General features: G+C 70.7%; 100 protein-coding genes (2 of these 100 only partly in view). 55 read left to right on the top strand and 45 right to left on the bottom strand.

Going from position 1 to position 115,343, the window contains the following annotated elements:
- On the top strand, positions 1-238 hold the 3' end of the coding sequence (locus HNR22_RS05800) for a nucleosidase (protein WP_179779424.1). The gene continues 335 nt to the left of window position 1, outside the view; only the last 238 of its 573 coding nucleotides appear in the window; its start codon lies off the left edge, out of view; it ends in the stop codon at positions 236-238.
- A 10-nt stretch (positions 239-248) separates the two neighbouring features.
- Here the strand turns inward: HNR22_RS05800 and HNR22_RS05795 are convergent, their stop codons facing one another.
- Complete coding sequence (locus tag HNR22_RS05795; RefSeq protein WP_179779423.1) at positions 249-1,433, bottom strand: low temperature requirement protein A; 1,185 nt, start codon at positions 1,431-1,433, stop codon at positions 249-251.
- Positions 1,434-1,602: 169 nt separating this feature from the next.
- Between HNR22_RS05795 and HNR22_RS05790 the strand changes: the two genes are divergently transcribed.
- The 3 genes from HNR22_RS05790 (at position 1,603) to HNR22_RS05780 (ending at position 4,255) form a co-directional block, all read left to right on the top strand.
- On the top strand, positions 1,603-2,463 hold the full coding sequence (locus tag HNR22_RS05790; RefSeq protein WP_179779422.1) for a S1 family peptidase: 861 nt from the start codon (positions 1,603-1,605) through the stop codon (positions 2,461-2,463).
- An 85-nt stretch (positions 2,464-2,548) separates the two neighbouring features.
- Positions 2,549-3,574 carry a sugar kinase gene (locus tag HNR22_RS05785; RefSeq protein WP_179779421.1) on the top strand — a complete coding sequence of 342 codons (1,026 nt, stop codon included), beginning with the start codon at positions 2,549-2,551 and terminating at the stop codon, positions 3,572-3,574.
- Positions 3,575-3,637: 63 nt separating this feature from the next.
- The gene (locus HNR22_RS05780; RefSeq protein WP_179779420.1) at positions 3,638-4,255 is read left to right on the top strand and encodes a bifunctional 4-hydroxy-2-oxoglutarate aldolase/2-dehydro-3-deoxy-phosphogluconate aldolase; all 618 of its coding nucleotides are present in this window, start codon (positions 3,638-3,640) and stop codon (positions 4,253-4,255) included.
- A 16-nt stretch (positions 4,256-4,271) separates the two neighbouring features.
- On the opposite strand, the gene HNR22_RS05775 is transcribed toward HNR22_RS05780, so the two are convergent.
- The 4 genes from HNR22_RS05775 to HNR22_RS05760 form a co-directional block, all read right to left on the bottom strand.
- The gene (locus tag HNR22_RS05775) at positions 4,272-6,332 is read right to left on the bottom strand and encodes a penicillin acylase family protein (protein WP_179779419.1); all 2,061 of its coding nucleotides are present in this window, start codon (positions 6,330-6,332) and stop codon (positions 4,272-4,274) included.
- Positions 6,329-7,153, bottom strand: coding sequence for an ABC transporter ATP-binding protein (locus HNR22_RS05770; protein WP_141909701.1), 825 nt, complete (start codon positions 7,151-7,153; stop codon positions 6,329-6,331). Before HNR22_RS05770 ends, HNR22_RS05775 begins: the two co-directional genes overlap by 4 nt.
- A gap of 29 nt (positions 7,154-7,182) precedes the next feature.
- Complete coding sequence (locus HNR22_RS05765; protein ID WP_179779418.1) at positions 7,183-8,211, bottom strand: iron chelate uptake ABC transporter family permease subunit; 1,029 nt, start codon at positions 8,209-8,211, stop codon at positions 7,183-7,185.
- Positions 8,212-8,287: 76 nt separating this feature from the next.
- Entirely contained in the window at positions 8,288-9,238 is a 951-nt protein-coding gene (locus HNR22_RS05760) for a FecCD family ABC transporter permease (protein ID WP_179783423.1), read from the bottom strand.
- Positions 9,239-9,474: 236 nt separating this feature from the next.
- Between HNR22_RS05760 and HNR22_RS05755 the strand changes: the two genes are divergently transcribed.
- From HNR22_RS05755 to HNR22_RS05730, 6 genes are all read left to right on the top strand, one after another.
- Positions 9,475-10,506: an ABC transporter substrate-binding protein gene (locus HNR22_RS05755; RefSeq protein WP_179779417.1), complete on the top strand. Its 1,032-nt coding sequence runs from the start codon at positions 9,475-9,477 to the stop codon at positions 10,504-10,506.
- A gap of 4 nt (positions 10,507-10,510) precedes the next feature.
- Positions 10,511-11,368: a siderophore-interacting protein gene (locus HNR22_RS05750; RefSeq protein ID WP_179779416.1), complete on the top strand. Its 858-nt coding sequence runs from the start codon at positions 10,511-10,513 to the stop codon at positions 11,366-11,368.
- A 98-nt stretch (positions 11,369-11,466) separates the two neighbouring features.
- Entirely contained in the window at positions 11,467-13,005 is a 1,539-nt protein-coding gene (locus HNR22_RS05745) for a pyridoxal-dependent decarboxylase (RefSeq protein ID WP_179779415.1), read from the top strand.
- A gap of 62 nt (positions 13,006-13,067) precedes the next feature.
- On the top strand, positions 13,068-14,345 hold the full coding sequence (locus HNR22_RS05740; RefSeq protein WP_179783422.1) for a lysine N(6)-hydroxylase/L-ornithine N(5)-oxygenase family protein: 1,278 nt from the start codon (positions 13,068-13,070) through the stop codon (positions 14,343-14,345).
- The gene (locus HNR22_RS05735; protein ID WP_179779414.1) at positions 14,342-14,950 is read left to right on the top strand and encodes a GNAT family N-acetyltransferase; all 609 of its coding nucleotides are present in this window, start codon (positions 14,342-14,344) and stop codon (positions 14,948-14,950) included. The genes HNR22_RS05740 and HNR22_RS05735 overlap by 4 nt, the downstream gene beginning before the upstream one ends.
- Positions 14,947-16,794: an IucA/IucC family protein gene (locus HNR22_RS05730; RefSeq protein ID WP_179779413.1), complete on the top strand. Its 1,848-nt coding sequence runs from the start codon at positions 14,947-14,949 to the stop codon at positions 16,792-16,794. Before HNR22_RS05735 ends, HNR22_RS05730 begins: the two co-directional genes overlap by 4 nt.
- Positions 16,795-16,804: 10 nt before the next feature.
- Here HNR22_RS05730 and HNR22_RS05725 read toward each other — a convergent pair whose 3' ends face one another.
- A complete protein-coding gene (locus HNR22_RS05725; RefSeq protein ID WP_179779412.1) occupies positions 16,805-17,278 on the bottom strand; it encodes a MarR family winged helix-turn-helix transcriptional regulator in 474 nt (157 codons plus the stop codon).
- Positions 17,279-17,416: 138 nt separating this feature from the next.
- Here HNR22_RS05725 and HNR22_RS05720 point away from each other — a divergent pair, with 138 nt between their 5' ends.
- Positions 17,417-17,977 (top strand): NADPH-dependent FMN reductase, encoded by a 561-nt coding sequence (locus HNR22_RS05720; protein WP_179779411.1) that lies wholly within the window; start codon positions 17,417-17,419, stop codon positions 17,975-17,977.
- 72 nt (positions 17,978-18,049) lie between these two features.
- On the opposite strand, the gene HNR22_RS05715 is transcribed toward HNR22_RS05720, so the two are convergent.
- The gene (locus tag HNR22_RS05715) at positions 18,050-18,979 is read right to left on the bottom strand and encodes an SDR family NAD(P)-dependent oxidoreductase (RefSeq protein WP_179779410.1); all 930 of its coding nucleotides are present in this window, start codon (positions 18,977-18,979) and stop codon (positions 18,050-18,052) included.
- A 109-nt stretch (positions 18,980-19,088) separates the two neighbouring features.
- Between HNR22_RS05715 and HNR22_RS05710 the strand changes: the two genes are divergently transcribed.
- Positions 19,089-19,988, top strand: coding sequence for a LysR family transcriptional regulator (locus HNR22_RS05710; protein ID WP_179783421.1), 900 nt, complete (start codon positions 19,089-19,091; stop codon positions 19,986-19,988).
- 75 nt (positions 19,989-20,063) lie between these two features.
- Positions 20,064-21,347 (top strand): MFS transporter, encoded by a 1,284-nt coding sequence (locus tag HNR22_RS05705; RefSeq protein ID WP_343059697.1) that lies wholly within the window; start codon positions 20,064-20,066, stop codon positions 21,345-21,347.
- Positions 21,348-21,668: 321 nt separating this feature from the next.
- Here HNR22_RS05705 and HNR22_RS05700 read toward each other — a convergent pair whose 3' ends face one another.
- Complete coding sequence (locus HNR22_RS05700; protein ID WP_088948515.1) at positions 21,669-22,154, bottom strand: GNAT family N-acetyltransferase; 486 nt, start codon at positions 22,152-22,154, stop codon at positions 21,669-21,671.
- Between the two features lie 132 nt (positions 22,155-22,286).
- On the opposite strand from HNR22_RS05700, the gene HNR22_RS05695 reads away from it, so the two are divergent.
- Complete coding sequence (locus HNR22_RS05695) at positions 22,287-22,949, top strand: fasciclin domain-containing protein (RefSeq protein ID WP_179779409.1); 663 nt, start codon at positions 22,287-22,289, stop codon at positions 22,947-22,949.
- 51 nt (positions 22,950-23,000) lie between these two features.
- On the opposite strand, the gene HNR22_RS05690 is transcribed toward HNR22_RS05695, so the two are convergent.
- A complete protein-coding gene (locus HNR22_RS05690) occupies positions 23,001-24,014 on the bottom strand; it encodes a phosphotransferase (protein ID WP_179779408.1) in 1,014 nt (337 codons plus the stop codon).
- Positions 24,011-25,084: a LacI family DNA-binding transcriptional regulator gene (locus HNR22_RS05685; RefSeq protein ID WP_179779407.1), complete on the bottom strand. Its 1,074-nt coding sequence runs from the start codon at positions 25,082-25,084 to the stop codon at positions 24,011-24,013. The genes HNR22_RS05690 and HNR22_RS05685 overlap by 4 nt, the downstream gene beginning before the upstream one ends.
- A 93-nt stretch (positions 25,085-25,177) precedes the next feature.
- Here HNR22_RS05685 and HNR22_RS05680 point away from each other — a divergent pair, with 93 nt between their 5' ends.
- The 7 genes from HNR22_RS05680 (at position 25,178) to HNR22_RS05650 (ending at position 32,001) form a co-directional block, all read left to right on the top strand.
- Positions 25,178-25,897, top strand: coding sequence for a cupin domain-containing protein (locus tag HNR22_RS05680; RefSeq protein WP_179779406.1), 720 nt, complete (start codon positions 25,178-25,180; stop codon positions 25,895-25,897).
- 167 nt (positions 25,898-26,064) lie between these two features.
- Entirely contained in the window at positions 26,065-27,036 is a 972-nt protein-coding gene (locus tag HNR22_RS05675; protein ID WP_343059696.1) for an ABC transporter permease, read from the top strand.
- A 23-nt stretch (positions 27,037-27,059) separates the two neighbouring features.
- Entirely contained in the window at positions 27,060-28,064 is a 1,005-nt protein-coding gene (locus HNR22_RS05670) for an ABC transporter substrate-binding protein (RefSeq protein ID WP_179779405.1), read from the top strand.
- A 43-nt stretch (positions 28,065-28,107) separates the two neighbouring features.
- The gene (locus HNR22_RS05665) at positions 28,108-28,863 is read left to right on the top strand and encodes an ABC transporter ATP-binding protein (protein ID WP_218907271.1); all 756 of its coding nucleotides are present in this window, start codon (positions 28,108-28,110) and stop codon (positions 28,861-28,863) included.
- Between the two features lie 38 nt (positions 28,864-28,901).
- Positions 28,902-30,053, top strand: a complete 1,152-nt coding sequence (locus HNR22_RS05660; RefSeq protein WP_179779403.1) for a Gfo/Idh/MocA family protein — start codon at positions 28,902-28,904, stop codon at positions 30,051-30,053.
- Positions 30,050-31,201 carry a dihydrodipicolinate synthase family protein gene (locus tag HNR22_RS05655; protein WP_179779402.1) on the top strand — a complete coding sequence of 384 codons (1,152 nt, stop codon included), beginning with the start codon at positions 30,050-30,052 and terminating at the stop codon, positions 31,199-31,201. Before HNR22_RS05660 ends, HNR22_RS05655 begins: the two co-directional genes overlap by 4 nt.
- Before the next feature lie 2 nt (positions 31,202-31,203).
- Positions 31,204-32,001, top strand: coding sequence for a sugar phosphate isomerase/epimerase family protein (locus HNR22_RS05650; protein WP_218907270.1), 798 nt, complete (start codon positions 31,204-31,206; stop codon positions 31,999-32,001).
- Between the two features lie 240 nt (positions 32,002-32,241).
- Here the strand turns inward: HNR22_RS05650 and HNR22_RS05645 are convergent, their stop codons facing one another.
- Entirely contained in the window at positions 32,242-32,586 is a 345-nt protein-coding gene (locus HNR22_RS05645; protein ID WP_179779400.1) for a cupin domain-containing protein, read from the bottom strand.
- Between the two features lie 236 nt (positions 32,587-32,822).
- Between HNR22_RS05645 and HNR22_RS31595 the strand changes: the two genes are divergently transcribed.
- Positions 32,823-35,900 (top strand): S8 family serine peptidase, encoded by a 3,078-nt coding sequence (locus tag HNR22_RS31595; RefSeq protein WP_179779399.1) that lies wholly within the window; start codon positions 32,823-32,825, stop codon positions 35,898-35,900.
- Positions 35,901-36,126: 226 nt separating this feature from the next.
- On the opposite strand, the gene HNR22_RS05635 is transcribed toward HNR22_RS31595, so the two are convergent.
- Positions 36,127-39,591, bottom strand: coding sequence for a ThuA domain-containing protein (locus HNR22_RS05635; RefSeq protein ID WP_179779398.1), 3,465 nt, complete (start codon positions 39,589-39,591; stop codon positions 36,127-36,129).
- Between the two features lie 499 nt (positions 39,592-40,090).
- Between HNR22_RS05635 and HNR22_RS05630 the strand changes: the two genes are divergently transcribed.
- Both HNR22_RS05630 and HNR22_RS05625 read left to right on the top strand, forming a co-directional pair.
- Complete coding sequence (locus HNR22_RS05630; RefSeq protein ID WP_179779397.1) at positions 40,091-40,741, top strand: hypothetical protein; 651 nt, start codon at positions 40,091-40,093, stop codon at positions 40,739-40,741.
- 129 nt (positions 40,742-40,870) lie between these two features.
- Positions 40,871-41,686, top strand: a complete 816-nt coding sequence (locus HNR22_RS05625; protein WP_179779396.1) for a hypothetical protein — start codon at positions 40,871-40,873, stop codon at positions 41,684-41,686.
- Positions 41,687-41,714: 28 nt separating this feature from the next.
- On the opposite strand, the gene coaD is transcribed toward HNR22_RS05625, so the two are convergent.
- Both coaD and HNR22_RS05615 read right to left on the bottom strand, forming a co-directional pair.
- Positions 41,715-42,155 (bottom strand): pantetheine-phosphate adenylyltransferase, encoded by a 441-nt coding sequence (gene coaD / locus HNR22_RS05620; protein WP_179779395.1) that lies wholly within the window; start codon positions 42,153-42,155, stop codon positions 41,715-41,717.
- Between the two features lie 5 nt (positions 42,156-42,160).
- Positions 42,161-42,694 carry a DUF6817 domain-containing protein gene (locus HNR22_RS05615; RefSeq protein WP_179779394.1) on the bottom strand — a complete coding sequence of 178 codons (534 nt, stop codon included), beginning with the start codon at positions 42,692-42,694 and terminating at the stop codon, positions 42,161-42,163.
- Positions 42,695-42,829: 135 nt separating this feature from the next.
- Between HNR22_RS05615 and HNR22_RS05610 the strand changes: the two genes are divergently transcribed.
- Complete coding sequence (locus HNR22_RS05610) at positions 42,830-43,327, top strand: YcxB family protein (RefSeq protein ID WP_179779393.1); 498 nt, start codon at positions 42,830-42,832, stop codon at positions 43,325-43,327.
- A gap of 48 nt (positions 43,328-43,375) precedes the next feature.
- Here HNR22_RS05610 and HNR22_RS05605 read toward each other — a convergent pair whose 3' ends face one another.
- On the bottom strand, positions 43,376-44,935 hold the full coding sequence (locus HNR22_RS05605) for an NAD(P)/FAD-dependent oxidoreductase (protein WP_179779392.1): 1,560 nt from the start codon (positions 44,933-44,935) through the stop codon (positions 43,376-43,378).
- A gap of 178 nt (positions 44,936-45,113) precedes the next feature.
- Between HNR22_RS05605 and HNR22_RS05600 the strand changes: the two genes are divergently transcribed.
- The 4 genes from HNR22_RS05600 (at position 45,114) to HNR22_RS05585 (ending at position 47,920) form a co-directional block, all read left to right on the top strand.
- Positions 45,114-46,340 (top strand): hypothetical protein, encoded by a 1,227-nt coding sequence (locus HNR22_RS05600; protein WP_179779391.1) that lies wholly within the window; start codon positions 45,114-45,116, stop codon positions 46,338-46,340.
- 33 nt (positions 46,341-46,373) lie between these two features.
- Positions 46,374-46,814 (top strand): EVE domain-containing protein, encoded by a 441-nt coding sequence (locus HNR22_RS05595; RefSeq protein ID WP_179779390.1) that lies wholly within the window; start codon positions 46,374-46,376, stop codon positions 46,812-46,814.
- Between the two features lie 80 nt (positions 46,815-46,894).
- Entirely contained in the window at positions 46,895-47,467 is a 573-nt protein-coding gene (locus HNR22_RS05590) for a GNAT family N-acetyltransferase (RefSeq protein WP_179779389.1), read from the top strand.
- A 39-nt stretch (positions 47,468-47,506) separates the two neighbouring features.
- Positions 47,507-47,920 carry a type II toxin-antitoxin system Phd/YefM family antitoxin gene (locus HNR22_RS05585; protein WP_179779388.1) on the top strand — a complete coding sequence of 138 codons (414 nt, stop codon included), beginning with the start codon at positions 47,507-47,509 and terminating at the stop codon, positions 47,918-47,920.
- Between the two features lie 69 nt (positions 47,921-47,989).
- On the opposite strand, the gene HNR22_RS05580 is transcribed toward HNR22_RS05585, so the two are convergent.
- The 7 genes from HNR22_RS05580 to HNR22_RS05550 all read right to left on the bottom strand — a co-directional run bounded on the left by HNR22_RS05580 (position 47,990) and on the right by HNR22_RS05550 (position 53,052).
- Positions 47,990-48,664 (bottom strand): cytidylate kinase family protein, encoded by a 675-nt coding sequence (locus HNR22_RS05580; RefSeq protein ID WP_179779387.1) that lies wholly within the window; start codon positions 48,662-48,664, stop codon positions 47,990-47,992.
- Positions 48,665-48,740: 76 nt separating this feature from the next.
- The gene (locus tag HNR22_RS05575) at positions 48,741-49,319 is read right to left on the bottom strand and encodes a dihydrofolate reductase family protein (protein ID WP_179779386.1); all 579 of its coding nucleotides are present in this window, start codon (positions 49,317-49,319) and stop codon (positions 48,741-48,743) included.
- Between the two features lie 74 nt (positions 49,320-49,393).
- On the bottom strand, positions 49,394-50,461 hold the full coding sequence (locus HNR22_RS05570) for an ABC transporter ATP-binding protein (RefSeq protein WP_179779385.1): 1,068 nt from the start codon (positions 50,459-50,461) through the stop codon (positions 49,394-49,396).
- Entirely contained in the window at positions 50,458-51,273 is an 816-nt protein-coding gene (locus HNR22_RS05565) for an ABC transporter permease (RefSeq protein ID WP_179779384.1), read from the bottom strand. Before HNR22_RS05565 ends, HNR22_RS05570 begins: the two co-directional genes overlap by 4 nt.
- Complete coding sequence (gene modA / locus HNR22_RS05560) at positions 51,270-52,055, bottom strand: molybdate ABC transporter substrate-binding protein (RefSeq protein WP_179779383.1); 786 nt, start codon at positions 52,053-52,055, stop codon at positions 51,270-51,272. Before modA ends, HNR22_RS05565 begins: the two co-directional genes overlap by 4 nt.
- Positions 52,052-52,474: a TOBE domain-containing protein gene (locus tag HNR22_RS05555; RefSeq protein ID WP_088948486.1), complete on the bottom strand. Its 423-nt coding sequence runs from the start codon at positions 52,472-52,474 to the stop codon at positions 52,052-52,054. The genes modA and HNR22_RS05555 overlap by 4 nt, the downstream gene beginning before the upstream one ends.
- 134 nt (positions 52,475-52,608) lie before the next feature.
- Entirely contained in the window at positions 52,609-53,052 is a 444-nt protein-coding gene (locus tag HNR22_RS05550) for a winged helix-turn-helix transcriptional regulator (RefSeq protein WP_179779382.1), read from the bottom strand.
- 138 nt (positions 53,053-53,190) lie between these two features.
- Here HNR22_RS05550 and HNR22_RS05545 point away from each other — a divergent pair, with 138 nt between their 5' ends.
- The gene (locus HNR22_RS05545) at positions 53,191-54,057 is read left to right on the top strand and encodes an aldo/keto reductase family oxidoreductase (protein WP_179779381.1); all 867 of its coding nucleotides are present in this window, start codon (positions 53,191-53,193) and stop codon (positions 54,055-54,057) included.
- Positions 54,058-54,105: 48 nt separating this feature from the next.
- On the opposite strand, the gene HNR22_RS05540 is transcribed toward HNR22_RS05545, so the two are convergent.
- The 3 genes from HNR22_RS05540 to HNR22_RS05530 all read right to left on the bottom strand — a co-directional run bounded on the left by HNR22_RS05540 (position 54,106) and on the right by HNR22_RS05530 (position 57,379).
- Positions 54,106-54,498 carry an SCO5389 family protein gene (locus HNR22_RS05540; RefSeq protein ID WP_179783419.1) on the bottom strand — a complete coding sequence of 131 codons (393 nt, stop codon included), beginning with the start codon at positions 54,496-54,498 and terminating at the stop codon, positions 54,106-54,108.
- A gap of 126 nt (positions 54,499-54,624) precedes the next feature.
- The gene (smpB, locus tag HNR22_RS05535) at positions 54,625-55,116 is read right to left on the bottom strand and encodes an SsrA-binding protein SmpB (protein ID WP_088948483.1); all 492 of its coding nucleotides are present in this window, start codon (positions 55,114-55,116) and stop codon (positions 54,625-54,627) included.
- A gap of 25 nt (positions 55,117-55,141) precedes the next feature.
- Positions 55,142-57,379, bottom strand: coding sequence for a hypothetical protein (locus HNR22_RS05530; RefSeq protein ID WP_179779380.1), 2,238 nt, complete (start codon positions 57,377-57,379; stop codon positions 55,142-55,144).
- Positions 57,380-57,532: 153 nt separating this feature from the next.
- Between HNR22_RS05530 and HNR22_RS05525 the strand changes: the two genes are divergently transcribed.
- From HNR22_RS05525 to HNR22_RS05515, 3 genes are all read left to right on the top strand, one after another.
- Entirely contained in the window at positions 57,533-59,191 is a 1,659-nt protein-coding gene (locus HNR22_RS05525) for an NAD(P)/FAD-dependent oxidoreductase (protein ID WP_179783418.1), read from the top strand.
- A gap of 55 nt (positions 59,192-59,246) precedes the next feature.
- A complete protein-coding gene (locus tag HNR22_RS05520) occupies positions 59,247-60,704 on the top strand; it encodes an ATP-binding protein (RefSeq protein ID WP_179779379.1) in 1,458 nt (485 codons plus the stop codon).
- Positions 60,705-60,778: 74 nt separating this feature from the next.
- Positions 60,779-62,722 carry an ABC transporter ATP-binding protein gene (locus HNR22_RS05515; protein ID WP_179783417.1) on the top strand — a complete coding sequence of 648 codons (1,944 nt, stop codon included), beginning with the start codon at positions 60,779-60,781 and terminating at the stop codon, positions 62,720-62,722.
- Between the two features lie 61 nt (positions 62,723-62,783).
- Here the strand turns inward: HNR22_RS05515 and HNR22_RS05510 are convergent, their stop codons facing one another.
- The 6 genes from HNR22_RS05510 to HNR22_RS05485 all read right to left on the bottom strand — a co-directional run bounded on the left by HNR22_RS05510 (position 62,784) and on the right by HNR22_RS05485 (position 68,016).
- Complete coding sequence (locus HNR22_RS05510) at positions 62,784-63,311, bottom strand: NUDIX domain-containing protein (protein ID WP_179779378.1); 528 nt, start codon at positions 63,309-63,311, stop codon at positions 62,784-62,786.
- A 105-nt stretch (positions 63,312-63,416) separates the two neighbouring features.
- A complete protein-coding gene (locus HNR22_RS05505; protein WP_179779377.1) occupies positions 63,417-64,058 on the bottom strand; it encodes an SRPBCC family protein in 642 nt (213 codons plus the stop codon).
- Positions 64,058-64,423, bottom strand: a complete 366-nt coding sequence (locus tag HNR22_RS05500) for an ArsR/SmtB family transcription factor (protein WP_088948476.1) — start codon at positions 64,421-64,423, stop codon at positions 64,058-64,060. Before HNR22_RS05500 ends, HNR22_RS05505 begins: the two co-directional genes overlap by 1 nt.
- Positions 64,424-64,451: 28 nt before the next feature.
- Positions 64,452-66,542, bottom strand: a complete 2,091-nt coding sequence (locus tag HNR22_RS05495; RefSeq protein WP_179779376.1) for a molybdopterin cofactor-binding domain-containing protein — start codon at positions 66,540-66,542, stop codon at positions 64,452-64,454.
- The gene (locus tag HNR22_RS31800) at positions 66,539-67,522 is read right to left on the bottom strand and encodes an FAD binding domain-containing protein (RefSeq protein ID WP_179779375.1); all 984 of its coding nucleotides are present in this window, start codon (positions 67,520-67,522) and stop codon (positions 66,539-66,541) included. Before HNR22_RS31800 ends, HNR22_RS05495 begins: the two co-directional genes overlap by 4 nt.
- The gene (locus tag HNR22_RS05485; protein WP_179783416.1) at positions 67,519-68,016 is read right to left on the bottom strand and encodes a 2Fe-2S iron-sulfur cluster-binding protein; all 498 of its coding nucleotides are present in this window, start codon (positions 68,014-68,016) and stop codon (positions 67,519-67,521) included. The genes HNR22_RS31800 and HNR22_RS05485 overlap by 4 nt, the downstream gene beginning before the upstream one ends.
- A 119-nt stretch (positions 68,017-68,135) precedes the next feature.
- Here HNR22_RS05485 and HNR22_RS05480 point away from each other — a divergent pair, with 119 nt between their 5' ends.
- Entirely contained in the window at positions 68,136-68,723 is a 588-nt protein-coding gene (locus HNR22_RS05480) for a nucleotidyltransferase family protein (RefSeq protein ID WP_179779374.1), read from the top strand.
- On the opposite strand, the gene HNR22_RS05475 is transcribed toward HNR22_RS05480, so the two are convergent.
- The 5 genes from HNR22_RS05475 to HNR22_RS05455 all read right to left on the bottom strand — a co-directional run bounded on the left by HNR22_RS05475 (position 68,710) and on the right by HNR22_RS05455 (position 74,095).
- A complete protein-coding gene (locus HNR22_RS05475; RefSeq protein ID WP_179779373.1) occupies positions 68,710-69,378 on the bottom strand; it encodes a TMEM175 family protein in 669 nt (222 codons plus the stop codon). The two genes, HNR22_RS05480 and HNR22_RS05475, sit on opposite strands and share 14 nt — an antisense overlap.
- A 117-nt stretch (positions 69,379-69,495) precedes the next feature.
- Positions 69,496-70,872 (bottom strand): GH1 family beta-glucosidase, encoded by a 1,377-nt coding sequence (locus tag HNR22_RS05470; RefSeq protein ID WP_179779372.1) that lies wholly within the window; start codon positions 70,870-70,872, stop codon positions 69,496-69,498.
- A 29-nt stretch (positions 70,873-70,901) separates the two neighbouring features.
- Positions 70,902-71,741 carry a carbohydrate ABC transporter permease gene (locus HNR22_RS05465; protein WP_088948469.1) on the bottom strand — a complete coding sequence of 280 codons (840 nt, stop codon included), beginning with the start codon at positions 71,739-71,741 and terminating at the stop codon, positions 70,902-70,904.
- Positions 71,734-72,726, bottom strand: a complete 993-nt coding sequence (locus HNR22_RS05460) for a carbohydrate ABC transporter permease (RefSeq protein WP_179779371.1) — start codon at positions 72,724-72,726, stop codon at positions 71,734-71,736. Before HNR22_RS05460 ends, HNR22_RS05465 begins: the two co-directional genes overlap by 8 nt.
- A gap of 70 nt (positions 72,727-72,796) precedes the next feature.
- On the bottom strand, positions 72,797-74,095 hold the full coding sequence (locus HNR22_RS05455) for an extracellular solute-binding protein (RefSeq protein WP_179779370.1): 1,299 nt from the start codon (positions 74,093-74,095) through the stop codon (positions 72,797-72,799).
- Between the two features lie 238 nt (positions 74,096-74,333).
- On the opposite strand from HNR22_RS05455, the gene HNR22_RS05450 reads away from it, so the two are divergent.
- Both HNR22_RS05450 and HNR22_RS05445 read left to right on the top strand, forming a co-directional pair.
- A complete protein-coding gene (locus tag HNR22_RS05450; RefSeq protein ID WP_179779369.1) occupies positions 74,334-75,533 on the top strand; it encodes an ROK family protein in 1,200 nt (399 codons plus the stop codon).
- 226 nt (positions 75,534-75,759) lie between these two features.
- Positions 75,760-78,396, top strand: a complete 2,637-nt coding sequence (locus tag HNR22_RS05445; protein ID WP_179779368.1) for a discoidin domain-containing protein — start codon at positions 75,760-75,762, stop codon at positions 78,394-78,396.
- Between the two features lie 111 nt (positions 78,397-78,507).
- Here the strand turns inward: HNR22_RS05445 and HNR22_RS05440 are convergent, their stop codons facing one another.
- Entirely contained in the window at positions 78,508-79,830 is a 1,323-nt protein-coding gene (locus HNR22_RS05440; protein WP_179779367.1) for an FAD-dependent oxidoreductase, read from the bottom strand.
- 334 nt (positions 79,831-80,164) lie between these two features.
- Between HNR22_RS05440 and HNR22_RS05435 the strand changes: the two genes are divergently transcribed.
- The 3 genes from HNR22_RS05435 (at position 80,165) to HNR22_RS05425 (ending at position 82,934) form a co-directional block, all read left to right on the top strand.
- Positions 80,165-80,521, top strand: coding sequence for a YciI family protein (locus HNR22_RS05435; RefSeq protein WP_179779366.1), 357 nt, complete (start codon positions 80,165-80,167; stop codon positions 80,519-80,521).
- Positions 80,522-80,523: 2 nt separating this feature from the next.
- Positions 80,524-81,732, top strand: coding sequence for a sigma-70 family RNA polymerase sigma factor (locus HNR22_RS05430; RefSeq protein WP_179779365.1), 1,209 nt, complete (start codon positions 80,524-80,526; stop codon positions 81,730-81,732).
- Positions 81,733-81,800: 68 nt separating this feature from the next.
- A complete protein-coding gene (locus tag HNR22_RS05425; RefSeq protein WP_179779364.1) occupies positions 81,801-82,934 on the top strand; it encodes a carboxylate-amine ligase in 1,134 nt (377 codons plus the stop codon).
- 10 nt (positions 82,935-82,944) lie between these two features.
- Here the strand turns inward: HNR22_RS05425 and HNR22_RS05420 are convergent, their stop codons facing one another.
- Together HNR22_RS05420 and HNR22_RS05415 are read right to left on the bottom strand one after the other, a co-directional pair.
- On the bottom strand, positions 82,945-84,729 hold the full coding sequence (locus tag HNR22_RS05420; protein ID WP_179779363.1) for an N-acetylglutaminylglutamine amidotransferase: 1,785 nt from the start codon (positions 84,727-84,729) through the stop codon (positions 82,945-82,947).
- Between the two features lie 111 nt (positions 84,730-84,840).
- On the bottom strand, positions 84,841-85,272 hold the full coding sequence (locus HNR22_RS05415; RefSeq protein WP_179779362.1) for a MarR family transcriptional regulator: 432 nt from the start codon (positions 85,270-85,272) through the stop codon (positions 84,841-84,843).
- Positions 85,273-85,371: 99 nt separating this feature from the next.
- Here HNR22_RS05415 and HNR22_RS05410 point away from each other — a divergent pair, with 99 nt between their 5' ends.
- The gene (locus tag HNR22_RS05410; RefSeq protein ID WP_179783415.1) at positions 85,372-87,150 is read left to right on the top strand and encodes an ABC transporter ATP-binding protein; all 1,779 of its coding nucleotides are present in this window, start codon (positions 85,372-85,374) and stop codon (positions 87,148-87,150) included.
- A gap of 45 nt (positions 87,151-87,195) precedes the next feature.
- On the opposite strand, the gene HNR22_RS05405 is transcribed toward HNR22_RS05410, so the two are convergent.
- Positions 87,196-88,023 carry a TetR family transcriptional regulator gene (locus tag HNR22_RS05405; protein ID WP_179779361.1) on the bottom strand — a complete coding sequence of 276 codons (828 nt, stop codon included), beginning with the start codon at positions 88,021-88,023 and terminating at the stop codon, positions 87,196-87,198.
- Positions 88,024-88,132: 109 nt separating this feature from the next.
- Here HNR22_RS05405 and HNR22_RS05400 point away from each other — a divergent pair, with 109 nt between their 5' ends.
- The 6 genes from HNR22_RS05400 (at position 88,133) to pglW (ending at position 97,758) form a co-directional block, all read left to right on the top strand.
- A complete protein-coding gene (locus HNR22_RS05400) occupies positions 88,133-89,077 on the top strand; it encodes an ABC transporter ATP-binding protein (protein WP_179779360.1) in 945 nt (314 codons plus the stop codon).
- Positions 89,074-90,699 (top strand): anibiotic ABC transporter, encoded by a 1,626-nt coding sequence (locus tag HNR22_RS05395; protein ID WP_179779359.1) that lies wholly within the window; start codon positions 89,074-89,076, stop codon positions 90,697-90,699. Before HNR22_RS05400 ends, HNR22_RS05395 begins: the two co-directional genes overlap by 4 nt.
- Before the next feature lie 194 nt (positions 90,700-90,893).
- Positions 90,894-91,835, top strand: coding sequence for a DUF559 domain-containing protein (locus HNR22_RS05390; RefSeq protein WP_179779358.1), 942 nt, complete (start codon positions 90,894-90,896; stop codon positions 91,833-91,835).
- Between the two features lie 52 nt (positions 91,836-91,887).
- Positions 91,888-92,436, top strand: coding sequence for a hypothetical protein (locus HNR22_RS05385; RefSeq protein WP_179779357.1), 549 nt, complete (start codon positions 91,888-91,890; stop codon positions 92,434-92,436).
- A gap of 241 nt (positions 92,437-92,677) precedes the next feature.
- Positions 92,678-93,247 (top strand): hypothetical protein, encoded by a 570-nt coding sequence (locus HNR22_RS05380; RefSeq protein WP_218906183.1) that lies wholly within the window; start codon positions 92,678-92,680, stop codon positions 93,245-93,247.
- 89 nt (positions 93,248-93,336) lie between these two features.
- The gene (gene pglW, locus HNR22_RS05375; protein ID WP_179779356.1) at positions 93,337-97,758 is read left to right on the top strand and encodes a BREX system serine/threonine kinase PglW; all 4,422 of its coding nucleotides are present in this window, start codon (positions 93,337-93,339) and stop codon (positions 97,756-97,758) included.
- Positions 97,759-97,835: 77 nt separating this feature from the next.
- On the opposite strand, the gene HNR22_RS05370 is transcribed toward pglW, so the two are convergent.
- The 3 genes from HNR22_RS05370 to HNR22_RS05360 are packed head-to-tail and all read right to left on the bottom strand — an operon-like array spanning position 97,836 to position 100,169.
- Complete coding sequence (locus HNR22_RS05370) at positions 97,836-99,530, bottom strand: GmrSD restriction endonuclease domain-containing protein (RefSeq protein ID WP_179779355.1); 1,695 nt, start codon at positions 99,528-99,530, stop codon at positions 97,836-97,838.
- A 52-nt stretch (positions 99,531-99,582) separates the two neighbouring features.
- Complete coding sequence (locus HNR22_RS05365) at positions 99,583-99,879, bottom strand: hypothetical protein (protein WP_343059693.1); 297 nt, start codon at positions 99,877-99,879, stop codon at positions 99,583-99,585.
- Positions 99,876-100,169, bottom strand: a complete 294-nt coding sequence (locus HNR22_RS05360) for a DivIVA domain-containing protein (RefSeq protein ID WP_425488041.1) — start codon at positions 100,167-100,169, stop codon at positions 99,876-99,878. The genes HNR22_RS05365 and HNR22_RS05360 overlap by 4 nt, the downstream gene beginning before the upstream one ends.
- 318 nt (positions 100,170-100,487) lie before the next feature.
- Between HNR22_RS05360 and HNR22_RS05355 the strand changes: the two genes are divergently transcribed.
- The 6 genes from HNR22_RS05355 (at position 100,488) to HNR22_RS05330 (ending at position 108,990) form a co-directional block, all read left to right on the top strand.
- Positions 100,488-100,727, top strand: a complete 240-nt coding sequence (locus tag HNR22_RS05355; protein WP_179779354.1) for a winged helix-turn-helix domain-containing protein — start codon at positions 100,488-100,490, stop codon at positions 100,725-100,727.
- Positions 100,728-100,799: 72 nt separating this feature from the next.
- Positions 100,800-104,360, top strand: coding sequence for a BREX-2 system adenine-specific DNA-methyltransferase PglX (gene pglX / locus HNR22_RS05350; RefSeq protein WP_179779353.1), 3,561 nt, complete (start codon positions 100,800-100,802; stop codon positions 104,358-104,360).
- Between the two features lie 51 nt (positions 104,361-104,411).
- A complete protein-coding gene (locus HNR22_RS05345) occupies positions 104,412-105,680 on the top strand; it encodes a hypothetical protein (RefSeq protein WP_179779352.1) in 1,269 nt (422 codons plus the stop codon).
- A gap of 158 nt (positions 105,681-105,838) precedes the next feature.
- Positions 105,839-107,041 (top strand): AAA family ATPase, encoded by a 1,203-nt coding sequence (locus HNR22_RS05340; protein ID WP_218906182.1) that lies wholly within the window; start codon positions 105,839-105,841, stop codon positions 107,039-107,041.
- Positions 107,038-107,682 (top strand): hypothetical protein, encoded by a 645-nt coding sequence (locus tag HNR22_RS05335; RefSeq protein ID WP_179779351.1) that lies wholly within the window; start codon positions 107,038-107,040, stop codon positions 107,680-107,682. Before HNR22_RS05340 ends, HNR22_RS05335 begins: the two co-directional genes overlap by 4 nt.
- A 96-nt stretch (positions 107,683-107,778) precedes the next feature.
- The gene (locus HNR22_RS05330) at positions 107,779-108,990 is read left to right on the top strand and encodes a GmrSD restriction endonuclease domain-containing protein (RefSeq protein ID WP_179779350.1); all 1,212 of its coding nucleotides are present in this window, start codon (positions 107,779-107,781) and stop codon (positions 108,988-108,990) included.
- Positions 108,991-109,065: 75 nt separating this feature from the next.
- On the opposite strand, the gene HNR22_RS05325 is transcribed toward HNR22_RS05330, so the two are convergent.
- The gene (locus HNR22_RS05325; RefSeq protein WP_179779349.1) at positions 109,066-110,433 is read right to left on the bottom strand and encodes a helix-turn-helix domain-containing protein; all 1,368 of its coding nucleotides are present in this window, start codon (positions 110,431-110,433) and stop codon (positions 109,066-109,068) included.
- 154 nt (positions 110,434-110,587) lie between these two features.
- Here HNR22_RS05325 and HNR22_RS05320 point away from each other — a divergent pair, with 154 nt between their 5' ends.
- The gene (locus HNR22_RS05320) at positions 110,588-110,803 is read left to right on the top strand and encodes a hypothetical protein (protein WP_179779348.1); all 216 of its coding nucleotides are present in this window, start codon (positions 110,588-110,590) and stop codon (positions 110,801-110,803) included.
- 22 nt (positions 110,804-110,825) lie between these two features.
- On the opposite strand, the gene HNR22_RS05315 is transcribed toward HNR22_RS05320, so the two are convergent.
- The gene (locus HNR22_RS05315) at positions 110,826-112,721 is read right to left on the bottom strand and encodes a 5'-methylthioadenosine/S-adenosylhomocysteine nucleosidase family protein (protein WP_179779347.1); all 1,896 of its coding nucleotides are present in this window, start codon (positions 112,719-112,721) and stop codon (positions 110,826-110,828) included.
- 206 nt (positions 112,722-112,927) lie between these two features.
- Between HNR22_RS05315 and HNR22_RS05310 the strand changes: the two genes are divergently transcribed.
- Positions 112,928-113,575, top strand: a complete 648-nt coding sequence (locus tag HNR22_RS05310) for a hypothetical protein (protein WP_218906181.1) — start codon at positions 112,928-112,930, stop codon at positions 113,573-113,575.
- 102 nt (positions 113,576-113,677) lie between these two features.
- Positions 113,678-115,343, top strand: the 5' end (the start) of a protein-coding gene (gene pglY, locus HNR22_RS05305; RefSeq protein WP_179779345.1) for a BREX-2 system ATPase PglY. 2,090 nt of this gene lie beyond the right edge of the window; only the first 1,666 of its 3,756 coding nucleotides appear in the window; its start codon is at positions 113,678-113,680; its stop codon lies beyond the right edge, outside the window.

Raw genomic sequence — 115,343 nt, 5'->3', positions numbered from 1 at the left:
CACCGGTGACACGTTCGTGGCCGACGACGCCGCCCGGGACCGGCTGGCGCAGCGCGCCGACCTGGTCGACATGGAGGGGTACGCGGTGGCGTGGGCCGCCGCGCAGGCCGGTGTGCCGTGCCGGGTGGTCAAGCAGGTCAGCGACGAGGCGGGCGAGGGCGCGGCGCGGACCTGGAAGGAGTCGGTGGACGCGTGTGCCCGGGATCTCGCCGAGTGGGCCGGCCGACACATCGCCTGACCGGCGGAGATCAGTCGTCGGATCGCCGCATCCGCAGGCCCGGTGTGGTCTCCCGGACGGCTCCGGGGCTCAGGACGTGACCGGCGAGCCCGAGCGCCACGACCGCGGTGACCAGCACCGGCGGCCACTTTCCTGCCCACGGCAGCGCCAGCAGCGGCAGGGGCAGCCAGAACATTCGCCGCCACGGCACGACCATGGATATCAGCAGGGTGAACAGGATGCGGCCGATCACGAACAGCGCCGGGCCGCCCATGATCAATATGAGCCACCCCACCGGCGTCGTGCCGGTCGGCCGGGTGACGACCAAATCGAACGAGGCCGCCGTGCCGACCACGCCGACCAGCATCACCAGGTGGGTGTACGGAGCCAACCGGGCTGGCCGGCCCGACTTCGGCCCGGCCCCGGCCTCCAGCAACTCGCCGGCCCGGAAGACGTAGACCTGCCAGAGCAGCAGCATCATGGCGAACGCGCCGAACAGTGCGGTGACCCGCAGCCCGGCCAGCTCGCCCTTGCTGACCTGCAGAGTGGGCACCAGGATGATGTCGCCGAGGGCCAGGATGACGAACTGCTGGTACCGCTCACCCAGGTGCCCGGTGGTGCGCTCGTACTGGTCGAGAGGCACCCGACCCACCCGGGGAGTCGGGTAGCGGGCCGCCGCGGAGACCAGGTCGATCGTGATGGCGATGGTCCAGAGGCCCCAGTTCACCGTGCCGGACACCGCGCCGGTGATCCAGAAGACGCCGGACACCACGAACCAGAACAGGAACCGGATGGCCCGGATCATGGCCGATCGGTGTCGTTGCCGGTGCAACGACGTGACCAGGACGATGCCGCGAATCACGTGCGTGCCGACGTAGGAGATCGCGAAGACCATCGCGTGCCCGTCGGAGACCATCGGCAACGACGCCGCCATCCCCACCGACCCGACCATGGCGACCATCAGGATGAGCTGGATCGGGCGCTGCTGCGGGTCGTAGAACTCGGTCGTGGTGGAGGTGACCGACCAGGTCCACCAGATCGCCGTCAGCATCAGCAGCACCATCGCGCCGCCGGACCAGGAGTGGTGTCCCGCGAGCAGCGTCGAGGTCAGCGCGAGCGAGGCCACGAAGACCACGTCGAAGAGCAACTCCAGCAGCGTGGCCCGGGTCGACCCGTCCGGGCGGCGTACCAGTGCCGCGGTGCCTCCGGTGGTCATGCCCGGCCTCCCGCCGTCTCCCGAGGATTATCGGCGGCGTCGGCGCGACCCGTCCCCGGATCGGCGATTCTCGCGGATCGGGGAAGAGGACGGCCGCAGGTTGCCACCGCGTCGGACGCCGGGCGATGCTGAACGACATCCACCTATCTCGATCTCTGCGGAGGCTTGGATGCGCCGCTCCCCGCTCGTCGCCCTCGTCCTGACCGTCCTCCTGCTCGTCGCACCCGGCGCGGCACAGGCCTCCGTCCCCGACCGGGCCGCCGCGCCCGCCGCCGACCCGGCGGCCATGCTGGCCGGGGTACGCACCGCCGGCACCGCCTGGGGCCTCGACCCCGCCACCGGCCGGATGACCCTCACCGTCGACGACACCGTGACCCCCGCCGAGCTGAGGGCGCTGCGGGCAACGGCCGACCGGGCCGGCGCGCTGCTGCGCCGCGAACCCGGAACCCTGCGCACCCTGATCGCCGCCGGGCAGGGCATCTACGGTGGCGGCGCTCGCTGCTCGCTCGGCGCCAACGTGCGCAACGGCAGCACCTACTACGTGGTCACCGCCGGGCACTGCACCACCACCGCCAGCACCTGGTACGCCGACAGCGCCCAGACCACCGTGCTGGGCACCCGCACCGCCACCAGCTTCCCCGGCAACGACTACGGGCTGATCCGCTACACCGGGCGGATCGCGCATCCCAGCGCCGTCTACACCTACCCCGGGCTGCTGACCATCTACGGCCCCGGCAACGCGTACGTCGGTCAGGCGGTGTGTCGCAGCGGTGTGACCACCGGGGTGCGGTGCGGCACCGTCACCGGTCTGAACCAGACCGTCAACTACTCCACCGGCGTGATCTACGGCCTGATCCGCACCAACATCTGCGCCGAGCCGGGGGACAGCGGCGGACCGCTCTACGCGGCCTCCACCGGCACCATCCTCGGCATCCTCTCCGGCGGCAGCGGCAACTGCACCTCCGGTGGCACCACCTACTACCAGCCGATCGCGGAGGTGCTGGCCGCGTACGGGCTGACGTTGCCCTGACCCTCGGCGCCGGGTTGCCCGGCTCACGCGGGACACCATAGGCTCGGCGGCGCCCAGGACTCTCGCCGCGAGGACGTGTGCGCCCATGCCGACCGACCACCGACCTGACCTGGCGTCCGTTCCGGACGGCTCCCCGCTGGTCGAGGTGGTCGCGGTCGGCGAGACGATGGTGGTGCTCTGCCCCGCGCCGGGTGAGCCGCTGGAGCACGCCGATCGTGTCGCCGTCTCGGTGGGCGGCGCGGAGTCCAACGTGGCCGGTTACCTGGCCCGACTGGGGCACCGGGCGACCTGGGTCAGCCGGGTCGGCGACGACCCCTTCGGCCGGGCCGTCGTCCGGCACGTCGCCGCCGCCGGCGTCCGGGTCGACCAGGTCGTCGTGGACCCGGCCGCCCCCACCGGTCTGTACGTCAAGGACCCGGGCCCGGAGGGCACCGCCGTGCACTACTACCGGGCCGGGTCGGCGGCCTCCCGGATGGCCCCGGAGACGCTGGCCGACCCGGGGCTGGCCGGCGCCCGGGTGCTGCACCTGTCCGGCATCACCCCGGCGCTCTCCGCGTCCTGCCGGGCGCTGGTCGAGCACGCGGCGACCGCCCGCCCGCTGGCGGGGTCGCTGGTCAGCTTCGACGTCAACCACCGGGCCCGGCTGTGGCCCGCCGAGCAGGCCGCGCCGGTGCTGCGTGACCTCGCCAACCGCTGCGACCTGGTCTTCGTGGGCCAGGACGAGGCGGAAACGCTGTGGGGCACCACCGACCCGCTGGCCGTACGCCGGCTGTTGCCCGATCCGGAGACGGTGGTGGTCAAGGACGGCGCGGTCGGTGCCACCGCGATGTCCCGCGACGCCGAGCCGGTCTTCGTGCCCGCTCCCCGGGTGGCCGTGGTGGAGCCGGTCGGCGCCGGCGACGCGTTCGCCGCCGGCTACCTCGCCGGGCTGCTGCGCGACCTGGATCCCGTGCGGCGGTTGCGCCTCGGCCACCTGGTCGCGGCGCAGGCGTTGACCAGCAGCGGCGACAACGCCCCGGTCCCGCCGTGGGCCTGGTTCGAGAGGCTGCTCGCCGCCCCCGACGAGGCCTGGTCGCCGCTCGACCTGACCGGCGCGCCAGCGCGGGTCTGAGTCGTCGGTTCCCGATCGGGCCAGCAGCCAACAGACTCACCGCGATCTCGGATGGAGTGGACCATGACCACAGCGGATTTCGACCACATCTTCGGCGGCGCCCGGGTGATGGCCATCCTCCGCGGCCTGCCGGTCGCCGAGACGGTCCGGCTCGCCGAGCGGGCCTGGGACCTCGGCATCGACGTGGTGGAGGTTCCGGTGGCCACCGCCGAGGCGGTGCCGGCTCTGCGCGCCGCCGTCCAGGCGGGCACCGAGCGCGGGCGGATCGTCGGCGCGGGCACCGTGCTCGACGTCGAGCAGGTCGCCGCCTCGGCCGACGCGGGTGCCGCGTTCACCGTCGCGCCCGGCCTGGACCTCGCGGTCGCCGACGCCGCCGCCGCGCGTGGCCTGCCGCACCTGCCCGGCGTGGCCACCCCCACCGAGGCCCAGCAGGCGCTGCGGCACGGCCTCACCTGGCTCAAGGCGTTTCCCGCGATCTCTCTCGGGCCCGCCTGGTTCAAGGCCGTCGCCGGTCCGCTGCCGCAGCTGCGGTTCGTCGCGACCGGCGGCCTGGACGCGGGCAACGCCGGCGCGTTCCTGCAGGCCGGCGTGCGGGTGGTGGCGGTCGGTTCCGCCCTGTCCGACCCGGAGCAGCTGGACCGGTTGGCAGAGCTGACCACCCTCGGCGTGCCCGCGAGGTGAGCCGGCAGCCGGTTGGTCAGTCGTGCTCCTCGGCGAGCTGATTCCAGTCGGTGATCACCGGCAGCAGCTCCCCGGACAGCCAGGCGGGGCTCTGGTCGTCGTGGTGTGCGTCGCCGGGCACCCCGCAGGTGCCCAGCGGGACCACCCAACGGCTGTCCTCGCGTCGGGCCAGGTCCCAGACGAAGCGCGCCGCCGGCCCCCGGAAGCACCAGTGGGTGACCCCGGGCACGCTGGAGGTGGCCAGCACACAGTCGTGGTCGCCGTCGAGTCGAGGGCCCGGCCCCGCGTCCGGGTGGGGCAACGCCCGCCACGCCGCCAGCCGGTGCAGATCCCCCCAGCGCACCGGGCCTTCCGCCGCGCCGGCGACCTCCTCGGCCGCCGCACGCACCAGCGCGGCCACGTCCACGCCGGGCAGCGGCACCGCGCCGAGCAGGTGCTCCAGCGCGTAACCGACGCGCGGCGTCAGCGCCAACCAGGGCGCGAACACCTCCGGGTACGCGGGCGGCTCGGCCAACGCCGCCAGCGCCGGATGGGCGGCGAGCCGACGTACGACAGCGGCCCGCAGGATGGCGAACTGCGCCGCGTCGGTGCTGTCGGCGGCCATCCGGCGATCCCAGCCCAGCAGCCGTTCGCGCAGCGCGGTGGCGGCCGGGCCGAGCCCGGTCAGACCTTCCAGCACGGTCAGCAGCGGCCCGGCCGCGCCCAGGTACGTGTCGGTGTGCACAGTGGCCAGCTCGTCGGCCGTCCAGCCGGAACGGGCGTCGAGCAGCTCGGCGATCCGGTGCGCCCGGTGCGGCGGGGCGAACTCGACCCCGAGCGGTGCCGCCAACCCTCGTTCGTTGGCCATCACCGCCCGGCCGACCACCGTGGCCCGGGGCATCGGCGCGTACCAGCCCTGCCACGCGTGCTCGACGTCCCACGCGGGGACCACCCGTCGACAGTTGTCCGGATGCCGTACCGGCACCGCCCCGGCGACCCGGTGCAACAGCCCGCCGCCGGTGTCCGCGGCCTGCACCACGTTGACCGGCTCCACCCAGTGCCGCAGCGCGTGGTCCACATCGGTCACGGTGCGGGCACTCAGCAACTCCGGCAGCGTCGCGAAGCCCAGCTCCGCGCGGACCCGGGGCGGATAGCGCAGGCTGATGGCCGTCCCGTCGTCCGGCCCACCGACGATCACCGGACCCCGGTCGGTCTCCACCACCTCGACCTCGACCGGGTCCGCCCCGGCCACCTCGATCGTCTCCAGGTGGGAGTGCGCGGCCCGCCAACCGTCCGGGCCGAGCGCCTGCACCTGTTCGCCGTCCCGCCGCAGCCGCTCGGCGTACAGGTCCTGGTAGTCGGCCATCGCGTTGGTGATCGCCCAGGCCACCGCCCCGGTGTGCCCGAAGTGCGCGATGCCCGGCACACCGGGCACCGCCAACCCGACCACGTCGTACTCCGGGCAGGCCAGCCGGATCTGCTGGTAGACGCCCGGATCCTCGAAGAACCGGTGCGGATCCCCGGCGAGCAGCGCCGCGCCGGTGCCGGTGCGTTCGGCGGCGAGCAACCAACCGTTGCTGCCGGCGACGGACGGCCCGTCGGTCGCGAACACGTCGACCGCCTCCGGGCCGAACTGCTGCGCCACGTGCTCCCGCCAGAACTTGCCGGGGAAGCCCGCGAACAGGATGTGGTGGCCCAACCAGACCCCGAGCGGCGTCCACGGCTCCCACCGGCCCGGTGTCAGCCCGGTGGCGGCGAACTCCGGCGCGCGGGCCGCCCCGGCGGCGAGACCGTCGTTGACCCCGGCCACGTACGCGCCCACCCACTCGGCGGTCGCCGGGTCGAGCGCCGCGTGGCAGCGGCGAGCCGTGTCGTCGAGCCGGACCTGCCGGGCGAACCGGTCCCAGGCGAGCGCGTCGACGCCGAGGAAGGCGGCACTGGTGCCCTGGGCGCGGTGCCGCTCCACCTCGATCTGCCAGGCCCGGTCGTACGCGGTCACCCGACCCTGCGCCGCCACCAACGCGAGCGGGTCGCCGGCACGCAGGTGCGGCACGCCCCACGGGTCACGGAAACGCCGGGCGTCGCCGCGTTCGTTCACGCCGGTTCCGGGGCGAGGGTGGTGGCGCGACGCCGGGCCGCCGGCACGACCAGCGGGGTGCCGGTCTCCGGGTCGTCGATGACCCGGCAGGGCAGCCCGAACACCTCCGCCACCAGGTCGGCGGTGACCACCGACGACGGCTCCCCGGCGGCCACCACACGCCCGTCGCGCATGGCGATCAGGTGCGTGGCGTAGCGGGCCGCGTGGTTCAGGTCGTGCAGCACCGCGACCAGCGTGCGCCCCTGCTCCTCGTGCAACCGGGCGCAGAGGTCCAGGATCTCGATCTGGTGGGCGATGTCGAGGTACGTGGTGGGTTCGTCGAGCAGCAGCAGCGGGGTCTGCTGGGCCAACGCCATGGCGATCCACACCCGCTGCCGTTGCCCGCCGGACAGCTCGTCCACCGACCGGTCGGCGAGGTCGTCGACACCGGTCGCGGCCATCGACTCCTCGACCACCCGTTCGTCCTCGCGCGACCACTGCCGCAGCAGCCCCTGGTGGGGATAGCGGCCCCGGGCGACCAACTCGGCGGCGGTGATCCCGTCCGGCGCGATCGACGACTGGGGGAGCAGGCCGAGCGTGCGGGCCACCTTGCGGGCCGGCAGATCGTGGATGTCCCGCCCGTCCAGCAGCACGGTGCCGGCGCTCGGGCGCAGCATCCGGGACAGCGCGCGCAGCAGCGTCGACTTGCCGCACGCGTTCGGCCCGATGATCACCGTGAACGAGTTGTCGGGTACCGCGACGGTCAGGTTCTCGGTGATGGTGCGCTGGTCGTAGGCGAGGGTCAGCGCGGTGCCGCCGAGCCGGGAACTGCCGGGGTGCATGGGTGCTCCTTCGAGGGCGTCGCGGGTGTTCACAGCCGGCCCGCCCGGCGTTCCATCGCCAGCAGCCAGACCAGATAGCCGCCGCCGATCACTCCGGTCACCACGCCGACCGGAAGCTGGTGCCCGGGAAACGCGCGCTGGGCCACCAGGTCGGCGCCGACCAGCAGCGCCGCACCGACGGCCATCGACGGCAGCAGGTTCGGGCCGGGCGCCCGGGTCAGCCGCTTCGTCACGTGCGGCGCGACCAGCGCCACGAACGACACCGGCCCGGCGGCGGCCGCCGCGAACGAGACCAGCAGCACCGCCGCCGCGAGCAGCACCAGGCGCAGCCGGCGCACCGGCACGCCCAGGGCACTGGCCGTGTCGTCACCCAACTCCATCATCCGCAGCGCCGTGCCGCATCCGATGAGCACCACGGGCGCCAGCACGACCAGGACGACGAGCAGCGGCCCGGCGTTGGCCCAGCCCCGCCCGTCCAGGCTGCCGGTGAGCCAGAGCACCGCGCGGGCGGCGTCCATCAGCGGCGCCCGGGTCAGCAGGTAGCCGTTGACGCCGGTCAGGATCGCGGAGATGCCGATGCCGACCAGGATGAGCCGGAACCCGTGCACCCCGCGTCGCCAGGCGAGCGCGTAGATCACCAGGCCGGTGGCGAGGCCACCGACGACCGCGGCGCCGGCCAGCGCCAGGCTGCTGCCGCCGATGACGATCACGACCAGCGCGCCGGCCGACGCGCCCTGGGTGAAGCCGAGGATGTCCGGGCTGCCCAGCGGGTTGCGGACCAGCGACTGGAACACCGTGCCGGCCAGCGACAGCGCCGCCCCGACCAACAGGGCGGTGACCAGTCGGGGCAGTCGCAGCTCGTGCACGATGAACTGCTCCGCCGGCGTGCCGCCGCCCACGAGGGTGCGCAGCACGTCGGTCGGGCCCATCGGATAGTCACCACTGCCCAGGGCGACCAGGCCCAACCCGGCCGCGAGCAGGGCCGCGCCGAGACCGATGGCCATCGCGCGGGGACGGAACCGCACCGACAACCCACCCGGCGTACGAAGAACAGTCACGCGATCGCTCCGCTTCGCTGCGCGTTGGCGCGACGCGCCGCAGTGCTGGGTCTGCTGGTTCGCTCGCTGCGCTCGCTCACGGGTGGGCCACCTTCGCGCGGGTGACCAGCCACAGGAACAGCGGGCCGCCCAGCACGGCGGTCACCATGCCGACCTGGAGTTCTCCGGGTCGACCCAGCACCCGGCCGAGCACGTCGGCGCCGAGCAGCAGGGCGGGCGCGAGCACCGCGCAGTACGGCAGCAGCCAGCGCAGGTCCGGGCCGGTCAGGGCGCGTACCAGGTGGGGCACCAGCAGCCCGACGAAGACGATCGGGCCGCAGGCAGCGGTCGCGGCGCCGCAGAGCAGCGTGACCGCCACGATCACGGCGGCGCGGATCAGCCCGGGTCGGGCACCCAGGGCCCGTGCGGCGTCGTCGCCGAGCGCGAGGGCGTTGAGCGGGCGGGCGGCGCCGAGCGCGACCAGGAGGCCGACCAGGATGAACGGCAGCACACGGGTCACCGTCGCGGAGTCCGCGCTGGCCAGCGAGCCGACCGTCCAGAACCGCAGCCGGTCCAGCGAGGCCGTGTCCAGCAACATCACCGCGCTCACGTACGAGTAGAGGGTGGCGTTGAGCGCCGCGCCGGCCAGCGCGAGGCGGGCCGGGGTGGCGCCACGCCCGCCGCCGACGGCGTAGACGAGTGCGGTCACCACCGCCGCGCCGAGCAGCGCGAACCAGACGTACCCGCCGATGGCGGTGACGCCCAGGAACGCGGCGGCGGTGGCGACGGCCGCGGACGCGCCGGCGTTGATGCCGAGCAGCCCGGGGTCGGCCAGGGGGTTGCGCGTGAGGGCCTGCATGACCGCGCCGGCCACGCCGAGCGCGGCGCCGGCAAGCAGCCCGAGCAGGGTACGCGGCAGGCGCATCCGGTGCACCACGGCGTACTCGGTGGCGTCGCGGTGCAGCAACCCGGACCAGACGTCGGCGAGCGGTAGGGCTTTCGCTCCGACCGCGATGCTGAGCACCACGATCACCCCGAGCAGCGCCACGGCGGCGACCAGGCCGGCGGCGCGGGCCGTCCGCGTGCCGCGCCGAGCCGGGGGCGGGGCCGATTTCCTGTCCGTCACCGACGGTGTCGCCTCGGTGACGGTAGCTGTGGCGTCCAGTGTGGGCTCCGGAGTTGTGGTGGCACGGCGGACCGCTGTTGACAATGACCGAGGTTAGGCTAACCTAACCCCGCTGCCCTGGTCGAGCCCGGCCAGACCCTTGATCGAAAGACAACACCATGACCGATGCCCTGTCCGCACGTCGCCTCTCCCGCCGTGGCCTGCTGGCCGCCGGTGGCGCCGCCACGCTGGCCACCCTGCTCGCCGCCTGCGGCAAGGACGACACCGCGAAGCCCGCCACCGGCAACGGAAGTGGCCCCTGGTCGTTCACCGACGACCGCGGTACGAAGGTCGAGGCGGCGGCCCGCCCGACCCGCGTCGTGGCCTTCACCGGCGTGGCGGCGGCACTGATCGATTTCGGTCTCGACAAGCAGCTCGTCGGAGTCTTCGGTGAGACCAAGCAGGCCGACGGCACGGCCGACCCCCAGGCCGGCGACCTGAACGTCGAGGGCGTCGAGATCCTCGGCAACGTGTGGGGCGAGTTCAGCCTGGAGAAGTACGCGGCGCTGCGCCCCGAGCTGCTGGTCACCCACATGTACGACCCGGACGCCCTCTGGTACGTGCCGGACGAGAGCAAGAGCAAGATCCTCCCGCTCGCGCCCAGTGTGGCGATCACCACTGCCCGGGTGCCGATGACCAAGCCGATCGAGCGCTACGCCGCGCTGGCCGAGTCGCTCGGCGCGGACCTGTCCGCGAAGAAGGTCACCGACGCGAAGACCCGCTTCGACGCCGCCGCCGAGGCGGTCCGGCAGGCGGTCAAGGCCAACCCCGGCCTCAAGGTGATGGCCTGCTCCGGCAGCCCCGACCTGTTCTACGTCTCCAACCCGAAGGTCAGCACCGACCTGATGTACTTCGCCGAGCTGGGCGTCGACATCGTGGTGCCCACCAAGCTCGAATCCGGCGACTACTTCGAGGCGCTGAGCTGGGAGAACACCGGCAAGTTCCCGGCCGACCTGATCCTGCTGGACAACCGCAGCACCGCCCTCCAGCCCAAGGACCTCACCGCCAAGCCGACCTGGCAGCAACTGCCGGCGGTCAAGGCCAACCAGGTCACCCCGTGGGACGCGGTGCCCCGCTTCTCGTACGCCGGCTCCGCGCCGCTGCTGGAAAACCTCGCCACCGCCATCCGGAACGCGAAGAAGGTCAGCTGACGCCATGAGTACGAGCACCGTCGAACCGATCGCCCTCCAGTACCGCTTCTTCGCCGCGCACGTCGTACGGGCCCGTCGGGTCGGCGCCTCGCTGGTCCGGGTGACCTTCGGCGGTGCGGACCTGGTCGACTTCGCCGGCGGTGGCCGGGACCAGAGCGTGTCGCTGTTCCTGCCACACCCCGGGCAGGACGCCCCGGTGGTCCCGATCGAGCAGGGCGAGGACTGGTTCGGCGTGTGGCGGGCACTGCCGGCGGACGTCCGTGCGGTGATGCGCTCGTACACCATCCGGGAGCACCGCTCGGCCGATGGCGAGGTCGACATCGACTTCGTCAGCCACGGCGACACCGGCCCCGCCTCCCGCTGGGCGGCCCTCGCCGGGCCTGGTGACCGGGTGCTGCTGCTCGGTCCGACGGTGTCCGACAACCGCAGCGTCTGTTTCCGTCCGCCCGAGGGGACCGACCTGGTGCTGCTCGCGGCCGACGAGACGGCGTTGCCGGCCACCGAGGGCATCCTGGCCTGGCTCCCCGCCGGCACCCGGGTCCGCGCCTGGATCGAGGTGCCGGACGCCGCCGACATCACGGACCTGGCCACCGCGGCCGACGTCGAGATCAAGTGGGTCGTGCGCGGCAGCACCCCACCCGGCACTGACCTGCTGGTCAGCGCGATCCGGGCGGCCCGGCTGCCCGCCGGTATTCCGTACGCCTGGATCGCCGGGGAGTCCGGCGTGGTGCGGGCGCTGCGCCGGCACCTCGTCGGCGAGCGCGGCTTCGACCGTCGGCGGGTGATTTTCGCCGGCTACTGGCGCTGTGGTCTGTCCGAAGAGGACCTGCGCGCCGAGGCGCTGGCCGGCGCGACGGCCTGAGTGGCGAACCCATCCGAAAGGCAGCACCACCCCGAGGCGCACTGCCGCGCCCGGGGAGGTTCCGGCTGCCCCTCGTCCAGAACGTGGAAGGACTTCGAGTGACCGTGCCGACGTACCCCGTCGAGAACACCGCGCCGTCACCGGCACCCGCCGCCGCGCGGGCCCACCTGTTGCACGACGGCTCGGTCGAGCAGTACCGACGGGCGATCGCCGACGGCGTCGACCGGGTCGCCCGCCGGGTGGCGACCGTGGACCGCCCCGTCACCGGGATCACGCCCGCCGAGCTGGCCCCCCTGGTCGACCGGGTGGACCTGAACCTGCCGTTGGGCGATGCCGGCGCCGCGCTGGACGAGCTCGAGGACGTCTACCTGCGCGACGCCGTCTGGTTCCACCACCCCCGCTACCTCGCCCACCTCAACTGCCCGGTGGCCATCCCGGCGCTGCTCGGCGAAGCGGTACTCACCGCCGTGAACTCGTCCCTGGACACCTGGGACCAGAGCGCCGGGGCGACCCTCATCGAGCGGCGGCTGATCGACTGGACCGCCGAGCGGATCGGCCTCGGTCCCAGCGCGGACGGGGTCTTCACCAGCGGCGGCAGCCAGTCCAACCTCCAGGCGCTGCTGCTGGCCCGCGAGGAGGCGTGCGTCGACGCGGTCGGCCCGGCGGCCCGCGCGGAGCTGCTGCCCCGGCTGCGGGTGCTCACCTCCGCGGCCGGTCACTTCAGCGTGCAGAAGTCGGCCAAACTGCTCGGCCTCGCCCCGGACGCGGTGATCGCGGTGCCCACCGACGCCCGACGACGGATCCGGGCGTCCGCCGTCCGCGATGAGATCGCGCGGTGCCGGCAGGCCGGGCTGGTGGTGATGGCGGTCGTCGCCACCGCCGGCACCACCGACTTCGGCTCCATCGACCCGTTGACGGAGCTCGCCGGGATCTGCGCGGCGACCGGCGTCTGGCTGCACGTGGATGCCGCGTACGGCTGCGGTCTGTTGATCTCACCGACGCGCCGGCACCTGCTCGACGGCATCGATCGGGCCGACTCGGTGACCGTCGACTTCCACAAGTCGTTCTTCCAGCCGGTCAGCTCCAGCGCGCTGCTGGTCCGCGACCGGCGGGCGCTGCGGCACGCCACCTACCACGCCGACTACCTCAACCCGGCCCGGATGGTGGAGCAGCGCATCCCCAACCAGGTCGACAAGAGCCTGCAGACCACTCGCCGCTTCGACGCGCTGAAGCTCTGGCTGACCCTGCGCGTGATGGGCCCGCACGCGCTCGGCGCGCTCTTCGACGAGGTGGTCGACCGGGCCGCCGACGCCTGGCAGTTGGTCAGCGAGGACCCCCGCTTCGAGGTGGTGACCCGTTCCGAGCTGAGCACTGTGGTCTTCCGCTACCTGCCCACCGGCCCCGGCCGGGACCTGGCCGACGCGGCCAACCTGCACGCCCGGGAGGCCCTCGCGGCGTCCGGCCTCGCCGTGGTCGCCGGGACCCGGGTCGACGGCCGGCACTTCCTGAAGTTCACCCTGCTCAACCCGGCGACCACAGTCGAAGACGTCGGCTACGTGCTCGACCTGATCGCCACCCACGCCGGCCGGTACGTGCACGACCACGTCACCGCCGACCTGACCTGCCCCGTCGGCTGATGCCGATCGACCTGCCCAGTCGGCTGACGCCGATGAACTCCAATCTGGGCCTGGAGGGCCGGATGTCCACCCACGACTTCATCGCCATCGGGCTGGGCCCGTACAACCTGGGCCTGGCCTGCCTCACCGCGCCGATCGACGAGCTGGACGGAGTGTTCCTGGAGGCCCGCCCGAGCCTCGCCTGGCACCCCGGCATGCTGCTGGAGTCGGCGCGCCTGCAGACCCCGTTCATCGCCGACCTGGTCAGCCTCGCCGACCCGACGTCGCCGTACTCCTTCCTCAACTACCTCAAGGAGATCGGCAGGCTCTACCCGTTCTACATCCGGGAGAGCTTCTACCCGCTGCGCAGCGAGTACGACGCGTACTGCCGGTGGGCGGCGGCGAAGCTGCCGAACGTGCGCTTCGGTCAGACCGTGACCACTGTGGAGTACGACTCCGCCGACGACCGGTACGTGGTGCGGGCCAGCACCGGCACCGGGGAGACCGTCGAGTACGCGGCCCGGCACCTGGTGCTCGGCACCGGCACCCCGCCGTACCTGCCCGACGCCGTCGCCGCGCTGCCCGGGGACGCCGTGCACAACTCCCGCTACCTGGAGCACCGGGCGGCGCTGCGCACCAAGCGCAGCATCACCGTGGTGGGCAGCGGGCAGAGCGCCGCCGAGATCTACCACGACCTGCTCGGTGACATCGACCGGTACGGCTACCAGCTCAACTGGGTGACCCGTTCGCCGCGGTTCTTCCCGCTCGAATACACCAAGCTGACGCTGGAGATGACCTCACCGGACTACGTGGACTACTTCCACGCGCTGCCCGAGGCGACCCGCTACCGGCTGGAGACCGAGCAGAAGGGCCTGTTCAAGGGGATCAACGCGGATCTGATCAACGAGATCTTCGACCTGCTCTACGCGCACAGCGTCGACGGACCGGTGAACACCCGCCTGCTCACCAACACCGAGCTGGTCGGCGCCGACCACCAGGACGGGGTGTACACGCTCGGACTGCGTCAGGTGGAACAGGAGCGGGACTTCACAGTGCGTACCGAGGGGTTGGTGCTGGCGACCGGCTACCACTACCGGGTGCCGGAGTTCCTCACGCCGGTGCGTGATCGGATCCGCTGGGACGGGCACGGCCGGTTCGACGTGGCCCGCAACTACAGCATCGACCACAGCGGGCGGGGGATCTTCCTGCAGAACGCGGGCACCCACACGCACAGCGTCACCTCACCGGACCTGGGCATGGGCCCCTATCGCAACTCCTGGATCATCCGTGAGCTGCTCGGCCGGGAGTACTACCCGATCGAGAAGAGCATCACCTTCCAGGAGTTCGGGGTGACGTCGTGAGCGTCGTCTTCGCCCGTTCCGACGATCGGCTCGGCGAGTTCGCTCTGCGTACGCTCGATCTGGACACCGACGCCGCGCTGCTGCACACCTGGGTGACCCACCCGAAGGCGGCTTTCTGGCTGATGCAGGACGCCGACCTGGCCCGGGTGACCGAGGAGTACCAGCGGATCGCCGAGCACCCGCACCACGACGCGTACCTCGGGCTGTGGCGGGGGAGTCCCGCCTTCCTCGCCGAGCGCTACGACCCGGCCCACGTCGAGTTGGCCGGCCTCTACGACCACCAGCCCGGTGACGTGGGCATGCACTTCCTCTGCGCGCCCGTCGGCACTCCGGTGCACGGCTTCACCCGGGCGGTGCTCGGCACCGTCATGGCGTGGCTCTTCGACGACCCCGCGACCAGGCGGGTGGTGGTCGAGCCGGACGTCCGCAACACGGCCGTGCACGCGCTGAACGCCGCCGTCGGCTTCGAGGTCGTCGGCCCGATCGCCAAGCCCGAGAAGGACGCGCTGCTCAGCGTCTGCACCCGAGCCCAGTTCCAGGCCGCCGACCGCCCCGCCGCCGTTGACCGCCCCGCCGCCGCCCGAACCGAAGGAGCCCCGGCGTGACCGCCACCGCCGTTCCCACCCAGACGCCAGCCGCCGCCGGGCACGCCGCTTCCGGCGACCCGGTCGGGCACCTCACCCCGCAGCGCTGGGCCCGGGCCAACCGGCTGCTGGTCCGCAAGGCGCTCGCCGAGTTCACCCACGAACGGCTGCTCGCACCGGAGCCCGTGCCGGGCCCCGACGACCGGCAGTTCTACGAGGTCCGCAGCGACGACGGCACTGTCACCTACCGCTTCGCCGCGCGGGTGCTCGCCCTGGCGCACTGGCAGATCGACGCCGACAGCATCATCCGGCACCGCGACGGCATGCCGCTGCCACCCGACGCGGTGGATTTCATCGTCGAGCTGCGCGGCACCCTCGGGCTCTCCGCGCGGGTGCTCCCTGTCTACCTGGAGGAGATCACCTCGACGCTGGCGGGCACCGCGTACAAGCTGGCCAAGGCCGCGCCGAGCGCCGCCGAGCTGGCCACGGCGGATTTCCAGACCATCGAGACGTCGATGACCGAGGGTCACCCCTGCTTCGTGGCCAACAACGGCCGACTCGGCTTCGGCGTCGACGAGTACCACCGCTACGCCCCGGAGACCGCCGAGGCGGTACGCCTGGAGTGGCTCGCCGCGCACCGGGACCACTCGACGTTCAGCAGCGCCGCCGACCTCGACTACGACGCGCTGATCGAGACCGAGCTGGACGCGCAGACCCGGGCCCGGTTCGCGGCCACGATGGCCGACCTGGGCCTCGACCTCGCCGACTACCACCTGATCCCCGCGCACCCGTGGCAGTGGTGGAACAAGCTGGCGGTCACCTTCGCCGGCGAGCTGGCCGAACGCCGGCTGGTGCACCTCGGCCCCGGACCGGACGCGTACCTCGCCCAGCAGTCCATCCGCACCTTCTTCAACGTGAGCAAGCCGAGCCGGCACTACGTGAAGACCGCGCTGTCGGTGCTGAACATGGGCTTCATGCGGGGGTTGTCGGCCGCGTACATGGAGGCCACCCCGGCGATCAACGACTGGCTGGCCGACCTGATCGCGCGCGACGAGGTGCTGACCGGCACTGGCCTGACCGTGATCCGGGAACGGGCCGCTGTGGGTTACCGGCACCGGCAGTACGAGGCGGCGACCGACCGCACCTCCCCGTACCGGAAGATGTTGGCCGCCCTGTGGCGCGAGAGCCCGGTGCCCGACCTGGCGCCGGGGCAGCGACTGTCCACCATGGCCGCGCTGCTGCACGTGGACAACGACGGCGGCTCGCTGGCCGCGGCGCTGATCACCCGGTCCGGGTTGGCGCCCGAGGTCTGGCTCCGTCGTTACCTGGACGCCTACCTGACCCCGCTGCTGCACAGCTTCTACGCCCACGACCTGGCGTTCATGCCGCACGGCGAGAACGTCATCCTGGTCCTCGACGAGCACGACACGGTCGAGCGGGTGATCTTCAAGGACATCGCCGAGGAGATCGCGGTGATGAGCGCCGACGTCGAGCTGCCCGCAGAGGTGGAGCGGATCCGGGTCGACGTGCCCGACGACACCAAGCTGCTGACCATCTTCACCGACGTGGTGGACTGCTTCCTGCGTCACCTCAACGCGGTCCTGGTCGAGGCCGGCGTGCTCGCCGAGGACGACTTCTGGGGTACGGTCGCGGCCTGCGCCGCCGACTACTTCGACCGCGTGCCGCACCTGGCCGAGCGGGTCCGCCACTACGATTTGTTCGCCCCGGAGTTCACGTTGTCCTGCCTCAACCGGCTCCAGCTACGTGACAACCAGCAGATGATCGATCTGGCCGACCCGTCGGCGGCTCTCCAGTTCGTCGGCACCCTCGTCAACCCGCTGGCGGCCCACGCACCGACCCGCTGACGGCGAACTCTCAGCGGGTCGGCTCCGCCGTGCCGGCCCGCTGGAACGCGCGGGCCAACTGGGCCAGGTCGAAGCCCTCGAAGTGCTGGAGGAACCGGCGGCGTACGGCGGCCAGGTGACTGGGCCAGGACTCCTCGAGGCGGGCGAAGCCGGCGTCGGTGAGGACGGCGTTCCAGCCGCGGGCGTCCTCCTCGCACCGTTCCCGCTTGACCAGGCCCTGCGTCTCCAACCGGATGATCGTGCGCGTCATGCCGCTGAGCGAGAGGTGGCACAGCGCCGCGAGCTCGTGCATGCGCATCCGCCGGTCCGGTGCCTCCGACAGGTTCATCAGGGCGGTGTACTCGGTGAGTGGTAGCTGACGGTCACCGACCATGTCTGCGTCGATCGCACGGGGCAACACGTGCATCACCTGGCCCAGAGCGCGGACCAGGGCCTCCTCGTCAGGGTTGAGGGGTTGCGGAGTCGGCGCGGAGGGGTTGGACATCCTCATATCATACTTGTTTGACTGAGCAAATGGTTACCCTCCGTGTGACTACGACCATAACCAGAGTATTTGCTTGACCAATCAAGCACCGGTTAGCGTTCGGGCCGTCAGGCAAGGACCTCTGAAAGGGCACCACACATGACCAGGATCGGGATCATCCTCGGAAGCACCCGTCCGGGGCGTAACGGGGAAGCCGTCGCCCGCTGGGTGCTGGAGATCGCCAAGCAGCGCTCCGACGCGGAGTACGAGCTGATCGACCTGCTCGACTACCAGCTGCCGCACCTCGACGAGGCGTACCCGCCCTCGATGGGTCAGTACTCCCAGCCGCACACGCTGCGCTGGGCCGAGACGATCGCCTCGTACGACGGGTTCATCATCGTCACCCCCGAGTACAACCACTCCACCTCGGGCGCCCTGAAGAACGCGATCGACTTCCTCTACGCCGAGTGGAACAACAAGGCCGTCGGCTTCGTCAGCTACGGCTCGGTCGGCGGGGCGCGTGCCGTGGAGCACCTGCGTCTGATCTCCGGTGAGCTTCAGATGGCCGACGTGCGGTCGCAGGTCGCGCTGTCGCTCTTCACCGACTTCGAGAACTTCAGCACCTTCAAGCCCAACCAGTTCCAGCAGGACGCGCTGACCATCACGCTCGACCAGGTGGTCGCCTGGAGCACTGCGCTCGCTCCGCTGCGCAAGGGCTGACCGTTTCGGGCTTTCCGGGAGCGGCCGCGGGATCCTCCCCACGGCCGCTCCCGTCTGCCCAGGTCAGGCACGCTAGGCGGCACGGAGCATGTCGAGCGAGACCTGCCACAGGCGCGCCGCCGCCGCAGGGTCGGTCGCGTGGTCGGCGACTCCGCGCAGCGGCTCCTCGGGGCTGTGTCGCGGAGCCTGGTCGCAGTCCTCGAAGTACCGGCCGCCGATGCCGCCCAGCTGCGGCCACGCGGCGAGAAGCACCGACGTGGCGGCCCCCTGCTCCGGGGTCTTGAAGTCGAACGCCGGAAGTTGCGCGTAGTCCTCCTCGGTGAGGTGCCGCCCCAGGTTCGTGGCGACCGCGCCCGGGTTGGCCGCATTGACGGTGATGCCGTCCTCGGCCCAGCGCCTGTTCGCCTCGACCGCGAACAACGCGGTGGCGGTCTTCGACTCGCCGTAGGCGAGGAGCCGGTCGTAGGGGCGTTCGCGGAAGTTGACGTCCTCGAAGACCATCGGCGCCTGAACGTGGGCGATGGAGCTGAGCGACACCACCCGCGACCGGCCGGCCGCCGCGAGCGCCCGGTGCAGGCCCGTGGCGAGCGCGAAATGGCCAAGATGGTTGGTGGCGAACTGCAACTCCCAGCCTTCCGGTGTCCGCATCTCGGGGGTCGCCGAGACGCCAGCGTTGTTGACCAGGATGTGCAGCGGACCCTCCCAGGCGGTGACGAAAGCGGCAACCGACCTCTGGTCGGACAAATCCAGCGGCATGACCCGGATCAGCCCACTCGCGGTTCCGGCGCCGATCTCCTCCGCCGTCCGCTCGCCGGCCCGTACGTCCCGCACCGCCAGTGTCACCTCGGCGCCCGCCGTTGCGAGCGCCCGGGCGGTCTCCACGCCGATGCCCGACGAGGCGCCCGTGACGATGGCCCGCTGCCCGGCGAGGTCGACACCGGCCACGACGTCAGCGGCGGTGGACCGGGCGTCGAACGGCGTGGTTACCCGCGTCGCATCCATGATTGACTTCCTTCGGTATGTGTCCTTGCCTTCGAATCGATCCTGCGCGGCGGTCGGCGAGACGGCCAACACGCTCTTCCTGGCATGGCTACAGTCTGTTCCTGTGGCCATGCCTGAGCTGCGGCAACTGCGATACTTCCTGGTCCTCGCGGAGGAGCTGAGCTTCACGCGGGCGTCCGCCCGTCTGATGATCGCCCAGCAGTCGCTGTCCCAGCAGATCACCGCACTGGAACGCATCCTCGGGGTGAAGCTGTTCGATCGCGACGCCCGCGGCACCACCCTGACCGAGATCGGCGCCCTGTTCGTGCCCGAGGCGCGCGCCGTGACGGACCGCGCCGAAGAGGCCGTCGCCGTGGTGGGACGGGCACTGCGGGGCGAGGTCGGCACTCTCAGGCTCGCCTTCCTGACCACCGTCGCCAACCACCTCCTGCCCCCGGTGGTCCGGGCCGTGCGCCACCACCTTCCCGACCTGCACCTGGCTACCGAGTCCACCAGCATCGCGCCTCTGGTCCAGGGCGTCCTCGGCGGACACTATGACGTCGGCTTCACCCGGACCCCGCTCGTTCCCGGCCTGCGGTCCCGGACGTTGGCGACCGAACCGGTGTGCGCGGTGCTGCCGGAGGGGCACCCGCTCGCTCGGCGCGCCGAGTTGAAGCTCGCCGACCTGGCCGACGAACCGTGGGTCATGACACCGCGCAGCTCCTGGGAACCCTGGCATCGCGTCTACGAGGAGCAGTTCCGGGAGGCGGGTTTCCTGCCGAACATCGTCCAGGAGGAAGCGGGCGTGCAGAGCCTCCTCGGTCTGGTCGCCGCTGGGCTCGGCGTCACCCGGCTCGCCTGCTCGGCAGCGAGCCTTCGCCGCACGGGCGTGGTGTTCGTCCCGCTGACCGGCGCCTACGCGCACACCGAGATGGTGTGGCTGCCGGGCAACACCGCACCCGCCCTACACCGGCTCCTGGACGTGGTGACGGAACTCGCGGCGACGACGGATCTCACCAGGGCCGGGTGAGTCGACCGGCCGCGAGTGCCGTCGTACGGTCATGTCAGATCCATTGCCATCACCCCACCGACCCCGGGAGGCGACGTGCAGGCTCCGCTGTGGCGGGACCGCACCTTCGGCACGTACTGGGTCGCGCAGTCGCTCTCGGCGGCCGGCGACTCGTTCGCGTACCTGGCGGTGCCGCTGCTGGTGCTCCAGGCGACCGGGTCGGTGGCGCAGATGGGCCTGCTCACGGCCGTCGCGGGCGCGGCGTCCGTCGCCGCCGGGATCTTCGGCGGCGTGCTGGTCGACCGGTACGACCGCCGCACGCTGATGATCGCGGCGGACCTCACCCGTCTGGTGCTCTACGGCCTGGTGCCGCTGGCGTGGCTGGCGGGCCCGCAGGTGTGGCTGCTCTTCGTCGTGCTGCCGATCTGCGAGGCCGCGGGCATGGTGTTCCAGGTCGCCGCCGTCACGGCGGTCCGCAACCTCGTCGATCGTGATCGGCTCACCGAGGCCAACGGTCGGTTGCAGGCGACCTTCGCGGCGGCGGCCGTCCTCGGGCCACTGCTCGCCGGCGTGGTGTCGGCCCGCTTCGGCCCGTCGAGCGCCATCGCCGTCAACGCGGCGAGCTTCGCGCTCTCCGCGGCCGGACTGTGGATGATCCGACTACGCCCCGCACCAGCCGACGGCGCCGCGACGGTGGCCCGGGAGCGGCCGCTGGCCGAATTCCTGGCCGGGGCGCGGTTCCTGTGGCGACAGCCCGTCCTGCGCGCGCTGACCATCCTGTTGTCGGTCTTCATCTTCCTGACCTACGGCTTCGTCGACGTGCTCATCTACCACGTCACCCATGACCTCGGCGGCTCCGAGGGCACCGTCGGCGCGGTGCTCGGCCTGGCGGCGTTGGGCACGGTCGCCGGCGCGCTGCTGGTGGCCCCGCTGCGCCGACGGCGCGGATTCGGCGCGACCTGGATCGGCGCCCACGCGATCTGCGGGTTCGCGGTGGCGGGCGTCGGCATCGCGACGAGCGTGCCCGCGGTCACCGCGCTGACCGCCGTGTACCTGTGCTGCCTCAGCGTCGGCGGCATCTGCTCGATGTCGCTGCGTCAGGAGATCACCCCAGACCACCTGCTCGGCCGGGTCACGTCGGCGTTCTGGAGCACGCACTACGCGCTCGGTCCGGCTGGCGCAGTCGTGCTGACCTGGGCCGCCGCCCGGTTCGGCGTCGCGGCCGTCACGCTCGCGGCCGGAGCGGGGTGCCTGCTGGTAGCGGTCGGTGGCCTCTTCAGCCCGGTCCGCCGCGCCGGCTCCGAGCCGCGTCGTCCGCCTGCCGCAGTCGTGCTGGGCGGGGCCGGTCAGCCACCGGCGGACCATCCTTCGACGGCGTGAGTCGGCACCGCGCCTGGGCTGTGGCTCCGGGCGACATGTTCCGCCGTGCCTGTCGAGCTGCCCCATCAGTGGGGCAGCCACGCCCGTAGCCGCCGTGTCGTCGCGGCCCGCCCGTATGGTCGCGGCCTGCCCGTATGGTCGCGGCCTGCCCGCATGGTCAGGCAGGCCGCCTGCCGTCTCCCGGATGCCGCCCTCCGCCAGGAGCGGACCGAGGCGACCGCCGACCGGGAAATCCCGCCCCACGAATGGGGCAGCTCGACAGGCACCGAGCAGCACATCCCATCCGCCAGGCGCGTTGGGGTATCCGCGAGGCTCGTCCGCTCAGAACTCCTGGTACATGACGTGCAGCCCGACCCGGCCGAGCGCGGGATGGCGGAACGCGCCCGGCACCGTGCCGACCACCGCGAAGCCCTCCCGCCGGTACAACTCCACCGCCGACCGGTTGCTCTCCGCCACGGCGTTGAACTGCATACCGGCGTACCCCTGCTCGCGGGCCCAGGTCAGAGCATCTCGGCACAGCGCGGTGCCCACGCCCCGGCCCCGCGCGTCGGCGGCGACCATGAAGCTCGCGGTGGACACGTGCGCGCCCGGCCCGGGCCGGTTGGTGCCCATCTTCGCGGTGCCGAGCACCCGCTCGCCGTCGACCGCCACGACCGTCCGACCTGGTGCCACCTCGACCCACATGCCGTACGACTGCTCGGCGGTCATCGCCGGGTCGTAGGTGAAGGTCTCCTGTGCCCCGATCACCCCCTCGATGATCGGCCACACCTGCGACCAGTCCTGGTCGACGAACTCCCGAATCAGCACCGGGGGAGGTTAAGCCTGCGCCGAGCCCCGGACAATCGGTTATCCCCGGGTGCATCCGGGCGGCGTTCCCGGTGCGAAGCATGGGTCGTGACGAGACGTCACGGATCCGTCGCTTCGACGAAAGGCCCGCTGATGAAGATCGCACGACTCGCCGCCAGGATGGCGGTGGGCGCCATGGCCACCGCGCTGGCCACCACGGCCATCGCTGTGCCGGCCGCTCAGGCGACCGGCAAGGCCAAGCCGCTCGGCACGACCTCACTCGCCGCGGTGCTCACGAAGGACACCAGCGGCTTCGACCGCAACTCGCGGGACTTCGACGTGCTGACCGCGGCCGTGCTGGCCGTGCTGGAGGCCAAGCCGAACTCGCCGGTCAAGGTGCTCACCGACGGCACTGTCGCACTGACCGCGTTCATCCCCACCGACGCGGCCTTCCAGCAGTTGGTACGCGAGATCACGGAGGCGAAGAAGCTGCCCAGCGAGAGCGCAGCCTTCTCCGCCGTCGCCGGGCTGGGCATCGACACCGTCGAAACGGTGCTGCTCTACCACGTGGTGCCGGGTGCCACCATCGATCGCAAGACGGCGGTCCGGGCCGACGGCACGGACCTGAGCACCGCGCTCGGCTCGACCGTCGAGGTCGACGTGCGCACCTACCTGTACTTCTTCCGGCAGGTGCGGCTGATCGACGCCGACACCAACGACCGGGACGCCCGCGTCGTCACCTTCGACGTCAACAAGGGCAACCGGCAGATCGCGCACTCGGTGGACCGGGTGCTGCGCCCGATCGACCTGCCCTGAGCGAGGGCGGGTGGCGTCCGACCACGCGTCGGGCGCCACCCGCGCTGGCCGTCAGCCCGAGGCGAGCGCGGCGATCTCCTCGTCGAGTAGACCTGCCAGCCGGGCATGCCGCCCCGGGTGGGTGCGAACGGTCATGCCGCGGCTGGGCATTTCCACAGTCATCAGCAGGTACAGGTGCAGCCGGTAGAGACCCAACCGGCGGCGCGCGGAGGCGTCCAGCAGCAGCGGCTCGGCGGCGGTGGCCCGGTAGCCACGCAGCAGGGGATGCTCCGGTTCCTCCTCCACACGCCGGAAGAGCCGTGGTGAGACCAGGTCCAGCAGTGGGTCGCCGTAGAGGAACCGTTCGCCGTCCACCAGGCCACGCAGTCGCCACCGGCCGTCCGGGTCGGGCGCGGCCAGCACGTTGCCGTCCCAGCAGTCGAAGTGCAGCAACGCCGGGCGGTGCACCTCGTCCAGCACGCTGGCGTGCCGCTGCACCAGCGCGTGCAGGCGCGCCGGGGTGACCGGCAGCCGGACGTTCCAGTCGGTCGCGTCGGCGAGCAGCGCGTCGAGCATCGCCGTGAACGCGGCCCGCCAGGTCGACCCGCCGGGACGGTCGTCGTCGTACCCGAACCGCTCGCCGGTGACCTGGTGCAACGTGGCGAGGGCAACCCCGAGGTCGTAGCGCGCCGGGCCGTCGTCGACGCCGGATTCGGCCAGGTCGACCAGCGACCGGCCGGGCAGCATCGCGGTGACCAACCACTCGCCGTACGCCGGGTCGGTGCCGTGGTGCAGCACCTCGGGCACCGGCACCTGCGGCGCACGCTCGGCGACGAGGTGGAAGTAGCGGGCCTCGGCCGCGCAGAGCCCGCGCTCGTAGCGCAGCAGCGGCGTCCCGGTCGGCGGGGCCAGCTTCAACACCACCCGGCGGTCGTCGTCGAGCAGCGCCCACCAGACGGTCGCGTACCCGCCGCCGTCCAGTGGACCGGAGTCCCTGACCTGGACGTGCGGCCCGAGCGACGCGCGGAGCAGGTACGCCACCTCGTCCCGTCGGAGGGAACGCTGGGTGGGGCTGGTTGCGGTCACGACGCCGCGTCACCCCGTCGAGCACGCGGGGCCGAGGCAGCGGTGGCGGGGGAGGTACGCGGGGCGGGACCGGCGGTGTCGCGGCGAACCAGCTCGGCAGGGAGCACCTCGACCCGTGGCGCCGGCGCCACGGCACCCAGCACCAGGGACATCGCGCGCACCCCCATGTCGACCAGCGGCAGTCGCACGGTGGTCAGCGCCGGGGTCACATCCCGGGCGATCGGCATGTCGTCGAAACCCACCACGGAGATCTGCTGTGGCACGGCCAGCCCGCGCGCCCGCAGGGTGGCGAGCGCGCCAATGGCCATCGAGTCGTTGAGCGCCACGATCGCGGTCAGCTCCCGGTCGGCGTCGAGCAGTCGGGCGGTGGCCTCCGCGCCGCCGTCGCGGTCGAACTCCGCGTACCGGATGCGCCGTTCCGGCAGCTCGCGGCCCTGCTCGGCGAGGGCCTGCCGGAGGCCGGCCAGCCGGTCGGTCGTGGTGGTCAGGATCCGCGGGCCGGCGACCACCCCGATCGCCCGGTGCCCCAGCCCGCACAGCTCCCGTCCGGCGAGGTAGCCGCCGGTCCGGTTGTCCGGCATCACCGCGTCGCCGGAGTGCTCGTGCCGGCCGATCACCGCCACCCGCCCGCCGGTGGCCTCGTACGCGGCGAGCTTCTCGTTGAGCTGCCGGGTGAACGCCTCGTCGTGGTAGCCGGAGCCGGCCAGGATCAGTGCCGCCACCTGGTGGCCGCGCAGCAGCTCCACGTACTCCAGCTCGCGGTCCGGGTCCCGGTAGCTGTTGCAGATCATCAGCAGCCGACCCTGGTCGGTGGCGACGCGTTGCAGCCCACGGGTGATCTCGGCGAAGTACGGGTCGGAGACGTCGTGCACGATCACACCCACGGCGCTGCGGTGCGAGCGGGCCAGCAGCTGGGCGTGGGCGTTCGGCACGTACTGCAACTCGGCGACGGCGGCGAGCACCCGCTCACGCAGCTCATCGGTGACCGGCTTGCTGCTGCCGTTGATGACGCGGGAGGCGGTGGCGGGGGAGACGCCCGCGCGACGTGCCACATCGGACAGGGTCGCCATGGCCCGCCCCCTTGGTCTGTTGACGGCGTTTCATCGTGCCGGCTAGCGTCACGGTACCGCAGAGAAAGCCCTTTCCCGCAGGGAGGCCCGGCCATGTCCGATCGCTTCGCCGCCCCGCTGCCCGGCGGGGTCGGGGTCTCCCGGCTGCGTGTCTACGACACCGTCGCCCCGGACGGCCTGGTCGGCGGCACCCCGCACGTGCACCTGTGCTGCACCGAGGGGTACGTGGTGACCGACGGCGAGGGCGCGGTGCAGACCCTGACGACCAGCGGCTTCCGGGAGACACCCCTGCGGCCGGGGGCTGTGGTCTGGTTCGAACCGGGCACCGTGCACCGCCTGATCAACACCGGCGGGCTGGGCATCGTGGTGCTCATGCAGAACAGCGGCCTGCCCGAGGCCGGCGACGCGGTGCTGACCTTCCCTCCCGACGTGCTGGCCGATCCGGGCGCGTACGCCGCGGCGGCCGCGCTGCCCGACGGGGGAGCGCCGGGCGCGGACGTGCGGGCCGCGTACCGCAGGCGGGATCTGGCGGTGACCGGCTTCCAGGCGCTGCGGTCCGGCGGGCCGGCGGCGCTGGCCGCCTTCCACGCCGCCGCGGTCACTCTGCGCCAGCCGCTGCTGGCGCGGTGGCGGCAGCGGTGGGAGGCCGGCGCGGGCCGGGCCGCCGCCAGCACCGGCAGCCAGCTCGACGCCCTGGAGCGAGGCGATCCCGGCCACCTGGGCGAGGCCGGGGTGTACGCGGTGGACGAGCCGGTCGAGCGGGGTCGGCTCGGCATGTGCGGCCTGTTGGACACCTACCCGGCGGCCGTCTGACCGTCCCTTCGGGACAGCCGTCGGGTCATCGGGCATCGGTGGAAACAGATCGAGGAAAGGCCTTGCCCGGCGTGAGGGTGCCGCCTACGCTCCAGGAAAGCGTTTGCCTGATCCGCCGAACGGCCCCGCCAATCGGGTGCCGTGCCGGGCCCCCGAGGAGGTTCCGCGTGACCGAGAACTCTCTGGACACGGCGGGCCGGCAGGCCGCCGCGAAGGCGGCGGGCGGTGATCCGGCCACCGCGGCCTCGTTCGCCTCCGGAACGTCGACACCCGTCGAGGACCCGGCCCCGTCCACGGTGGGCGGTCGACCGCCCGAAACCGGCGGCCGGCCACCCCGACCGACGCTCGGTCGCCGGGCGGCGGCCTTCGCCGACTCGCTCTGGCGTCCGGCACTGGTGCTCGCCGTGGTCTTCGCCGCGTGGTGGTTCGTGGCCGCGCAGGAGTACGTCCCGAACTACCTGGTGCCCACACCGGCCCAGGTCTGGGAGACGATGACCGGTCAGTGGTCCGAGCTGGCCCGACACACAGTGGTCACCCTCTACGAGACGGTGCTCGGCTTCGTGCTGGCCGCCGCACTGGGTCTGGCCACCGCGGTGGCCATCGCCTACTCCCGCACCCTCGACAAGGCGCTCTATCCGATCGTCCTGTTCGCACAGGTCATCCCGAAGATCGCCATCGCGCCACTGCTGGTGGTCTGGTTCGGGCTCGGCCTCACCCCGAAGATCATCCTGGCGGTGCTCATCGCGTTCTTCCCGGTGGTCATCTCCGGTGTGGCCGGGCTGCGCTCCACCGACCCGGAGCTGCTCGACCTCGCCGCCACTATGGGCGCGGGGCCGTGGCGCACCTTCCGCAAGATCCGCTTCCCGAACGCGTTGCCGCACCTGATGGCCGGCCTGAAGGTGGCCGTCACCCTCGCCGTGGTCGGTGCCGTGGTCGGTGAGTTCGTCGGTGCCAGCGAAGGGCTCGGCTACGTCCTGTTGCTGGCCAACGGCAACCTCGACGCCCCGCTGCTGTTCGCCGACCTGATCCTGATGTCCGCCATCGGCATCGTCCTGTTCGTCCTGGTCGAGATCGCCGAGGCACTGCTCATCCCGTGGCACGCCAGCCGCCGCGCCGGCGTGTCCCTCACCACCTCCTGACCGACCCCATCACGGAGGCACCGATGAAACGCACCGCCACCACCATCCTGGCCACCGCCGCCCTGCTCCTCGCCGCCACCGGCTGCGGCGGGGACGGCTCCGCCGGCAAGACCGGCGCCGACGGCAGCAAACAGGTCACCCTCACCCTCAACTGGGTGCCCTACGGCGAGCACGCGCCGTTCTACTACGGCCTGCAGAAGGGCTACTACTCCGCCGAGGGCATCGACCTGAAGATCCTGCCCGGCAACGGCTCGGGCAACACGGTCAAGCAGGTCGCCCAGAAGCAGACCGACTTCGGCTGGGCGGACAGCCCGGTGCTGCTCAAGTCGGTGGCCAGTGGGATGCCCGTGCGCAGCCTCGGCGCGTACCTGGAGAAGGGCCCGTCCTCGGTGGAGTTCTTCACCGAGGAGAACATCAAGACCCCGGCCGACCTCAAGGGCAAGACCGTCGGCGGCACGCCCGGCGACGCTCTCTACGCGACCTTCCCGGCCTGGCTGGAGAAGAACGGCGTCAAGAAGGACGAGGTCAAGGTCGTCAACGTCGACGCCGCCGGCAAGATCGCCGCCCTGGCCGAGGGCAAGGTCGACGCCATCATGGGCTTCTTCCACGACCAGGCACCGACCATCGAGAGCAAGACCGGCAAGAAGGTCGACGTGCTGCTCTTCGCCGACTACGGCATGAACCTGCTCGGCACCGGCCTGATCGCCAACACCCAGACCCTGCAGAAGGACCCGGAGCTGGCCCGCAAGTTCGTCCGGGCCACCCAGAAGTCCTGGGCCGACGCCGCACGCGACCCGGCCGGAGCGGTCGGCGCGATGGTCGCCCTCGCCGAGAACGAGCCCGCCCCCGAGGTGCTCACCAAGCAGCTCACCCTCAACCTGCCGCTGCTCGGCGCCGAGGGTCCGCCCGGAGTGAACACCGAGGCCCAGTGGACCGAGACCATCGACCTGATGTCCCGCTACGCGGAGCTGAAGGACCCGGGGGCGCCCAACGCGTACTGGGACTCCTCGTACGCGGCGCAGGGGTGACGCCGTGAGCACCGCGCCGGCAGCCACCGGCACCGCCATCGGGATGACCGGGGTGACCGTACGGTTCACCTCCCGACGGTCGCAGACCACCGCGCTGGACGACGTGTCACTGGACATCGAGCCCGGGGAGTTCGTGACGATCGTCGGTCCGTCCGGCTGCGGCAAGTCCACCCTGCTGAAGATCGTCGCGGGGTTGGTCAAGCCGACCAGCGGCGCGGTGTCGCTGTTGCGGCGCCCGGTACGCGGCCCGCAGAAGGAGATCGGTTTCGTCTTCCAGAAGGCCGCGCTGCTGGAGTGGCGTGGCGCCCGGGCCAACATTCTGCTCCAGGCCGAGATGCGCGGCATGGACCGGGCCCAGGCGTCCCGTCGGGCCGACGAGCTGATCGAGATGACCGGCCTGACCGGCTTCGAGAAGGCCCTGCCGCACGAGTTGTCCGGCGGCATGCAGCAGCGGGTGGCGCTCTGCCGTGCGTTGCTGCACTCCCCACCGGTGCTGCTGATGGACGAGCCGTTCGGTGCCCTGGACGCGTTGACCCGCGAGCAGATGAACGCCGAACTGCACCGGATCTGGCGGGAGACCGACACCACGGTCGTGCTGGTCACCCACTCCATCGCCGAGGCGGTCTTCCTCGGCACGAGGGTCGTGGTGATGAGCGCCCGGCCCGGCCGGATCATCCGCACCTTTCCGGTCGAGCTGCCGGCGCACCGCGACTACGCGCAGGTGATGTCGGATCCCCGCTTCGACCGCCTCGCCACCGACCTGCGTGGGTTGCTCGGCAGCGCGGCCGCCAACCACTGAGCGCGGATCGGCACGACCAGCACGACGGAAGGAACACCATGACCCGCAGGTCGATCGGCATCATCGTCAACGGAGTGACCGGAAGGATGGGCTACCGCCAGCACCTCGTCCGCTCGCTGCTGGCCATCCGCGAATCCGGCGGCGTGGCGCTGGCCGACGGCACGACCATCTGGCCGGAGCCAGTCCTGGTCGGGCGCAACGAGACGAAGCTCCGGGAGCTCGCCGAGCGGCACGGACTGACCGACTGGACCACCGACCTGACCTCGGCGCTGGCCCGCGACGACGTCGAGATCTACTTCGACGCCCAGGTGACCCAGCAGCGGGAGAAGGCGATCCGACAGGCCATCGAGGCCGGCAAGCACATCTACACGGAGAAGCCACTGGCCGAGGACACCGCTGCCGCGCTCGACCTGGCCCGGGCGGCGGACGCGGCCGGCGTACGCACCGGTGTCGTGCAGGACAAGCTCTTCCTGCCCGGCCTGCGCAAGCTCAAGCGCCTCATCGACGGCGGCTTCTTCGGCCGGATCCTCTCGGTGCGCGGTGAGTTCGGCTACTGGGTTTTCGAGGGCGACTGGCAGCCCGCTCAGCGCCCGTCGTGGAACTACCGGACCGAGGACGGCGGCGGCATCGTGGTCGACATGTTCCCGCACTGGCACTACGTGCTGGAGGAGCTGTTCGGCCGGGTCACCGCCGTGTCCTGCGTGACCGCCACCCACGTGCCCCAACGGGTCGACGAGACCGGTCAGGTCTACCAGGCGACCGCCGACGACGCCGCGTACGGGATCTTCGAACTCGACGGCGGCATCATCGCGCAGATCAATTCGTCCTGGGCCGTGCGGGTGTACCGCGACGAGCTGGTGGAGTTCCAGGTCGACGGCACCGAGGGCAGCGCCATCGCCGGCCTGCGCAACTGTCGGGTGCAGCACCGGGCGGTCACCCCGAAGCCGGTGTGGAACCCGGACCTGCCGGCCACCGAGGACTTCCGGGCCCAGTGGGCCGAGGTGCCCGACAACGAGGAGTTCGACAACGGTTTCAAGGTGCAGTGGGAGGCGTACCTGCGGCACGTCGTGGCCGGTGAGCCGTTCCGGTGGGACTTCCTGGCCGGCGCGCGCGGCGTGCAGCTCGCCGAGCTGGGGCTGCGTTCCGCCCGCGAGGGTGGTCGCATCGAGGTGCCGGAGCTGCGCTCATGACCGCCGAGGTGGTGTTGCCGGGTGGGCGACGGCACCGGCTGGCCGGGGGGAGCGGCTTCGCCCGCCCGGCCGTGCCGGCGACCAGCCGGATCGCGTACGCGGCCGCGCACGTGGTCGCCGACCCGACCGCGGAGAACGTGCCGGGCGCCCCGGCGACGGTGGACTGGGACACCACCCTCGCCTTCCGGCGGCACCTGTGGTCGTACGGGCTGGGGGTCGCCGAGGCGATGGACACCGCCCAGCGGGGGATGGGGTTGGACTACCCGGCGACCCGGGAGCTGATCGGCCGCAGCGCGGCCGAGGCCCGCGCGGTCGGTGGGCGGATCGTCGCCGGGGTCGGCACCGATCAGCTGCCGGTCGGCCCGGCCACCCTGGCGGCGGTCACCGCCGCGTACGCCGAGCAGCTCGACGACGTACGCGCGGCCGGCGCCCGACCGGTGCTGATGTGCAGCCGACACCTGGCCGCCGCGGCGCGCGGCCCGGAGGACTACCTCCGGGTGTACGACGAGCTGCTGAGCGCCGCCGACGAGCCGGTGGTGCTGCACTGGCTGGGCCCGATGTTCGACCCGGCGTTGACCGGCTACTGGGGTGCGGTCGACCTCGACCTGGCCGCCGACACGGTCGTCGAGCTGATCAAGGCACGCCAGTCGAAGGTGGACGGCATCAAGGTGTCGCTGCTCGACGCCGGCCGCGAGGTCGCGCTGCGCCGCAGACTGCCCGCCGGGGTACGCCTCTACACCGGTGACGACTTCCACTACCCGGACCTGATCCGGGGCGACGAGGTGGGGCACTCCGACGCGCTGCTCGGGGTGTTCGCGGCCATCGCACCGGCCGCCGCCGCCGCGCTGGCCGCCCTGGACCGGGGCGACCTGGCGGCGTACGACGAGATCTTCGCGCCGACCGTGCCGCTGGCCCGGCACCTGTTCGCGGCCCCGACCTGGCACTACAAGACGGGGATCGTCTTCCTGGCCTGGCTTGCCGGGCACCAGGACCACTTCACCATGGTCGGCGGCGCGCAGTCCGGCCGGTCCCCGGAACATCTGGCGACCCTGCTCACCCTGGCCGACGCGGCGGGGCTGTTGCCGGACGCCGACCTGGCCGCCTCCCGCGCCCGAGCGCTGTTCACGGTGGCGGGGGTGGAGCAGTGAGCCTGGAGCGGTTTTCGTTCAACCAGGCGACCGCCCAGCGGTGGCGGCTGCCCGACGTGGTGGCCGGCTGCGTGGCCGCCGGGGTGCCGGGCATCGGGCTGTGGCGGGAGCCGGTCGCCGACCATGGGCTGGCCCGGTCCGCGAAGCTGGTCCGCGACGCCGGTCTCACCGTCACCTCGCTGTGCCGTGGCGGCTTCTTCTCCGCCGACGACTGGCGCGCGCAGAACCTGCGAGCCATCGAGGAGGCCGCCACGCTGGGCGCCCCGGAGCTGGTGCTGGTGTCCGGCGGGCTGCCGCCGGGCAGCAGGGACATCGACGGCGCCCGGCAGCGGGTCGCGGACGCGATCGGTGAGCTGGCCCCGCACGCCGAGGCCGCCGGCGTACGCCTGGCGATCGAGCCGCTGCACCCGATGTTCGCCGCCGACCGCTGCGTGATCGCCAGCCTCGGTCAGGCCCTGGACATCGCCGAGCGGTTCGACCCGACGGTGGTCGGCGTGGTCGTGGACGCGTACCACGTCTGGTGGGACGACACGGTGTACGCGCAGATCGCGCGGGCGGGTTCCCGGATCGCCGCGTTCCAGGTCTGCGACTGGGTGACACCGCTGCCGGAGGGGGTGCTGCTCGGCCGGGCGCTGCCCGGCGATGGGTGCATCGAGCTGCGCCGGCTGCGCGAGGCGGTCGACGCGGCCGGCTACGGCGGCCCGATCGAGGTGGAGGTCTTCTCCGCCGAGGTGTGGGCGCGGCCGGGCGTGGAGGTGCTGGACGCGGCGATAGCCGGCTACCTGCGCCACGTTGTCTGAGACTGCCGAGCGGCGCTGGCCGGCGGCGGTCGGCGCGTGGTTGGGCATCGGCACCGCGCCCGCCACGCTGGTGCTCGGCGCGGCGATGGCGGCCCGGCACGGTGGCGCGGTGCCGTTCGCCGGGCTGCTGGTCGGCAGCCGTGCTCTGGCGGCGGCGAGCCGCGACGTAGCGGCCGGCAAAATGGTGGCCACTCCTGGCGCAGGACGGATGTCGACCTCCGGGCTGGCGACCCGTCCGCCCTACTCGGTTCGCGGATCCGGAGCGCGCGAGCCGTACGCCGGGCCGAACACCACCAGCAGCGCCAGGTCCTCGGTCACCTCGTCGAACCGGTGCTCCTCGCCAGCCGGCACGAAGATCACCGACCCCGGGCCCACCTCGGCGGCGCCGTCCGGGGTCACGATCCGGGCCCGCCCCGCGGTGACCACGTAGATCTCGTCCTCGGTGTGCGGGCTCTGGTCGTCGAGACCGCCCGCCGGGATGCAGTACGTTCCGACCGACAGGTCCGGCACTCTCAGCTGTTCGACCCAGTCGTTGGCGGCCCCGGCGGGTGCGGTCCACCGGCCCGCGCCATCGATGATCAGCATGGCGGAAGCCTAGTACGGCAACGACATGCGGTGTGTAAGGCGGCCCGCGGCGGCCTGACCGATGCCCTGTCGCGGGCAGTGGTGCGGCTGAGGTTTGTGATCTTATACGCACCAGCGATCCGTAACACCGCGCAAACCATTGTTTAACCGTCTCGCACTTAGGTGGGGGAGCGCTCCCATAGGCGGGTCGCGATTGATCAGAACAGCTCCACAAGGGAGCACGTGAGAGGAGTCTCGTGGCTACCAGCACGAGCGGGAACAGGCTGCGAAGATCAGCGATACCGACGCTGGTCCTCGCCGTGATCGCCGGCACGACCGGCGTCGCGGGCTCGGCATCAGCGGCCCCGACAGGGCCATCGGGCAGCGGCAAGAGCACCACCGGCTACTTCACCGCCGGGTCCGACAAGAGGGTCACCCTGACCGACGGCGCCGATCGCCGACCCGACGGCCGCAACGACGCCGGCCAGCGGACCACAGTGGACGCCGCCGGTTCGGGCATGTACGTCGTGGAACTGGTCGAGGAGCCCCTGACCTCGTACGCCGGTGGCGTGTCCGGCCTGGCGCGAACCCGTCCGGACGCAGGCCACCGGCTGGACGTCACGTCGGCACCGGCACGGGCCTACCGCGGGCACCTCGACGCACAGCGCAGCGCCGTCGCTGCCGCCGCCGGGATTCAGGTCAACGCCGCGTACGCCACCGCCTTCAACGGGTTCTCGGCCAAGCTGACCGCCCAGCAGGTGGCCACGTTGCGGGCGGACAAGCGCGTCCGCGCGGTCACCGCCTCGCGGGCCCTCGGCACCAGGACGCCGCCGCCCACCGCGCCGTCGACCGCGCCGAGCCCCGGCGCTCCGGCCGCCGCCCCGGCCGCGCCGGACCAACCCCCGGCGGGGGGTCCTGCCGGCAAACCGGTCAAACCCGGCCCCGGCACCGGTACGGGAATGGTGATCGGCGTTCTGGACACCGGCATATGGCCGGAGAGCGCGTCGTTCGCCAAGAGGATGCCCGCCCCCGCGACCTGGCGTGGCACCTGCCAGACCGGCGTGGCCTTCGTGGCCGAGCACTGCAACGGCAAGATCGTCGGTGCCCGCTACTTCGCCGACACGTGGCTCGCCGGCGGCGGCTCGGTGCCCGAGGGTGAGGTGTTGTCTCCCCGCGACATGTCCGGGCACGGCACGCACACCGCGTCCACGGCGGCCGGCCTTCGAGTCTCGGACGTCACCATCGACGGCCGGCGCTTCGGTCCCGTCTCCGGGGTGGCGCCGGACGCCCAGATCGCCGTCTACAAGGTGCTCTGGGGCGGCATGGGCTTCGACGCCGACATCATCGCCGGCATCGACGCGGCCGTCGCCGACGGCGTGCAGGTCCTGAACTTCTCGATCGGTTCCGACCTCGGCGACTGGGAGGCCAACACTCCCATCGGCATCGCCTTCCTCAACGCCACGCTGGCCGGAGTCTTCGTGGCGGCTTCGGCCGGCAACACCGGCATCGTGAGCGGGGCGATCAGCAACGCGGCACCGTGGGTGACCACGGTCGGCGCCGCGGTGACGAACCTCGACGAGGCGACCGTCAAGCTGGGCGACGGCACAAAACTGGTGGGCGGCTCGCTGGACGCACTGCCCGGTGGCGACTCACGGCCGATGGTCTTCGGTGAGCAGGCCGGATCATCGGACCTGGGTGCGGTCTACTGCGAACCGGGCAGCCTCGACGCCGCCAAGATCAAGGGCAAGGTGGTCGCCTGCGCGCTGTCCGACACGTTCGGATCCGCCGCCGAGATCAAGGCCAAGGGCGGCGCGGGGATGGTGGTCTTCGACCCGGTCGGCAACTACCGGATCAACTCGATCTTCAACTTCCCGGTCGTCTACCTGCCGACCGAGAAGCAGGCCGGCACGCTGTTCAACTACCTGATGCGCCACCCGACCGACGCGCGGGTGTCCCTGCGCACTGGCGGTGACGGCTCCAGCGTCCCCGGCGTGCCCAGCGTCGCGGACTTCTCCTCCACCGGCCCGGACAAGGTGACCCTCGGTGTCCTGAAGCCGGACCTGGTCGCGCCCGGTTCGGACATCATCGCCGCGGTCTCCCCGGCGGGCAACTTCGGACGGCAGTACGACGCGTACTCGGGTACCTCGATGGCCTCGCCGTACGTGGCCGGAGCGGCGGCGGTTCTGCGTGCCGCGCATCCGAACTGGTCACCCGGAGCGGTCGCCTCGGCGCTGCGGACCACCGCCACCGACACGGTCGGCACCAGCAGTCCCCTCGACCAGGGCAGCGGGTTCATCAACCTCGCCGGGGCCACCGATCCCGGTCTGGTCATCGAGCCGACCGCGGCGGACCTGGTCGCCTTCAGCGAGACGGCCGTGCCGGACGGCAAGGAGCTCAACCTGCCGGCCATCTCGTTGCGCGAGTACGACGGGACCCGCCCGGTGACACTCACCCGCACCCTGACCAACGTGGGCAAGGCGCGGGAGACCTACCGCTCGTCGGTGTCCGGGCTGAACGGCATGAAGGTCACCGTGACGCCGGCATCGGTGACGCTGGCGCCCGGCAGGTCCGCGACCGTGACCATCACGCTGCGTCGGGGCAGCGCGCCCTGGGACCGGTACGTGACCGGGTCGATCGGTTGGCGCGGCAAGGCCCACAGCGCCCGGATCCCGGTCGCCGCCCGGCCGTGGGGAATCATGCCCCGACCGTACGGTGACGACGGGGAGGAATTCGGCCGGATGACCAGCGGGGCGTCCGGCTCGATCCAGCCGGGCTTCACCGGACCGCTCGCCGGTCGCAGCACCGGGTACACGCCGATGCAGCGCACGTCGTACTCGATGCCGGCCGGTGTCTACGGCGGCGTGTTCGATCCGGGTGCCACCGGAGTGAAGAAGTTCGACTTCACCGTGCCGGGAAACACCGCCGGGATCATGGTCGAGACCAACACCGACGACCCGAACACGAACCTGGACCTCTACCTGTACAAGGGCGACACCCTGATCTACAGCAGTGACAGGTTCTGGACCAGCACGGAGCAGGCGTACAAGTTCCTGCCCGAGCCGGGGCGCTACACCGCGTACGTGTTCGCACAGTTCCCCGGCGGTCCGGTCGTCGACTTCCAGTTCGGTCACGCCATCGTCGGCCGAAACGCGAAGTATCCGGGCGCCACGCTGACGCTTCCCTCCACGGCGGAACGTGGTGCGACGCAAGGGTTCACGCTGAAGCCGAACAAGCCGCTGCCCGAGGGCGACTTCTGGGCGTACACCGAGTACAGCACCGGCGGCACGGTCATCCCTGGCAATCTCGTCTACACCCAGCAGAGTTCCTGGCAGTAACCCGTAGTGGACCGTGGGGCGGTGCCGAGCGCACCGCCCCACGCTCTTGCTGACCCACCCGCTCAGGTGGTGACGTACACCGGCGGGCCACAGCTGGCAATCTTCGACAGTTTCCGTTCAAGCGAAACGGAAACTGTCCAAGATCTACCCCTGCGCGGCCGCGCTGTACGTCTCGGCGGCCGAGCGGTGGAGGACGGGGGCCACCCCGTCCGCCACCGCTCGATCATCAGTTGACCGTGATGGTCAGGTTGAGCGAGCGGGTCTCCCCGCTGGTGTAGGTGGTCGTCACCCGGGCGGTGAAGGTCCCCTTGCGGGGGTAGCTGTGGGCGGTCGACCGCAGCGTCGCCCCGTGCGTGATGGCGCTGTTGTCACCGAAGTCCCACGCGTAGTCGGTGATGCTCTGCCCGGACGGCGCTGTCGCGGTGGCGGTCAGCGTGGTGGTCAGCGGCGCGGTGCCGCTGGCCGGGTTGGCCGCGAGGGAGAGCATCCCGCCCGGTTCCTGTTTGACCCCGGCCCCGTTGAACCGCAGCCAGTCCAGCGACAGCAGATCCGGGGTGCCGCCGACCTGGGCGGCGTTGACGAACTTCGCGTACAGGGTGGTGGTGCCGGCTGGTTTGTTGGTGAGGGTGACAGTGGGCGACACCAGGTTGTCCCATCCGCCGGTGGAGCCGATGGTGGCAGCGCCGATCAGGGTGCCGGTGGGGGAGCCGGTCCGCAGCTCGATGGTGCCGCCGAGCCCGCCGTTGGTCACCCCGAGCGTCACGGAGCCGACGTTGCGCAGGTCCACCGGCCCGTACGCCACCCAGTCGTTGTGGTCGACCTCGCCGAGCCGCTTGCCGGCGCGGGCGGTCGCCCGGTCGTTCACGATGATCCCGGACTGGGCGGTGAAGTGCTCGGCCTCCTTGCTCTTGGGCTGCAACTGGGCCCGGGTCGAGCCGGTCAGTGCCGGTACGCCGCCGGCCGCGCCGCCGTCGGTGTACTGCGCGGTGACCACGGTGTAGAGGTTCTGCCCCGGCCCGTGCCCGTCACCGGCGTTGGCCTCGGTGGCGAGCAGCCCCGAGCAGCCGGTGTAGACGTCCAGCGGATGGGCGTGCGAGTCGTGGCCGAGCTGCGTCTGCACGGTGACCTTGGAGCAGTCGATGGTGGTCTCCTCCGGGTCGGTGACCGTCACCGTGTACGGGATCTTGTCGCCGAAGTCGAAGAAGCCCCCGTCGGGCACGGTGATGGTCACCGTGGGTCGGGTATTGCCGACCACCACCTCGGTGACCGCGGTGGCGGTCAACCCGTTGCCGCTGTTGCGGACGGTCAGCCGGGCGGTGTGCTTGCCGACTGTCGAGTAGGTGTGGCTCGGATTGGCCGCGGTGGAGTCGGTGCTGCCGTCGTTGGTGAAGTCCCAGGCGTAGCTGAGCGCCGAACCGTCACCGGCGGACGACCCGGCCGAGGAGAACGTCACCGCGAGTGGGGTGCGTCCGCTGTCCGGGTTGGCGGCGATCTTCACGGCCGGTGGCCGCCCGTTGGCGACGTAGTCGATGCGGTAGATGCCCGCGCCGGCGTTGCTGCCGCCGCGCCCGCTGCCGGTGCCCTCGCCGAAGTCGATGACGTAGAGCGAGCCGTCCGGGCCGAACTCCGCCTCGAAGGGCTGGATCCAGCTCATGTTGCCGAAGATCCCGTTGATCGACTGGAGGTCACCCACGGCGGTGGGGCCGAAGCGCGCGTTGCTGAAGGTCTGCGCCGTCTTGTGGATCGAGAGCGTCTTGAACCATTTGCGGGTCAGCTCATAGGTGATCCACTTGCCCTCGAAGTACTCGGGGAACTTCGTGGTGCGGGTGTTGGCCGGGTCGTAGTCGTAGACCGGGCCGCTCATCGGCCCGCCGCCGCCGGTGCCCACCTCGGGGAACTGGGTGGAGGCCGAGTACGCGTACCAGACCAGCGCGGACTTCGACGCCGGCAGAGTGGTCAGGCCGGTGTTGTTGGGCGAGTTGTTGACGGGCGCGGCGCAGTTGAACTTCGCCCCGGAGGTGCTGGTGGCGAAGTTGTAGTCGTTGAACGGAATGTTGTTGCCGACGCAGTACGGCCAGCCGTAGTTGCCGGCAGCGGTGATCCGGTTGAACTCGACAGTCCCCTCCGGTCCGCGGTTGGGGTCGGCGGCGCGGGCGTCCGGACCGTAGTCGGCCACCAGCACCGCGTTGGTCTGCGGTTCGACGGTGATCCGGAACGGGTTGCGCATGCCCATCGCGTAGATCTCCGGGCGGGTCCTCGCGGTGCCGGCCGGGAAGAGGTTGCCGCTCGGCACTGTGTACGTACCGTCGGCCTGTGGGGTGATCCGCAGGATCTTGCCGCGCAGGTCGTTGGTGTTGCCGGCGGTGCCCTGGGCGTCCCATGCGGCGCGGCCGGCCCGCTCGTCGACGGGCGTGTAGCCGCTGGAGGCGAACGGGTCGGTGTTGTCGCCGATCGCGGCGTAGAGCCGACCGGCCGCGTCCATGGCCAGCGAACCGCCCATGTGCGAGTTGGCCCGGCCCTCACCCCGGTAGGTGGGGATGGTCAGCAGGCGTTTCTCCGAGGAGAGCGCGACGCTGTTGTTGGCGACCGTGAACCGGGACAGGTTGAGTTGTTTGAGGGTCTTGTCCGACCAGAGCAGGTAGAGCCAGCCGTTGCTGGCGAAGTTGCGGTCCAGAGTCATCCCGAGCAGCCCGTCGGACTGGTCGGTCATCGCCGAGGTGTAGGCGAAGTCCAGCAGAGTGGTGACCTGGAGGGTGTCGGAGTTGACCACCTTCAGCGCGCCGGTGCGCTGGATGTAGTAGACCTTCCGGTCCGGGGCGACGGCCAGCTCGAACGGGTCGGCCAGGTTCTCGGTGACCAGCCCCACCCGTTCGAAGTTGCTGGTCCTGGTGGCCGAGCAGTCACCGGCGACAGCGCCGGCCGCCCACTCGATGCCGTAGCGCAGGTGCTCCAGGAACGTCGCGCTGCTGAACTGGGAGCTGGCGTGCCCGCCGGCGGTGAACCAGGACCGGCCGCCGTCGTAGCGCTGACACCAGGAGTACGCGTGGTCGACGCCCTCGTCCAGCCCGTTGATCCCGTCGCGCACCTTGATCTGCGCGAGGGTGTGCACGTTGCCGGTCGGGTTGGTCCGCCAGTTGTACCACTCCTCGCTCTGCTCCCAGAGCTCCGGCAGGTTGCGGGTGGAGGGGTGCGCCCGGTCGAGCACCTTCACCCGGCCGGGGAAGGTGCCGCCGGTGGAGGAGAAGTCGGGGTGGTAGTCGAAGATCGTGCCGACCAGGCCCTCGTACCAGGGCCAGTCGCGCTCGCTCGCCGAGGCGGCGTGCAGGCCGGCCCAGCCGCCGCCGTTGCGGATGAACGTCTGCAACGCGGCCCTCTGGCTGGCATTGAGCAGGTCGCCCGAGGTCGGGAGCGAATTGGTGTTGTTGAAGACCAGGGCGTCGAACGTGGCGAGGTTGGCGTCGGTGAACGCGGCGGCGTCGGTGGTGGCGACGACCTCGAAGTTGTGGGTGGTGCCGAGCTGCTGGATCGCGGCGATGCCGGCCGGGATCGAGTCGTGGTAGAAGTTGGTGATCTTGGAGAAGACCAGCACCCGGAACCGGGGGGCTGCTTCGGCGGGCAGGGCGGTGGTGGTGCTCACCACGGTGGCGATGGCGAGCAGGACGAGGCAGAACGCGCGCAGGTGTCGGGGCATGGGGGGCGCTCCCTGTCGGACGGTGAGAGTCGGAAAGCGCTTTCTTGCTGCCCGCATCACGGTACTGACAGCCAGTGACGACCGTCAATAGCGTACTGGTAAGCGGTTTCCTGCGGTGTCGCCGCTGTGGCTGCGGGCCCGGACAGGCCCCGCGCTCCCAGTCCTGGTCGACGCCTCGATCTACGGCGCGGTGGCCCGCAAACCCTGAGCGGCGTGTTCCGTCGTGTGCCGGAGAGGCGACCCCGGGCCTTGGTAAGTGGACCTCGGCCCGGGGCTGTCTCGGACCTCAGCCACAACCAGGTGATCTCCGCGCCCGTGGTGAACAGCCGGCGGGTGATCTCGGCGGTGATCGCGCCCGCCAGTCCCCGACGGCGGTAGGGCGCGCGAACGGCGATGCCGGCGACCTGCCGCAGCTGACTTGAGCTTGTCACCTCGATTACCGCCGCCGTCCGGGCGCCCGGTTCGAGAGCGACGATCATCGATCCGCTATCTTGCCGGCGTGGAGATCCAGGTGCTGGAGGGTGCGCTCGTTGAGGTGCCGGCGGCCGATGTCAGCGGCATGGACCGGCGTGCGTTCGGCGAGTTCGTGGGGCCGCGTGGAGAGCTCGCCTCGTACGCGTTCGGCTGGACCACCGGCTCGGACCCGCACGTCGCCCGCCTGTCCATCGGGATCGGTGCCGGCAATCCTGGCGGTGGCACGTTCCATGCCGTCATCTTCGCCAACCAGGACGGTCACGCGTTCTCGCTCGTCGACGAGCCGTTCGAGCGGGTCCCGCAGGGCGGCCCGGACCTGACCGCCGACCAGTCGCGCGCCCACGAGGACCTGCCGTTCGTCTGGTGGGTCACCGACCAGGTCATGCAGCGCGATCGGCGAGCCTGGTGGATGCGGCACTGGCTACTGGGCACCATCTGTATCCAGACCCCTGAGGTCTTCGAACGCGACGAGCCTGTTCTGTTCGTCAGTCACGACTCGGACGACGGAGTGTGGCAGCTGATCGGAGCCTCCGACGCGAGCGGCAGCAACGGCAAGGTCGGGCACCTGCACCATGCCGTCGAGGAGGACCCCAGCCTGATCGACGTTCTTGACCTCCCGCCCGGGCGCAGCGTTGTGCGCGCCGGCGTCGGAGAACCCTGGACCGGAGACGTCTGACCTCAATCGAGGCATCTGTCGCACGCCGACACGGTGGTGGTTTCGGCCGGGCTCCGACAACTGGACCTGGGGTTTCCCGCCAGCGCGTCGAATTCCGTCGCCCTGCTCTCACCCCGAGAAGGAGCGCACGTGCACGTCAGTCTGGCGACGAGCGCCGGTCGGGCCGGTCGGCCGAACGAGGACTTCGTCGGCGCAGTTCCCGGCGCTGTCGTCCTGCTCGACGGTGCCGGCATCCCGGGGGCCGAATCGCTCTGCTTCCACGGGGTCGCCTGGTACACCCGCCGCCTCGGCGGAGCGCTGCTCGGCCACCTGTCGCGCGACGACGGGCAGGACCTCACGGCTGTCCTTGCCACCGCCATCGGCGAGACGGCCGCCGAGCACGGCGACACCTGCGACATCGGGGACCCGCGCAGCCCGCAGGCCACCGTCGCCGTGGTGCGCGCGTACCGGGGCCGCCTTGACTATCTGCTGCTCGCGGACTCGTTCCTCATCCTCGACCCGGCCCACGGCGGCCCTCAGGTGATCACCGACGACCGTGAGGTCACCGCCCGACGTGACTGCTCGACGCCCCTGGACGGCATTGCACCGGGAACCGTGGAGTACGACCGCATCCGCGACTCCTGTGCAGAGGCGCTGCGGGCCCGCCGAAACCAGGTCGGCGGCTACTGGATCGCCAAGGACGACCCGCGCGCGGCCCGGGAGGCGGTGACCGGCAGCCGGTCCCTCGCCGACCTGAACGGTGCCGTGCTGCTGAGCAACGGTGCCAGCCGCATCGTCAGCCCGTACGGCCTCACCGACTGGCCGGGCGTCCTGGAACTGCTCGCCGCCGACGGCCCATCCGGTGTCATCCGCCGCGTCCGACAGGCCGAATCCGACGGCCTCGGTGCCGCCGCCGCTCAGGTCCCGGACGACGCCACGGTGGGCTACTGCACGCACCTGCCGTGATGCCTGGGGTCCGCTGATGTCTCGCGGCCTACGGCTGCGTGGACGGGGGCACCGTCCCCAGCGCCCGTAGCGCAGTGGAGGACACCGCGGCCAGTTCGGGCAGCGCGGGCAGAAATACCGTGGGGACGCCCAGCGACTGGTTCATCGCGGCGAGCTGACACTCGGCCTGGAGGTCGGTGGTGTTGCGCACGCCGCGGACGATCACTCCCACGTCATGGCTACGGCAGTAGGCGGAGGTCAACCCACTCCAGGCCACAACGGTGACGGAGGTCCACTCGACCGGCAGGATGGCCCGAACGGCGGCTGCTCGCTCCTCCTCGTTGATCCTCGGATGCTTGGTGCTGTTGACCGAGACGAGCACGACCACCTCGTCGAACAGGCCGCGTGCCCGGTTCACCACGTTCGCATGCCCGGGAGTGAAGGGATCAAAGCTGCCGGGGTAGACGGCGCGCACGCGCACGCGTGTCATCGATGTCACGGCCGCAGGACCCGCTGCGCGTCGCGGATGACCGGCTCGGAGGCCAGGGGGGCCCAGGAGGCGAAGAGGTCGCGGAAGTAGGTGCCGTGCCGGTCCGCGACCACAGGATCCTGCTCAATGACGTCCAGCTCGTTGACGATGCTCAGGTCCACGAGAGACCGAAGTTGAGCCGCGTCCGGCGTCCGCACCTGATGGACGAAGCGGTCGAACACCTGGCCGGTCTGTGCCAGCTTTCGCCAGCTGCGTTCACGGTCGCAGGCGCCGTACAGATAGACAAGCTCTTCCGCGTCGGCGCCGACGAGATCCCGCAGCACCGCGCGATCGGCGCGATCGAGCAGGGCGAGGTCGAACCCGTCGGTGCCGTAGACGGCGTGGGTGAGGCCCGCGACCTGCACGTCACTGCCGCAGCCGAGCACGGCGAGTCGTTCGCTGACCCGACACAGGTGGGCGTACAGGTTGCCACCGGGATGGGCGATCTGCTCCGCTCCGCGCCGGCGGAGCCAGGCCCGCGCGCCTTCGTCGGTGCTCATGGCCCGACTGTAGGTATCGGCCGTCGGCTTCGCTGGCCCCTGGGTGTGGGCGATATGTCACAGCGCCCCGGCCAGCACACCGGCGGTTGGGTGTCCGCCAGGCCCAGAGGTGGTTGGGGGAACTATCGTTCGGACGTGCACATCCGATTTGACGTCCCCGCCGATCCCGCCTACCCGGGCCGGGTGGCCGCTGCGCTCGCCAGTGTTCGGCTGCGCAGGTTCAGCTACATCGGCGCGGCGCTGGCGGCGGTCGGAGCGATCGGTCTGGCACTGTCGCGGGGGTTCTCGTGGGGCGAGCAGATCTCGCCGCTGTGGGTGACGCTGATCGTGGGTGGCGTGCTGTCGATGCTCTACTGGCCCTGGGTGCGGTTGCGCGCCCGACGCCGTTCCAGTGGCTACGCCGTCGAGGGCGCCTACGACATCACCGATGACAACATCATGATGCGTAGCGGCTCGGAGTCCGGCGGCATCGCCTGGGACGGGGTCGCCCAGGTCAGGGACACTCCGGACTTCTGGATCGTGTACGTCGACCGGATGCCGGCCACCGTGATCCCACGCTGGTTGATGTCCGCCGAGGACGCCGAGACGTTGCGAGCCCATATGGCCGAGCGAGGCCTGCTTCAACGTCGGTGAACTGCCGTCGGGATCGCCGGTGTGTGGACGGCGCAGGGTCCGGCGGCGTCAGCCCAGCGGCACCTGCCTGGGTCGATCGCCACTCCCGGTGGCGCCGACACCCTCGGGCGCGTTGATCGGAGCCGCGATGATCCGGCTGGGCACCACCGGCGCGTCCCGCCCCGTGCCCCGTCGGCCGTCGCCGCCGGAGGACTCCTCGTGGTAGTCCTGCTCGACGTTGACCGACCAGACGTCATGCGTACTGCCGGTGGCGATGTTCTCGGCCGTGAGCATCGCGGTCAACATCGAGTGGTCCTGGTTGTTGTAGCGGTGCATGCCGTTGCGGCCCACCGGGTGCACGTTCGGCACCGCCTCGGCCAGCCAGGCACGGATCACGTCCACGTTGTGCTGGTAGCGCTCGTCGTACACCGGGTAGGCCTTCGGCATGCGCACGACGTAGCCGGCCTCCACCACACCGGGTCGGACCAACCCCAACCGCTCCAGCTCCGCGGTGGCGAGGGCCACGAGGTCGGCATCCGGGGTACGCCACATGTCGTCGTCCTCGAACACGAAGTACTCCAGGCCCAGGCAGGTGCGCCCGTCCTTCACGAGGTGCGGCGACCAGGAGCCGAAGTTCTGGATCCGGCCCACCCGTACTCCCGGGTCGTGCACGTAGATCCAGTTGTCGGGGAACGAGAACTCCGCCGGCACCACCAACGCGACCGTCAGGAAGTCGCGGTAGCGCAGGTCGGCGGCGCAGGCCAGCACCTCCGGCGGTGCCGGCGGACGCAGCGCGGCCACCAGCTCCGAGATCGGCATCGACGAGATCACATCGTCGGCCGGTTGGGTACGCTGCCCGCCCGCGCCGTCGACCGTCACGCTGATCGCCCGCCGCCGCTTCGGGTCGCGGTGCACGGCGGTCACCCAGGTGCCGGTCGACAGTTGTCCGCCACGCGTGCGGACCTGCTCAGCGCAGCGTTCCCACATCATCCCCGGCCCGTACTTCGGGTACTGGAACTCCTCGATCAGGCTGGTCACGTCCGTGCGCCGGCGGCTGGGCAGCAGCGCGTTGCGGATCGCCGTGGCCAGTGACAGGTTCTTGATCCGCTGCGCGGCCCAGTCGGCCTGCAACCGGTCGGCCGGCATTCCCCAGACCTTCTCGGTGTACGTCTTGAAGAAGATCGAGTACAGCCGCCAGCCGAACCGGGCCGACACCCAGCCCTCGAAGTGCGACTGATCTTTTGGTGGGCGCAGGCGGGCCCGGGCGTACGAGCCGAGGCAGCGGGCCGCCTCGGGCAGCCCCAGGTTGCGCAGGGCATTCATGGCGCTGAGCGGGTAGTTGAACAGCGCGCCCCGGTAGAAGATCCGGCTCATCCGGGGTCGGGTCAGGAAGTCCTCGTCGGGCAGGATCTCGTGCCAGAACGCCTCCACCCGGGGCACCTTCGTGAAGAACCGGTGCCCGCCGATGTCGAACCGCCACCCGTCGCGCTCCACGGTCCGGCTGATCCCGCCGACCACCTCGTCCGCCTCGAAAACCTGCACCGGCAGACCGTGTCGCAGCAGCTCGTACGCCGCCGTGAGCCCTGCCGGCCCCGCACCGATGATCACCGTGCCGTGCTGCTCGCTCATGCTGCCGCGCTCCCTGCCCACCGTCATGGTTGAGGCGCGGCGCGTACCCGTTCTACGCCGAATGTCACCCTTGATGATGGTTCGTTTCCGCTTCGGTGCGGCGCGCGGCGGCGTACAACGGGAAGGGCGACACCCGCGCGGCGGCGGGCGGACCGACGGACCGGGGGAGCGGGGGCGGATGCACCGGTGGCGGAGCGGCGCGGCGGCGCTGGCCGCCCGCACGGCCACGGCAGGCCGCAGCGGGACGCGCCTGGCCCGTCCGGTGCCGGAGCCCTGGCCGTACGTCATCGGTCTGTTCCTCGGCGCGAAGGTGCTGCTGACCCTGCTCGGGCTGCTGGCCCTGCACGCCTGGGACGGCATTCCCGGGGCGCCACCGCCGGACGAGGCGCTGATGTGGGCGCAACAACGGGAGATCTCCGGGCACCGGTGGATCTCCTTCTGGTTCGCCTGGGACGCCCTGCTCTACCTGCGGCTGAGCGAGCTGCCGCTGACCGGGCCGTGGCGGGACTTCGGGTTCCCGCTGCTCTACCCGTTCCTGGCCCGACCCCTCGGCGCGGTGCTCGGCGGCGACAACGCGCTGGCCCTGCTGGTGATCAGCAACGTGGCGTTCCTGCTGGCGCTCTTTTACGGCTACCGGCTGGCCGAACTGCTGCTCGGCGACGCGGACGCGGCCCGCCGGTTCACCCGGTACCTCGTGCTGCTGCCGACCGCGTTCCTGTTCCAGGCGGCGCTGACCGAGTCGCTGTTCGTCTGTCTCGCGCTGGCCGCGTTCTACTACGCCGAGCGGCGCCGCTGGTTGCTGGTCGGCGTGCTCGGCTATTTCCTGGCGATGAGCCGCTCCGTCGGCCTGCTCGTGGCGCTGCCGTTGGCCCTGGTGCTGCTCCGCCAGCACGACTGGCGGCTCGGCCCGCGCGCCCTGCTCGGTTACCTGCGGATCGGCTGGCCGTTGCTGCTGCTGCCCGCGGGGTGGTTCACCTTCATGGCGTACTGCCGGTGGCGCGGCGGGGACTGGTTCGCCTACCAGCACGCCCAGGAGACCGGCTGGGGAATCAGGGTGCAGAACCCGGTGCCGGTGCTGCTGCACGGGCTGGCCGGGGAGCCGCGTGACGCCGCCCGGGTCTGGTTCGCCGTGGCCGTGCTGGTCGTGCTGGCCGCCGGGTTCCGCCGTCGGGAACTGCCCTACCTGGTGTACGGCGTACTCATGGTGCTGGTGCCCCTGTCGATGGGCCCGGCGGTGTACAAGAGCCTGCTGCGCTACCTGCTCGCCGCCTTCCCGGTGGCTCTGGTGCTGGCCCGCTGGGCGCGCCGCGCCAGCGTCGACGTGTGGCTGACCGCGACGCTCGCCGTCGTGCAGGGCGCGCTGTTCGTGCTCTGGCTCAGCTACTGGACCCACATGATCATCTGATTGGGGCGGCCGTCGGCCGGGCAGGATGAGGGGATGACCGAGCCACGGGTGCGCCTCGACGACCTGGGCGCGTGGCTGATCAAGGGCAACGCCGACCTGGTCGACCTCACCGCCCGGTTCGCCGCCGAGCCACTGGTGACGAGCTGGTGCGTACGCCCCGGCTACCGGGCGCGGCTCATGCGCGCCGGGCAGCCGGTGGTCTTCTGGGCCAGCGGCAGCCGTGCCCGACTCCCGTACGGGGTGTGGGGTGTCGGACGGGTCACCGGGACGGCCGAGCCAGGCACTGTGGGGCAGCCCTGGTCGGTGCCACTGGACCTGCCCATCCTCGCCGCCGGCGACCGGGTGCCCCGCCTGGTGTTGCGCGCCGATGACCGACTCGCCGACCTGGAGGTGTTCCGTCAGCCGCAGGCAGCCAACCCCTCCTACCTGACCGTGGCCCAGTTCGCCGCCCTGCGTACCCATCTGCCGGAGTGAGCGGCCCCGGCCCGCAGCCGACCTGCGGCCCTGTGCGAGTCTGCTACCCGTCGTTGCCAGCGCACCTTCGGGGAGGCCCGGTGTTCGCCCTGCCGCTGACCGAGGAGGTCGAGCTGCGCCCGCTGGACCCCTGGCTTGCCGAGGAGTTCCTCGCCAACCTCGACCGGGCCCGGGAGCACATCCAGCCCTGGGTGTCGCCCACCTTCGTGGCCACCGACCTGCCGTCGGCCCGTGCGGTGTTGCAGCGATACGCCGACCGGTGGGCCAGCGACAGCGGCGGCATCTGGGGGCTGTGGTGGCGCGGCACGCTGGTCGGCGGGGTCATGCTCGTGTCGTTCGACGTGACCCGGGGTGTCTGCGAGGTCGGCTGCTGGGTGGAGCCGGCAGCCGAGGGAAGGGGCATGGTCGCGCCGGCGGTCCGCCGGATCGTGGACTGGGCGGTGCGCGAGCGCGGCATCCAGCGGGTGGAGTGGCGGACCAACGCCGACAACACCCGCAGCAAGGCACTCGCCCGTCGACTCGGCCTGCGCCTGGACGGCACGCTGCGCCAGGTCAGCCCCGGCCCGCACGGGCGAATCGACCTCGAAGTCTGGTCGGTGCTGGCCGACGAGTGGCTGGCCTGGGCGAGCGAAGCGCCGAGCAGCGTCCACTGACGACGGATTTCTGTCGTACCCGGGCGACACCATGCATCCATGGCCGTCCCCGCGCTCACCCCTCATCCCGACCCGCCGCGTTCCGTGCCGCTGCGTGAGGCGCGCACCCGGTTCAGTCAGCTCGTCGCGCTGGCTGAGCTGACCGACGCGGTCACCGTCGTCACCCGCGACGGCGATCCCCGCCCGGTCGCCGCGATCGTCCCCGCCTCGGCCGCCCGCAGCGCCGCGCAGGCCCGCGCCGACGCCGACCGGCTCGCCACGGTCACCGCCGGCTGGGCCCGGCGCCTCGACGAGCAGCACCGACGCAGCAGCCAGCGGCACGCCGCCGAGCTGAGTGCGGTCCGCGCGGCGCTGGCCGAGGTGTGGGCCGAGCTGGATCGCCGGGTCGTCCCCGCCAGCGACCCGACGCTGGCCCGGCTGCGCGCCGCACACAACGACCTGCTCGCCGACTGACCGCCTCCGCGCCGCCCGGTTGGCGGCGGGCAGTTCGGCGTCTCCGGCCATCGGAGACCCGGAGCCCGGTCAGTGCGTCCGGGTCTCCCAGAGCGGCCGTCGGGGCTCGTCGTTGTGCACGATGATGTCGGCGTGATCGCTCGGACGGACGGTGGCGAAATAGAGCTGCTGGGCAGGAATGTAACGCTCGCGCCAGCGCCGCTCGACGTCGACAGCGGATGACACCCGACGCTCCCGGATCACGGCACGTTCCACTGTCGATTCGAGCGCGGTCGACACGAAGACACGCAGGTCCCACCGGTCGATCAGTTCCGGGCGCATGAGGAAGACGCCGTCGAAGACCAGCACGGCGTCGGCTGGGGCAGTCGTGACCGGCGGGGCCAGCACGGTGTCCGTGGTGTGGTCGTAGAGGGTGGGTTGGAAGCGTCGATCTCCGCCCGGGCCGAGCGGGTCCAGCAGAACCCGGTTCAACGCCCCGTGGTCGTGGGTGTCGAAGTAGCAGCCCTCGGCCGAGTACTCGCCGCGCGGATAGCGCTGTGCCCGGGGAAAGAGGAAATCGTCGATCGTCGCCCGGATGACGTCGCGGCCCCGTGCTCGCAGGGCGACGGCCAGCTCGTCGGCGAGGGTGGTCTTGCCGGCCGCTGGCGGCCCGTCGATGGCCACCCGCGTCGGGTGTGTGACCGTGACGGACCCGACTGCCTCGGCCAGCCGGCCGAGCACCTCCTCGCGCGTGCCCTGCTCCACCACTGCGCTCCTACGTCGACCGCACCGCCCGGCAGCCGCGCGACAGGGCCGGCGGTGCGATCGCCCTCGACCTGGGTCACCGCTTGACGTCGTAGACCAGCTTGAGGATCCCGTTCGGGTAGCTCTCCGATTCCCGCAGCGACAGCATGTGCTTGTCCCGGTCGGCCCGGCCGAACAGGCTCTTGCCGGCGCCGAGCAGCACGGGGAAGACGAGCAGGTTGTACTGGTCGATCAGGCCCGCGTCGGACAGCCGCCGAGCCAGCTCCGCGCTCCCGTGGATGAAGATCGCGCCGCCTTCGCTCTCCTTGAGCGCGGCGACGTCCTCCGTCGAGCGCAGGATCGTGGTCGGCCCCCACCCGTCGACGAGGGCGTCGTCAGACAGCGACGTCGACACCACGTACTTGGGCAGCTCCTTGTAGTCGGCGTGGTCCTCCGAGCCGGGCCAGACCGGCGCGAACGCCTCGTAGCTGCGACGGCCGAACATCAACGCCGTCGTGTCCGCGAGCTCCTCGCCCTTCAGCGACCAGGCTTCCGGGACGAACTCGAGGTCCTTGAACACCCACCCGCCGCTGCGGTGCTCCTCTGAAGGCCCGCCGCCGGGCGAGTCCACGACACCGTCCAGCGACATGAAACCGGTGTAGACCAGGTTGCGCATAGTGCTGTCTCCTCATGCTCGGGCGAGCTGCCGGGTCCAGGCTAGATGAGCGAGGCGGGCTGGTGGCCCGGCAATCAGCCGGTGGCCGGGTAGGCGTGCGTCTCGGCCGCCTTGACCGCCGCCCAGACCCGCTGACCGGGAATCAGACGCAGCTGGGCGGCGGCGGCCGGGGTGACGTCGGCGGCCACCCCGATCGGCCCGTCCAACTGCACCCGCAGGTTGTCGCCGTGCCGCTGGACGCCGGCCACCGTCCCCGCCCAGGTGTTGCGCGGGCTGCCCTCCGGTCGGGACGGGTGCAGGGCCACCGCCGCCGGACGGAACGCCACGAAAGCTTCGCCGTCCAACCGGTCGGCGACGGTGAGGGTCAAATCCGGAGCGACGCGTACCCCGTGCCCTTCGGCCCTGCCCCGGTACAGGTTGAGCCCGACCAGGCGGGCGACGTAGTCGGTGCGCGGGCGGGCGGTGACGCTCGGCCCGTCACCCTCCTGCACGACGCGACCACCCTCGACGATGACCAGTCGGTCGGCCAGCGCGAGGGCGTCCAGCGGGTCGTGGGTGACCAGCACCGTCGCGCCCGGGTGCGCGGACAGGTGGCGGTGCAGCTCCGCGCGGGTGTCCAGTCGGGTGCGGGCGTCCAACGCGGCGAGCGGCTCGTCGAGCAGCAGCAGCGACGGCGCGACGGCCAGCGCGCGAGCCAACGCCACACGCTGCGCCTGACCACCGGAGAGCTGCCGGGGGCGGCGGTGCGCCTGGGCGTCCAGCCCCACCCGGTCGAGCCAGTGCCGGGCCGTGGCACGGGCGGTCCTGCGGTCGACGCCGTGCCGGCGAGGCCCGAAGGCCACGTTGTCCAGTGCGCTGAGATGCGGAAACAGCAGGTAGTCCTGGAAGACCACACCGATCGGCCGGCGCTCGGTGGGCACCCAGCCGCGCGTCGCCGGGCGATCCAGGTCGATGGCGTCGAGCCTGACGTGACCGGCGGTGAGCGGATGCAGCCCGGCCAGCGCGCGCAGAGCGGTGGTCTTGCCGGCGCCGTTCGGGCCGAGCAACGCGACCACCTCACCGGGCGCGACCCGCAGCGGCACGTCGAGTCGGAAGGCACCCCGGTCGACGACGAGCCGGGCGTCCAGCAGTGCATTGCTCATGCGCTGCTCATCCAGCGCTCGCGCAATGCCACCAGGATGCCCACCGACACGACGAGCAGCACCAGGCTGAGCACGATCGCGGACTCCAGGTCGGTCTCCAACGCCAGGTAGACGGCCAACGGCATGGTCTGCGTACGGCCGGGATAGTTGCCGGCGAAGGTGATGGTGGCGCCGAACTCGCCGAGCGCCCGCGCCCAGCAGAGCACCGCGCCGGCGGCCAACCCGGGCGCCACCAGCGGCAGCGTGACGTGGGTGAAGGTGGTCCACCGGCTGGCGCCCAGTGTCGCGGCGGCCTCCTCGAAGCGGTGGTCGGCGGCGCGCAGCGCACCCTCCACGGCGATGACCAGGAACGGCATGGCCACGAACGACTCGGCCAAGACGACACCCGCGGTGGTGAACGGCAGGGTGATGCCCAACGTGGCGTCGAGCCAGCCGCCGAGCAGCCCACGCCGACCGAAGACCAGCAGCAGCGCCACCCCACCGACCACCGGCGGCAGCACCAGCGGCACGGTGACCAGCGCGCGCACCAGTCGACGGCCGGGGAACTCGACCCGGGCCAGCACCCAGGCGAGGGGCACCCCGAGCAGCAGGCAGAGCACGGTGGCCAGGGTCGCGGTCTGCACCGACAGCCGCAGAGCGGTCAGCGCGCCCGGCTCGGTGAGCCGCTGCGGGAGCGTGGTCCACGGCGCCCGGATCACCAGCCCGGCCAACGGCAGGACGAGGAAGAGCAGCCCCAACCCGGCGGGGATCAGCAGCGCGATCGGCACCCGCCCTCGCCGTTTGGGCGCGGCGTGCTCAAGGAGCTGACTCATGGCGCCTGGAAACCGGCCTCGACGAGGACCGCCTGCGCCGGCGCCGAGCGGACGTACGCGACGAAGGCCCTCGCGCCGGCCGGATTCGGGGCGTCCTTCAGCGCGACGATCGGGTAGTCGTTGACCGCCCGCGCCGACGCGGGAAACTCCACCCCGCTCACGTCGGCGCTCGCCGCTCGCGCGTCGGTGCGGTAGACCAGGGCCGCGTCGACCTCACCGAGCTTCACCTTGGCGAGCGCGCCCTTGACGTCCTGCTCCAGGGTGACCGGCGTCAGCGCGACGCCGGCCGCGTCCAGAGCGGTGCGGGCCGCCGCGCCGCAGGGCACCTGGTTGGCGCAGAGCGCCACCTTCACGCCGGGCCTGCTCAGGTCGGCCAGCCCGGTCACGCCTCCCGGGTTGCCCCGGGGCACCGCGATGACCAACTGGTTGCGGGCGAAAATGGCCGGTGTGCCGTCGGCGTTGCCCGCCTCGGTGACCGTGGTCATGTTCGCCGGGGCGGCGGAGGCGAACACGTCCGCCGGCGCCCCCTGGTTTATCTGGTTGGCCAGGGCTGAGCTGCCCGCGACGTTGAGGGTCACGGTGCTGCCGGGGTTGGCGGCCTCGAAGTCCTTGCCGATCCGGCGGAACGACTCCGTCAGCGAGGCGGCCGCGAACACCGTCACCGCGCCGGTGCCCCGGCCGTCCGCGGCGCCGCCGGAGGCCCGGCCGCCACCCGCGCCGCAGCCGGCGACCGTCAGTGCCATGACCACGGCCATCGCCGTACGGGTCACCCGCGCGCTCATCCGCCCGACCTTCCCCTGCTCGGGGCGGGTGCGGCCCGCTCCACCACCACCGTGGTCGACTTGATCACCGCGACGGCCATCGACCCGACCCGCAGATCGAGCTCGTCGACCGCCTCCCGGCTCATCAGCGACACGACGCGGAACGGGCCGGCCTGGATGTCGACCTGGGCCATCACCGTGTCCTTGCGGACGTCGACGACGATGCCGCGCAGCCGGTTGCGGGCCGAGGAGAACTCGGCGCCCGCGTCCGGGTCGGCGGCCTGGGCGCGGGCGAACGCGGCCAGGTCGACCCCGTCGATCACCCGGTGGCCGTGCTCGTCACGCCCGGCCGTCAACCGCCCGGCATCGACCCAGCGGCGAATCGTGTCGCTGCTGACACCGAGCAGGTCGGCCGCCTCACCGATCCGGAACATCGTCACCGGCTCACCCTAGCTGCCGCATCTGCGGGCAGGGAAGGCCGGATCGCGCCGCTTCTGCGTACTCTGGTGGGCTTCACCGGCCGTAGGTGCGCGACGGGGTGTTGCGTGGTTCCGTCGTGGGGAGGCGGAGCGGCTCAGGCGACCTGGTTGTCGTACGTCGCGCGGTTGGCGAGCACGTCGTCCATGTGCGTTTCGGCCCAACCCTTCAGGCCGCGGATCACCTCGTGCAGGGAGACACCGAGCTCGGTCAGCTCGTAGGTGACGGTGACGGGCACGGTCGGCACCACGGTGCGGGTGATCAGACCGTCGCGTTCCAGGGAGCGCAGCGTCTGGGTCAGCATCTTCTGACTGACCCCGGCCAGGAGGCGCGACAGCTCCGAGTACCGCATCGGCCGCGGCTCGCCGGCGCAGTCGGCGCCGAACTGGTGCGAACCGTCGCTGCGTAGCGCGGCCAGAACCAACGTGACCCACTTGTCCGCGATGCGGTCGAGCAGCTTGCGGCTCGGACACTGCGCCAGGAAGGCGTCATATTCCGTCTTGGCCTGAGCCCTCTTCCGCGCCGCCGTCGTCGTTGTCATCGGACCGCTCCTCCCGCCGCTGGGGCGTTACGCACTTTCAGGTGCCTACTTCCCGTAGTGAAGTTACACCCCGATAGTGGAGCAGGTAGACGATGCACCAGCACCGCTCAGTGCGACACGAAAGCCAGAGGTACGAACATGGTCTCCACCTCCCTTCCCGGCGGCACCTGGACGCTGGGAGACCTGACGGTCACCCGGTTCGGCTACGGCGCCATGCAGCTGGCCGGCCCCTGGGTCATGGGACCGCCGGCCGACCACGGTGGCGCACTCGCCGTCCTTCGCGCGGCCGTCGAGCTTGGCATCACCCACATCGACACCTCCGAGGCCTACGGTCCGCATGTCACCAACCAGCTGATCCGCGAAGCGCTGCACCCGTACCCCGATTCGCTGCACATCGTGACCAAGGTCGGCGCGAACCGCGACCAGCAGGGCGGCTGGCCACCGGCCCGTGACCCGGAAAGCCTGCGCCGGTCCGTGCACCAGAACCTCGAGACCCTCGGTCTCGACGTGCTCGACCTTGTCAACCTCCGGCTCGGCGATGCCGAGGGCCCGCAGCCCGGTGCGGTCGCCGAGGCGTTCGAGACACTCGTCGACCTTCAGCGGCAGGGCCTGATCCGGCACCTCGGAGTGAGCAACGCGACGCGGGAACAGGTCGCCGAGGCGCAGGCCATCGCGCCGATCGTGTGCGTGCAGAACATGTACAACCTCGCGCACCGCCAGGACGACGAGCTGATCGACGCGCTCGCCGAACAGGGCATCGCCTACGTGCCGTTCTTTCCTCTCGGCGGCTTCAGCCCCCTGCAGTCCTCGGTGCTCTCGACAGTGGCCGCTCGGCTGGAGGCGGCACCGATGTCGGTCGCCCTGGCCTGGCTGCTACGGCGTTCGCCGAACATCCTGCTGATTCCGGGCACCTCGTCCACGACGCACCTGCGGCAGAACATCGCGGGCGCCGCACTGCCCCTCTCCGACGACGACCTCGCCGAGCTGGACGAGATCGGCCGCTAGCGAGAAGGGTGGACCCGCCGGCGTTTCCGACGGGTCCACCCGGTGCCGTCAGCAGTTGCGCAGCTCCGGCGACTGGTTGAGCAGTTGGCCACGGGTCGACACGAAGCGGCGGTAGCGCTCCCCGTCGACGGCCGACGGGCGGAACGCGGCGACGCGGTGGCAGTTCTGGAACGCCAGGCGTACGCCGAAGTGCCGTTCCAGGCCGGCGCGGATCGCGTCGCTGGCCAGGGCCCGGAGCAGTTGCCCCCGGTCGGCGTCGGTGGGCGGCGGGACGACGTTGTCGGCCAGGTCGTCGTCGCCGGCCTCCAGTTCGGCGACCACCCGGCTCACGGTGGCCCAGGCGTACGGGAGTGAGTCACGGACGCAGGCGATGAAGGCCTCGTCGTCGATCGGGCCTCGTTCGGCGGCGTCGAGCAGGGCGGGCGGGACGGTGAGCGACATGGTTCTCCTCCGCATCAGCTAACGATTACCGTTTTCATTAACGGTGTCGACTGAGCAGACCACGTCATCGCAGGGACGTCAACGACCCGCGGGCGTGCCGCGTGAAAGAACGACGATCGATGCAGGTCAGGGCCGGCGGGGGTGACCCTTGAGGTGCCGACCCAGCTCACGGGCGATCTCGCGGTTGGCGTCCCGCTCGGCCAGCGTCTGCCGCTTGTCGTATGAGCGCTTGCCCTTGGCCAGGGCCAGCTCGACCTTGGCGTAGCCGTTCTCGAAGTACATCGACAGCGGGACCATGGTCACCCCACCCTCGCGGACCTTGTCCAGGATCCGGTCGATCTCGGCCCGGTGCAGCAGCAGCTTGCGGTTGCGGCGGGGAGCGTGGTTGGTCCAGGTGCCGTAGGTGTACTCGGCGATGTGCAGGCCGTACAGCACGATCTCACCGTCGCGTTCGTGCGCGAACGCGTCCACCAGCGAGGCCCGCCCCTCGCGCAGCGACTTCACCTCGGTCCCGACCAGCACGATCCCCGCCTCGTACGTCCGCAGCACGGTGTACTCGTGCCGGGCCTTCTTGTTCGAGGCGATCAACCGGCGTTCGGGCTGCTTGGAGGGGCTCACCCCGCGACGATATCCGGCCGCTGCGTCAGCCGGTCGTCCGGCGTTCGGCGAGCAGTCGCCCGGTCAGCTCCCGCACCGACTCGGTGAACTCATCCTGCGACTCACACGGCCAGTGCCCCAGGATCGGTGGGGGAACGCTGTCGCTGGGCGCGGGCACCACATCCTCCGGGTCGACCAACCGGCGGTCCACCAACGCCGCCGGCCCGGTCAGCGTCTCGCCCTCCCCGGGCCGGTGGGAGGCGAAGATCCAACCACCGATCGGGTCGGTGTCGCGCCACAGGTTGATCCAGCGCCAGCCGACCCGCTCGCCGATCTCCCGCAGCGCCGGCTCGTCGGCGTACGCGGGGAACAGCCGCGAGTACAACCGACCCAGTGGCGACCCGTAGGTCAGCAGGGCGACCCGGTCGGTGATCCGGGTGGGCAGTTGCAGCACCGTGGCGGCGAGCAGCACCGAGCCGTGGCTGTGCCCGGCCAGCAGCACGCCGTGGCCCTCTTCCACCAGGTAGGAGATCCGCTTGGCCAACTCCGGCACGGCCCGCTCGGCATAGCAGGGCGGAGCGAACGGGTGGGCCGCCCGAGGCCAGAACGTGCCCAGGTCCCAGAGCACACCCACGTAGCGGCGGAATCCGGCCGTGCGGTACGCGAAGAGGCCGCCCACCACCAGGCCGAGCAGGACCGCGGCGATCACGTAGCTGCCCGACCCGATCAGGAAGTTGACCATGCCCTCGGGCACTTCGACGTAGCGCTGCGCCAGCTCGCCCGGCATGAGCTGGAGCAGGCCGAGAACGCTGGTGGACAGGCCGAGCGCCGCCAGCCCGGCGTACACCACGGAGAGCGGTTCCAACTGCTCGGTGAACCGGGCCCGGGCTATCGCCCGCTCGACCCGGCGCAGCCGGTCCGCCGCCGACGCGGGCGCGTGCGGAAAGTCGGCGGCCACGATCGCCTGGGCGGCCCGCCGCCGCCCCCGTCGGGTCAGCCTGGTGACCGCAGCCGCCACCAGCAGGGCGGTCATCACCGCCATGAAGAACCCGAAGATCGCCCACGTGTACGGCAGGGGAGGGCTGGTCTCCAGATCGTCCGCGGTCGTCCCCTCGCGATCAAGCAGATCCGCCACCCGGTAGACCAGCTCGGCGGAGAATGCCACGGCGAGTCCGGCCGCGATCGTGACGAAGACCGGCGCTCCCAACGCACGCAGCGGCGCCCCGCGCTGCCCGCCGCCCCGCCGCCAGATCACCAGCGCGGCGAGGGCGGTCACCAGCCACATCTGGCTGACGAACAGCCACGCCACCATCGCGCCGTAACCCGGCAGCGCACGGCCCTGCGGCCACGGGGCCGGACTGATGACGACGTGCACGATCACCAGCACCGTCACACCGCAGGCGATCGTGCGCAGCCCGCGGAAGAACGCGTCCACTCGGGGCGCCGGGTCGGTCCGGTCGATGCTCGGCACCACGGTGAGCAGGACCAGGCAGGTCAGCAGCACCGCCCCGGTGGCCGCCAGCAGGATCACCATCACCCACGAGCGGTGCTGGCTGGCACGGGCGGCCAGCAGGCTGCCGTCGAGGGTGGCGAACGCCGCCGCGACGTGGGCCGAGCGCAGCCGACCCACCAGTGGCTCGCCGTCCCACTGGCCGACCGCGCTCAACTGGTGCTTCGAGGTCGGGGTCGACGGGGTTCGGAACGCGTCGAACGAGTGGCCCGGGCGGGCGCCGAGCCACCAGACCAACCCGATGGCGGCGACCGGCACCAACGCCAGCACACCCAGGCGCAGCCCGGTCGGGCGGCCGCCGAGCCAGGACAGCCAGCTCCGCCCGGCCAGGCACGACGGGGCGCCCATGCACCGCCACGCGATCAGGTCCAACGCCACGCCGACGATGGAGAGCACGTAGAGCATGGTGAGGGTGAGGGCGAGCACCCGGCACAACGCCATGAAACCGCGCGTCGAGGCGGGGTTGGCCGGGACCATCCAGAGCGCCACGTTGCAGAGCATGAACGGCAGCAGGAACACCAGCGACAGCGTCCGCACGGCCGTGCCGGACGGCAGGTCGCCCCAGCGGTACGCCTCCAGCGTCACCCCGTCGGTCCCGGTCGAGTCCGGGTAGCCGGGACGCGGTCGATAGAACCCTCCACTACGGTCGCCGGCGACCTGGTGCACGTGCGGCCGGTCCAGCACCTGGTCCGCCCCCGCGCCGGAGACGCCGTGCACCCGCAGCTCCACGATCCCGCCCGACGTCGTCGGTCCGGTCGGTGTCGCGTTCGCCATGGGCCCCCCGAGGTGTGCACGGCAACCGGGCGGGTCGCCGGTGTTCGGGCGCCCGTGCGGCTCACCGGCTTACCCGGTCCCGGGCCGGTCAACCGTGCGGCGGAGCTCACGCATTGGTGCGGTCGACCCGCGACAGGTGGTTTCATGGGCGCCATGGCGAACCCGGTGATCCTGACCGTCGACGACGACCCCGTGGTGTCCCGGGCGGTGGCCCGGGACGTCCGGCGCCGTTACGGCGACCGCTACCGGGTGCTGCGGGCCTCCTCCGGGCCGGAGGCGCTGGACGCGCTGCGAGAGGTCAAACTGCGCGGCGAACAGGTGGCGCTGCTGCTGGCCGACCACCGGATGCCGGAGATGACCGGGGTGGAGTTCCTCGAGGCGGCCATGGACATCTTCCCGGCCGCCCGCCGGGTGCTGCTCACCGCGTACGCGGACACCGACGCCGCGATCGAGGCCATCAACGTCGTCGACCTGGACCACTACCTGCTCAAGCCGTGGCATCCGCCGGAGGAGAAGCTGTACCCGGTGGTGGACGGGCTGTTGGAGGCGTGGGCGGTCACCCCGGACGCGGCCAGCGCCGAGATCCGGGTCGTCGGGCACCGCTGGTCGGCGCCGTCGTTCAAGATCCGCGACTTCCTCGCCCGCAACCTGGTGCCGTACCGCTGGCTGCTGTCCGACGACCCGGAGGGCGTCCGCCTGCTCGACGCGGCCGGTGCCACCGAGGCGGACGTACCGCTGGTGGTGACCCCCGAGGGCAAGGCGCTGGTCGCCCCCAACGAGACCGAGCTTGCCGCGCTGGCCGGGTTGACGGTGGTGCCGGCATGCGACTTCTACGACCTGGTGGTGATCGGCGGCGGTCCGGCGGGTCTCGGCTCGGCGGTGTACGGCGCGTCGGAGGGGCTGCGCACCGTGCTCGTCGAGCGGCGGGCCACCGGTGGTCAGGCCGGGCAGAGCAGCCGGATCGAGAACTACCTGGGCTTCCCGGACGGCGTCTCCGGCGCGCAGTTGACCGACCGGGCCCGGCGGCAGGCGGTGAAGTTCGGCGCCGAGCTGCTCAGTGCCCGGGAGGTCGTCGGTCTCAGTGAGGCCGGGGGTGCCCGGCTGCTGCGCTTCGGCGACGGCACCGAGATCGCGGCGCACACAGTGGTGCTGGCCACCGGCGTGTCGTACCGGGTGCTCGACGCCCCCGGGCTGGCCGACTTCACCGGCCGGGGGGTGTTCTACGGTGCCGCCGCCACCGAGGCGCCGAGCTGCGTCGAGCAGGAGGTCTACATCGTCGGCGGGGCCAACTCCGCCGGGCAGGCGGCGGTGCACTTCTCCCGGTACGCGTCGAAGGTGCACCTGCTGATCCGTGGCGCGGACCTGACCGCCTCGATGTCGCGTTACCTGATCGACCAGTTGGAACGGATCGACCGGATCACCGTGCACCCGCACACCGCCGTGGTCGGTGGGTCCGGGCAGGACCACCTGGAACGGCTCACGCTCTGCGACACGCGGACCGGGGAGTCCCGTTCGGTCGACACGTCCTGGCTGTTCATCTTCATCGGCGCGGAGCCGCGCACCGACTGGCTGGACGGGGTGCTGGTCCGCGACCCGCGCGGCTTCATCGTCACCGGCCCGGATCTGCTCGCCGGCGGACGACGGCCGGCGGGCTGGTTGCTGTCGCGCGACCCGTACCACCTGGAGACCAGCGTGCCGGGGGTGTTCGCCGCCGGTGACGTGCGCGCCGAGTCGGTCAAGCGGGTCGCCTCGGCCGTCGGCGAGGGCGCGATGGCCGTCTCGCTCGTGCACCGCTACCTGGAGGCCCAGTGAGCGCGAGGAGTGAGCCGGTGTTGCGAGCCCCGCAGTCGCGAACGAAGGAGGCCCAATGACCACGGAGTCTGATCGGCTGACACCCGCGCAGCTGCGTACCCTGTTCCTGTTCGAGGCTCTCGACGACGATCAGCTCGACTGGTTGGCCGAGCGCGGCCGGGTCGAGCAGCGCGCCGGTGGCACCCTCGTGTACGCCGAGGGCGAGCCCGCTACCTGCTTCTTCGTGCTGGTGCGCGGCGCGGTGGCGCTGAGTCGGCAGGTGCGTGGTGACGACGTCGAGGTCAGCCGCACCGACCAGCGCGGCGTGTACGGCGGAGCTGTCCAGGCGTACCTGGGTGACCAGGTCGACCAGGTCTACCGCAACAGCCTGCGGGCGGTGACCGACGCGGACTTCTTCGTGTTGCCGGCGGAGGATTTCGCGCACGCCCTGCGGTCCTGGTTCCCGATGCCGATGCACCTGTTGGAGGGGCTGTTCTTCGGTATGCGGGACTCCCAGACCATCGTCGGCGAACGCGAGCGGCTGCTGGCCCTCGGTTCGCTCTCGGCAGGTCTCACCCACGAGCTGAACAACCCGGCCGCGGCGGCGGTGCGGGCCACCTCGGTGCTGCGCGACCGGGTTGCCGGGATGCGGCACAAGCTCGCCATGATCGCCGACGGGCGGCTCGACGGCAGGGCCCTGCACGGCCTTGTCGCGTTGCAGGAGGAGGCGGTCGCCCGGGTTGCCACCGCTCCCAAGTTGACCCCGATGGCCACGGCCGACGCCGAGGACACCCTGACCGACTGGCTGGAGGAGCGCGGCGTCGGCGGCGCCTGGGACCTGGCGCCGATCCTGGTCGGCGGCGGGCTCGACACGGCGTGGCTGACGGAGGTGAAGGCTGCGGTCGGACCCGCCGACCTGGAGGCGGCGGTGCGGTGGCTCACCTACACGGTCGACACCGAGCTGCTGATGCGCGAGATCGGTGACGCGGTCACCCGGATCTCGGGCCTGGTGGGCGCCGCCAAGCAGTACTCGCAGCTGGACCGCGCGCCGCACCGGGTGGTGGACGTGCACGACCTGCTCGACGCCACGCTGGTGATGTTCAAGGGGAAGATCCCCGCCGAGGTCAAACTGGTCCGCGAGTACGACCGCGGGCTCCCACCGGTCCCGGCGTACGCGGCCGAGCTGAACCAGGTGTGGACCAACCTGATCGACAACGCGTTGGCCGCGATGGGTGAGAAGGGCGTGCTGACCGTCCGCACCGGACTCGCTGGCGATCTGCTGGCCGTGGAGATCACCGACACCGGTCCCGGCATCCCGCCCGAGGTGCGGCCGCGGATCTTCGAGCCGTTCTTCACCACGAAGCCGGTCGGTGCGGGCACCGGGTTGGGGCTGGACATCTCGTACCGGATCGTGGTGCACAAGCACCACGGCGACATCCGGGTGGAGACCGAACCGGGGCGGACAACCTTCCGGGTGCTGCTGCCGGTCACGGAGGGCCCACCGGACGCGCCGACCGACGCGCCGACTACCTAAAGACAGTGGACGGTCGCGGCCAGTAGTCTCGGGCAGCGTTGGTGATCCCGTCCCGAGGAGGGTCCGTGGAGTCGATGGCCCGCCAGCGCACCGCCGCCGAGGACGACGACCCGCCGCGCGAACCGCCGGCCGGCGCGATGCTGCCGGAGCTGGAGGATCGTGACTGGTTGCATCACGCGCAGGAATTCGCCCACACCAGCTTCTGGGCGGTGGCTCGCCGGCTGCCCCGGCTGGTCCGTGAGGCGGTCGGGCTTGCCTGGGCCACCAACCGTCGGGACACGGTCGCCTCCATCGGCCTGAACGTCGCCGCCGGTGTGATGACCACGTTCGGCCTGTTGGCCACGACCAGCGTGCTGAGCGAATTGTTCGCCGCCGGTCCCACACCGGACCGCGTGCGCGCGGCCCTGCCGGCGCTGGTCGTGGCGGCGGCGGCGGTGTCGGCGCGCGGAGGGCTGGCGATCGCGGCCGGCTGGGCCCAGGCGCGGCTGACCCCGCAGATCAACTACCAGGTGGAGCTGCGGCTGTTCGAGGCCACCACCGCTGTGGAGTTGGCCGCGTTCGACGATGCCGGCTTCGCCGAGGAGATGGACCGGGCACGGGACCGCGGGATGGGGGAGGCCGCGTACATCGTCGACCACATGGTCAACCTGGTCACCGGTGTGGTCGGCATGCTCGCCACCGCCGTCGCGGTGACGGTCATCCAACCGCTGTTGCTGCCCTGCCTGCTGCTCGCCGCGGTGCCCCAGGCGATCACCGCGGTGCGGATGGCCCGCCGCGAGTACCTGGCGCGGCTGGCCCGGATCACCCGACAGCGTCGGATGTGGATGCTGGCCCACCTGATGGCCAACCGGCACACCGCCGCCGAGGTCCGGGCCTACCAGATGCGCGAGTTCCTGCTCGCCGAGTATCGCGGCGTGATGGCCGTCGAGACCCGGGCCCAACTGAGGCTGGTCCGCGCGCAGACCGGCACGCGGGTGGCCGGCGCGACGGTGGCAGGCCTGGCCACCTTCGGGGTGTACGCGGTCCTCGGCGGCCTGCTGCTGGGCGGGATGGTCGCCCTCGCCGCCGCGGCCACCGCCCTGCTCGCCCTGCAGTCCGCGCGGACCAGCCTCGGCGTCGCGGTCATCGCCACGAACTCGCTCTACGAGGACGCCCTCTACTACCAGGACTACCAGGACTTCCTGGCGCGTGCCCACGCTCGGGTGCCCATCGGCGGCGAGCGGGTGGCCGACGCGGTCGACGTGATCGAGGTGGACGAGGTGAGCCTGAGTTACCCGGACACCGACACCCCGGCGGTGGACCGGGTCAGCCTGACCGTCCGCCGGGGCGAGGTGATCGCGTTGGTCGGTGAGAACGGCTCCGGCAAGACCACCCTGGCCAAGCTGATCGCCGGGCTCTACCGGCCCACCGGTGGGGTGATCCGCTGGGACGGTGTCGATGCCGTCGAGCTGGATCCCCGCACCCTCGGCGCTCAGGTGGCCGTGATGACCCAGGAGTACTGGAAGTTCCCGTTCACCGCTGGGCAGAACATCCGCGTCGGGCGGCACGACCGCCCGCCGGAGCGATCCGGCCCCAGCGTGCAGGACGCGGCCGCCGCGGCCGCCGCGCACGACATGATCGTCGGCCTCCCGCACAGCTACGACACCCTGCTCGACCGGGAGTTCAAGGACGGCCACGAGCTGTCCGGTGGGCAGTGGCAGCGACTGGTCGCCGCTCGCGGTCTTTACCGGGACGCCGCGCTGCTGATCTGCGACGAACCCTCGGCGGCCCTGGACGCCCGCGCCGAGCACGCCCTGTTCCAACACCTGCGCCGCAGCCCCGACCGGGCCGTCGTCCTGATCACTCACCGGCTGGCCAACGTCCGGCACGCCGATCGGATCTTCGTGCTGGACCGAGGTCGACTCGTCCAGCAGGGCAGCCACGATGAGCTGTTGGCGGCCGGCGGCCTCTATCGGGAGCTGTTCGACCTGCAGGCCAGCGGCTACCTGACCGGTGCCGACGACGCCCAATCCCGCTGACGCCTTGTCGATCAAGAGGTTGGCGTCAGGAAACGGGCTTCAGGTGACCGAAACTTCTTGATCAACGCGGCTGGTCGGTGGGGCGGTCGGGGGTGAGGAAGTCGGTCAGGACCCGGGTGTGGGTGGAGAACGCCAGCTCGACCGGGTCGGTGAGCACCAGCCACTCGGTCGCCTCCTTGGTCGGCGTCGACGGTGGCAGCTCCTCGGCCGCTCGCTCGGGCAGCACCCCGAAGATCATCATCGTGCCGCCCGCCGGGGCGCCGTGCACCGCGAACAGTCGCGCGTCCTCGGCCGCCGCGACCAGGCCGGTTTCCTCCCGCAGCTCACGGACGAGGGCGTCGGACCACTCCTCGCCGTACTCGATGAAGCCGCCGGGCAGCGCGAGCAGGCCGCGGGCCGGCTCGATGTCCCGGCGGACGACCACCACGCCCAGGCCCTCGGCCGTGCGGACCGGAAGCACCGCGACCGCCACGGGCAGGGGGTTGCGCCAGACGGTCTCCTCGCAGGCCGCGCAGACCCGCGGCCATCCGGCGGCCGGCGGGTAGGCGGCGCCGCAGTAGGAGCAGTGCGAGTACGGCGTGCCGGTCATCCGCAGCACGTTACCCCGGTCGCCGCTCAGGCTGCCGCGCCGCCGCCCGCGCTCAGGCTGCACGGGGGACCGTCCGTGCTCTCGCTGCCGCGCCGCCGCCCGCGCTCAGGCCTGCGGGGCGCCGGTGTAGAAGGCGGTGGTGCGCTCGGCGGCCGCCTTCGCCTCGTCGGCGTCGGTGCCGGCGACGATGCTCGCCTCGCACCACAGCTGACTGCTCAACTCAATGGCCCGCCGTCCCTCGGCGGAGGCGGTCCACTCAGCGCCCTGCTCCGGGGTGATCCCGCTGCCGTCGCCGGCCAGGTGCGAGGCGAGGCCGAGCAGCCCGAGGTCCCAGCCGACGCCGACCGCGCCCGGCCCGAACTGGGCCCACCGGTCCTGATCGACGTGCGCGATGTGGTCCAGCTCGAAGCGGGTCCGCTCGTCGTCGATCGGGGTGAGGCGGACCTCGATCCAGCTCACCTCGCCGCCCATCTCCCAGGTGGCGGTGAAGCGGCGCGGCGGCTCGCAGCTCTCGACGGTGCCGCCGGCGTTGCCCTGGAGCTGGTACGTGCCGCCCAGCCGCAGGTCGCCGGAGATCGGCAGGAACCAGCGCGGGATGCGCTCGGCGCTGGTGCAGGCGTCCCACAGATCGTCGACCGTCGCCTGGTAGGTCTGGCTGATCGTTGTCACCCGAGCCTCGCCGGCCTCCAGGGTGCGGCTGCCGACCTTCCGCTGCACGGCGTTAATCTGCTCGGTCGCGTCGAACATCAGGTGTTCCTCTCGTCGGGTGGGTCGGCGGGCCCGCGCAGCCGACGCTCGCGTCGGCCCCGGGCCAGCTCGGTGGCGAGTGCCGCCAGGGGTGGGGTCCAGAACCGGCGGAAGTGCTCCAGCCAGCCGTCTACCTCGCGCAGCGGGCGCGGGTCCACCGCGTACAGCCGCCGGGTGCCCTCCGGCCGCACGGTGGCGAAGCCGTTGTCCCGTAACACCTTGAGGTGCTGGGACACGGCAGGTTGGGAGATGCCGAACTCGTCGCGGATGACCGCGCTGACCGCGCCGGCGGTCTGCTCGCCGTCGGCGAGCAGCTCCAGGATGCGGCGCCGGACCGGATCGCCCAGCACGTCGAAGGCGTGCACGACGACAGTTATATCACCTCTGGCTTATTTAAGCCAAGGCTGATACGCCCACCAGTTTGTCCAACCGGATCGGCAGGTCCCGGACCCGTACGCCGGTGGCGTGGTGCACCGCGTTGGCGATGGCCGCCGCCGCCCCGACGATGCCGATCTCACCGATGCCCTTCACGCCGGCCGGGTTGAGCTCGTCGTCGCGCTCGTCGAGCCAGTACGCCTCGATGGACTCCACGTCCGCGCAGCCGGTGATGTGATAGGTGGCCAGGTCGTGGTTGACCCAGTCGCCGTACCGCTCGTCGAGCAGTCCCTCCTCGTGCAGGGCCATCGACAGCCCCATCGTCATGCCGCCGATGAGTTGGCTGCGCGCCGTCGTCGGGTTCACCACCCGGCCGGCCGCGAACACGCCGAGCATCCGGTTCAGCCGTACCTCGCCGGTGTCCGCGTCCACCCGTACCTCGGCGAACTGCGCCCCGTACGCGTACCGGGGGAGCGCCGGCTGCCCGCCCACCTCGTCGGTGGTGTCGGCGGTCGCGCTCACCTCCCCATCCGGCGGCACGCCCTCCCGCAGCTTCTCGCGTAACGCCTGACCGGCCCGGATCACCGCCCAGCTCCAGCTGGCGGTGCCCATCGAGCCCCCGGCCACCGGCGCGGTCGGCAGGTCGCTGTCGCCGACGCGGATCTCCACCCGCTCCGGCGGCACCCCGAGCGCGTCGGCGGCCACCTGCCACATCGCCGTCCGGGCGCCGGTGCCGATGTCGGTGGCGTTGATCTGGACCAGGAAGCTCCCGTCGGGGCGTGCGGTGGCCCTGGCCGACGACGGCCGGGCGCGGGCCGGATAGCTCGACCCGGCCACCCCCGTGCCGATCAGCCAGCGCCCGTCGCGCCGCGCGCGGGGCGTCGGGTCCCGGTCCGTCCAGCCGAACCGCTGCGCACCCTCGCGCAGGCAGGCCACCAGGTTGCGGCTGGTGAACGGCCGCCCCTGGTCGGGGTCGACCTCCGTGTCGTTGCGGATGCGCAGCTCCACCGGGTCGATACCGACGGCGATGGCCAGCTCGTCCATCGCCGACTCCAGGGCGTACGCGCCGGGGCACTCGCCGGGGGCGCGCATCCAGAACGGCGTGGGCACGTCGAGGCGGACCAGCCGGTGGGTCGTGCGGCGGTGGGGTGCGGCGTACATGCTGCGGGTGTAGACGGCCGTCTGCTCGGCGAACTCGCGGATGGTCGAGGTCTGGCTGATCGCGTCGTGGCAGATGGCGGTGAGTCGCCCGTCGGCGTCGGCGGCGAGGCGGACCCGCTGGATGGTGGGGGTGCGGTAGCCGACCGGCCCGAAGAGCTGTTGGCGGGTCAGCGCCAGTTTGACCGGCCGGTCCAGGTGCCGGGCCGTGAGGGCGGTCAGCACCACAGCGGCCTTGGCGTACCCCTTGCTGCCGAAACCGCCACCGACGTGTTCGGTGACGACCCGCACCGACTCCGGGGAAACGTCGAACAGCTCTGCGAGGGTGCCCCGTACCGACGACGCGCCCTGGTTGGAGTCGTGCACCAGCAGCCGTCCGTCGCGCCACTGCGCCGTCGTGGCGTGCGGCTCCATCGGGTTGTTGTGGTACGCCGGGGTGCGGTACGTGGCGTCCACCCGCACCGGGGCTGCCGCGTACCCGGCGTCGAAGTCACCCTCGGCGGTGTCCGTCGGATAGCTGGGGTTGACGTGGTCCGGCTGGTACAGGCCGGGGTGGTCGTCGGTGAGCACCGTGCTGTGCGGGGCGGCGTCGTAGTCGATCCGGACCAGCCGGGCGCCCTCCCGGGCCGCCTCCAGGCTGGTGGCCACCACCACGGCGACGTACTGCCCCCGGTAGTGCACCGCCGGGTCCTGCAACAGCCACAGCTCCGGCTCGGGGCCGGGCGCGAGGCGGGGCGCGTTGCCGTGGTGCAGGACGGCCAGCACGCCCGGGGACTCGAGCGCCTCCGACGTGTCGATCCGGGTGATCCGGCCCCGTACCACCGCCGACGGCACCGCCCAGCCGTAGGTGATCCCGTCCACCGGGTACTCCACGGCGTAGCGGGCCGTGCCGGTGACCTTCTCGCGGCCCTCCAACCGGGGGTACGCGTGGCCGACCGCGTCGGTGCTCACGACGACGCCAGCTCGCTGAGCGCCCGCACCGTGATGGCCCGGGTCAGCGGCACCTTGAAACCGTTGTGCCGCAACGGGCGGGCCTCGGCCAGCTCCGCGTCGGCGGCCCGCGCGGCCAGCTCCGGGCTGAACGGTCGGCCCCGCAGCTCCTCCTCGGCCCGGTACGCCCGCCACGGCCGGTGCGCCACCGCCCCGTACGCCAGCCGGACGTCGCGGACCACGTCGCCGTCGAGGTCCAGCACCGCGGCCACCGAGCCGGCGGCGAAGGCGAACGAGGCCCGGTCGCGCACCTTGAGGTACGTCGAGCGGCGCGCGGCCGGCAGCGGTGGCAACCGGACGGCGGTGATCAGCGTGCCCCGGGCCACTGTGGTCTCCCGTTCCGGGTGGGTGCCGGGGGAGCGGTAGAGGGCGGTGAGCGGGATGTCGCGTGGCCCGTCGGCCTCGTGCACCTCCACCACCGTGTCGAGTGCGGCCAGCGCCACGGCCAGGTCGGACGGGTGGGTGGCCACGCACTGCTCGGACCAGTCCAGCACCGCCAGGTCGCGGTTCTGGCCGTGCAGGGCGGCGCAACCGCTGCCCGGTTCACGCTTGTTGCACGCCTTGCCGGTGTCCTGGAAATAGACGCAGCGGGTGCGCTGCAACAGGTTGCCGCCGGTGGTGGCCATGTTGCGCAGCTGTCCGGAGGCGGCGGCGAGCAGGGCGCGGGCCAGCACCGGGTAGTTCCGGCGGACCACCGGGTGGGCCGCGAGGTCGCTGTTGCGGACGGTCGCGCCGATCCGCAGCCCACCGTCGGGCAGCTCCTCGACGGTGTCCAGCGGGAGCCGGGTCACGTCGACCAGCACGTCGGGGCGTTGCACCCCGAGTTTCATCAGGTCCACGAGGTTCGTGCCGCCGCCGAGGTACGCGGCCTGCGGCTCGGCCGTCAGCACGGCGACCGCCTCGGCCACGTCGGCGGGCCGGTGGTAACGGAACGCCCTCACGAGGACGCCGCCGTCTCGCGCACGGCCGCGACGATGTGCGGGTACGCGGCACACCGGCACAGGTTGCCGGCCATCCGTTCCCGGATCTCCGCGTCGGTCAGCTCGGTCGGCGCGCTCAGGTCGTCGGTGACGGCGCTGGGCCAGCCTCGGGCGACCTCGTCGAGCATGCCGCGGGCGGAGCAGAGCTGCCCGGGTGTGCAGTAGCCGCACTGGAAGGCGTCGTGGGCGATGAACGCGGCCTGCAACGGGGACAGCTCGTCGGGCCCGGCCAGTCCCTCGACGCTGACCACCGAACGGCCGTCCAGTGTGACCGCGAAGACCAGACAGCTCTTCACCCGGCGGCCGTCGAGCAGCACCGTGCAGGAGCCGCACTGGCCGTGGTCGCAGCCCTTCTTCGCCCCGGTCAGGTCGAGGTGCTCGCGCAGCGCGTCCAGCAGAGTGGTGCGGTTGTCCAGCGTCACCTCGCGGGACGAGCCGTTGACCTCGAACGTCACCCGCGACGAGTGCCGCTCGTCGGTCGTCGTCGCGTTCTCGGGTCCGCCCTGCACCGGCCCAGACTAGCTTTGTCGGTACATCTGAGGGCGAATAACGCAAAGCCGTTCGTACGGGGGTGATGCCGGTGACCGCCGGGCTGCTGCTGGCCGCCGGCGTGGGGCGGCGGTACGGCCGCCCGAAGGCGCTGGTCGAGCTGGACGGGGTGCCGCTGGTGCGGCGTGGGATCACGCTGCTCCGCGACGGCGGTTGCACGCCCGTGCATGTGGTGCTCGGCGCGGGCGCCGACGAGGTGCCCGATCTGCCCGGCGCGGTGCCGGTCCGACACGACGGCTGGTCCGAAGGGCTGGGATCGTCGCTGCGCCGGGGCCTGGCCTCCCTACCGGCCGACGTACCGGCCGCGGTCGTGGTCCTCGTCGACCAGCCGCTGCTCAGCCCGGTCGCGGTCCGCCGGGTGCGGGCCGCGTACGCCGGCGGTGCGCTCGTCGCGGTCGCCACCTACGCCGGTCGGCCGGGGCACCCGGTGCTCCTGGCTCGGCAGACCTGGCCGCTGCTGGACCGGTACGCCGTCGGCGACCGGGGTGCCCGTGACCTGCTGCGCGACCGTCCGGATCTGGTGGTCGAGGTGCCCTGCGACGACGTGGGCGCACCGCTCGACGTGGACACCCCGGCCGACCTGCTGCGGCTGCGTGCCCTCAGCGACGGGTGAGCCAGCGGGGCAACCCCTCGCTGGTCACCGCGTGATAGGTGATCATGACGATGACGCCGATCAGGCCCAGCAGCGGGTTGACGAACCAGCCGAGCAGACCGCTGAGCCCGTAGAGCACCAGGCCGGTGACCGGTCGCAGGCGCTGCGTGCGCGCGTACTCGGGACTGACCCCACGCCGCAGCAGCGCCGGGTGCCGGTGCAGGTAGCCGAAGAACACCAGCCAGGGGGCCGACATCAGCGCGGCGGACAGCGCGTACAGGGCGACGGCGGCGCGCTGGTCGTCGGTGTCGCCGTGGGTGAACGCCGACGCCAGCACCGCGGTGGGGAACGGAATGATCACCGCGCCGAAGAGCACGCCGAGGTTGATCCAGCTCAGCGTGAGCGTGGTGCCGCGGATCAGTCGCAGCAGCGCGTGGTGGTTGAGCCAGAGCACCCCGACGTAGACGAAGGACACCACGAAGGCCAGGTAGGAGGCGCCCTCGCCGAGCAGGCCGGTCAGCAGCTCGCCCTCGTGGTATTCCGGCACCCGCAACTCGATGACCAGCAGGGTGATGACGATGGCGAAGACGCCGTCGCTGAACGCCGTCATCCGGTCGATGCCGGACACTCGCGCTCCGGCGTCGGGCTGCTCGACCTCGTCGGGTGCTGCGGACATTGCCGCAGGCTAGCCACCGGGCGTGGTGGCCGGTGGCGGTTTCGGCCGATCGGAACGGGAACGGCCGCCCGGGGTCGCCAGTACGGCACCCCGGGCGGCCGGCCGCGCCGCCCCCGATCAGGCCACCGGCGCGGCCGTCCCGGTCGTGCGGGCGAGACGCTGGTGGGAACGGATCAGCTCGGCGTAGCGCAGGCCGCTCGCCTTCACCGTCCGGGTCTGGGTCGGGTAGTCGACGTGCACCAGCCCGAAGCGCTTGTCGTAGCCGTACGCCCACTCGAAGTTGTCCAGCAGCGACCAGACGAAGTAGCCGTCCAGGGGAACCCCCCGGGCCACCGCCGACGCGCACGCCGCCAGGTGCTGCTCCAGGTGGTCGGTGCGCTCCTTGTCCTCCACCATGCCGTCCGGGGTGACCTCGTCCGGCCAGGCCGAACCGCTCTCGGTGACGATGATCCGGCCGGGCCGGTACTCCTCGTGCACGTCGACCAGCAGCCGCTCCAACCCTGCCGGGTACATCTCCCAGCCCATCGCGGTCTCCACCGAGCCGGGCACCGGCACCTGCCGGGCGTACGGGGCCGCGCCGGTCGGGTCGTCGACCACCAGTTGACGGAAGTAGTAGTTCACCCCGAGGAAGTCCGTCGGCGTGGCGATCACCGCCAGGTCGTCGTCGCGTACCGGTGGCTCGACGCCGTAGGTGGCGATCATGTCGGCGGGGTAGCCCCGCCCGTGGATCGGGTCCAGCCACCACCTGTTGACGTGCCCGTCGGCCCGGCGGGCCGCCGCGACGTCCTCGGGCCGGTCGGTGGCCGCCTCGATCGGGCTGAGGTTGACCACCAGACCCACCGAGGCCGGCTGGGCGGCGTTGGCGCGGATGGCCTGGGTGGCCAGGCCGTGCCCGAGCAGCACGTGGTGCGAGGCGTGCACCGCCCGGGTGAGGTCCCGCTCGCCGGGGGCCATGTTGCCCTCCAGGTGCCCGATCCAGCACACGCAGAGCGGCTCGTTGACAGTGCACCAGTCGGCGACCCGGTCACCGAGGCGGGCGGCCACCACCGCCGCGTAGTCGGCGAACGCCTCGGCGGTGCTGCGCTCCGGCCACCCGCCGCGGTCCTGCAACGCCTGCGGCAGATCCCAGTGGTAGAGGGTGACGAACGGCCGGATCCCGTCGGCGAGCAGCGTGTCGACGAGCCGGTCGTAGAAGTCCAGCCCGGCGGGGTTGACCCGCCCGACACCGTCGGGCATCACCCGGGGCCAGGCCACCGAGAAACGGTACGCGTCCACGCCGAGCCGGCGCAGCAGCGCGAAGTCCTCGGGCCACCGGTGGTAGTGGTCGCAGGCCACCGCGCCGGTGTCGCCGTTGTCGACGTTGCCGGGGGTCGCCGAGAAGGTGTCCCAGATGGACGGCGCCCGGCCGTCGACGTCGACGGCCCCCTCGATCTGGTACGCCGCCGTGGCGACGCCCCAGAGGAAGTCGGGTGGCAGCTTGGACAGGTCGGGCACGGGACGGATCTCCTCTGGGTTTGGGTGACTCACTTGACCGCGCCGGCGGTGAGGCCGGCGACGAAGTAGCGCTGCAGGGCCAGGAAGCCGACGACGACCGGGATGCTGACCACCAGCGAGGCGGCCATGATCTGGTTCCAGTAGACGTTGAACTGGGTGGAGTAGCCCTGGAGACCGACGGCCAGGGTGCGGCTGCCCTCGTCGGTCATCACCGACGCGAAGAGCACCTCACCCCAGGCGGTCATGAACGCGTACACGGTGACCGCGACGACGCCGGGCACGGCGGCCGGCAGGATCACCTGGAACAGGGTGCGCAGCGGACCTGCGCCGTCGACCTGCGCCGCCTCGTCCAGCCCGCGAGGGATCGAGTCGAAGTAGCCGACCAGCATCCAGATCGAGAACGGCAACGAGAAGGTCAGGTACGTGATCACCAGGCCGGTACGGCTGGCGTACAGCTCGATGCCGGTGGCGTTGCCCAGGTTGACGTAGATGAGGAACAGCGGCAGCAGGAACAGGATGCCGGGGAACATCTGGGTGGACAGCACCGTCACCGAGAAGACTCCCCGGCCGCGGAACCGGTACCGGCTCACCGCGAACGCGGCGAAGATGGCCACCACCACCGAGCAGACCGCCGCGATGGTCGACACCACCAGGCTGTTCACCAGGTACCGGGCCAGCGGCACTGTGCTCCACATGTCCACGAACGGTTGCAGGGTCGGCCGGCTGGGCCACCAGGTGAAGCCGTTCTGCACGTCCTGCAACGGCTTCGCCGCGGAGGTGACCATCACGTAGAGCGGGATGACGACGAAGAGGGTGAGCAGGGTCAGCACGATGCGCCGGCCCCAGCGCTCGCCGGCGGTCTCACGCATGGTCGTCCCTCCGACGGTTGGTGATCAGCAGGTACAGGGCCGAGACGACCAGCAGGAACAGCAGCAGCGCCACGGACATCGCCGAGCCGGAGCCGAAGTCCCAGGTCTTGAAGGAGCTGCGGTAGATGTGGATGGAGATGAGGTCGGCCTGCTCCGGCGCGGAGCCGCCGAAGAGCACGAACGGGGTGTTGAAGTCGTTGAACGTCCACAGGAACAGCACCAGCAGCAGCACGAGGTTCACCGGCCGCAGCATCGGCAGGGTGACCGAGCGCAGCCGGCGCCAGAACCCGGCGCCGTCGATCGCGGCGGCCTCGTACATCTCGCCGGGCACGTTCTGCAGACCCGCCATCAGGCAGAGGAACGCGAACGGCCAGTTGCGCCACACCGACACCACCAGCAGCGACCAGAAGCTGTTGTCGCCGATCAACCAGAACGGCCGCTCACCCAGCAGCCCGAGCTGGTCGACGAGGACGTGGTTGACCAGTCCGGTGTCGCGCTGCAGCAGGAAACTCCAGGTGATCACCGCGGCGTAGACCGGCAGGGCGTACGGGGTGAGGAACAGCGCCCGCAGGATCGCCCGCCCCCGGAACGGCTTCTGCAACACGACTGCCGCCGAGATGCCGAGCAGCCAGGCGAACCCGACCGAGAGCACGCTGTAGGCCAGGGTGACCCAGAACGAGTGCAGCAGTTCCTTGCCGGCGGCGCTGTTCAGGTCGAGCGTCGCCCGGTAGTTCTCGAACCCTACGAAGGGTGCGGTGGACCAGTCGCGAATGTGGAACTGGGTCAGCTCCAGCATGCTCATCCAGACGCCGACCACCATCGGGATGACGTGGATGGCGAGTTCCAGCACGATGGCCGGTGCGAGCAGCAGGTACGGCAGGAGTGAGCGGCGGGGGCCGCGGGGCCGGCGGGCCGGCCCCCGGGCGGGTGACCCGGCCCGGGGTTCGCGTCGGTCGGCGTCCGGCGCGGTGGTGCTGGTTGCCATCGGGGTCCTCTCGGAGGCGGTGGCCGTGGCCGGGCTCAGCGCCCGACCACGGCCACCGGTGACGCCTGGGTCAGCGCATCTTCTGCTGCGCGTCGGTCAGCTTCGCCTTCACCGACGCCTCGGTGACCGGCTTGCCGCTGGCCGCGTCCGCGAACAGCTCCTTCATCGCGGTGCCGACCAGGGTCTCGAAGGTGCTCTCCTCGGGCACCTGCGGCAGCGGGGCCGCGGTGGTGACCAGGGTCTCCTGGATGGTCTTCTGCTCCGTGGCGCTGAACGCCGGGTCGGAGCCCGCGGTCTTCACCGCCGGCAGCGAGCCGTAGGTCTTGTTGAGGATCGTCTGCTCCTCGTCGCTGGTCATGAACTTCACGAAGCTCAGCGCGCCGTCCTTGTTCTTGGTGTGCTTGAAGACCGCCATGTTGATCCCGGCGACCATGCTGTTGACCTTCTTGCCGCCCGCTGGGGGGCTGGCCAGGAACGGCACCGGGGCCACTCCGTACGCGTCGGCCGGCATGTTCTGCGTCTTCAGGTTCGAGCCGGCGGACTGCCACAGCAGCATGGCGGCCTTGCCGTTGGCGAAGTCGGAGACCGACTGGTTCTGCGCGTACTCGGCGTTGCTCGGGTTGGTGATCTTGTCGGCGGCCATGAAGTCGATGTACCGCTTGATCGCCGAGACGTTCTGCGGGGTGTCGAAGGTCGGCTTGCCGGCCGAGTCGAACCACTCACCGCCGTACTGCTGGCTGAAGGTGAACGCGTGGTGGGCGTTCTCCGACGGGTTGGCCCCCTCGATCGCCAGGCCCCACTTGCCGCCGGTGCTCAGCTTCTTGCCGTACTCGGCGAGCTGCTCCCAGGTGGTCGGCGGTGCGGTGATGCCGGCGTCGGCGAACGACTTCTTGTTGTAGTACAGGCTGTACGCCATGCTGTAGAGCGGCACGGCGGCCGGCGGCTTGCCGGGGGCGCCCGCGGCGGCGAGCGCGGCCGGCACGATCCGGTCCTTGCCGCCGACGGCCTGCAGGGTGGCGTCGTCGAACTCGACCAGCGCGCCGGTGGCCTGCAACGAGGCCGACCAGGTGTTGCCGATGTTGACCACGTCCGGGCCCTTGCCGGAGGCGGCGGCCGCGAGCAGGCGGTTGAGCAGGTCCGACCACGGGACCACCTCGACGGTGACCTTGATCCCGGTCTGCTTCTCGAACTTGTCCAGCTCGGGCTGGAGGATCGTCTTGTCGGCCTCCAGGCTGGCGCCCTGGTTGCTGGCCCAGTAGGTGAGGGTCTTGGGTGATGCGGCGGAGTCGTCGCCTGAGCCGCCGCAGGCGGTCAGCGAGGCGGCGGCCAGTACGGCGGCGGTGAATATCCCGAGGTGTCGTCTCGACACGGGTCAGCCCTTCCGGTGCGTGGTGGGGGTCCGCCGACCTCCGTCGCCGATAGGGGTCGGGACGACGGGCGGCCGGCTGCGGACAGGGTTCGGGGGTGCGCCGTCGGGGTCCGTCGGCGTTTCCCGGGAGTTACATCACGGCTTAAATTATGTCGTCATTAAAGTTGCTGGCCGGTGGGTCGTCAAGCACGAGGCGGTTACAGTCGCCTCGAACGGCCGACGGGAAACGAGGTGACGAGTGGAGCTGGCGCGTGCCACCAACCGCAGTGTGCGGCTGCGCAACCGGTCTGCCCTGCTGACCAAGCTCTTCCTCGACGGCCCTCTCACCCGGCAGGACCTGGTGCGCAGCACGGGGCTGAGTCAGCCGGCGGTCAGCAACGTGGTGGCCGACATGATCGACGAGGGGCTGGTCGCCGAGGCCGGGGCCGCCGAGTCCGACGGCGGTCGGCCCAGCATGCTGCTGCGGATCGCACCCCGGTTCGCCTTCGTGGTCGGTGTGGACGTCGGCGAGACCCGGGTCCGGGTGGAGCTGTTCGACTTCGCGATGACCCTGCTGGCCAGCATCGAGTACCCCCTCGACCCGGCTCGGACCGAGCCGGACCTGGTGGCCGGGCACGTGGTGGCCGGCATCGACGCGGTGACCGGCCAGGCGCAGGTGGCCCCCGGCGACGTGCTCGGCGTCGGCATCGGCGTCTCGGGCGTGGTCGAGCAGGGGGCCGAGGCGGTCGTGCACGCCCAGGCCCTCGGCTGGGACCGGGTGCCGCTGGAGCGTCTGATCGGCGCCGGCACCGATCTGCCGCTGCACATCGACAACGGCGCCAAGACCCTCGGCCAGGCCGAGATGTGGTTCGGCGCAGGCCGGGGCGCCCGGCACGCCGTCTTCGCGCTTGTCGGTTCCGGGGTCGGTGCGTCGGTGGTGACCAACGGCGCCACCTACCGGGGTGCGTCCAGCAGCGCGGGGGAGTGGGGGCACACCACCCTCGTGTACGGCGGCCGGGCCTGCCGGTGCGGCGCGCGCGGCTGCCTGGAGGCGTACGTGGGCGCCGAGGCGATCATCGACCGCTACCGGGAGGCGCGCCGGGGTCGACCGGTGCCCGGCGAGGACGAGGAGTCCCAGATCGGCGCGCTGGTCGCCGCCGCCGAGACCTCGGCCACCGCCCGACGGGTGCTGGACGACACCGCCGGTTACCTCGGCGCCGGGGTGGCCAACCTGATCAACCTGTTCAACCCGGAGCGGGTGGTGCTCGGCGGGTGGGCGGCGATGGCGCTGGGCGACCTGCTGCCGGCCGTCCGGGAGGCCGCCGGCCGGCAGGCGCTGCGCCAGCCGTACGAGCAGGCGTCGATCGAGCTGTGCCGGCTCGGCGTGGACGCCGTGGCGCTGGGCGCCGCCACCCTGCCGATCGCTCGTTTCCTCACCGAGGGCGGCATCCGCCGCTGAGCGGGATGACGGTCTCGGCCGTCGGCGAATTACACAAAAAGAATCCTCAGGATAAATAACAGTCTTATAGATCGATGTCTTGACGCCGTCGCAATCTCGCCGCAACACTCCTACGAGAGCGCTCCCCGACCCGCGACGCCGATTCGGCGGCACCACCCACGGCGCCACGGGGCGAGCCGATCCCATCCGCGCGGCACCCCGTAACCCCCTATCGACAGGCGATGTCATGACATCTCGTGCAATATCCACACGCCCGCGTCCCCGACGGGCCGTCCGGCACCTGATCGTCGGCCTCACCGTGGCCCTGGTCGCGGCGCTCACCCCGGCCGGCGCCACCACACCCGCGCAGGCCGCACCCACCCTGCTCTCCCAGGGCCGCCCCGCCACCGCGTCGTCCACCGAGAACGCCGGCACCCCGGCCTCCGCCGCGGTCGACGGCAACACCGGCACCCGCTGGGCCAGCGCGTTCAGCGACCCGCAGTGGATCCAGGTCGACCTGGGCGCCCGGGCCACCATCAGCCAGGTGAACCTGCTCTGGGAGGGCGCCTACGGACGAGCCTTCCAGCTCCAGACCTCCGACGACGGCGCCACCTGGACCACGATCTACTCGACCACCACCGGCACCGGCGGCACCCAGAACCTCACCGTCACCGGCGCTGGCCGCTACGTGCGGATGAACGGCACCGCCCGGGGCACCGGCTACGGCTACTCGCTCTGGGAGTTCCAGGTCTACGGCGAGACCGGCGGCAGCACGCCCACCTGCGGCAGCACCAACGTCGCGCAGGGCAGCCCGGCGACCGCCTCGTCCACCCAGGACGCCGGCCTCGCGGCGTCCGCCGCGGTCGACGGCAACACCGGTACCCGGTGGGCCAGCGCCGCCAGTGACCCGCAGTGGCTGCGCGTCGACCTGGGCAGCACCCGCACGATCTGCCGGGTGGTGCTCACCTGGGAGGCCGCGTACGCCCGGGCCTTCCAGCTCCAGACCTCGGCCGACGGTGCCACCTGGACCACCATCTACTCGACCACCACGGGCACCGGCGGCACGCAGTCGCTGACCGTCAGCGGCAGCGGCCGGTACCTGCGGATGTACGGCACCGCCCGGGGCACCGCGTACGGCTACTCGCTGTGGGAGCTGGCGGTGAACACCACCGACGGCGGGACCGGCGAGCCACCGGTCGACACGACCGATCCGCGCAACCCGAACCTCGGGCCGAACACGTTCGTCTTCGACCCGAGCACCCCGACCTCGACGATCCAGAGTCGACTGAACACCCTCTTCACCCAGCAGGAGACCAACCAGTTCGGCCCGCAGCGCTACGCGGTGCTGTTCAAGCCCGGCACCTACACCGCCGACGTCAACCTCGGCTTCTTCACCCAGGTCGCCGGCCTCGGGATGAGCCCGGACGACGTCAACCTCAACGGTCACGTCCGCACCGAGGCGTTCTGGTTCGGCGGCAACGCCACCCAGAACTTCTGGCGGGCCGCCGAGAACCTGTCGGTCACCCTGCCCGCCGGGCAGACCGTGGAGCGCTGGGCGGTGTCCCAGGCGGCGCCGTACCGGCGGATGCACCTGCGCGGCGCGCAGAACCAGATCCAGCTCTGGAACGGCGGCGACGGCTGGTCCAGCGGCGGCCTGATGGCCGACACCCGCGTCGACGGCCTGGTCGTCTCCGGCTCGCAGCAGCAGTGGTACTCGCGCAACAGCGAGTTCGGCAACGGCTGGACCGGCTCGGTGTGGAACATGGTCTTCCAGGGCGTCAACGGCGCTCCCGCGCCAAGCTTCCCCAACCCGTCGCACACCGTCATCGGCCAGACCCCGCAGGTGCGGGAGAAGCCGTTCCTCTACGTCGACGGCACCGGTGAGTACCGGGTCTTCGTGCCGGCGTTGCGCACCAACTCGACCGGCACCAGCTGGTACAACAAGACCCCGGCCGGCTCGTCCATCTCGCTGTCGCAGTTCTACGTCGTGCAGCCGGGCACCAGCGCGGCCACCATCAACGCGGCCCTCGCCCAGGGCCGGCACCTGCTCTTCACCCCGGGCGTGCACCACGTCACCGAGCCGATCCAGGTCAACCGGGCCGACACTGTCGTCCTCGGCCTCGGTCTGGCCACCATCCAGGCCGACAACGGCAGCGTGGGAATGCGGGTGGCCGATGTGGACGGCGTCAAGGTGGCCGGCCTGATGTTCGAGGCCGGCACGACGAACTCGCCGGTGCTGATGGAGGTCGGGCCGTCCGGCTCGTCCGCGAGCCACGCCAGCAACCCGACCTCGCTGCACGACGTGTTCTTCCGCATCGGCGGCCCACACGTCGGCAAGGCCACCAACACGTTGACCGTCAACAGCGACAACGTGATCGGTGACCACATGTGGCTGTGGCGGGCCGACCACGCCGCCAGCGGCGTACCCACCGGGTGGACGCTGAACACCGCCGACACCGGGCTCACGGTCAACGGCGACAACGTCACCATGTACGGCCTCTTCGTCGAGCACTACCAGAAGTACCAGACCATCTGGAACGGCAACGGCGGCCGGACGTACTTCTACCAGAACGAGCTGCCGTACGACCCGCCCAACCAGGCGGCCTGGATGAACGGGTCGACCCGGGGCTACGCCGCGTACAAGGTCGCCGATTCGGTGACCAGCCACCAGGCGTGGGGGCTGGGCAGCTACAGCTACTTCAACGTCAACCCCGCCGTCGTGGAGGAGCGGGCCTTCGAGGTGCCCAACAACCCGAACGTGCGCTTCACCAACATGGTCACCGTCTCGCTCGGTGGCGTCGGCACCATCAACCGGGTGATCAACAACGCCGGTGGCACCGCGAACGCGGCCAACCAGCAGGTGTACCTGACCACCTACCCCTGACCGGGGCGCCCGCGCCGGCCCGGTCCTCCGGGACCGGGTCTGCGCGGGTAGCACCCAGGGCCGTGGCCGGCCCGGTCCCGCCGAGACCGGGCCGGCTCCGGTCGCTCCGCCTCAGCCGGCCAGCACCTCGGCCGCTGCCCGTTCACCGGCCCGCACCGCACCCTCCAGGTAGCCGGCCCAGTGGGTCGCCGTCTCGGTACCCGCCCAGTGCACCCGCCCCACCGGCGACCGCAGATGCGGCCCGTACGCGATCCAGGTCCCCGGGGTGGGGGCACCGGAGAAGCAGCCCCGCGTCCACTCTTCGGACGACCAGTCGTACTCGACGAGGTCCATCGGGTCACCGGCCCGTGGCCCGACCACGGCGGCGAACCCCTCCAGCAGGCACCGCCGGCGCTGCGCGGGGGACATTCCGCGCAGCGTGGCGGCCTCCGAGGAGTAGCTGAACCCGGTGAGCACCCCGAGCGGCGAGGTCGGGGTGGAGTTGTCGACCGTCTCGGTGAGGGGGCCGGCGGAGCTGGTGGACACCCCGGAAAGCCCGTCGGCACGCCAGAACGGCTCCGGGTAGACGGCGTGCACCTTGAGCGCCGAACCCATCGGCATCCGCTGGGTCAGGCCGTCCCGGAGGGCGGGCAGCGGTGGGGCGTACCGGATCCGGCCCGCCAGTGCCGGTGCCAGCGCGACCACCAGGGCGTCGCCGTCGACCCGCCCGGTGTCGGTCCACGCCGTCACCCCGTCGGCGCTCTGTTCGATGCTTCGCACCGGTGCGGCCAACGTCAGCGTCCCTGGTGGCAGGGCACCGGCCATCCGCTCGGCCAGCGCTGGCGGCCCGCCCACGATCCGGTCCTGCTGTGCGCCGCCCGCCATGCCCAGAAGGGGCGCGGTCCCGCCGGCGCTGCACAGGTAGAACAGCAGGTGCAACAGCGACAGCTCGTCCGCGCCGGTGGCCAGCAGCCCGCCGGCGAGCAGACGCCCCAGGTAGTCGGCGGTGTCACCGTCACCGGCCGTGGAGCGCAGCCAGCCGCCGAGGATCGTCCGGTCCCACTGCGCGGCCTCCGGCGCTCGCCACGGCGCGGCCGGGTCCAGTCGTGCGGCGTACTCGTCGAGCAGGCTGAGCACCCGGGCGACGTCCGCCGGCGGTTCGGCCCGGCGCCGGCCGGCCCAGAGCAGGGTGGGTGCGCCGACCGCAGCGGACGCGAAGGTGGCCAACCCGTGCTCGGCGACCAGCGCGTACATCCGGTCCTGCGTCGGACCGATCCACTGCGCGCCCAGGTCGACCTGGGTGAGTTCGGGCAGCCAGCGGGTCAACACCCGACCGCCCACCCGGTCACGGGCCTCCAACACCCGCACCTGGGCACCGGCACGGGTCAGCGCCAGCGCGGCGGCGAGGCCGGAGAAGCCGGCGCCGACCACCACCACCCGGATTCCGTCGGTCACGACGGGGTCTACCCACAACCGTCGCCGGCATGGCTACCACCACGACCGGGCACCGGTCGCGGCACGCGGCACGCGGCACGCGGCACGCGGCACGCGGCACGCGGCACGCGGCGGACCGTACCCCCTGTCCTTCGTCCTTTGCTCTGCACCCACCGAGGCGACGCCTCGGCCGGCCGCCGACTGTCGCATCCGTGGGTGCAGAGCAAAGGGCACGCCGACCCCGGGGCCGGGCCGGCCCCCGAGAAATTTCCCGCCGGCCTGTCGATCCAGGCATCTGCCGATCGTGTGGAGGATGAGAGGCCGGCGACGGGCCGGCCCCCCGCGAGGAGGAACGATGACGCTGTACCTGCTCAGCCTTCACCAACCGCAGGGTGAGCTGCCCCCGGACCCGGAGTTTCTGGCCGGGGTGATGCGCCAGCTCGGTGAGCTGCGCGCCGAGTTGGCCTCCACCGGCTCGTGGGTCTTCGGCCAGGGACTGCACGGCCCGGAGACCGCCACCGTGCTGCGCGCCCGCGACGGCGACGTCCTGGTCACCGACGGCCCGTTCGTCGAGGGCAAGGAGTACCTGGGCGGCATCACGATCATCGACGTGCCCGACCTGGACGCCGCCCTGGACGTGGGCCGCCGCTACGCGTTGGCCACCACGCTGCCGATCGAGGTCCGCCCCTTCCAGGCGGGGGCCCGAGACTGACCGTGCCGGATGTGGAAGCGGTGTTCCGCGCGGAGTACGGGCGCGCGGTCGCCGTTCTGGTTCGCCTCCTCGGCGACATCGACCTCGCCGAGGAGGCCGTGCAGGAGGCTTTCGTCGTCGCGGTGGCGCGCTGGCCGGCGACCGGCCCGCCGCCCAGTCCGGCCGGCTGGATCATCACCACGGCCCGGAACCGGGCGATCGACCGGCTGCGCCGCGACGCGTCCCGGGTCGACCGGCACGCCCAGGCGGCCCTGTTGTTCGCCGCCGACGGACCCGTCGAGGAGGGACCCGTGCGCGACGACCGACTCCGTCTGATCTTCACCTGTTGCCATCCGGCGCTCGCCCCGGCGGCCCGGGTCGCGCTCACCCTGCGCCTGCTCGGTGGGCTGAGCACCACCGAGATCGCCCGGGCCTTCCTGGTGCCCGAGGCGACCATGGCGCAGCGGCTGGTCCGTGCCAAGTCGAAGATCCGCAACGCTCGGATCCCGTACCGCGTGCCGCGCGACGCCGACCTGCCCGACCGGCTGCACGCGGTGCTCGCGGTGCTGTACCTGATCTTCAACGAGGGGTACACGGCCAGCGCCGGGCGACAGCTGGTGCGCGCCGAGCTGTGCGTCGAGGCGATCCGGCTGACCCGGCTGCTGGTCGAGCTGATGCCGGACGAGCCGGAGGCGCTCGGTCTGCTCGCGTTGATGCTGCTCACCGAGTCCCGCCGCACCGCGCGGACCAACGCCGCAGGTGAGCTGGTGGCGCTGCCCAGCCAGGACCGGGCCCGGTGGGACGCCGAGCTGATCACCGAGGGGCAGGCGCTGGTGCGCCGCTGCCTGCGCCGCGACCGGCCCGGGCCGTACCAGATCCAGGCCGCGATCGCCGCCGTGCACAGCGCCGCGCCGCGAAGCGCCGACACCGACTGGAGCCAGATCCTCCAGCTGTACGACCACCTGACGGTGGTCGCCCCCAGCCCGGTGGTCGCGCTGAACCGGGCCGTCGCGCTCGCCGAGGTGGCCGGGCCGGCCGCGGGGCTGGCCGAGGTGGATCGGCTCGCCCTGGGCAGCTACCACGTGCACCACGCGGTCCGCGCCGACCTGCTCGCCCGCCTTGGCCGGGACGCGGAGGCCGTCGAGGCGTACCGGACAGCCGTCGCTCTGACGGACAACGCGGCCGAACGGGCCTTCCTCACCGCCCGCGCGGCGGCCCTGGCGACGTCCTGAACGGCGTTTGCCGCCGGGCCCGGCCGGGAAACCGAGGCGCCGGCCGCAGCAGTGGAGGGCGAGGGACCATGAAGTACCGTTCGGCGACCGCCGGCACCGTGCCCGACCTGTCCACCCTCACGCTCGGCGTCGAGGAGGAGTTCCTGCTGCTCGACCCGGACAGCGGGCGCAACCTGCCGGTGGCCGACCAGGTGCTGTCCGCGCTGCGCGGCTCCGCCCGGGACCAGAGCCGCCAGGAGTTCCGGCACAGCATGGTGGAGATGGTCACCCCGGTCTGCGCCGACCTCAGCGAGCTGCGCGCGCACCTGGTGGCGCTGCGCCACTCCGCCGCCGAGGCCGCCACGGCAGCCGGGGCACGGCTGGTGGCGATCGGCGCCACCCCGGTGGCCGAGCCGCACCGGACGGTCCCCGACGAACCGCGCTACCACGCGATGTCGCGCCGCTACGGCCCGGTGGCGCACGACCCGGCGGTGTGCGGCTGTCACGTCCACGTCGGGCTGCCCGACCGGGAACTGGCCGTGCAGGTCTGCAACCACCTGCGGACGTGGCTGCCCGTTGTGCAGGCGATCACCACCAACTCACCGCTGCACGACGGGCACGACACCGGCCACGCCAGTTGGCGGTCGATGCAGTTGGAACGCTGGCCCAGCATCGGCCCCACGCCGTACTTCGACTCCGCCGCCGACTACGACCGGACAGTCGACGAGCTGACCGCCGCCGGCATCATGCTCGACGCCGCGATGGTCTACTGGTACGCCCGCCCGTCGTCGGCCTACCCGACGGTGGAGATCCGGGTGGGCGACGTCTGCCCGGACGTGGACGACGCGGTGCTGGTCGCCGCGCTGGTCCGGTCGCTGGTCGCCACCCTCGCCGACGACGTACGCGCCGGGGTGACCGCGCCGCCCGTGCGCGACTGTCTGGTCTCCGCCGCCCACTGGCGGGCCGCCCACGACGGCCTCGAGGGCGAACTGATCGACCTGCGCGCCGGCGGCACCCGCCCCGCCTGGGCGCTCGTCGACGAGTTGATGGCGGTGATCGCCCCGGCCCTGCTGCGCCACGGTGACCTGGGGTACGTGTTGGCGCAACTGGCCCGGCTGCGCCGCGACGGCACCGGCGCGACCCGGCAGCGCCGGGTGCTGGAGCGCACCGGTGACCTGCGCGCCGTCGTCGACGACCTGGCCGCCCGCACGGCCGCCAGCTGAGCGGCGGCGCTCAGCGGATGTCGTGGGTCTGTAACCACAGCTCCAGCAGGCCGAGTTGCCACAGCTTGTTGCTGCCGGCCGCCGCCTCGGCCCGGTCCGGCTCGGCGAGCAGCTGTGCCACGTACTCCGGGCGGAACAACCCCCGCTCGCGCGCGGCCGGCGCCTGCAACGCCTCCGCGACCAGGTGCCGCACCGGGCCGTCCACGTTGCGCAGCGCCGGCACCGGGAAGTAGCCCTTGCGACGGTCGATCACCTCGGCCGGCAGCACCTCCCGGGCGACCTCCTTGAGCACGCCCTTGCCGTTCTGGGCGACCTTGTGTTCCGGCGGGCAGTGCGCGGCCAGGGTGACCAGGTCCTGGTCGAGGAAGGGCGTACGCACCTCCAACCCCCACGCCATGCTCATGCTGTCCACCCGCTTGACCGGGTCGTCGGGGAGCATCAGGTGGGTGTCCAGGCGCAGCACGGCGTCCAGCGCGGTCTGTGCCCCGGGCGCGGCGAGGTGTTCGGTGAGCAGCTCCCGGCTGGCGTCGTGTTCCAGCGCGTACGCCGGGCCGACGATGCCGCGCAGCTCGTCGTGGTCGCGGTCGAAGAACGCGGCGGCGAACGTCTCGGCTGCGCTGTGCCGGGGAGCCTCGACCAGTGGCTGGTGGTAGCCGTAGCCGGCGAACACCTCGTCGGCGCCCTGCCCGGACTGCGCCACCTTCACATGCTGCGCCACCTGCTCGGACAGCAGATGGAAGGCGACCACGTCGTGACTGCCCATCGGCTCGGTCATCGCCAGCACGGCACGCCGTACGGCGGGCACCAGGTCGTCGTCGGCTAGCCGGATCCGCTGGTGGTCGGTGTCGTAAGCGCGGGCCACCAGGTCGGAGTAGTGGAACTCGTCGCCGGACTCGCCGTCGCGGCTGTCGAACCCGATGCTGAACGTCCGCAGGTGCTGCTGCCCGGCCTCGGCGAGCAGCGCCACGATGAGGCTGGAGTCCAGTCCACCGGAGAGCAGAACGCCGACCGGCACGTCGGCGACCTGCCGTCGGCGTACCGCCGCGCGCAGCGCGTCCCCGATGGCGGCCTTCCAGTCGGCGGCGTCCATCCCCGCGTCGGCGGGCTCCCGCACGTAGTCGGGCCGCCAGTACACCTCCTCGCGGCTGCGCCCGTCCGCCTCGATCACCCGCAGGGTGGCCGGCGGCAGCTTGCGCACACCGCGCAGCACCGTCCGCGGTGCGGGCACGATGGAGTGCCAGGACAGGTAGTGGTGCAGGGCCACCGGGTCGATGCCGGTGTCGACGTCGCCGGCCCGCAGCAGCGCGGGCAGGGTGGAGGCGAACCGCAGCCGCCCAGGTGTCTCGGCGAGGTAGAGCGGTTTGATGCCGAGCCGGTCGCGGGCCAGGATCAGCCGCCGCCGCGGCCGGTCGACCAGCCCGATCGCGAACATGCCGACCAGGTGGTCGACGAACCGTTCACCCCAGTGCGCGTACGCGACCAGGATCACCTCGGTGTCACTGGTCGAGTGGAAGGCGTACCCGGCGTTGCGTAGCTCCTCGCGCAGCTCAGGGTAGTTGTAGATGCAGCCGTTGAAGACCAGCGCCAGGCCCAGGTCGTCGCGGACCATCGGCTGCCCGCCCGCGTCGGACAGGTCGATGATGGTCAGCCGGCGGTGCCCGAGGGTCACCCAGCCGTCGGCGAACAGGCCCTCGTCGTCCGGGCCGCGTGAGCGCATCGCCTCGGTCATCCGGGTGACCGCCGCCGCGTCGGGGGAGCGACCGTCGAATCGGGCCTCCCCGCTGATCCCGCACATCAGGCGGGGCGGTGGTTCAGGTCTGGCACCAGCGACACAGCGTCCTCCTGTCACCTCGTCCCCGAACGGGGCCGCTGGCTACCCCCGCCCGGTGTGGGTAAACCCGTGGTGTCAGGCGCGCAGGGTGCGCAGGATGCGGGACAGCTCGGCGCGGTCGGCGTCGTCCAGGTGGCCGAAGAAGCGGTCCGCCTCGGCCCGGCGGGCGGCCCGGATGGCGGTGCTGACCCGGTTGCCCTCCTCGGTGAGCGCGACCAGGGTCGCCCGTCGGTCGGCGGGGTCGGGCCGGCGCTCGACGAGCCCACGGGCCTGGAGGTCGTCGACGACCTCGGTCGCCGAGCGGGGTGCGATGTGCAGGTGCTCGGCGAGCGTGCCGGGGCGGACCTCGCCGTGCCGGCCCAGGACACCGAGCGCCCGGGACTGGCTGGGAGTGATGTCCCAGGGTGCCAACGACTCCCGGGTCTGCCGGCGCAGACGGGACGCCACCGCCCAGAACGTCTCGGCCAGGCTCTCGTCGTCCGCGCCGTCGGACGTGTGCTCGATCACCGGAATACCGTAGCAGCCGATGCGGTTGTTCCCTCATGTTGAGGTAACCTCAGTAATGTTTCCCTGATCGGAAGGTAGTGCCCCTTGGAACGCACCCCCATGGGCCGCGACCGCGGCCACCACACCGTCAGCGCCGAAGAGAAGACGCAGGCCCGCCAGGTGTCGCTGCGTCGCATCGGCCGCCTGTTCACCCCCCACCGGCCCGCGCTGGCCGCCGTCACCGCGATCATCGTGCTCTCCTCGATCATCGCGATGGCCAGCCCGTTCCTGCTGCGTGCCGTGATCGACAGCGCCCTGCCCCAGGGCGACGTGACCCTGCTGGTCTGGCTGGTCCTCGGCATGGTCGCCGTGGCCGCGGTGACCTCCGCCCTCGGCGTCGTACAGACCTGGATCTCCACCCAGGTCGGCCAGCAGGTCATGCACCGGCTGCGCACGGACGTCTTCAGCCACCTCCAGCGCCAGTCGCTCGGCTTCTTCACCCGCACCCGCACCGGCGAGGTGCAGTCCCGGATCACCAACGACATCGGCGGCATGCAGTCGGTGGTCACCTCCACCGCCACCGCCGTCGCGTCCAACCTCACCACAGTGGTCGCCACAGCCGTCGCCATGGTCGCGCTCTCCTGGCAGCTCTCCCTGGTCTCGCTCGTGGTGCTGCCGCCCGCCATCTGGCTGACCCGCCGCGTCGCCCGGATGCGCCGCGAGATCACCGCCGAACGGCAACGCGAGCTCGCCGACCTCAACGTCACCGTCGAGGAGGGGCTGTCGATCAGCGGTGTGCAACTGGCCAAGACCCTCGGCACCGGTCCCGCCCTGGTCGACCGGTTCACCGCCTCGTCGGCCCGCCTGGTCGACCTGGAACTGCGCAGCGAGTTGGCTGGCCGCTGGCGGATGGCCTCGATGAGCATCATCTTCGCCGCCGTACCGGCGGTCATCTACCTCGCCGCGGGCCTGCCCGGCACCGCGGGCACGCTGAGCATCGGCACCCTGGTGGCGTTCACCGCCCTGCAGGGCGGCCTGTTCCGACCGCTGATGGGTCTGCTCAACGTGGGCGTCTCGCTCACCGCGTCGCTGGCGCTGTTCGCCCGGATCTTCGAATACCTGGACCTGCCCGTCGACGTGGCCGACCCCACCGAGCCGGTCCGCCTCGACCTCGCGCGGGTGCGCGGCCACCTGCGGCTGGAGGACGTCACCTTCGGCTACCCGGGCAGCGACACCGCAGCGCTCGCCGGGATCACTCTGGACGTGCCCGCCGGCACCAGCCTCGCCCTGGTCGGTGAGACCGGCTCCGGCAAGAGCACCCTCGCCGGACTGGTCAGCCGGCTGCACGACCCGACCGCCGGCCGGGTCACCATCGACGGCGTCGACCTGCGCGACCTGCGACTGGCCGACCTGGCCGCGATCGTCGGCGTGGTCAGCCAGGAGACGTACCTGCTGCACACCACCGTCCGGGAGAACCTGCGCTACGCCCGACCGGACGCCACCGACGCCGAGATCGAGGACGCCGCCCGCGCCGCCCAGATCCACGACTTGATCGCCGGGCTGCCCGACGGATACGACACCACTGTCGGCTCCCGCGGCCACCGCTTCTCCGGCGGCGAGAAGCAGCGGCTCGCCATCGCCCGCACGCTCCTGCGCGACCCGCGCATCCTGGTCCTCGACGAGGCCACCAGCGCGCTGGACACCGAGACCGAGCGTGCCGTGCAACGCGCGTTCGACGTGCTGGCCGAGGGTCGGACGACCATCACCATCGCGCACCGGCTCTCCACAGTGCGCGACGCCGACCAGATCGCGGTGCTCGACCACGGCCGGATCGTCGAGGCCGGCACCCACGACAGCCTGCTGGACCGCAACGGCCGCTACGCCAGCCTGGCGGCCTGAGCATCCGCTCACAACCGTCTCGAAACCGTCGCTAAAACTGTCTCATTATTGCCCGACCAGGTGCCGGTAGACGGTGGCCCGCGAGACACCCAACGTGGCGGCGATGGCGTCCACCGAGTGGGTGCCCGCCGCGTGCATCCGCCGGGCCGCCTCGACCTGCTCCCGACCCAGCGCCCGCGGTCGACCGGGCCGCCGCCGACGGGCCTCCGCCCCGCCGCCCGGCGCCGCGTCCGGCCGGTTCGGGTGGGCCAGAGCCGCGGCCGCCGGGTCCGTGGGGTGCGCGGTCGCGCCCGCCGGGTCCGCGTCCGGCGGACCCGCGGGGTCCGCGGTCGGTGCGGTCAGCAGTCGGCGTACGCCGTCGAGCATGTCGGCGCGCAGCACCTCGTCGGACACGTCGGTGAAGAAGACGATCGGATCGCTGCACGACGCGACCGCCTGCACCGCCCGGACCCGCTCCCGACGCCCGGCGTCCGGCCCCGCGATCAGGTCGTTGGCCCGCATCGCGATCACTATCAACCGGTGGTACGTGTCGCCCCGGCCGATCAGCGCGATGTCGTGGAAGAGCATGCCGAGCGGTCGGCGATGGGCGAGCATGATGTCGACCCACCCCTCCAGCACCGTCCACCGGGCCCGCTCGGTGGGTTGCGTCTGCGCGGTGTCGAGCAGCGCCTCCAGGTCGGCCACCAGGGGCTCGACCAGGGCGGCGAGCAGATTCTCCTTGGCCGGGAAGTGGTACAGGATCGCGGTCTTGGTCAGCCGCAGCCGCTCGCCGATCTGGCGCAGCGAGGTGCGCTGGTAGCCGTGCTCGGCGAACAGGTCGAGCGCGGCGCGCAGGATCCGGGTGCGGGTGTCGTCCGCGGGATCGGCGGTCATGCCGGCCAGCCTAGCGACGTCCTGACCGGTGGGCACGATCACCGTTGATTCGACTGACCGTTGGTCAGTACAGTGAGATCGGTCGACGCAGCCAACGGCAGGAGGGGCGATGCCCGTCATCTCGATCGGCAACCTGGTCAAGACGTTCGGTGCGATCCGGGCACTCGACGGGCTGGATCTGCGGGTCGAGCAGGGGGAGGTGCACGGCTTCCTCGGGCCCAACGGCTCCGGAAAGTCCACCACCATCCGGATCCTGCTCGGGTTGCTGCACAGTGACTCCGGCGACGCCCAGGTGCTCGGCGCCGACCCGTGGCGCGACGCGGTCCGCCTGCACCGCCGGCTGGCGTACGTGCCCGGCGACGTCAACCTCTGGCCCAACCTCACCGGCGGGGAGGCCATCGACCTGCTCGGTCAGCTGCGCGGCGGCCTCGACCGGCGTCGTCGCGACGAGCTGCTGCAACGCTTCGACCTCGACCCGACCCGCCGCTGCCGCACGTACTCCAAGGGCAACCGGCAGAAGGTCGCCATCGTCGCCGCGTTCGCCTCCAACGTGGAGCTCTACGTGCTCGACGAGCCGACCTCCGGCCTCGACCCGCTGATGGAGGCGGTGTTCCAGGACGAGGTCCGGCGGGTCAAGCAGGCCGGGGCCACCGTGCTGCTCTCCAGCCACGTGCTCGCCGAGGTCGAGGCCCTCTGCGACCGGGTCAGCATCATCCGCGAGGGCCGCACCGTCGAGTCCGGCACCCTCACCGAGCTGCGCCACCTCACCCGCACGGCGGTGACCGTCGAGACCGCCCGACCCGTCACCGGCCTCGACACGCTGCCCGGCGTGCACGACGTGCACGAAGTCGACGGGCGTACCCACCTGGAGGTCGACCCCGCGCACCTCGACGCGCTGCTCGGCCAGCTCATCCGCTTCGGCGTCCGCGCACTCACCAGCACCCCACCGACCCTGGAGCAGCTCTTCCTGCGCCACTACGGCGACGACCCCGCCGCCGGCGCCAGCACTCCCGTCGCCTCGGATGCCCGCGCCCCGCAGGCCGGTGCCCGGTGAGCGCGCTGACCAACACCGCGCTGCTGGCCCGGCTCGTGCTGCGCCGCGACCGGATCCGCCTCGCGATCTGGATCCTCGGCACACCCCTGCTCGGCTACGCCCTCGCGGCCAGCGTCGCCGGCATCTACCCGGACCAGGCGGCCCGCCAGGGGTACGCCACCACCTCGGCGTCCAGCCTCGTCGCCCGCGCCTTCAACGGGCCCATTGCCGGCACCGAGCTCGGCGCGGTGGTGGTCGCCGAGACGTACGTGACGCTGGCCCTGATCGTCGCCCTGCTGAGCACCTTCGCGGTGACGCGGCACACCCGCCAGAACGAGGAGACCGGCCGGGCGGAGCTGCTCGGCGCCTCCGTGGTCGGCCGGTACGCGCCGCTGACCGCCGCGCTGCTCGTCATCGTCGCCGCCAACGTGCTGGCCGCCGGGCTGCTCGCGCTCGCGCTCATCGGCGCCGGCCTACCGCTGGCCGGCTCCCTCGCGGCCGCCGCCGCGATCGGCGGTGTCGGGGTCGCCTTCACGGCGATCGCCGCCGTCACCGCCCAGCTCTCCGTCACCTCCCGGGGCGCCAACGCGCTCGCCGCCGCCACCGTCGGGCTCTCCTTCGTGCTGCGCGCCGCCGGCGACGTGCTCGGCGAGCAGAGCGCCGACGGCACCCGCGTGCGGAGCGCCTGGCCCTCATGGATCTCCCCGCTCGGCTGGGGCAACCAGGTGCGGGCCTTCGAGGGCGAACGCTGGTGGGTCCTCGCCCTACCCGTCGCGCTGCTGCTCGCCGGGGTGGCACTCGCGTACGCCCTCGCCGAGCGCCGCGACCTGGGCGCCGGGCTGATCGCGCCCCGACGCGGCCCGGCCAGCGGCGCGCCAGGGCTGCTCAGCCCCGCCGGGCTGGCCTGGCGGATGCAACGCGGCACACTGCTCGGCTGGGCGGTCGGGGTGGCCGTACTCGGCTTCTCCATGGGCATCGCCGGCGACGAGTTCAACGCCATGATCGACCAGAATCCGGCCGCCGCGGAGGCGATCAACGCGATGGGCGGCGGAGCCAACCTCATCGACGCGTACCTGGCCGCGATGCTGGGCCTCTTCGCGCTGACCATCGGCGCGTACGTGGTGCAGGCCCTGCTCCGGGTACGCGGCGACGAAACCGACGGCGTCCTGGAAGCCGCCCTCGCCACGGCGGTCAGCCGTACCCGCTGGCTCGGCACCCAGGTCCTCGCCGCGGCGCTCGGCGCCGTCGCGTTGCTGCTGCTCGCCGGCGTGACCACCGGTCTCGGCTACGGCCTCGTCACCGACGACCCGCTCGGCGAGGCTGTCGAGCTGGGCGGCGCCGCGCTGCTGCGACTGCCCGCCCTGCTCGTGGTCGCCGGGGTGGTGACCACCCTGTTCGGGCTGCTGCCCCGCTGGTCCGTGGTGCTGTCCTGGACAGCCCTGCTGATCTTCCTGCTCCTCGGGCAACTCGGCGCGGTGCTCAAGCTGCCCCAGGCCGCGCTCAACGTCTCGCCGTACACCCATGTGCCGTCCGTGCCCGCGGTCGACCCGGCGGTGGCGCCGCTGGTGGTGCTGACGGCGGTGGCCGCGGCCCTGCTCGCCGTCGGCGTGGCCGGCTTCCGCCGCCGCGACGTTCCGAGCTGAGCTGCTGGGCTTCCTTGTGATCGTTGGCAGCTGAGCAGCTCGACACGCCGCGCACCGAACCGCTGAACTGCCACCGATCATCTTGACTAGCACAGATCGGGCGCGTCCGGTCGCCGTCCACAGATTGCCTGCTGTCCACAGAGGGGTGAGTGGCGTGGTTGCCTCGGGTTGGGGGGAGGCTGAACGGTCGTGGTGTGAACTCGGTGCTTCGGGAGCTGGTGGAGCTTGGCGGAGGGCTGGTGACGCTCGGAGCTGCCCGACAGGTGGTGCCGTCGTGGACGTTGGAGTCGGCCTGCCGTAACGGCGAGTTGGTGAGGGTGCTGCCCGAGGTGTTCGTGGCGGCACACCTCGTCGGTGGCCGGCCCGGCGCCCCAGCCCTCAGTCGGCTCGACCCGGCTCTGGGTCATCGCGCGGCCCTCGCCTGGGCCCGTGGCTGCGGCGCGCTCAGTCACGTCAGCGCGCTCGGCGCGTGGGGGCTGCGTCCGCCGGCTGTGGGCGACCTCGTCCACCTGAGCACACCGACGTCCGCCAATCTGCGCACCCGACCCGGGGTGGTCGTGCATCGACGGCGCCGCCTCCTCATCGCACCGCCGCACGTGGTGGTGCGACAGGGCCTGACGGTCACCCGCCTGGAGCACGCGCTCGTCGACTCGTGGCCGGCATTGCCACCCGCCGAGCGGCGGGCACCCGTGATCCGGGCGGTCAACGAATGGCTGACCACCCCCGAGCGGCTACGAGTGGCCCTGGGGAGCGCACCGAGGCTGACAGACCGGGCGGCGTTCCGGACACTCCTGACGAGGCTCGCCGACGGCTGCCGGAGCCCGCTGGAGATCTGGGGACACGAACACGTGTTCACCGGCCCGGGGATGCCGGCGTTCCGCCGACAGAAGCCGGTCCGAGTCGGGCGGCCCACGGTGTACCTCGACATGTTCGCCGAGCGGGAGCGGATCAACATCGAACTCGACGGGGCCACCACCCACGGCGACCCACGCCAGCGTGAGATCGACCTGCGCCGCGATGCCCTGTTGGCGGGCATCGGGATCCTGGTGGTCCGCTTCACCCACCGACGGCTGGTGCACGAGGCCGACGCGGTACGCCAGGAAACCCTGGCCATCCTCGCGACCCGCCGGAGCTGATGCCGTCGGCAGAGGCTGAGGAAGGTTGCTTGGTGCTGGCAACCTCGGCGGCGTGAGCACGCTTCTGACGCAGCTTCCGGCACTCCTCGGCGTCCTGGTTGGCACCCTGGGCACGATCCTCGCCACCTCGCTCGCCGACCGTGCCCGGTGGCGGCGCAGCCAGAGCGTCCGCTGGGACGAGCGGCGGCTCGACGCGTACGTCGACTATGCGCACGCCCTCAAGGAGAGTCACTCGGTGGCGCTGCGGATGACGGCCGACCTGCGGCCCGGATCGCACAGCCACCCGATAGACCGGGAGGATGGACTGGCCCGGCTGGCCTCGTCCGACGCGCGACGCACCATCGTCTGGGAGAACCTGCTGCTGCTCGGCGATGAGTCCACGGTCGCAGCCGCCGCCGTGTGGCGGGACGCGGTCTGGCAGGTCGAACGGCTCGCACGCGGGATCATCGAGCCGCCGCAGGACGTCTCGAGGCTGCTGACGTCTGTCAACGAGGCCCGCGACGGGTACTACCGGGCGGCTCGGCGCAGCCTCGGCGTCCGGGGTGGTTCGGTGGAGCAGTCGCCGGCCCTGCAGCAACGCTTCTCCACTGATCGACCGTGATGTCGGACGTGGCCGCCGCCAGGGATCACTCTGAGCGGCGTCCGATGGCAGGATGACCGCCGATGACGGCTGACGCACACGTCCTTGAGCGTCGAGTTGCCCGACTTGTCCGAACAGCGACCCGCTGCATCTTGCGATGTGGCGGCATCCCGACAGATGAGTGTCACCAAGCTCTCCAGCCAAGAAGCCGCCCTACCCTGCATCCCTGAGACGGTGTCCGGTGGCGGGAGCGGAGAACGCGGTGGAGCAACGCGGGTACTGGCAGGAGTCCGGCGGGCGGGTTTCTGCGGAGGAAGCCTGGAACATCTGGGCCAGGCACGGATACGACATCCTGGTCGCAGTTGCACAGAGCTACCACGGGCTCATCACCTACAAGGAGCTTGGTGAGCAGGTGCAGGCCAGTTCCGGCATCCGGACCTCGGCCCTCCTGCACAACTGGATCGGGTCCGTTCTCGGTCGCATCGTGCGGGAGGCGCACCGACGGGGCGACCCGCCGCTGACCGCTCTGGTCGTTCATACAGATGACGGCAAGGTGGGAGCGGGATACAAGGAAGTTCTGGAGGTCGCGGGGGAGCCGCCGGTCGAGGACGAGATGGAGCGGGAGATACACGCCGCCAACGCCCGCCTCACCTGCTACCGCCACTTCGACGCGGTCGGCCTACCTCCGGACGGAGGCAGACTCGCGCTGGCACCGAGGCTCGAGGTGGCGGTGGCGCGCCAACGCGCCCGCGCCCCGGAGCCTCGCCGGCCACTCTGTCCCACCTGCCACCTACAGCTCCCTACGACCGGTACCTGCGACACGTGCGGTTGACGCCGACGGACGCCAATGCGGGCGGCCCGCAGGACCCACGTCGAGGTGGCGGTCCTCGTTCCCTGCTGGCGGGCCCTAGGATCTCTGGAATGCAGGAGGGCCGGTGGACGACGATCACGCCGTCGCAGTTCGCGCACGAGCGGGAGGCGCTGGCGCACGTCCAGGCGCTGCTGCCGGACAGTGAGCCCTACCGTGCCTGGTCGAACTTCACCTTCACCGCCCAGACCGGGCACCCCTACGAGGTTGACCTGTTGGTCGCCGCGCCCGGCGGGCTCTATCTCATCGAGATCAAAAGCCTGAACGGGCGGCTGCGATCCAGCGGGTCCAACTGGATCCTCCAAGGCCCGAACGGCACACGCACCTTCGACAACCCGCTGCATCTGGCCGACGCCAAGGCCAAGAAACTCAAGTCGCTGCTCCAAGTGGCTGCCTCACGACGCAAGGGTCAGCAGGTCAGGATCCCGTTCGTGCAGGCGGCGGTGTTCCTGTCCAAGCCTGGCCTGCGGGTAGAGCTGTCGGAGCATCATCTGCACGGCATCTTCGGTCCGGAGCCGGCCCCGGGTCACGAACCAGGGCTGCTGCCGACGATCACCTCGCTGCTGCAGCGTCCACCGCAGGACGAACGGCAGCGGGTCACGAAGGAAATGTCGGCGGCGCTGCCCGACCTCCTCGACGCCGTGGGCATCGCCCGTAGCCGCCGGCACTACCAGATCGGCGCGTGGGAGTTGGAGACCCGCCCGTTCGACGTCGGCCCTACCTGGCAGGACCACCAGGCGCGGCACCGTGATCTGGAGCGCGAACGTCGCAGGGTGCGGATCTACCTGGTCGAGCGCAACGCCGTGCAGACCGAAAGGGCCAGCATCGAACGTGCCGCCAAGCGCGAGATGCTGGCCCTGCACGGCATCAACCACCCGGGCATCGTGCAGGTCGACGCTATGGAGTCGCACGAGGCCGGCCCGGCGTTGATCTTCCGGTACGACCCTCGGTCGGTGCGTCTCGACCATTACATCGCCCAGTACGGCGACCGCCTGGACGCGCTGAGCCGACTCGCGATGATCCGACAGCTCGCCGAGACGGTGGCGTACGCACACGGGCGACGGCTCCACCACCGTGCACTCTCTGCGCGTAGCGTGTTGGTGAACCCTGGTCGGACGCGGCGTGGTGGCAGCGATGACGAAGCGTGGCTGACACCTCAACTGCAGATCAGTGACTGGCAGGCGGCGACCCGAGGCGCGGACAGTGCTGGTGGCAGCAGCGGCCAGCCAGTGACTCTCTCCTCGCACGCGACTGCTCATATCGAGCGGTCCGCAGAGGCGTACCTCGCTCCGGAGTTGACCGCGCCGACGCCGGACGCGGTGGCGATGGACGTCTTCGGCCTCGGCGCACTGGCGTACCTGATCCTGACCGGGCAACCACCGGCCACCAAGCGCCCCGAACTGCTGGCCCGCTTGGCTCGGGACAACGGTCTGCGAGCCGCTGCTGTTGCCGACGGCATCAGCGAGTTCGCCGACGAGTTGATCCAAGCCGCCACCGCACCTGTCCCGGCCCAGCGGCTCACCACGGTCGCCGACTTCGTCGAGATGCTCCAGCTCGTCGAGGACGAGTTGACCAGCCCGCCACCGGGCTCGGTGCACCCGGAGGAGCCGGCACCCGAGCAACCCGACCCGCTGGAGGCGCGCGGGGGCGACCGAGTCGGCGAGTGGAAGATCGTCCGCCGCCTCGGCACCGGTTCGACCTGTCGGGCGTTCCTCGGCTTCAACGAGCGCACCCGGCGGGAAGAGGTCCTGAAGGTCGGGCTCTCCGACGAGAAGGGTGCCCGACTGGCCCACGAGGCCCGGGTGCTCGGCCCGCTCACCGACTCCCGCGTGATCCGGCTGGCCCGGCCAGAGCCATTGCAACTGGGCAACCGGACCGTCGTGGTCCTGGAACACGCTGGCGACCACACTCTGGCGCGCAAGCTGCGCGACGACGGCCGGCTCACTGTCGACGAGTTGGAGACCTACAGCGACTACCTCTTTGGCGCCCTCGACTACCTGGAGGGCGAGGGCGTCTACCACCGCGACATCAAGCCGGACAACATCGCCATCCGGATCCGGCCCAACCGCACCAGGCAGTTGGTGCTCTTCGACTTCTCCCTGGCCGGAGTCTCGGTCAAAGAGATCATCGCCGGTACTCCGCGCTATCTGGACCCGTTTCTCGGCGCTGCTAATCGTCCCGTCTATGACAAGCACGCCGAGTGGTACGCGCTCGCGGTCACCCTGCACGAGATGGCGTCCGGAGAGCTGCCGGTCTGGGGCGACGGCGGCACCGAACCGCAGCTCACCGATGGCCCGCCGGTGCTGGCCGCCGAGGCGTTCGACCCGGCGATCCGCGACGGCCTTGTGGAGTTCTTCCAGCGGGCACTGCACCGAGACCACCGCCGACGCCACGCGTCGCTGAAGGATCTGCGCGATGCCTGGCAGGATGTCTTCCGCCGCTCGGACGCGAGCACGCCGGTCGGCACCGAGCACCCGGACGTCGACGAGCCGGACGAGCAGGTCGCCGCAACGGCCCGCGACGAGGCCGCCGGCAAGGCCACCCGGGCCACCACGCTGGAGGCCGCCGGTCTCACTCCACGCGCGGTCTCGGCCGCACACCGCCTGGAGGCCACCACCGTCGGTGAGCTGCTCGCGGTCTCCAACAAGCTCGCGCACCTGCCCGGTCTGGGGGCCAAGACCCGTCAGGAGCTGCAACGCCGGGTCAAGGAGTGGCGGCAGCGCCTGGGGGAGCGGGAAACGCTGCCCACCACGCCCGCCGCCCGCAAGGCAGCCAGCGAAGAAGCGGCCACCGAGACCACTTCCGGCCACGGCGACACCGATCTGGTACGCGTCGGCTTGGACGCCATCGCCACGCTGCTCGTTCCGGCGAAGAACGGCCGCAACGCCACCGAGATCGAGGGCACCCGGCTGCTGCTGCACCTGCCCGACGAGTCAGGGGCGCTGCCGGCGCTGCAGCTGTGGCCGCAGCAGCCGCAGGTCGCTGCCGCGCTGGGCGTCACCGCCGGTCGGGTCGCGCAGATCCTCGGCAAGCAACGCAAGCGCTGGCACGAGATCCCGGTGGTCGGCAGCGTGCGTACCCAGATCATCGAGCTGTTGCACGACGGTGGCCGGGTGATGGGCGTCGCCGAGTTGGCCGCGGCGTTGCTGAGCAGCCGCGGCTCGGTGCGTACCGGGGACGCGCTGCGTCTCGCGGTGGCCGTCGCAGCGGTACGCGCCGCCGTGGAGGTCGACGTGCTCGCCGACGAGCCACGTCTGTTGCTGCGCCGGCACGCCCGCTCCGACATCGACGGCAAGCCGCACCCGCGCGGCGACCGGCTGCTGGTTGCGCTGGAGGTCAGCGATGACGACGCGCCGGACACCCCGGCCGCGCCGGCGCTGCTCGACTACGCCGACGCGCTCGGCAAGGCCGCCGACAAACTCGCCGCGAGTGAGGTGCTGCCCAGCCCGGCGACAGTGCTGCGTACCCTCGCGGCGGTGACCGCTCCTGGCGGGGCGGCCGATGCGTTCGACGAACGGCGACGGGTGTTGCTCGCCGCGGTAGCCTCGGAGCGGGCTGCCGCCACCGCGCGGCTGGAGCTCTACCCGCGCGACCTCGACCCGGTGCGGGCGCTGCGGTTGGCCCAGGCCGGAGTGGTGCCGCCGACGGTCGCTTCCGACGGTCGGCGTGGGCTCACCCCGACGCACGTCGCGGACCGGGTAACCGCGCGTTTCCCGGAGCTGGACCCGCTGCCGGGCCACCCCAAACTGGACCGGCTGCTTGCCGAGGCGGGTTTCGAGCTGCGGTGGGACCGGGACCGGTATGTCTCGCCGCCGCCCCGCGCGGCCTCGTCCTCGGTGTCGATCATCCAGCGGCGCCCGTCGGTGACGGCCGCGCCGAGCCGGTGGACGGCAGAGTCGCCGGAGTTGGCGGCGGCGATGCGCGCCGAGGAGCGCCTGGGCGGGGCGCGGTCCGCGGGTGGGTTCCGGGCGCTGACGGTACGCCTCAACCGGTACCACCTGGCCCGGGAGGAGTTGGCCCGACGCTTCGACGCCCGGCCGGTCAACGTGGCGGCGCACTTCCTGGATCACCTGCATGCCCTGGTCGACGCCCGCCCGAAGCCGACATGGGAGACCGTGCTCAGCGCGGACATCGCCCAGGAGGGGTCGCGGGCGGCGATCAAGCTGGGGGAGTACGTCGAGCAGGCGTGGCAGCTGACCGCGCCGGCACTGCACGCCTCGCTGTCGGCTGGGGACGGGCCGGTGCTGCTGCACGACGCGGCGGTGCTGGCGCGGTACCGGGCGATGGAGCGGCTGCATGAGGTGGCTGACGCGGCGCGCGGCGGGTTGGGGGATGTCTGGCTGCTCTGCCCGATGGAGGATCCGGCGCTGCTGCCAAAGCTGGACGGCGCGGTGGTGCGGGTCGGCGACAACGAGTGGATCGCGTTGCCGGACGCCTGGGTCGTCAACGCTCACCGCAGCGCGGTCACCGCCTGAATGATCAGACGTGCATGGAGTTGCTCGAATCATCGTGCCGAGCGAATCCGCAATAAGGGCCGCCGAAGTGGACTCTATTAGAACTTCCAAGTCTGGTCGAAGGCCAACTTTGCGAGCCGTTTGCCCCGAGCTTCAATTTCGCGGGCGGTCCATTTCCGCTCCGCTAAGATTTCCGGTTCAATATGAGCGCGGGCAAGAATTGGCTTCTTGGCGATGAAGGTTTTGTCGCCCAACTCGTTGTTGATGTCTTGGCTGACGAGAACAAGGTTGCCTATTCGTGCGACGTCACCCAGTCGAACGCCTCCCTTTTTGTAGCTTTGGGGGGCGATATGCTCGACCGTCATCTGGCTATAGTCGATCGGAGTACCGGCTTTGTGCTGCTCCGCGTGGAATCTTATAAGAACGTACTTAACTAGGGGAGTTTGGCTGGCGTAGGTCTTGCTACTTCTCAGCTCCAAGAAGGATGCCTCGAATTCGGCATAGGTGGGCAGCCTTGCGCGGAGCTTTCCAAGCAATTCATTAATAACGCGCAGTCGCCCGTCGGTAGTGCGTGCGTTAAGCAGGGATCGGGCTGCAGCGGCGTACATCCGGCCGACCCCCCCGGAACTGGGCTGGTTTGTGATGGCCGTGGCAATGAAATGGTAATTCTCGAGCCCCTGCATTGCGCGAATTAGGTGCGCAAGTTTGATGTTTTCATGATCGTAGGCTCGGAGAAGTGAAAGTACCATCGGGAGAGGTTGACGCATCCTGAAAAGATTCAGGGCGCCAAGAGCATACTTGACCTGGACTTGCGGCTTCTTCCAGTCTCGAACGGCTGGTTCCTGTGCCTGGCGGTAGAGCTCCGCTTCGTGCTCAAGCGTGTCAAGAAAATTCTGCGCGTTGTTGCTCTTGACGTAACTTTTGATCGCTTTGAAAAGCTCCTTCTCGCCAGTGTACTCATGACGAGACAACCATGAGTGGAGGAGGAAGCGGTTCATGCTGATGTCGACGGAGCTCTCCGCAAAGCTCTGTCGGATACTATTCCATCGGTCACGAGATTGATCCAAATCTGCGTTCGTGGCCTTGATGTGTGATAGTAGATGTGACTTTACGAGATCGGCGACTTCGAGATCTTTGCCTCGGCTGTTCAGGGTCTGGAAAATCATCGTCGCATCATCTTCGTTGTCAACTTCGACGAGCACTACGGTTAATCCCAGGACCTTGTCGCGCAAGTCGACCAGTTGGTCGAACTTTGCTTGGTGCTTCCCGCCTTGCGGGACCGCTGGATCGGCGTCGATAGTCGAAAGCGATAATCCAACTTTCCGACTTAGGAGTTCGAAGGCTGACTCGATAGCCCGTTCTTCAGGGCTCGCTGGGGCCGATGCTTGTGCTTGGCCTGGCATGGACTGCACTCGGGCGCGAAGGAATGGGTGAGAGGTTTCGGCTTGCAATACGAAGCGGGTATCTCCGTTCGCATCAACCCGCTCGATCATCGTCTGAATTCCCTTCGCCTCTTTGTCCGCACTGAGGTCTATAAAAGCATTGCGGATTGCCGAGAGGAAAAGTGTGACAGTGGTGACTCGCTGTTGCCCGTCGACAAGGCCGAACGTACCGCCGTTGCCGTAGACAACCATCGAGCCGATGAAGTACTCTCCGTTGTTTGCAATGACGTCATTCCAGAATTCGTCAACGTTCGCCCGGTCCCAGGAGTAGGGTCGCTGGAAGCGTGGGATCCGGAAGAAACCGGCGCTCAAAAGTCCTGCGACGTTCCGACAGTTGCTTGTAACTAGCACCTTCGTTTCCTCCCAGCCTTTAGGCCAGCCGTTGACCTTGATCGCAGGTTGACTACGGTGCCGCGGTCCTGCCTTCGGCAGAGCATAGGGACATGTTCGGCATCGACGCTGCCCCTGGTGAGTGCGGCGCGTCGCCGTGGAGTCCTTCGAGTTGGACGAAGATCTCGCGCTTGTCGGTCGCGTTGCCTCGGCGGTTGAGGACGTAGCCGGTCAGCCGGACCCAACCTTCGTACGTCGGTCGGCCGCAGACCGAGACGACGCGGAAGGTCAAGGCGCGATCCCCGGCGAACTGCACCGAGGCTCGGCCGTCGATGACGAGCAGGTCGCCGGGGGAGGGGCGCGCGGTCACCAGTGGCCGGAGTTGTGGTGGCGCTCCTGCGGCGGCGGGCACTCCCGCGCGTGCATGGTCTGCCAGTCACGCAGCGCCCGCTTGATCCGGTCGTTCTCCTGGCTGAGCAGCCGTACCGTCTCGTTGAGCATGGCCAGCTCGTCGGCCACCCGGGCCTGGAACTCGCGTACCTCATCGGGGTCGACGCCGCGCCGGCACGCGGCGAACGCGCGGGTCCGCACCTCGTGCGGCGTCAACCGGCCTGGGTAGCCGGCGGGGTAGGGCTGGCCACCTCGATACACCTGAGCCACGACGGTCCCTTCTGAGGGCAGGCGGGAGCGCGGAAGGTCCTTGTGGTGGGTCCGGAAGGGCGGGCCGTCCGCTCGGGGGCCGCGGGCGACCCGCCCGCTCCGCCGCCGCAGCCCGATTCGGCGGTACGACAGCAGAGCAGTCCGGTGGGTCGGGACGGGCACACGCACCCGCCCCGACCGAGGGGATGCCCCTGCACCTTGTTGCCACGCAAGGGGAGGGGCGCTCCTAACTTAGCCGTCCCAGTCGCCCTAGTCAAACGATGAGTTGTTGTGGGGTGTCGTTGCGTGATCGAATTGGCGTGCCACGCAGGGGGAGTCATGCCAATTACTGCCGACTACATCCGCATCGCCGACGAGATCGTCGCTGACGTCAGGGCGAAGAGGCTCAAGCCGGGCGACAAGCTGCCCTCGATTACGCAGCTCGCGACCACCCATAGGGTCAGCCCGTCCACCGTCAAGCAGGTCTACGTGCGACTGGAGGCGCTCCGCGTCATCTGGCGGCACCAGGGCAAGGGCGTCTTCGTCAACGACCCGAAGCTCTGGATGCGGGAGCCGTAGGTAGCGGGCCGGCTACCTATACGAGCCTTTTGGGTACCCCCGTCCCGCCCATGGGACGACTAGAGTCGGCGCGTGATCGACCGGAAACTGCTCTTGTCCGACCTGCAGAAGCAGGTCAAGAACCTGGAAAACGACCTGCGGGAGCAGGCCGAGTCGGTCGAGGAGGTGCGCCTCCGCCTGCGTAGCGAGTACGACCACGCCTTCAAGGTCGGCCGCACCGCCGCCACCTGGACAGCCTGGCGAGACGAGCGTGTAACCCAGGGCGCCGTCGCCTGGGTGCTCGGCACCGTCTTCGTCCGCTTCAGCGAGGACAACCGCCTGCTGCCCGACCCCTACCTGGCGGGCCCGGGGGACCGCCTGGTCCTAGCCGAGGAGGCCGAGGCGCAGTTCTTTCGCGACCGGCCCGAGGAAACGCTGCGCGGCTGGCTGGAGGAGGGCTTCGACGCCATCGCCAGCACCCAGGCCGGCAAGTCGCTCTTCGACAAGCGGCACAACCCGCTCTACCAGATCCCGCTGTCCCACGACGCGGCCAAGGCGCTGATCGGCTTCTGGCGCCGGCGGGGCGAGAGTGGCAACCTGGTCCACAGCTTCCGCGACGAGTATTGGGACACGCGGTTCCTTGGCGACCTCTACCAGGACCTCTCCGAGGCGGCCCGCAAGACCTACGCCCTGCTCCAGACGCCGGAGTTCGTCGAGGAGTTCATCCTCGACCTGACGCTGACTCCGGCGATCGCCGAGTTCGGCCACGACGTGGTCAAGATGATCGATCCGACCTGCGGCTCGGGCCACTTCGTCCTCGGCGCTTTCCATCGGCTCCTCAAGGAGTGGGAGGAACACGCCCCCAACCGCGACCCTCACGAGCGGGTACGCCTCGCGCTTGACGCCGTACGCGGCGTGGACATCAACCCGTTTGCAGTGGCCATCGCCCGCTTCCGCCTCCTCGTCGCAGCGCTGAGGGCTTGCAGCCTCAAGATGCTGAGCGATACGGCCGGCCTGACCTTCCCGATGCACCTAGCCGTCGGTGACTCGTTGCTTAAGTCGCGCCAGGAAACCCTCGATGGGAAGGAAGATCTCGCAAATTTCGCCTACGCCACAGAGGACGTGAAGGAGCACGGCGACATCCTCAGGGTCGGCCAGTACCATGTCGTCGTCGGCAACCCGCCCTACATTACGGTCAAGGACAAGGGTCTCAACGAGGCCTACCGCGACATGTACGACACATGCTCCGGCAAGTACGCACTGTCGGTGCCCTTCGCGCAGCGGTTTTTCAACCTTGCGAAGACCGCCGACAGCGCTGGCAAGGGCGCAGGTCACGTCGGGCAGATCACGGCCAACTCCTTCATGAAGCGCGAGTTCGGCAAGAAGATGATTGGAGTACTGTTTGCCCTCCGGGTTAATCTGACTCACGTTATCGACACCTCGGGCGCCTACATTCCCGGACACGGCACGCCGACCGTCATCTTGGTAGGGCGCAACACCAATCTGAACCGGCCTGGGACGATCCGTACCGTAATGGGAATCCGAGGCGAACCCAGCGTCCCGGGGGATCCCAGGAAGGGCGTGGTTTGGCGGGCTATAGTCGACCAGGTCAATAAACCTGGGTCCGAGAGTCAGTGGGTGAGCGCTGCCGATAATCCGCGGGCCGCAGTTCTTGTCTTCCCTATGAGTCTCAGCGGCGGCGGTGCGTCCGCTGCGATGACGCTGCTTGGCTCCGTTCGGGGCAGATTGAGGCAGCGATCTGACGGGCCCATCGGATTCTATGCGATTACCGGTGACGATGAAGTCTTCTTGGCCTCTCGTTCACCAACACAGTGGCGTAGGAGTGAGGCGCCGCAGAAGCGGTTTACGACAGGCGACGGAGTCCGAGACTGGTCGTTAGATTCCGAATTTGCACTATGGCCTTATCGTGATGCCAAGCCTGTGATGGCGCTGCAGGATAGTCTGCTGTTTTGGCCCTATCGGACTGGCTTGCGCTCGGGGTTGGCATTCGGCAAGACTAGAGAGCAACGTCGCATGGCATGGCATGAGATGACGATGCTGTCATGGCAGCGAGTTTCCTCGTCACGGCTGGTCTCGTTCTCTGATGTGGCTACACATAATCATTTCGTGCTCGATAGGGGTGTGTCGGCCTTCAATCAGCACGCACCGGTAATCAAGTTGTCGGACGGGGAGTCAGAGGACGAGTACCTGCGATTGCTCGGCGTGCTGAATAGCTCCACCGCCTGCTTCTGGCTCAAACAGGTAAGCCACAACAAGGGCAACGAGGGTTATCAATCTGGCATAAAGACCGAAATGTGGGAACGGTTCTACGAGTTCACCGGCACCAAGTTGCAGGAGTTTCCGCTGCCTTTGGCGTACCCCCTCGAATTGGGCCGGAAGATTGACGGGCTGGCGCAGCGGCTCGCTGCGATCAGCCCGGTGCCGGTCTCGGCCTCCAGCGTGCCCACTCGCGAGCGGCTAGCCGCCGCTCGTGACGAGTGGCACTCGATCCGGGCGCGGATGATCGCGTTGCAGGAGGAGTTGGACTGGCAGGTCTACTCGCTCTACGGGCTGCTGGACGAGGAGTTGACCGCCCCGGCCGGCTCGGTGCCGGAGTTGAAGCTGGGGGAGCGGGCGTTCGAGATCGTGCTCGCTCGGAAGATGGCCGCCGGTGAGGCGGAGACGCAGTGGTTCGCTCGGCACGGGTCGACGCCGATCACCGAACTGCCGGCGCACTGGTCGGACGAGTACAAGGCGGTCGTGGAGCGGCGGATCGCGGTCATCGAGGGCAACCGCAACATCGGGCTGATCGAGCGGCCGGAGTGCAAGCGGCGCTGGGCCACCGACGGTTGGGACGTCATGCAGCAGAAGGCGCTGCGCGACTGGCTGTTGGACCGGTGTGAGACGCGGGAGTTGTGGTACCAGCACGTCGACGGCCTCGAACAGCCGCGCCCGCTGACCACCGCGCAGCTCGCCGACGAGCTGCGCCGTGACGCCGATGTGCTCACCGTGGCCAACCTCTACGCACCCGGTCAGGACCTCGGCAAGGTGATCGCCGGCTTGGTCGCCGACGAGCACGTGCCGCACCTGGCCGCGCTGCGCTACAAGGACACCGGGCTGGCCAAGCGGTCCGACTGGGAGCAGGTGTGGGACCTGCAGCGGCAGGAGGACGCGCTGCCCGACGAGGCGGCGAAGCGGGAGTTCCGCAAGGGCATCCCGGTGCCGCCGAAGTACACCTCGGCGGACTTCCTCAAGAGCAGCTTCTGGAAGCATCGGGGCAAGCTCGACGTACCCAAGGAGCGGTTCGTTTCGTACCCCGGTGCCAGCCGCGACGGTGATCCGTCGTTGCTGGTCGGCTGGGCCGGCTGGGACCACCGCGAGCAGGCCCAGGCCCTGGCGACCCTGATCGTGGCCCGCGAGCAGGAGGACGGCTGGGCCGACGACCGGCTGTTGCCGCTGGTGGCGGGCTTGCGCGAGATCCTTCCCTGGGTACGCCAGTGGCACGGCGACTTCGACCCGGAGTGGGGTGCCTCGCCGGCCGACATCTACGACGGCTTCCTCGCCGAGACCACTAACCGATTGCACCTCACCGACGAGGCGCTGACGTCGTGGCGACCGGCCAAGGCGACCCGCGGCCGTAAGGCAAAGCAGTGAACAGAACGCAAGGCGTCGCTGTTCGCCCATCCCGCACGCCAGGAGCCGACATTGGATAACGAGATTCAGCTGATCAGTGACGGCGCCGGGTTGGCGGTCATCGGGGAACCGGCGGCCGTCGAACGCTTCCTCGTCTCTGAAGGACTGCCGTCGAAGGATCTCGGGCTGCAACGACTCGGATCTGTCCTCGGTGCGGGGGCTGCAGCCGCACAGGCAGGTTCCGAGATTGCTGCCAACTCTGGTCGCTGGGTGCAGTTGACCAAGGAGTCCGCGCAGGTCGTCCACAAATACGGTCTGATGCAGAGCAAGACGCCGGGTGTCAGTCATGCCATGGTGGGGCAGCCGGGCTCGATCAAGTCGTGGCTCCAGATCGCAAAGGGCCCGGGGTCGATGGTGGGCAACCCGGCGATGCTGGCCGGCGCGGCGGGGATCATGGCGCAGGTAGCGATGCAACAGAGCATGAAGGAGATCACCGATTATCTCGCCGTTATCGACGAGAAGGTCGACGATGTGCTCCGCGCCCAGAAAGACGGGGTGTTGGCCCGCATGATCGGAGTCGGCTTCGTCATCGAGGAGGCCCTGACCATTCGAGAGGCGAGGGGCCGGGTCGACGAGGTCACGTGGTCGAAGGTGCAGGGCGCGCCGACGGCAATCGCAGAAACCCAGGCGTACGCGTTGCGTCAACTCGACGCGCTCGCGGAGAAGCTGGAGCACAAGTCCACGATCGGTGATCTCGCGAAGGCAGCCAAGGAGGCAGAGTCCAAGGCACAGGAGTGGCTCGCTGTCCTGGCGCGCTGCTTCCAGCTGCAGGACGGCATCGCCGTGCTCGAACTCGACCGAGTGCTGGACGCCTCCCCAGGCGAGTTGGACGGTCATCGCCTCGGATTGAAGGCTGCCCGGAAAAACCGCCTGGAACTCATCTCACGGTGCACCGAGCGCCTGATGGCCCGCATGGATGCGGCTGCTGGCACGGCCAACACCAAGGTGTTGATGCATCCGATGGACTCCCCGGCGGTGGTGCAGTCGAGCAACCATGTCTCGATCGCCATTGTCGACTTTCACGGGCGGCTCGGGATCGAGGGCGCTCGAGAGGCGTCGGAAGCGCGACGATGGACGGACGCGGCCAAGGAGGCGAGGGACAAGGCGCTTGAGACCGGAGCAGACGGCGTTGGTGCTGCCAGGCGCCTTGGCAACGAGACCCTCGGCCGGGCCAAGTGGGCGACCGGCAAGCTCTCCAGCCGGATCGCCGAGCGAGCGCTCCGCCACCGTGGGGGCGACGAGGGCGAGCCCGATGACTCAAACAATTCACCCGGCCTGTGACCAGCCCTCCGACTGAGGGCGAGAAAGGGACAACCGAACGTGAGAAGTCGCCGACGGGAACGGCTGGTGAAGTCGAAGAATGACAATCTGGCCTTCGCGCACCACTGGCGGCTGGTGTGGCGGAGGGTGGCGTTCCGCCTACGCGGTAGGCTGCGCCCGTGACTGACCGGCACCCGCTGTTTCTTCGCAGACTCACGGTGGAGAATTTTCGCAGCCTGCGGGCGGTCGAGGTGCACCTCGCCCCGCTCAACGTCCTAGTCGGACCCAACGGTGCGGGCAAGTCGAACCTGCTCGACGTGATCGCTTTCCTCGGCGACGCCACCCGCGGTGATCTGGAACCGGCGCTCGCACGGCGGGGGGGCTTCTCACGCCTTCATTTCCGCGGGGACCCCGACGCCAGCAGCCCAGTCCGGATCGAGGTGGAGACGACCACCGGAGGCACAGGTGAAGCGGCCGACGCGTACGCACTTTCCTTCACCTCCGTCCGGTCGCCCGACGACCCGCGTCACCCGATCATCCGTCGGAAGGAGGACTTTTGGCTGACCGACGGAGTGGGGGACGAGGCGCGGCACATCAGCATCACCGGAGGACGTATCCAGTTCCATGGCGCCGACGCGGCCTCCGTCAGCGTCCGGGAGGACTCCCTCGGCCTGTCCCTGCTGCCTCGGCTCAGCCCTGAGCGAGGCGGTGAGCGGGTGGAAGCTCTGGCCGACTTGTTCGCCAGCTTCCGAGTGTTCGACGTGGACGTCGCAGCCGCACGCCAACCGGCGCAGGAGGAGATCAGCGACCGGCTGTCTGACGACGCAAGTAATCTCGCCGCGTTCTTGTTCTACCTTGCCCGGAACCATCCCGATCGCTTTGCCGAGCTGCACCGTGATGTGCGCGCGTTCATCCCTGGCCTGGAGAGCCTGGAGTTCACGCCCATCGGCGGAGCCGGTAGCGGAGTCGTGCTCAACCTGGTCGAGACGGGATTGCGCGGCTCCACCCGGTTGCGGGAGGCGTCCTTCGGGTCTATTCGTGCCCTGGCGCTCCTGGCTCTGCTCTACGACCCGGCGCCACCGCAGCTCACCTGCATCGAGGAAATCGACCACGGGCTGCACCCGCACATCTTGGATCGCATCGTGGAGCTGCTGCGGCAAGCCTCAGAACGGACGCAGTTCCTGATCGCCACGCACTCACCGGCGCTCGTCAACCGGCTCAAGCCGGATGAGCTCATTGTCTGCGAGCGGGGTGAGGACTCGTCGTCCCGCATACCAGCCATTGACCCCGATGCTGTGCGCGCAATGGAGGGAGAGCTGCACGGTGAGATTGGTTTGGGCGAGCTGTGGTTCTCCGGCGCACTCGGTGGGGGCTTGGAGTGAAGCAGCGACGGCGTCCTTTGGTCGTCGTGCTCGGTGAGGATGACAACGACCGGCAGGCGATCCGCGTCCTCGTGGCCGCACTCCGTCCCGACATCGGGCGGGGTGGTCTGAAGCCGCTGCGAGTTCCCCCCGCGCTGGTGCGCAATGTTCCGCCGAACCGACTACCGAGACATGCCGATAAGGTCCGGGAGATACTCAAAGCCTTCGAGGTTGCCACGCCGATCCGCGCCGTCCTTATGCACGAGGACGCCGATGACGTCGAGCCGGCCCACGAGGCGGTCAGCACCAAGATCGAGCAGACCTTTCGCTCGCTCCCCTGGCCGGTGCACCCGGTCGTACCGGCTTGGGAGATCGAGACCTGGTGGTTCCTCTTCCCCGAAGCGGTCCGTCAGGTCTGTCCAGGGTGGAGACCGCTGTCGTCGTACGCGGGCAGGGACGTCGGCCAGATCCGTAACGCCAAGCAGGAGTTGACACGGGCGCTCACCCCAGCGGGCGCGAGAAAGTCGACGTTTCGCGCCTACTCTGAGGCGGACAGCGTGCAGATCGCCGAGCGGATCGTTGCTCTCGGACAGCTCGCACCACCCTGGTTCGCGCGCAGCAAGAGCTGGCTTGCCTTCCTCGGCGCGGTCGACTCCCTGTAGGCGGAGTCTGTTATCCGACACAGCGTGACGCTCGGACGAGGGCACGCCTAATGTGCCGTGGGACTAAGGCTGCATAACCGTGAGCAGAGGTGACAGATGACGGGGTCGACCGAGCTGGTTGATGAGGAGCTGGCGGGCCACGAGATCGCGACGGAGGAGCCGGACTCCTCGGGCCACTCAAGCGGCGTCGAGGAAGAGAACCTCATCGACGGCGAGGACGTCGACTCCGACCATTACATCCGGGCTCCGTTCGATCCCGAGCTGATCGACGTAATCACCAAAAACACGACGGTGGACCTCCTGCTGTCCCGCATCCGCACTCACCGGGTCGACCTTCAGCCCGACTTTCAGCGCCAAGCCGGCATCTGGCGAAACAAACAAAAGAGCCGCCTCATCGAATCGCTGTTACTGCGGATTCCGCTGCCGACCTTCTACGCAGCGGAGAACGACGACGAGGTCTGGGCGATGGTCGACGGCATCCAGCGGCTTACGACGATCGCCGAGTTCATCGAGCCTGAGGCGATCGGCGCCGAACCGCTGCACCTGCGCGACCTCGAATACCTCGGCCATGACTATGACCAGGCGACCTTCGCCGACCTGCCGGACCGGCTGCAGGAGCGGTTGCGGGAAACCGAGCTGATCGTTCATCTCATCCGCCGGGACACTCCCGAAGAGGTCAAGTTCAACATCTTCGCTCGGCTGAACACCGGTGGGCTTCCGCTCACGCGTCAGGAACTGCGACACGCCCTGATGCCAGGCGCCGGACGCGACATCCTCCGGCACTGGGCGGATTCCGAGATATTCAAGGAGTCGACCGGCTACGGCGTGCGCAGCGATCGGATGGCCGATCGGGAGATGATCCTACGGTTCCTCGCGTTCCGGCTAACGGATCCGCTGACCTACGGCGATGACGATTTCGACGCCTTCCTGCGTAAGTCTATGCGCAAGCTCGATCGGCTGGGCACGACAGAGACTCAGGTGCTGCGGGAAGAGTTCGACAAGGCGTTGAACGCCGCGTATGACATCTTCGGTGGCTGGGCATTCCGCAAGGTCGACCGCATGGGCGGTAGCCGGCGGTTTCCTATCAACAAGGCGTTGTTCGAGGCAATCGCGGTCAACCTCGCCACCCTCAGCGCGCAGGAGATCGCCGTCCTCGTCAAGCGCCATCGCCGGGTCGAAAAGCATTTCCTCAGCCTGATGTCGGACGTCGACTTCATGTCGGCCATCTCGCAGGGCACCGGCGATCCGGCGAAGGTTCGGCGGAGGTTCACCGCCATTGATGAGATGTTCCGGGCAGCCGGCGCGTAGTCGAGCCACATCGACAGCTTGCCCGTTCCGCGGCAGGGGCCCGGACCTGACCGACGCAGTTTCGAGCCGATGCGGTCAGGTGATGCCTGTGCGGGCGGCGAAGCTGCGGAGCCCGGGTAGTGCCTGGCGGCGGTCGACGCTGAGCAGTGCGCCGGTTAGCTGCTGAGCCCAGGGCCGATATCGGACCTCCTGCGGAGCCGTCTGCTCGGCGGCGAGCAGTGCCCGGTACGCCTCCGCGTGCGCGCCGCGGCCAAACAGGGCCAACGCAACGTCCTCCCAGTACCGCGCCCGCCGCTCCACATTGCCCAGCCGCTCCGGACGCAATGCGCGGGCGTATTGGACCGCTGCGCCGAAGTCACCCAGTGTCCGGGCGACACTGATCTTGTAGAGCGCGACGTCCACCCCCGCGAAGCCGCTGCCCGCGCCGGCCCGCCGGCTGGCCTCGTCTGCCTCTGCCAGCAGCTCCCAAGCGGTGTCACGGTGGTCCGAAAGTGCGGCCGTGTATGCCGCTGTCGCCAGCAGTCGTCCGTACGCGCACCCCTGCTCAAGCGAGGTCAACCCGGTCGCCGCATCAAGGGCCTGGGCGGCGCTGATCACCGTTTGCTCTGCCCGGGCTCTGTGCCGGGAACGTCGTAACACGATTGCCGAGATCCGCGCCGTCTCGGCGGTCAGGAGCGGGTCGTCGGCTTCCCGGGCCGCCTGGCGAGCCCGGTCCATGGCCGACCACGCCATGCCGTCCTCATGCAGCTTGATGAGCACCTGCGTGGTCAGGTGATAAGTCTCGGCCAGGATGCTGGCCGTCGTCGACCGAGCGTCAACGTCGGCGATGCTGTGGGCAGACGTTGCCGTCGATACCAGCCCCGACAGCCGTGACGATAATCGGGTGTAACGGCAGGCATGGAAGTCGGACCAAGCGGTGCCAAGCGCCGCACGTAACCGAGCCGGGTCAACGAGGCCGGCCGGGGCCGGTGCATTCCCCAGCAGTGCGTCCTCCAGGCTGCTGACGACGCGGCCAGGCATCGCAGCCGGTCCGTCATCCGCCACGGGAATGGCAGCGCCCACGATGCCTGCCAGGCCGCCGAGCACGTCACGTCGTCGCACCGGACCACCTCCCGCCTCGCGCGATGGCTCTTCACCGAGCACCCTATCCAGTGAGCCACCAAGACGGCTGAATCTCCGGCCGTCTCCTGTCGCGAGTCCGAACAGCTCCGGCGGAATGTCGAATATCTCGGCGAGGCGACGCAGCACCGTGACGTCCGTCAGCGGTTGGCGGCCACGCTCGATCCGGGAGAGGGTCGCCGCCGAGTATCCGCAGCGCTGGCCGGCCTCCGCGAGGGTGAGCCGAGCAGCGGTACGCGCGACCCGCAGCAGCACGCCGAAGTCCCCCGTGGAGGCCGCCTGCTTGGCCTCCGGCAGCTCGTACCAGCGACGGTCCGCACCCATGGCGGCCTCCAGTCGGCCCGATATTGCCTCTGTCGACTGTGCTGCGTGAATGGCGTCTCACGCAAGGCTGTTTCGCAATACGACGCGCCGGGTGCCTGAACACCCACATCCCTGCTGTGCTGAACCCGATGACCGCTACCCGTTGGGAGTCGTGATGGATGAATCGGAGAAGCGGACGCCGGGTGATCTGCCGTCAGCCGTGGTGGGCCGTACCCTGGCTGTCGGCGCGTCGGCCAGTGCGGTGCTTCTGGTGGTCGCGCTGAGCGGTCCTGAAGGCACGGCAACCGCTGCGGTCGCCGCGGTTGGGGCCATCGTCACTGCACTGGTAGGCCTCGCCGCCAGCCACTCTCGTCGGGATGACCGACAGTGATGCGCAGGGGTTCCGGCTCGCCTCAAAAACCTTCGTGTTGGTCGCTCTGCGCATTGCCGAGCCGCAACAGCCGGACGACGAAGTCCGCGGCGTTTCGCGCCGCCGGCGCCTGAGGGGCGCTCGTCTTGTCCCGGCCCCAGTCGGAGATTCCTTTTACGAGAAGCCAGTCGGTCTTGGTGCGGGCCGCCGCGGCGTAGAGCCCAGCCAACTCCATCTCTCCGCCGATCGCCTCCTCGTCCTGGCGCTGCAGCCGAGCACGTTCCTCCGGGTCGTTGAGCAGGGTGTTGAGGGAGAGCACGGCGCCGAAGTGAACGGGCGGACCGGTCCACCCGTGCGTCGCTGCGCGCGCTCTGCTCAGCAGCGGGATGGCCGGTTCGGGTCGGGGACCTCGGTTGATCTCGTGACGTTCCCCGTCGACGACCGTCACCTTGCGGTGGTCAACCGCCCGCAGTTGCGTCGAGACGATGAGGTCGCCGAGTTCCTGGTCGCCCCCGTCATACCTGCGTGAATTCAGGCCGTAGCAGACGCCGGTGAGGATCACCGCGTCCGGGGACAGGTGATTGAGGAGTGCCCCGGCAGTGGTCGTCATCCCGTGGGAACTCACCGTGCCCTGTTCGCTGTGCGCAAGGACGATGTCGTTCGAGCCGAGGGTGCCGAGCCGGAAGACGGTGTGCAGGTCGACCTGGTCGGGTCTCGGGTCGGTGCAACCGGTTTGCTCGCAGACGGCCGCGATGACGGCGTCTCGTTCGGTCTCGTTGACCACGAGCAGCAGGACCGCCGAACGTGCGGCAGGCTCATCATCAAGGTGGGCGTACATCATCTTCTTTCGTTCGTCCTGATAGCGGAGATGGCGCCGTAGCCCGGTGAGCACACATGCCACCAGCACGGGCCCCAGAAACATGGTCACCACACCGAGGCTGCGGGCTTGCCAGGTGAGAGGCTCAAAGGACGAGGATTGCCAGCTGAGGCGGTGCAGTAGCCACTCCGCTGCCTGGAAGAAGGTGACTGGCTGACGCGAGCAACTCCCGTCTCCACAACTCTGTCGCTCGACGACGGCGATGTAATGAGCCTGCATGCCGAGCACCAGCATTGTGGCCAGGCCCATCAACCGCAGCGCGCTGATGGGCTCAATGGCGTTGGTGGTCGGCGGCCTGACCTTTCGGGTCGGACGGTTGACGTACCAGTCCGATTCATCGACTTTGCGGAGCTGAGGAGATGCACTCAGCGCCTGCCGACCGGCCGCGTCGGTCACGCAACGAGCGCTGCAGGCCAGCAGAGTCGTGCCGTACGCGGCATCGACGGTTAAGTGGGCATCGAGGGCAGCAGCCCGATTCGCCGTCTGTTCCAACAGGCCCTCAACGGCCTCGGGGTGCGGGCTGTGGAACAGGGTGACGACCCAGTGGTAACTGCGCAGTTCGTCAGCAAGGAAGTCGCGGCCGGCACCGCGACGGTAGCTGAATCGGCGGAGAAGCGACCACATCAGCCGTAGCGTGCCGACGCTCATCTGAGCCGTCACGTAGGCAATCGCCGACAGTCCCATCACCACTGCTGCGGTCTTGCCCCAGGGAGTGAGCGCGACCGGCACAGCCACAGCTATGAGCGCCATCGGCGGTACGCCCAGGATTGCCAGATCCCACCAACGCACGACGAGCGCGAGTCCCTGAGGTGCTTTCGACCCCTTGGACCACTCTTGGGCGCGTGCCGTCGGTGGCTCAACGACGGCGAACGCGTCCTCTGACTTCCAAACGAGTCGATTCTCCCGTCCGGCCAGGTAAAGCAGCACGGACAACGGCGGTCGCGAGCGATGCATGCCCTGTCCCCGGGGCCTGATCACTCGAATGGCTTCGGTCGCCAACGGGGCTTCACGAACGCTGCGGGCAGCTCGGCGGCACTGCTCAAAATTCGGGGTGTCGTCCATCGTAGGTAGGCCGGGTCCGCTGTGGGGCTCGTGCGCCCTGTCGTCGTTGACGTGCCGGCCGTCATGCATGGAGGTCACCGCTCTTGCCGTCTCCGACGTGTCCGGTCTTGCGCCGCGGAGGAGAATGAAAGTCGTCAAAGTGTAGACGGTTCATGACTTACGCCTCAGTAATGGATCAGCGGTTACCCGCAGCTAGGAGGGTGTACGTGGAGTTCCTGTGGGGAGTGCTCAGCTCGCTCGCAGCTAGCCTGATCGGAGTGGTAGCCGTCTGGTTTGGCTCGCAGCGGGTCCGTGGTTGGCTGGTCGCCTGGCTGTCTCGCTTGACGGGCGTCGGTGTCTTACGGATCTACGCGACCCAGTCACTGGCCAACGGGGCGCTCGAGCATGACCTGCGGCGGGCTCGGTGGATCCGCGCCTTCGTCAGTCGCGGCAATGAGTTGACGAGAGACAGCTTCTCGGGGCTCTGGGCGGGCGGCAGCAAATCCGTCGAGGTCCATTTGCTGATCCCAGACCCTGACGTTGCTGATGCAGACTCCTGGCTGGCCAGGCGCGACCTGGAGGTGGGCAACCACGACCCAGGCTTCGGCGGAGGGCTCCTGGCGCGTCAGGTCAGGGCGAACATCGACTATCTTTGCGCGCGGATCGCCGGTCGAAACGAGGTCCAGATGCGGCTTTACAATCTGCCTCATTTTGGGCGGATTATCGCTACGGACAATGTCGTCTATTTGACCGTTTACCAGGACTCCGAGCATGGCCGAAACTCGCCCTGCCTGGTGTTCCGGCGGTCAAGTCCGATGTATGACCTCTGCCTGCGACTCTTCGCCCTTGCCTGGTCGGACGCACGTTCCGCCTGATCGACATAACGGCTGTTCCTTGGCCACCTTGACGGTCGATTCTGTCGCGACGCCGGTGCCAGGGCAGCCGCAGTGGGTAGGTGGCCCGATACGGTATGCAGCATGTCTTCGCCCAGCCCCGCGCCGCTGCTTCGGGAGTTCATCCACATCCCGGAGCGCACGAGCCAGAGCGACTTCGTGCTCAAACTCGCCGACAGCGTTGCCGACGCCGATGCCACCCTGCGCGACTATGTCGTCACGGAGCGGCTGCTCGCCAACTTCGATGAGGCGCTCGGGCTGATTCGCTCCGCTGTCGAGGGGCACGCATCGAAGGCGGCCTACCTGCACGGCTCCTTCGGTTCCGGTAAGTCGCACTTCATGGCGGTGCTGCACGCGCTGCTGCGCGGCGAATCCGCCGCCCGCGGCCGCGACGAGCTGGCCCCGCTGGTGGCAAAGCACAGCGTCTGGCTGGACGGGCGCAAGTTCCTGCTGATCCCGTACCACCTGCTCGACGCCCGCTCCCTGGAGCAGCGGGTGCTCGGAGGCTATGTCGATCGGGTCCGTGCGCTGCACCCCGACGCACCCATCCCGGCCGTGCACCGCACTGACGCGCTGCTGGAGCAGGCAGCCTCACTGCGGGAAAAGATTGGCGACAAGCAGTTCATCGACGGCCTGCCCGGCGGGGACGCCGAAGACGAGTGGGGCGACAGCGAGACGTTCTGGACGCCGGAGCGCCTGGATGAGGCGTTCGGCGGCGCGTACTCCGACGAGCTGCGCCGCAAGTTGGTCAACGCCCTGCTGACCAGCTGGAACGTCGGCTTCTTCAGCAATGCCCGGGAGGATGCCGAGGCGTTCGTCTCGCTCGACCGGGGCCTGACCGAGATCAGCCGGCACGCCAAGGAACTCGGCTACCACGGGTTGATCCTCTTTCTCGACGAGCTGATCCTCTGGCTGGCCAACTCGATCGGCGACCAGCAGTTCGTCTCCCGAGAAATCCAGAAGATCACCAACTTCGTCGAGGGCGGCGACACCCGCAGGCCGATCCCGGTCGTCAGCTTCATCGCCCGGCAGCGCGACCTGCGCGAGTTGGTCGGCGAGGAGGTCACCGGCGCCAACGAGCTGAGCTACCAGGACACCCTCAACCTGGCCAGCGGCCGATTCGACGTGATCAAGCTGGAGGACCGCAACCTCCCAGAAATCGCCCGCCGCCGGCTGCTCAAACCACAGACCGTCGAGGCCGGCGAAGCCATCTCCCGGGCCTTCGACGCCACCACCAAGGTACGGCGGGAGGTGTTCGACACCCTGCTCGGCACCGACTCCGGCAGTGGCGCCGACATTGACGCCTTCCGGTCGACGTACCCGTTCAGCCCGGCATTCCTCTCCACCTTGGTGCATGTTTCCAGCGCGTTGCAGCGCTCCCGGACGGCGCTGAAGCTGATGCGCCAGCTACTGGTCGATCGCCGCGACACCCTGCGACTCGGCCAACTGGTGCCTCTCGGAGACCTTTACGACGTCATCAGCACAGGCGGCGACCAGCCCTTCACTGAGAAGCTCAAGGCCGAGTTCGAGATGGCCCAGAAGCTCTACGACCTGAAGTTGCGCCCCTACCTGCTCAACCAGTACGACCTCACGGACGACGACCTGGACGCGGCGCGCCGGGGTGACACCCAGCAGACTGAGACGGTTGGACGTGTCCGCGCCTTCACCGGCGACGACCAGCTGATCAAGACGCTGCTGCTGGCCGCGCTGGCGCCCAGTGTCCCTGCGCTGCGCAATCTCACCGCCCGAC

This window comes from Micromonospora jinlongensis (genome assembly GCF_013410645.1).
Taxonomy (GTDB): Bacteria; Actinomycetota; Actinomycetes; order Mycobacteriales; family Micromonosporaceae; genus Micromonospora; species Micromonospora zamorensis.
Note: the sequence above shows the minus strand (reverse complement) of the source record. Positions and strands in the feature narration are given on the sequence as shown.

What these genes read in the sequence shown, in the direction of transcription:
- HNR22_RS05680 (WP_179779406.1), top strand. Translation starts at nt 25,178, where the DNA reads ATGTCCGATCGCTTCGCCGCCCCGCTGCCCGGCGGGGTCGGGGTCTCC.
- HNR22_RS05615 (WP_179779394.1), bottom strand. Translation starts at nt 42,694, where the DNA reads ATGAGCACCGACGAAGGCGCGCGGGCCTGGCTCCGCCGGCGCGGAGCG.
- HNR22_RS05515 (WP_179783417.1), top strand. Translation starts at nt 60,779, where the DNA reads ATGGCCCGCCAGCGCACCGCCGCCGAGGACGACGACCCGCCGCGCGAA.
- HNR22_RS05585 (WP_179779388.1), top strand. Translation starts at nt 47,507, where the DNA reads ATGGCCGTCCCCGCGCTCACCCCTCATCCCGACCCGCCGCGTTCCGTG.
- HNR22_RS05645 (WP_179779400.1), bottom strand. Translation starts at nt 32,586, where the DNA reads ATGCTGATCATCGATGGCGCGGGCCGGTGGACCGCACCCGCCGGGGCC.
- HNR22_RS05420 (WP_179779363.1), bottom strand. Translation starts at nt 84,729, where the DNA reads ATGTGCGGGATCAGCGGGGAGGCCCGATTCGACGGTCGCTCCCCCGAC.
- HNR22_RS05685 (WP_179779407.1), bottom strand. Translation starts at nt 25,084, where the DNA reads ATGGCGACCCTGTCCGATGTGGCACGTCGCGCGGGCGTCTCCCCCGCC.
- HNR22_RS05465 (WP_088948469.1), bottom strand. Translation starts at nt 71,741, where the DNA reads ATGCGTGAGACCGCCGGCGAGCGCTGGGGCCGGCGCATCGTGCTGACC.
- pglW (WP_179779356.1), top strand. Translation starts at nt 93,337, where the DNA reads ATGCAGGAGGGCCGGTGGACGACGATCACGCCGTCGCAGTTCGCGCAC.
- HNR22_RS05710 (WP_179783421.1), top strand. Translation starts at nt 19,089, where the DNA reads ATGCCTGAGCTGCGGCAACTGCGATACTTCCTGGTCCTCGCGGAGGAG.
- HNR22_RS05445 (WP_179779368.1), top strand. Translation starts at nt 75,760, where the DNA reads ATGACATCTCGTGCAATATCCACACGCCCGCGTCCCCGACGGGCCGTC.
- HNR22_RS05520 (WP_179779379.1), top strand. Translation starts at nt 59,247, where the DNA reads ATGACCACGGAGTCTGATCGGCTGACACCCGCGCAGCTGCGTACCCTG.
- HNR22_RS05605 (WP_179779392.1), bottom strand. Translation starts at nt 44,935, where the DNA reads ATGAGCGAGCAGCACGGCACGGTGATCATCGGTGCGGGGCCGGCAGGG.
- HNR22_RS05505 (WP_179779377.1), bottom strand. Translation starts at nt 64,058, where the DNA reads ATGTTCGACGCGACCGAGCAGATTAACGCCGTGCAGCGGAAGGTCGGC.
- HNR22_RS05565 (WP_179779384.1), bottom strand. Translation starts at nt 51,273, where the DNA reads ATGAGTCAGCTCCTTGAGCACGCCGCGCCCAAACGGCGAGGGCGGGTG.
- HNR22_RS05600 (WP_179779391.1), top strand. Translation starts at nt 45,114, where the DNA reads ATGCACCGGTGGCGGAGCGGCGCGGCGGCGCTGGCCGCCCGCACGGCC.
- HNR22_RS05405 (WP_179779361.1), bottom strand. Translation starts at nt 88,023, where the DNA reads ATGACCGCCGATCCCGCGGACGACACCCGCACCCGGATCCTGCGCGCC.
- HNR22_RS05510 (WP_179779378.1), bottom strand. Translation starts at nt 63,311, where the DNA reads ATGACCGGCACGCCGTACTCGCACTGCTCCTACTGCGGCGCCGCCTAC.
- HNR22_RS05400 (WP_179779360.1), top strand. Translation starts at nt 88,133, where the DNA reads ATGCCCGTCATCTCGATCGGCAACCTGGTCAAGACGTTCGGTGCGATC.
- HNR22_RS05670 (WP_179779405.1), top strand. Translation starts at nt 27,060, where the DNA reads ATGAAACGCACCGCCACCACCATCCTGGCCACCGCCGCCCTGCTCCTC.
- HNR22_RS05355 (WP_179779354.1), top strand. Translation starts at nt 100,488, where the DNA reads ATGCCAATTACTGCCGACTACATCCGCATCGCCGACGAGATCGTCGCT.
- HNR22_RS05740 (WP_179783422.1), top strand. Translation starts at nt 13,068, where the DNA reads ATGTCCACCCACGACTTCATCGCCATCGGGCTGGGCCCGTACAACCTG.
- HNR22_RS05715 (WP_179779410.1), bottom strand. Translation starts at nt 18,979, where the DNA reads ATGGATGCGACGCGGGTAACCACGCCGTTCGACGCCCGGTCCACCGCC.
- HNR22_RS05545 (WP_179779381.1), top strand. Translation starts at nt 53,191, where the DNA reads ATGGTCTCCACCTCCCTTCCCGGCGGCACCTGGACGCTGGGAGACCTG.
- HNR22_RS05330 (WP_179779350.1), top strand. Translation starts at nt 107,779, where the DNA reads ATGACGGGGTCGACCGAGCTGGTTGATGAGGAGCTGGCGGGCCACGAG.
- HNR22_RS05780 (WP_179779420.1), top strand. Translation starts at nt 3,638, where the DNA reads ATGACCACAGCGGATTTCGACCACATCTTCGGCGGCGCCCGGGTGATG.
- HNR22_RS05665 (WP_218907271.1), top strand. Translation starts at nt 28,108, where the DNA reads ATGACCGGGGTGACCGTACGGTTCACCTCCCGACGGTCGCAGACCACC.
- HNR22_RS05435 (WP_179779366.1), top strand. Translation starts at nt 80,165, where the DNA reads ATGACGCTGTACCTGCTCAGCCTTCACCAACCGCAGGGTGAGCTGCCC.
- HNR22_RS05595 (WP_179779390.1), top strand. Translation starts at nt 46,374, where the DNA reads ATGACCGAGCCACGGGTGCGCCTCGACGACCTGGGCGCGTGGCTGATC.
- HNR22_RS05695 (WP_179779409.1), top strand. Translation starts at nt 22,287, where the DNA reads ATGAAGATCGCACGACTCGCCGCCAGGATGGCGGTGGGCGCCATGGCC.
- HNR22_RS05460 (WP_179779371.1), bottom strand. Translation starts at nt 72,726, where the DNA reads ATGGCAACCAGCACCACCGCGCCGGACGCCGACCGACGCGAACCCCGG.
- HNR22_RS05655 (WP_179779402.1), top strand. Translation starts at nt 30,050, where the DNA reads ATGACCGCCGAGGTGGTGTTGCCGGGTGGGCGACGGCACCGGCTGGCC.
- coaD (WP_179779395.1), bottom strand. Translation starts at nt 42,155, where the DNA reads ATGACACGCGTGCGCGTGCGCGCCGTCTACCCCGGCAGCTTTGATCCC.
- HNR22_RS05755 (WP_179779417.1), top strand. Translation starts at nt 9,475, where the DNA reads ATGACCGATGCCCTGTCCGCACGTCGCCTCTCCCGCCGTGGCCTGCTG.
- HNR22_RS05540 (WP_179783419.1), bottom strand. Translation starts at nt 54,498, where the DNA reads ATGTCGCTCACCGTCCCGCCCGCCCTGCTCGACGCCGCCGAACGAGGC.
- HNR22_RS05725 (WP_179779412.1), bottom strand. Translation starts at nt 17,278, where the DNA reads ATGTCCAACCCCTCCGCGCCGACTCCGCAACCCCTCAACCCTGACGAG.
- HNR22_RS05550 (WP_179779382.1), bottom strand. Translation starts at nt 53,052, where the DNA reads ATGACAACGACGACGGCGGCGCGGAAGAGGGCTCAGGCCAAGACGGAA.
- HNR22_RS05795 (WP_179779423.1), bottom strand. Translation starts at nt 1,433, where the DNA reads ATGACCACCGGAGGCACCGCGGCACTGGTACGCCGCCCGGACGGGTCG.
- modA (WP_179779383.1), bottom strand. Translation starts at nt 52,055, where the DNA reads ATGAGCGCGCGGGTGACCCGTACGGCGATGGCCGTGGTCATGGCACTG.
- HNR22_RS05320 (WP_179779348.1), top strand. Translation starts at nt 110,588, where the DNA reads ATGGATGAATCGGAGAAGCGGACGCCGGGTGATCTGCCGTCAGCCGTG.
- HNR22_RS05530 (WP_179779380.1), bottom strand. Translation starts at nt 57,379, where the DNA reads ATGGCGAACGCGACACCGACCGGACCGACGACGTCGGGCGGGATCGTG.
- HNR22_RS05575 (WP_179779386.1), bottom strand. Translation starts at nt 49,319, where the DNA reads ATGCGCAACCTGGTCTACACCGGTTTCATGTCGCTGGACGGTGTCGTG.
- HNR22_RS05720 (WP_179779411.1), top strand. Translation starts at nt 17,417, where the DNA reads ATGACCAGGATCGGGATCATCCTCGGAAGCACCCGTCCGGGGCGTAAC.
- HNR22_RS05660 (WP_179779403.1), top strand. Translation starts at nt 28,902, where the DNA reads ATGACCCGCAGGTCGATCGGCATCATCGTCAACGGAGTGACCGGAAGG.
- HNR22_RS05750 (WP_179779416.1), top strand. Translation starts at nt 10,511, where the DNA reads ATGAGTACGAGCACCGTCGAACCGATCGCCCTCCAGTACCGCTTCTTC.
- HNR22_RS05480 (WP_179779374.1), top strand. Translation starts at nt 68,136, where the DNA reads ATGCCGGTGACCGCCGGGCTGCTGCTGGCCGCCGGCGTGGGGCGGCGG.
- HNR22_RS05315 (WP_179779347.1), bottom strand. Translation starts at nt 112,721, where the DNA reads ATGGACGACACCCCGAATTTTGAGCAGTGCCGCCGAGCTGCCCGCAGC.
- HNR22_RS05410 (WP_179783415.1), top strand. Translation starts at nt 85,372, where the DNA reads ATGGGCCGCGACCGCGGCCACCACACCGTCAGCGCCGAAGAGAAGACG.
- HNR22_RS05475 (WP_179779373.1), bottom strand. Translation starts at nt 69,378, where the DNA reads ATGTCCGCAGCACCCGACGAGGTCGAGCAGCCCGACGCCGGAGCGCGA.
- HNR22_RS05425 (WP_179779364.1), top strand. Translation starts at nt 81,801, where the DNA reads ATGAAGTACCGTTCGGCGACCGCCGGCACCGTGCCCGACCTGTCCACC.
- HNR22_RS05570 (WP_179779385.1), bottom strand. Translation starts at nt 50,461, where the DNA reads ATGAGCAATGCACTGCTGGACGCCCGGCTCGTCGTCGACCGGGGTGCC.
- HNR22_RS05770 (WP_141909701.1), bottom strand. Translation starts at nt 7,153, where the DNA reads ATGCACCCCGGCAGTTCCCGGCTCGGCGGCACCGCGCTGACCCTCGCC.
- HNR22_RS05635 (WP_179779398.1), bottom strand. Translation starts at nt 39,591, where the DNA reads ATGCCCCGACACCTGCGCGCGTTCTGCCTCGTCCTGCTCGCCATCGCC.
- HNR22_RS05325 (WP_179779349.1), bottom strand. Translation starts at nt 110,433, where the DNA reads ATGGGTGCGGACCGTCGCTGGTACGAGCTGCCGGAGGCCAAGCAGGCG.
- HNR22_RS05790 (WP_179779422.1), top strand. Translation starts at nt 1,603, where the DNA reads ATGCGCCGCTCCCCGCTCGTCGCCCTCGTCCTGACCGTCCTCCTGCTC.
- HNR22_RS05785 (WP_179779421.1), top strand. Translation starts at nt 2,549, where the DNA reads ATGCCGACCGACCACCGACCTGACCTGGCGTCCGTTCCGGACGGCTCC.
- HNR22_RS05525 (WP_179783418.1), top strand. Translation starts at nt 57,533, where the DNA reads ATGGCGAACCCGGTGATCCTGACCGTCGACGACGACCCCGTGGTGTCC.